Genomic DNA, 101,316 nt, shown 5'->3' with positions numbered 1-101,316 from the left:
GAACCATGATTGGTGCTCCGAAGGAAAAATGCGGGGGATGAGGCGGGGGAGAGAGGGGAGCGCGAACGCTCCCCTCGGTTGGCTATTAGCCGTTCGCGATGTTGTTGATGACAGCAAACGCGGGCGGGAAGTAGCACTGCAGCACGCCGTCGGCGTAGACGCCGCTCTCGTACTTGCGGGAGCGCAGCGGCCATTCGATCTGGTAGTAGTCCTGGCGCATACGCATCTGCAGGACGTTCGCGACACCCGAGACGGGGTACGGCAGCGACCGTGAGGTCATCATGATCGTGCCGGCCGGCATGTTCGGATGGATGCGGATGTCCAGGGTCTTGGCGCCGCCCATGGAGAAGCGATTCAGGTACGAACGCACCATGACGCCACCACCGAGCGAGTCCTGACGGCTGTCGAAGACGAAGCGCTGGGCCGCATTGCTGTTGCCCTGCAGGATCTTCTTCGAGATGTTGAGCGCCTCCTGCGAGTTCACCCAGATGGTGTCGGGCGACAGGCGGTAGTTGTCCCAACGATCCTTCAGAGCCGCGTCGATCTCGGCGATGCCGCCGGAGCCGTCCGAGGTCAGCGGGGTGCCGACGCCGGCGGTGCCGGTGGCGAGCGCGTTGACGTAGGCATTAGAGCCAGACTTGAGGATCTGGGTCAGGATGCCATCGAACACGAGGCTGTTGGTGGAGTTGTCGGCAGCAGGCAGCGAGGTCGCCGTCTGGGTGCCGGTCGCGGTGCCGGTGATCGCAACCGAGTTGATCGAGGTGATCGCACCCAGCAATTCCGAGCCGGCCGCGCCCCAGAACCAAGCATAGCCGCACGCGCCGGCGACCGGGGTCACGGAGGCGGTGATCGAGCCGGCGGTACCGGAAGCGACGGTAGCGGTGCCGCTACCGGACTTGCGGGCCGCGCCGCCACCGAACGTGTCGGACGAGCCGTCAGCGTTGGTGCGGGTAATCGAGGCCTGGATGCCGCCAGCGACCGAGCCGTTGACCATAGCGTCGAACGAGAGCGCGACGCAGATCACCGAATAGGTCGCAGCCGCCAGCGAACCGCCGGTGATCGCGCCGGTCGCAGACGGTGTCGGCGTGGTGCCGAGGTTCATCGAGGTGTTGCCGCCCAGGATCAGCATCTCTTCGCCGATCATGGTGGCCTCGAGGCCGACCTTGGCCGCGATCGCCCGGATGTCGTCGAAGCCACGGCCAGCGTACTCGGCCTCGAAGTCGACGTTGGTTTCCAGACCGAAGCCGCGATAGGCCGCGGTGTAGTCCTGGGTCGAGACGGACTGCACGCCGCCACGGTTGCCGGCCGAGACACCGATGCGCAGAGCGCCGGTGTTGACGCCGGTCACGGCGCGCCAGTTGGCCTGAATACCGCCACGGCCGGAGACGCGGGGCGTTTCATTGCGCAGCGGGGTCAGCACCGGGTACAGGAACTTCGCACCCAGCTCGAGATCGTAGTAGGTCAGACCCGAGGTGGCGGAGCCGGCCTGGCTGAAGGTGCTCTTCCAGAGCTTTTCACCCTCGGGCACGAACTCGTTGGTGGCGAGCGACTTCTGCATGGCCGCAAGGAAGCTTGCGACTTCGGAAGCGATCTGGGCGCGGTCGATCACGCCGGGCTGCGAATAGATCGGCGCCCAGGACTTCTGGAGATCCAGAGGAGTCGCGTCGCCGAACTTGATGTCACGCACGGTGGCGTTCATCTTCGTTCTCCAAAATTGGAATGGATGGATGGGTGGTTGCGCGCGGGATCGCCGTCCCCGGCGGAAAGCGCGTCTTTGGTGCAGCGAGGTGGTCGCAACTCCCATTGGCTCCGTCCCCGGAGCGGGAGCGCGTGACATCGCGCGCGGGCATTTCGCCTCGCTCCCCGTCCCCGGAGAGGTCAGCGAGAATTTCGTTTGGCGCTGGCTCTACGACTTTGAGCTGTCGGAGCGCTTGCGGCGCACGCAAGAGGCTGCGAGCGCAATCAATGTGATGAGGACCATGATCGAGATGGCGTAGTCGATGGCCGCGTCAGACAGCCGGTTGAGCGACAGGCTGAGCCTGCGGCGCACTCGCCTTCGCCAGCGCCTCTTGAGCAGCCTTGACGGCATCGTTGAGGGCATCAAAGGCCTTGATCAGGTCTGGCGATTTCGGCCGATTGTCGATCAGGTTGCCGGTCGCCTGCGCGTCCAGAAGGATGGCAAGGCAGGCCATGGCATGGCCGAGATGATGAACGCCCGAGTCCTTGGCGGTCTCTTCGCCTGCTTCCCAGTAGTCGAGATGACGCTTGGCAGCAGCGAGGTAGATCCGCGCAAGGACGGCATTCTCACGCCAGTTGTACGGGCCGTACTTCCGGGCTCCGTCCATGAATGCGTGAGCGCCATGGGCATGGGCGATGCTGGGGAAGAGGGAAAGATCGACCTTCTTCACCCCGACGAGGTCTTTGGGGTTCTGCCCAAAGACCTGCTTGGAGGCGACCATTACTGGCGGACCTGATGCCGCATCTGGGCAGCGTTGGCACGCTGCCGCAGCTCGTCATCGCTGGCAGGTGCCCCCTCCGGCTGCATGCCCTTCTCCGCGATGCGGAAGTTGCCGCTATAGGGAGCGGCCGCCGGCATGGCGCGGATTGAGAGCATGGTCTTGTTCAACTTCTCGAAGTCGAAGGCGCTCTTTTCGAGCTCGGCGTTGCGCTCCTTGAGCTTGGCGATCTCCGCATCCTTCTCGGCGATCGTGGCGTCCTTGGCGGCAATGTCGGCATCTTTCTTGGCGAGACCATCGACCACGACGGTCTTGATGTCGATGATGGTGGTCTTGAGCGCCTCATTCTCCGCAGCGAGAACGTCCGCCTTGGCGAGGTCGCCAGTCTCGGCGGATTTGTCCATGCCGCCGCAGCAGTCCTTGTCGAGGGCGGTCAGAGCGTCGTGCGCCTGCTTGATCAGCGCCTTGTCGGACGCCGAGTTGCGTGCACCGCGCTTGATCAGCTCGATCAGCTCCAGCGACTTGGTGACGGAGCCGGCAGCCTCGGCCGCCTCCTCCTCGCCGATCGCGGCCAGGATGGTGTCGAGGATGTCGGCCACGACGTCGCCGAGCGCAACCAGCGTGGAGCCGAACCTGTCGGTCAGTTCCTTTGGCAGCGGGGTGCCGTAATCGACCTCGACCATGTCCTCCATGCGCTCGACGCAGGCGAGCATGTGCATCAGCTCGCGCATCGAGTAGAGGTTCGCCCCCTTGGTGAGGTCGCCCTCCGCCACCTTGTGGGTCCAGCCCTCGGGAAGCTTCTCGGTCAGGCCGAGCGCCTTGGCGCGCGCGATGATGTGGCGCTTGGTCTTGGCCTTGTTCTTGGACTCGCCGTAGGCCTTGATGGCGTTCTCGAGGTCGGTCCCGTTCTCGATCGGGTACGAGCCGTCCTTCTCGGCCGCGCCGGACTTTGCGTCCTTCTCGCGCTCCTTTGCGGAGAACTCGCGCTTCTCGACCTCTCCATCGGGCAGAGAGGTCTTCTCGCCAATCGCTGCCTTGATGGCATCGAGCACTGGCGCGGCGGCCGCATCCGCGGCAGCCTTGGCATCGAGATCGACGAGCGCCTTCTGCAGGTCGCCCTTCTTGGTGAAGTGCTGACCAGGCAGGCGATCGGAGATCCAGACCTGGGCCACATCGGATGGCGTGGTCTTGGCGATATCCGCCTCACCAGTCGTGATCACAATGTCGCCGTTACCCTTCATGGTGATCGAGCTGTTGCCGCTGGTGATCTTGACGGCCTCGGCAAGCTTCTCGCCGTCGACTTCAAGGTTGACTGTCACCTCGCCTTCCGCGCCCTTGGCGACTTCCGCCTCGGGAGTGACTTCGGCAGTCGCTTCGGTCTCGGTTGTGGCCGCCGACGTATCCGCCTCGGCCGACTTGGAAAGCTCATCCTCAAGCTGGGCGCGAGCCTCTTCGATGTGGGTGATGAAGTGCTGACCAGAGGCCTTGGCCAGGGCCTCGGCGCGCTCGGCCACCATCTCGTTGGTGATGGTGGGCGCCGCCTTCTCGACCTCTGTGGTCTCCGGGGTGACGGCCTCAGCCTCGGGCTCCGCGGGAGTTGCGAACTTGCGCATCTCTTCGGTACCGTCAGCCTTGACCATGGAGAAGGTGGCGGTCGGAACGCACGGCAGGTCCACGAGCGAGACCTCGGCGGGGCGCGCGGTGTAGCGCTTCAAGCCACCGTCCTGCCAGCGCTTGAGATACTGGCCGCCGATCGAAAATCCGGTGTAAACACCCTCCTCGACCTTCTTCCACTCGTCCTCGTCCACGATCTTGGCTGCGACGTCGATGGCCTTGCGGGTATCGTCGAAGGCAATGTCGGTGAGCTTGCCGGCTGCGATCTTGCCGTGCATAGAGCGCACATTGCCCTTGGACTTGCCATCGGTCGACTTCTCGATGTCACCCGACCACTTCTCGAACTCGGGCTTCGAGGTCGCATAGTCAAAGATCTCGCCGGAGCGGTCGGCAACCTCGGCAACGGCCGTGCCATAGACAATACGCTGCTTGGCATCGACTTTGCACAGCTGCACAAACAAGGAGAGATTTTCCATTTCGCCTTCTCCTGCGCCGCGCTTCGTGACGACGGCCTGGTTGGATTTCATCGTTGTATCGATGGCCTGAGAGATGATGAGCGGCAGCGCTGCCCGCAGGCCAGGGTGCAGCGGCTCTGGTGGTTGATCGAGGGATGCCCAGCGGTGACCGACATGTTCGGCATTGAGCTTGGGTTCGAACTCGCCTTCGAGACGGTGGAAGAAGGTCGTGAACTCGACGTCGGAATTGGCGATCTGGGAGAGCTGGACGCGTTCGTCAGTCTCCTTGATCGTGTAGCCGACTTCTTCCATCGTCTCGCGGATGGCGGCTTGCTCCGCGGTCTCGCCCGCCTCGATCTTGCCGGCCGGGATGCCCCACTCGCCGGCATGGTCGCCACCTTCGGCGCGCTTGACGAAGAGCATCTTGCCATCATCGGTCACGAGCGCGATGCCGGCGGCGCGGATGGCGGCCTTCTCGATCTCACCGCCATCGCACTTCTCGGGCGACAGCGTGATCTTGCCGCCGTAGCGGTAGAACGAACGAGACTGCTTGGCGCCTTCGAGGTCGTATCCCTGCAGACCGCTGGTGGCGGACTCCGGCGCGGCGAAGGTGCTCACGATTCGACGAACTCAGCCGGGTCCGGCTGCGTCGGGTAGTCGGTCGTCGCAGCACCCGGTGTGAAGCCGAGATTGATCAGGTCGTTCACATCAGCCGGATCGACGTTGATGGTCGCGCCTGGATAGATGTTGATGTAGTTCAGGCCAGAGCCAGAGCACTGCAGCGTACCGTACATGCCGGCAGGCACGATCATTTCCATCGAAGCGATCCCCGTTACAATTGATTTCTTCGGAAATACTCGACCACGACGGTGGGCCCGAGCCTGTGATTGGCGACCCGCGTGATGCCGGTGTCGATCAGCTTGCGCTCGATGCGATCGCTGTTTGCGAGCGCGCGCAGCGCGTTGACGATCTCAGTCGCCGTGTAGTCGTAGCGTCTGGCGTGGCGGCGGACGCTGGATGGCGTCCGCCACTGATCGTCGAGCTGGCGCGCGAGCTCTAGGTCGATCATCTTTACGAGACGGAGCCCGCCTCATTGCGCCAGTTGGCGCCGTCCCAGATCACCATGTGAGAGAGCGTGGTGTCCCAGAACTTGACGCCAGGCAGCAGCGGATAGACGCCGACGGCGCTGGTCGGGCGCTGGGTGGTCGGGCCCGAGGGCGCAAGATAGATCCAGCCGTTGGCCTGGAGTCGAACGGCATCGAACTCGCTGACGTCCTGCGCGCCAGCCGCCGGATCGTAGGTGCGGCCGTGAACGGTGATCTTGGAGCCCTTGGCGGGCGGGATCAGGCGGTGGGTGAGAGGCGCGGTCATTTATCCCCCTTGGATGTGCTGTTCGCGCTGGCGGTTTGCTTTCGCCATCGCGTTGATACGAAGGACTTCGGCAAAGGTGACCATCGACACCCGCTTGCCGTCCTTGCTGAGCTTGCGGGCGTTGCGTGCTTCATTGCGACGGGCGCAGCGATATGAGCCCAGCGGGCGAGCCGTCTCGCCGGTCTTGGTGGCGGGCTTCGCTTCGACCTTGGGGCGCCCACTCGACTCGATGCGCTCAACGAGGTCGGCATCGATCGATCGGTTGAGGGTACGGGCGTGGCTCATGCGTCATTTCTCCTTTGGGGACTTGGAGGTCTTGGTGGGGGATGCGGACTTCGGGGTGGCCGGTTTTGCGGGAGCCGCGACCGGTGGAGGCGGAACGGCCTCGGCCAGGGCCTTGGCTTCCGCGACCTTGTTGTCGAGCTGACCGGAGTCGATGTTGACGTAGCCGGTCGCCGTCTTGACCATGAGCTGGTTGGCGGCAGGGTTAGGGTCCTGCTCCTCGCCGATCTTCTCGCGGACCTGATTGATGGTGAGGATGCCGTCTTCGGCATAGCCGCGCAGGATCGTCGACTGCTTCTCCGGGTCGATCTCCTCTTCCTCGGACCAGGCGAACTCGACCTCATCGTCCGGAAACTCGCTGGCGAGGATCTCGTTGAACGTGTCGGCGCACCACTGCTTCAAGGGCTCGATACCCTCCTCCTCCGCCTGCTTCTCGTGCTGCTCGGCGATCGAGCGATTGGAGAGCGAGACGAAGGCGGCCGGCGGATAGGAGAATGCGAAGCAGACGATGCGGACCAGCCACTCGTCGAACTCGCTCTTGAGCGGCGGCTCCTTGAGCGCCTGATACGAGTTCGAGGTGCCGGTCGGGATGAACTTCATGCGGCGCCGCGCGCCGAGATTGCCGGAGAACAGGCTGTCCCAATACTCCTGGAACCGCATGGTCTGATCCGGCGTCCAGTTCTCAGGCAAGCCGAACACGGCGTCGGGCTGGTTGCCCTCCTTGAAGTATTCGAGCTGGGAGACCGAGCGGCGGAATGCGATCGATACGGTCATCATGACCTGTTCGACCGGCGAATAGCCGTAGGCCCTGCCGGGACGACGATTGAGCGGACGATAGACCAGGTCCCAGGTCGTGTAGTTGACCGCGGGCAAGCCCTTCATGATGTGCTGATAGGCCGGCGGCAGCATGGCCTGGTCGGGCACCTCGGTGCCGATCGGCAGCTGGTGCGCGATCGCTGCACCCGGCACGAGCTTGAAGCCGAAGGCCTGATGGTTCTCGAGGTTGACCACCTCGCCGTTCCAGATGAACGGCTCACCGGTCCAGACGACCGGCTTGGGCGTGCGGCCCCAATCATCGATCACGCGCTTGACCTGCGCGCCATCGACCTGCACGAGGCCAATGAGGTCGCCGCCGAGGTTGCGCTCGCAATAGAGCGAGGGGGCGTCAATCACGAGGATGTCCTCGATGACGCCGCGCAGCCAGGTGCGGAAGTCGAGCTCCCGGTCCGGGCGCTTGAAGAAGTCGGTGATATCCTTGATGCGTTTGCGCTTGGCGGCCGGAAGATCGGCGAGCGTCGGACGCTTCTTCTTCAGATCGTCGTGCTTGACGCGGATGGTCCACGGCAGGCGCGTCATCTGATCCTTGCGCCGCTCAATGATCAGGCGGACCGGATCGTAGGTGTCGGCGAGAGAGCGCAGCGCCTGAAAGGACACCTGCTCGTAGGCGCGAGGGTTGGTCGCGAGGTTGTAGCCGGGGACGAAGTCCCACGTGCGGCCAGCCACTTCGGGCGGCGCGATCGGCTGCATTGGCGGCAGCGGACCGAACCAGTCGGCGCCGCCATAGGAGAAATTGACGCCGGGCTGTGCAGGGCGCGCGCCATTGACGGTCAGGTCGTAGCCGAACGGGGCGCCGGGCGTCAGCTGGGTCATGCTGCGCGCGCCATCGCCTCGCGGCGTTGCGACCTTCTCGACGTCGTCGTCAGGAGTATCCACCACCGGCTAAGACCCTCAGCTCCACATGGCGACGACGTTGGTCGCCGTGGTGCCGGTTGCGAGGATGCGGCGGGCCTGGAGCTGGAGAACGGTGCCGACTGGGACCGCCTTGAAGGTCACGGTCTGGGTGTCGAGGATGTCATTGGCCATCAGCACAGTGAGGTCGCCGGCGCCGCCGACGTAGATCGCACTGGTGACGTGGCTGAGGTCGATCGTGTCGCTGGGTGTGACCGCTTCGGCGTGACGGGCCGCGGTGAGCGGCTCGGTGGAGGTTCCCATAAAGGGATCTTTGGCAGACGCGCTCATGAAACATCCCTTTGATGGTTAGGTGGCAGCGCCGAGCCGCTCCCAGCCACGCAGGCCGAAAGCGGCCGCGTCTTCCTTGGAGACGGTGACGATGCGATCCGACGGCACGAGCATGTTCGTGCCGTCGATCAGGTAGAGTGACGAGGTGCCCTCGGGCACAAGGACGCGTTCCTTTGCGCTCTTGCTCGGGGCTGAGATCTCGAAGCCGAACTCCGGCTTCTTCGGCTCGCCCTGCTGCTCGGGAAGCGTGCCGGCGGCCTCGTTGAGGCGGCGGTAGTACTCGATCCAGCTGTTGGCGCCGTCCTGCAACGCGATGTCGGTCACGGCCCAGATCCACGCATCAGCACGGTCGGGCGATTTCGGCCCGCCGTATCCGAGTGAGGTGAAGGCGCAAAGCTGATCCTCGAGATGCTCGAAGCGGCCGACGTGGCGCACGCCGTCACGGTGATAGAGCGTCGAGATCGGCTCGGCACGGACGTGCTTGCCGTTGCCCGGGTTGGCGCGAACGGTCTTCACCGGGACGTTGCCGTCCTTGGCGCGGATCACGGCCTCGACCATGCCGCCGCCGTAGTTGATCTCGGCCAGGATGTGATCGGCGCCGTAGGCGTGATAGGCGGCAACCGCGACCTCGGCCCAGCCGAGCTTCTTGTTGCCGTTCTCGTCTTCGCCTACTCCGATCGGAGGCGCCACCAAGGACAGGTCCGCCCGCAGGTAGACTTTCTGGTCCTTGCCAAGAGAAGCGACGATGATGCCGATCTCGTCGTTGAGCGGCTTCTGCTCGACGTCGGTCTTGTCGCCCTCGATGCCGGCGCCGGACGGGTCGATTGCGACCACCGTCTGGATGTATTCCGGCTCGTCGCCGCCATCGGCGGCGGACCCTGGCCGCGCGCGGCAGGCCTCGATCAGCGCCGCGGTCCACAACGAGTTTGGGTTCTCGTCGATATAGACGCCTTCGTAGAAGCGCTTGCGGTAGTTGCCGGTGGAGTTCTCAAGCTCCGCGACGTACTCGGCGGAGAGGTTTTTGATGTTGTCGGCCGGATTGATGAACATCCGGGCGTAGGAATTGGGATCGGCGATCGCCTTCTTGTCGTCCGGATCGACCTTGTCGCCGAATAGCAGGTTGGTCCAATGCGACTTGCCGACCGGGTTGATGTCGTAGAACATCCGCTGGGTGCAGCCCTCGATCACCTGCGCGAGGCGCGAGCGGACGAGCTTGGCTGCGTACCAGCTGATCTGGCTGCACTCGTTGAGGAAGACGGTGCAGTATTCGGCGCCGAGGATCTTGTCGACGCGGGCGGCGTCATCGAGGCCGCCGATCCAGATCTCGCTCCCGTTGGGGAAGCGGACGATGTTGTGGGGCGCGCGGATGTGCTTGTACTTCACCCCGGGGAAGAACATCGACATCACCTTGGGAAGGGTGTCGAGCCCGACCGAGGCGTCGGCATAGACGGCGCGGTTTCGCAGCACGACATGCCGCGACTTGGGGAAGCGCTGTGCGCGCAGACATATCGCGCGGATGATGGTGGTGGTCTTGCCCGAGCGGGCGCCGCCTACGAGGCAGGTGTGGCGCTGATTGCCAAGGAGTTCGGTTGCGACCACCTGCGCCGGGTTGGGGCCATCCTTGCCCCAGCCCTTGTCCGCCCATGTGGCGATCGGCGGTCCGCCGTTGTCACCGATCTTGGCGGGCGCGCCGATCTCTTGGACTTCGAACTTCGCCGTGCCGCGCGGCGGGGAGCGCCGCCGTCGTTTCTTAGAGTTTTGCATCTGCCGGGGAGAGGATGAAGACGGGGTTGCCGCCTCCAACTTCTCCGGAGTGCTCAACCTTGTTCGGTGCGAACAGGCCGTCGAGCTTGGCCTGCAATTCCATGTTGCGACGGACCTGCTCCTGGGCCTCGACGTCGCCGGCGAAGGCCTTGTCGAGCACGCCGACCATCATCTCCTCGATGCGGACGCGCATCATCTTGCGCAGGTCCTCGAGGGGCTCGGCGACCATGTTGTCCATGGACCATTTGATCAGGCGGTAGGCGTATGAGCCGTCGAAGCCCATCTCCTCGCCGATCTTCTCGAAGGTGTAGCCCATCTTGCGATATTCGAGGGCCTCGGCCGCCTTCTTGCGAAACTCGATCGAGCGTGGGGAGGTCGTTGAGGTCTTGGTGGTGCGCTTTCCTCTGCGCAGCCTGCGATCACGGTCGAGACCTTTCTCGCCGACTTTGGGATCGCCTTTCTTGCGGGGCATTGGGATCACTCAAAAAGAAGAGGTCGCTTCCCTCATCAGGAAGCGACCTCTTGTCAGGTCAGGGAGACTCTGCGTCGGCTGACGCTTAGCTCTTGGGCTTGCTGTTGTTCTTGCGCTTGGACTTCTTGGCCGTCTTCTTGGTCGCCTTCTTCGCCTTTTTAGCCATGATGGCTCTCCTTCCAGGAAAATGCGTCGGGGAAGGCGCCGACGCTACGCCTCGACACTACCGAGAGCGGCGTCAGGATTTGCCTTTGCTCGGGAATGCCGTCACCAGCCGTTCGAGATTGCGAACAGGCGGGCGAATCTTCTGTAGCTTGAAATTTGGTTTTGGCAACTCGAAGCCGAGTCCCTTCGCCAAAAGATATCCGTCGATGAAGACCGCGTCCTCTTCGGGATACTCGGCCTGCTTGAGAAACGAGGTCACGGCCTCGTTGTCGACGAAGCAGATCACGCAGTAGTAGTCGCCGGAGCCTTGGTTCTTGAAGGCGTCGCTCTGACGCTTCAGGTCGGCCTTGATTGTCGACCCGTTGGTGGTGGCCTTGTCGCCGTTGAGCGCCACGTCGAGGCGGCGCATCTGCTCAGCGTTCTCTTCCTCGGGCGACAGGTCGTCCGGCATGTCGTCGAGGACGTCGTCCTGACGTTCGACGAAGTCGAGGGCGCGCGCGGCTGCGCGCATCTTCTCGATACCGCCGCGGTCGATCTTCTTCAGACCACCACCGGCGCCCTTGAGGGGCGCGCGCTCAATCTTCTTAAGCGCCATCGATACCGCCGTATGCGCCCTCTTGGTAAGGCCAATCCGGCAGATCTACCGTCTGACCCGAGAGCTTGTGGGGACTGTCGCCACAGAACTCGATCCGCCCGTTGCGGATGAAGTAGTGGCAGAGCGTCGTCTGACGAGGTGCCGGCAAGGGCATCTCATCGTCATCTTCCGTCTCGGTGACGAAGAGCAGGACCGACGGCTCGAAGGTCGGGCTGTCGTGGTTGCCGTTGAACCGCCAGAGCGGTCCCGAGGGGGCCGCAATCGGAATGCGATGCACCTCCTCGCAGCCTGGACACCAATGCACGAGCGAACGAGAGCCGTCCGCTCCGCTGGCCGATCGCAACTTCTTGGAGAGCGTGCCCATTACCAGCTGATGTCGATGCCGCCGCCGGTGTCACAGCCGCCGCCACTGTCCAACGAGATGCCGCTGTCGAAGCTCGGGCTGCTATCGACATAAGAGGGGCCGGAGTCGATGAAGGTGTTGTTCTCGACAATGGTCGTGCCGTGATGGCCGAACCCGCCACCAAGAGCTTCTCCGACCAGCATGCCGGTCAGGAAGTCGCCGGAGCCGTTGCCATTGTTGACGTAGACGGGCGATTGCGCGGCCACAGGAGGCACGAGATAGGCTGGACCAGCCGGCGGCGCTGAAGGCGCCGCGGTGAAACCAGATCGCGTGTAGCCCGATCGATCAGCGTAACTGGTGCCGTTGACGACCGGCCGGTTCGCGTCGGCCTTGATGCGTTCGCGCTCAAGCTCAGCCTCAAGCCGTGAACGGCGCATCGAAACAATGAACCAAAGCGCGAAGCCGAGGGCCATCACGAACAAAAACATCGCAAAGCCGGAGATGTGCAGATGATGTGGCATTGGGGATACCGCTCTCGTTGGGGGTGGGGAGAACTAGAAGCCGCTGATCAATCCGAACAGCGCCTTGCCTGAGACGATGACTGCGCTGATGAGGCCGATCAGCATGAAGAACTCCATCCAGAGGCCATCGCCATTAGCGCGACGACGGAACATGACGTCGATCTGGGTTGTGACCAGAAGGAGCGCAGCGACGAGCGCGAGCACGACGATCGTGAACATCATGGGGATGAGCCTTATCTGGCGCCGGCGCGCTGCAGGATGCGACGGATATCTAGGCGGGTGAGACCGACCTTGTCGGCGATTTCCTGGAGGGAGAGTCCGCGACGGCGGAGGAGAAGGATCTCGTCGATCTGGTTCATTCAGTCATTGCCACCATAGCGGTAGAACTCGGAAAGGAACCACGAGGCCGCTACCTCGGGGCTCCAGTAGCGGAGGGTCACCCCGACCGGATCACCGGGGAAACCCCACGGCACAGCCGGTTTGGCGACGTTCTGCTCGCACTCGTCGTGCAGAATACGTACGTCGATATCTACGATCTCGGGTGGAAGCGGCCACAAACCATCGAGCCCGAACCGCGTGTAGATCACGCGCATCAGGTGATCCTCGATCGCGCGATACTCTGGCATCGCATTCTTGATCGGTCGCGGGATGTCGACGAGGAATGCCTCGCTCGCATCGTGCAGGAGGCTTGCGAGTTTGACGCGATTGGGACCGGCCACGTTGTGGGCGACGTGAACGGAGTGCTCGGCAACCGAATAGAAGCGACGACAATGGCCGCCGTAGCGGCACTGGCGCGATAATGCGTGCGCAATGTCGTTGAGGCGGACGTCCTCGACCTTTGGGTCCAGAACGTTGAACGCGCCGCCAGTCGCCGTGCCGATCCATCCAACGGCGTTGAAAAAGGTCGACTGCTCACTCACTGTGCGAAGTACCTTTGATAGAGCTCCCAGCGCTTCTCCTCGACTGGCGCTAAGGGGAGCCATTCGATGATGCGCTGGTAGTCCTCGGGGAAGCGTTCCTTGAGCGGGATCAGGAAAAGGTATGAGAAGCCGTCGAGCGATCGCGGCAGGAAGGTGTAATCGGGCGGCAGCGAGATGCCGCTGCTCTCGATCGCATCCAGCAGATCCTGCTTCGACCAGTGCCAGATCGGCGCCCAGTTGCCGGCGGTAGAGCGGATCGGGCCGTGCTTCTTGATTGAGAGGAAGCGGATCGCGTTGTCGAGGGCGCGGACACCGGTGGCGGTCAGGATGCTAGTGCCTTCAATCCCCTCCTGCTTCTTGACCATGCGCAGGATGTCGGGGTGGTCGAGGCGCGGCAGCGAGGCGTTGGTGAGAATTTCAGCGCGGCGCACGGGCTGCAGGAAGCCGTCGCGCAGATGCTTGTTGAAGGCCACGTCCGGCATGCGCAGGATGCGCCTGCCGAACAGATGCTTCTCGTAATAGGCGAGGCTCTCCTCGACGAAGCTGAGCTTCATCGGATAGTCGTAGTAGAATGGGATCACCTCGATCTTGTCGCGCAGCGCAAGCGCGACTGCGACCGAGTCCTTGCCGCGGGAGAAGGCGATCAGCGTCTTGTCGCCGAACCGCTCCTTGTAGGAGGCGATCAGGTCGTCGCCGCGCGGATGCTTGATCGCGTCGAGGCCGGACATCTAGCCGATGCCGGAGCCGCCGATCGGCGGGCCGTCAAAGATGCTGGGGCCGCGGTCGGTGAAGAACATGTCCTTGATGAGGCGGTAGGTGCCGAAAAGGATGTCGATGCCCTTCCAAAGGGCCAGGCCGTAGACGACATACATCATGACGCGGCCGCCGCGCTGATGGCCAGCAGCTTGGCCGAGACCACTGCATCGATCATGCCCTCGATCGCGCCGGTCAGCTCTGCGACCTGGTCGGGCGTCAGTGTGGCTGCGGAGCCGTTGTCGATGCGACAGGCAACAGTCGTGGCAATAGCCGATGCGAGCGCAGTGCGCGCATCGGTGACGGAGGGGGTGCTCATGGGGAATGCGTCCTGATGTCGATGAAGAACTGGCCAGTCTGGGCCACGTAGGCGACGTCGATGTCTTCGGGGTCCATTGCGAGGAGACCTGCCACCACCTCGGCGACCTCTTGCCGAGTGACCCTCTTGCCGTGGAAGCGATCGTGCAGCTCGGCGCGCATGATGTCGGCGATCAGAGCCTCGTCGGCAGTGAGCGCCTCGGTCATCAGCTCTTGGCCTGCTCCGGCACGATCAGGGTCACTTCAGACACCAGGCGACGACCTCGGTGCGGGTGAGTGACATTACTCTCCGTCTCTTTCAGGCAGCCGCCCATATCGGCGATGCCGTCGAAGAGCTTGTCGAGGAGGCAGCGCCGAACGTATTCGATGAGCTGCCAAGGATTACTGGCATATTTCAGATCTAACTCGCCGACGATCACGTCGGCCTCGACGACCTTGACGCGGTCGCGCTCGACCACGACGTAGCCGTGGCGCTGCAAGAGTTGCTTGGCGGCGTCGATCTCGCTGGGCGAGTGGCGCTGCACGGCGGAGGTCTCAGGCGCGCTCGCTCCCAACAGCTTCACCATGACACCGGCGCTCCTATGCGGCCGATATGAGAGCGGCCAACCACCATGGGCCCGCGATATTGCGGAGGCTCCTCGGCCACCGGCGTGCAGAGCGCAGGGCACTTGCCCATGCGACCGAGCCGCACGCCGCAAGCGCAGTAACCAGCCATGCGATAGATGGGCTCAGGAGCTGGCATCGGCTCGGGCGCGACTGCCACGACCAGCGCCGGCGGCTCGCTCATGTTGGCTATGGGAAAGCGCTTGAGCTTCTTCTCGTGCTCGAAGCGCTTCACGATCGGGTCGCCGAAGCGGCGCCCCTTGGGGGTATCCCTGACGGTCTCGACCTTCGCCTTGCACTTGACCTTGGGCGGCGGCGCGAGCTGCTTCTTGGGCTTGGCGACCGACCTTGGGATCTCCACCGGAATGCCGACCTTGAGGCAGGCCCGCGCCTTCGCCTCGTCGATGGTCTCGAAGTTGCCGACCTTGTCACCGTCGACCCAGGCCTCGACCCGGCCTGAGCGCTCGCAGACGTAGAGGCGCGCGTTCTCGTAGTTGAGGAAGGAGGCCGGATTGCCGTCGATCTTGATGTCGTTCCACTTCATGGGCCGATGTCCTTCGGCACCATCAGCCGGTCGTGAACGATGCAATAGTCACCGCCCTCTTCGCCTACGACCGCCATGTAGTAGCCTTGGGACCGGCACCACTCGCTGACGGCAAGTTGGTGGGCGCGATACTTGCCGGCACCGAACGAGAGAAATGCCGCCACTACAGCTAACGCGACCAGGCTGGAGCCGCAGAAGATCGAAACCTTCATGCCGGTTCGCCGCGGCTGAAATCGTAGGCAGGCGCATTCACCGTGACTGGGTTTGCAATCGCAAACGACCATTCGGTGATGGGCATGCGCGCGACGACGCGGCCGTTGATCTCGAACAGGATCATCCGGTTCTTTTCGTCGCGATAGAAGACGACGCTGTCGGCGGGGATGGTCATTCCCGCACCCTCGCAAGAGACTGGAGCGAGAAGGTTTCGCGTTGCAGATGGTTGTCGACAAACCATACGCATGAGCATCGCGCGTTGTCGCCCTGGCACAGATAGTCAATGGTCATCTTGACCAGCTGACCCTTGAGGCGAACGACGTCGCCGGGCACGAGAGCGCCTTCGGCCATGGCTACAGAGTGCTTAGCAGCGGTCATGGGGAATGACCTCCTTGGGTGCAGGTTTAGGGAATGATGCCCACGCCATTGTCCCGTCTTCGCCGGCCTAGGACCCCGGCGGGTGTCGGTTTTGTTCGCGGGTGTGCATGAGATCCGGAGTTGCGTGATGCCCGAAGGCCTCTCGCTACTCACCGCTCCGCAAGACCGATGCGCGCCGTGCACGGCAAACGCACCGATGGGCCTCGGGATTTACTTTTGAAAACTAGTAGAGATTGCCTGCGCTGATCAGATCCCAGATATTGACGCGCGCGGCGAAGCCATTCGCCTGCCACCAGGGGATCAGAGGCTCGATCAGGGCCATCATGGCGGAGATCGTGTCCTGCGAGATGCCCGCGGTGATGAGGTTCGGCACCATGCTCTGGATGGCGCTCGAATAGGTCGAGTTCGAGGTCTCGAGCGTGTCGCTGTAGGTCGCCTCGTAGCCGACGACGGCGAGAATGTAGTTGACCGAGGCCTTGACGGCATCGGTTGCGCCAGCCGGAGGGTTGGCCGCGTAGGCCTGCAGGATGTCCAGCGCGCCAGAGGCCTGCAGCACCTTCCTGACCTCGCTGCGGGGCACGTCGACCGCGGGGCCGGCCGTCATCTGCTGATTGACGAAGGCGAGCTTGTCGCCGGTCAGCATGGTCGCCGGCAGCGTCGCCCAGATCGTCTGGAGGGCGGTGTAGTTGCCGGCCATGTGACCTCTTGGAAGTTGGTTGCAGAGGCCGGGATCGAACCGGCGACCTACGCGTTATGAGCGCGCCGAGCTACCGCTGCTCCACCCTGCAATGAAAGTGTATTCAGTCCTTCTCAGCCAACAGGAACTTGTTGTTGATCACCTTGAAGGTCGGTCCGCCGGCGACGAGGGACTTGAACACGACACCTTCAGCGATCGGGTTGTTGAAGCTGGCCCGATCCGCGATCTTGAGCAGATCATTCACCGTTGTCGTCTCGGTGAGCACGTAGTCATGAGCGAGTGCCGGCGCGTGCTGGATGCCGCAGCCAATGCCCTGCAGATTGCGCAGGAAGCCGAACCGCTCATCCGGCGTCATGTACCTCGACTGATCGATGTCATAGACGTCGAAGGCGAAGAACTGGTTAGTGGCGAATCCTTCGCGGTTACCCTGAATGCCGGGGCCCATCAGCTCGCCTTGGAGCGCCACGTTCTTGCCGACGACAACCAACGCCGCGATGATCCCATCGGCGGCCTGCTGCCAGAATAGCGACGCCTCGTCCCGCTTGAGGTCGAAGTTTCGCGAGCAGACGCCGTAGCTGTAGTCGTTGTGATAGACCGTCATCGACGATCCATCGAGCTTCAGCGTCACTTCGAACTGCTGGCGCTTGGCGATGGTCTCATCATCGTTGCGGACCGCAGCCTTGTGGAACCACTGGTCGCCGGACTTGAAGTAGTAAGACTCCGCGCTGTTCTCGACCCGACCCAGGTTCAGGTTTTCGATGACTACGGGATTAAACACCTCGGTGACGACGGGTGCTCCGTAATAGATCCATTTCAGCACACCGCTCAGACAGTTCTGGATGCGCTCCTGATCGGTCTTTTGCAGGAAGTCGGGGAAGCCGCCGCGGGCATGCGTCGGGCCAAGCTTCGACCCGCCGCCATTACCGGCGGCCGGCTTTTCATACTTCTTGACGCCGAGGTAGTCGGTGACGTCCATGCCCTCCTCAAGGAAGACCCGGGTCGGCTCGACCCATTCACGACGTTCGAGGCGTTCACGCTCCCATTTGGTCTCCGGGGCGATGTAGAAGTAGCGGCCGTCATCTTCCTTATCGAAGAAGTCCGACAGCGGCAGGCTAAGCCCCTGCGACACCACGCCCTTCATCTTCATGGTCTTGATGCGGAAGCCGTCACCAAGGCCTGCAACCGACTTGAAGCACTTGTCGCGCAGGAACTCGAACTCTGGCCGCACCGGCAAGAAACTGTCGATCTCGAAGTAGAGGCAGAGATCGCCGACCTGGTAGTTGGTCTTCTGGGTGACCAGCTCCCAGCCGTCGATGGTGGCCTTGACGATGCGGTCAGCACCCTCGATGGGGTCGATCTTCGAGACGCGACGGATCGTCGCGAGCTTGCGCTCGCCGATATCAGGCATGTGGGGACTCGTCTGTTGGGGAAGATGGGGAAGGAAATTGGTGCCGAGAGAGGGATTTGAACCGACGACCGTCGACTTACAAAGTCGCTGCTCTACCGCTGAGCTACCCCGGCTTGGCTGGGAAGGCTGGATTCGAACCAGCGACGCGGCGGTTAACAGCCGCCTGCTCTACCGACTGAGCTACAACCCAACGAAACTTTTTCCCGTTAGCCGGAGCGCCGCTAGCGGACGACGCAGAGACCTAAACGCAAGGCGGGACGGGACAAGCCATGGACACGGGCGCCGCAGGCCGCAAGCCGCGACGCCGTCTACCTTGCGAGCATCCGCACCTCGAGCCAGGCCGCGCCAGTGATCATCTGGCGGGATGGAGTTACCGAGGTCTCGGAATTGGAGACGATGGATGGAATCGAACCAACGTGAGACGGGTTGCAGCCGTCTGCCTCATCACTCGGCCACATCGTCGAAATTCACTCCCTCTCCGCCTCGTCGGCTTCAAGATCGGCGTCAAACTCCTCTGGAGTAAACCTAGCCGACGACCGCGAGTCCACCCAGTGCAACGCGGTTTCCAGTTCCCCGCCGATCCGGTACCAGTCTCGCGGGCGCGCGTCTGGACCGAGATACTTCATGAGCAGTGCGGTGAGCTCATCCTCGAAGGTCATGGCGTGCGCCTTAGCACACCGTTCGAGTCCGCGAAAGTTGGTACCAGCCCGCGGGCTCGAACCGCGATTTCCCGAGCCACAATCGAGCGTTCTAACCAATTGAACTAAGCCGGCACCTTGGGAAGAGTTGGTGCCGAGGGAAGGGTTCGAACCTCCGACGCGCGCGCTTTCAACGCGCCGCTCTACCAGCTGAGCTACCTCGGCGTGGCGGAGGGTGAAGGATTCGAACCATCACCGGGAGACCGGGGCGCAGTTTTCGAGACTGTTTGCCCACCATGGGCGCCACCCTCCGCAAACAGGAAGGGCGGCGGTCGTGTTACCGCGTCACCCTTCCGGCGATATGTGATGAGTGACTAAACGACGACATGGTGTGACCTTGAGCTTTCAGAATGGCAGTTGTGCCGGACGGCACACGTTCTCGAAGATGTAATCCAGCGCGCGCCGCGCCAGGTCGAGCTCGCTCGGCGAGCCTTCGACCATCAGCAGCATATCCAGGTTGGGCGAGCAGCGCTTGACGCCGCCGCTGACCTCGCACTGAGCGCCAGGCTGGCCTGAAATGGCGAGCCGCGCATAACCGTGCTGCGGCCAGGCGTGATATTCACCGGACAGACGATCGAAGCTGATCGTCTCGATCACTGGCCCGCCGCGGCGCCGCATCGTGAAGGTGCAGGCTTCGCCCGGGGCGTGGTTGACCTCGAAACTGCGGCCGATGTGGCCCTCGTCCTCATCGGCAACAGCGATGTCGCCGTGGAGGTGGTTTTCGAGCGCAAAGATGCGGGCTGCGGCCATGACCGGCTTCATGGCCTCCGTAATAGGCTGCCCCTCGCCGGCTGCGCTGGACGCGGCGGCGATGAGGACTGCTACAACGAGGGAAGCCTTGGCAAGGGTCATGCCCAGCCTGATAGCCGATCAACCTGCGGCTGGTCAATCTCTTGGCACCCGCTAGTCGATTTGAACGACTGTCTTCGGAGTCAAAGTCCGACGTCTTAGACCACTGGACCAAGCGGGTAATTGGTCCGTGAGGCTAGATTTGAACTAGCGAAGGCCCGAAAGCCGGCGGGTTTACAGCCCGCCCCGATTGACCACTCCGGCACTCACGGATTGGTCTGGACGGTCGGGCTCGAACCGACGACCCCCGCATTCCAAGTGCGGTACGCTACCAACTGCGCTACGTCCAGACACACGACGACCCTCAATAGGGTCGCGGGTATGGATAGCTCTGTTGGTTGAAGGTCACGGTTTAGTCCTTCGATGGGCGCTTGAGCGCAAAGTCTATAAAACGCTGACGTAGTTCATGATCCGACAGCGGAGCCGCTGTCGGCTGGCCATCGTTGCCGATGGTGCGCGGCGCGAGGCCGAAGGCTTTGATCATCAGATCGAGTTCTACGCCGGTGACAAGCAAGGGATCGACGAACCAAACGTCGCGCTTGGCCGCGGGAGGATCGCTCTCGTGCATCCACTCGTATCCGTCGGGAGGTCTTACCATAACCTCTTCGATAGCGCCGCAAGCATGAAGTCGTCAAGCTCACCGCCGAGCGTCGCATCGAGATCCTTCTCGACGCCGGTGCGCGCATCACGCGCGGATCGGCTCTCGACGTAGGAGCGGACAACGCCCTCGCCGCCGAAGCCGCGCGGGCTGCGCTCTTGATTGGCGATGGTGCCGTTGATCCAACGCATTACGACGGGTCCTTATCGATGACCGTCGTGTGATTGAGCGCCATCAGCTCGTGACCGGGCGGCATGTAGATGTAATAGACGGCGCCGTCACCGACCTTCTCGCGCAGCACCGTGGCATAGCCGACCGCAATGCCGACGAATACCCGCGGCAGGATGAATCGCCCACGACGCTTGAGAAATTGGACCGCAATGCGCTCTAGATGCGCCCCGAGGTTGAACACTACGGCACGCCCGTGATCGCTGTCTTGGCAACGAGCGCGGTGGCGCCGGTGACGATGCCGTTGACGGCCTGCAGCGTGTTGGTCTGCATCAGTTGCGCCGCGCCCGCGCAGTTGGTCATGAGTGCGCCCTGCGGCGAAAGACCATCGACCAGCTCGGCCGTGTCCTCGATCGCCGTGACCAGGGCAGGATCTGGCCGCTTCATCACGGCGCCGGTGGCATCCTTGATGTCGTCGCCGTCGAACGCCGTCTTGGCGTCGATGATGGCCTGGATGCACTGGGCGCGGATCTTGCTGCCGTTGGAGCCGACGTTGTTGGCCTTGGCAAGGGCGTAAGTGAGGTCGTCCTTGGAAACGGCCTTGATGCGGGCGAGCACGCGGTCGAAGTCGGTCTTGGGGTCGCCGGTCAGTAGCCCGCAGAGCTTCATCGGGTCCCACGGGAAAGGACAGGCCTTGGTGGGGGTGGTCGGGGTCGAGGTGTCGGCAGCAGGAGCGGCCGCAATCTTCTTGCCTTGCGCGAGGGCGGAGCCCGGCAGCAAGAGCGTGAGCGCGGTCAGGGCGACGGCAAGGTTTCGCATAACGTGATGCCTCGTGGGGATAGAGCTGGGGAGTGGTTGCGCTTGTCGAGTGCGCTCTGGCCGGGAGGAGGATCTCCCATCAGCCAAGAGGTGAGCGGGCGTGGCGCGGCGTTGCGCCGCCGCGCATCCTCGATCATCTCTGGCGCCGGGCGCCGTGTGTGATCGCTCTCGCCATAGGAACGCGGTTCGTACGATCTGGCAAAGCGCCAGTCGCTGGGCTCGGACCAAGAACTCATGCAGGCAATGCCTCGACATCGCTGAGGGGACAGAGATGCGGCAGCGAGACGTGATCGTCCTCGACGATCGCGTACTGCCGGCTCCCGTTCGTGGTGAACAGGTGGGTGATCTTGCCGGTGGCGGCCGCCTGAACAGTCTGGAAGCGGACGCGCTGGCCGAGATCGAATGGGTATGTCAGCTTCTCGACCTGGCCGTAGAAGAGCCAGAACTGGTCGTCGATGCGGACGGTGTGAGTCCAGTGGTCGACGCGGGTCACCGTGCCGATGCGGTCACCGTCGTAACGGACGCGATCGCCGACCCGGTAATCGATCACAGGAAGAACACCTCTTCCGCGTAGTGACTGCGGCCCTGGTCGTCGACTACGCAGTAGAAGCTCTTGGTGAGCGGCGAAAGCTCAGCCTCCTCGTAACGGGAGCGCTTGATGCGCCGCGGGACCGGCTTGTCCTCCGAGGCCTCGACGAAGGAGAACACCGTGCCGATGACGTTGTTGGAGCCCTTCCCTAAGACCTGCACGCGGCGGCCGACGGTGTGGTGCTCGCGGCAGGCGGGAATGAACTCAGCCCGCTCCCGCTGTGGCTTCGTGGGGCGATGGATGCTCACCAGGCCTCCTCGATCACAACGATCATGAGCAGGCACCAGCCCCAGCCTTCATGGCCGGAGCAGGCGATGGCGCCGGCGGCGAGCGCCAGCGCGACAGAGATCCAATGCCTGTTGACGGGACCGAGGTTCATCACAGTACCTCGTCGATCTGCGTAGGCCCGACCCAGACCTTGAAGGTGCGGCCCTCGCTCGCGGGGACATCGAGCTCGATGACACGCTGGCCATCGGCCGGCGTGAAGATCTTGGTGATGGTGCCGGGGCGGCTCAGGTGATGGGTGATCACCGTCTGGCCGACGTGGAGGTTGGCGGACTGGGCTGCGGTGATCATGACTTGCGCAGCCTCTCGAAGAAGGCATCGAAGATCTGCATGCAGGCAGAACAGAGCGCGTATTTGCGCGACATGCCGCGCCGCTCGCAGTAAGCGTCGATCGTCATCCAATCGCTCGGGACGATCATCGGGCTACCGATCGGCGTCTCGAGATCGCAGCGGTCGCACATGATCCAGTGCTGGGCCGGGATGGTCTTGATGCTCATGGGCGCGCCCTCCCCTTGCGGACGGGCTTGCGCTTGCGATTGTGGGGAAGGTCGTGCGCCGGGAGCGACCAATGCGTCTGGCGATAGGTCATATGGGGGATCTTGGCGACGCCAATCCGATAGGACTTGACCGGCGAGAGCCGACGCTTGCCGTCGGTCTCGCGGAGTTTGTTGATATCCCAGACTTCCTCATGGACGCGGGCGACGTCATTGGGACCGGCGGCGAGAGCCTCGATCGCGACGAGCTTCTCGTGCTGCTCACGATCCCAGTCGGTGAAGAAGACCGGCGTCTTCATATCGCCCCCTTGGGTGCGACGTTGCCGATCGCGCATTTGATCGAGGCGACCTTCCACTCGGGATCGCGATAGATCGTCTGCGCCTTCCACTCGGCAACGATGGGCTGGGCAGCGACGCCGCAGCCCAGGAGCCCGATGGTATCGCTCTGGGCGATAACCTCTTGGCGGCAGGTCGAGGTGGGGGAAGCCACTGCCAGCGTGTGGCAGAGGGTGACGATGAGGGTGATGTTCATGCGCCCTCCCCTTTCACCAAGGGAAGCACGCCGTAGCGCTTGCGAAAGATCCCGTCCTTCACCACCCAGATCTTGCCGTCACCGTCGCGCACGATCCAGTCGCCGACGACGGCGCGTTCGGAGCCGCCTTTCTTCATCACACAGATGTCGGTGCCGTTGTGCCAGCAGTGCCACTCGGGATCGTACCTGCCCTGGTTGGCCCAGATGCAGATGTCGTTCATGTTCTTGTCGTCGGGCTCGTTGTTGGTCTCGAACCGGCGGGCCTCGACGCAGTCGCTCTTCAGATAGAACGTGGTCATGAGCAGGCCCTCACGAGGACATCGTGGAGGGCCCAGCTCAGCATGGCGGAGCCGGCGGCAATCATGGCGATGCCGAGCCAGGCGAGCGCATTGTCGCTGCTCATGCCAGCACCTCGCCCGCGCCATAATCGACGCCGGCCAGCAGCTTGTTGAACGGCGTCTCCGGGAAGAAAGCCTCGACCGCCACGGAGCTGATGCTCGTGCTCAGGACGTATGAGCCGTCGAGCTGTTCGCGGGCGAGGCGCTGGCCGATCTCGGAGCGATAGGCGTCCCGAACACGCTTCTCGTTCTTGCGATCGCGCTTGGCCTGGGCCTTGGCCTTGCGTTCTTCGGCGCCGGTGAGCTTCGCCTTGAAGCGGTCGATCTGATAGGCGCGCGCCCGCTCGGGGCGGGCGTAGGAGTCGTTGACGATGATAACTGTATCGGTCGGAAGCATTGGGGAGATGCCTCTTGGTGGTGGATGGAGATGGTGGGGAGGAAATCAACCCAAAGCCGAGCAATGACAGCGGCTTGCGGGCTGAAAGGAGCGCGATGGAAATCACCACCGCGAAAAGGTTGCGCTGTTTACGAAGACCAGGTTCCCCAACCCTGTCGACGAGGGCACGAGGGAGCGTGGCTCAACCTCGATCGGCGCGCTGCTCTCCCCAAGGCCGATTGGTGAAACAGAACTCGTTAGCGAACCATGCCGCCGACGTCGGCCGCATCGAACGTGAAGCAGGCCACGAAGTCGCGCTCGCGGCCGAAGTAGCCTGGGGAGAGGCAGACGCGGGACGCGGGATGATGATGTCGGGAATGCCGATGGCGCGCGTGCCGCCGGTGGCTTTGCGGAGCCGCGTGATGCGCGATCGAAGCATGGGCATCAACGTGCGGCTTGATCGCAGCGCGCTCATCCACGCGCGGCGCAGGCAACGTGACGGGCATATCAATCGCGGGCTTCAGATCCGACAGATCAACGGTCGCTGGCTCTGGCGCGGATGGCAGCTCGATCTCGTGGGTCTTGGGTGCAGGAGCAGTCTCATGAACCGCGACATCGACCTGCGGCCGGTGCGCGTGCTGCACGCTTCGCAAGGCGACGGCGGCGCAGATCACGGCAATTGCCAGCAGCACCCACACCCAGAATATCCAGGCCGCGGCGCTGTCGGAAAGGACCTTGTCCTCTTCTCGGCGGTGCTCTGGATGCTTCGGGTGGTGATGGGTCATGGCGCTCAATCCGAGAATGGCTGCTCGGGCGGCGCGCCCGTCTTGGCAAAGGCGTAGAGGTCGTGCCCGTGGCGCTCGGACCACATGTCGCCGCCGACGCCGTTGGCCTCGGCCGGCACACCGAAGTGCCGCTCCAGCGCGTTGGCCGCCCGCTTGTTGCGGGCCGCTTCGAGGCTGACGACGTTGCTTACCATCGGTGGAACAGGTCGATAATCTCGACCACAAGGATCGCCAGCAGCAGCACGTTGTCGTAGCGACGCCACTGGTTCATCTCGGGGATCATCACGTCAGCGCCGCCGCCGAAACTTCCGCGGCAGCGAGACGCAGACCCACACGGTCATGAATGCCGCAAAGCCGAGATAGGCGATGATGTGGTCGGTGCTCATGCCGCGACCTCTTGGGGAACCTGCATCATCGAGGTAAGGCGCTTGCGGTCGGCCTCGGCCATGACGTAGCCGCTGCCGCAGTAGGTCGTGATGGTGAGCCCGAGCGGCGCAATCTTGCGCCGGACCCGCATCATGGCCACCTCGATGCCCTTGCCACCGGGCTGATCACAGTCAGGGCGCGCGGCATACAGCGCGTCATAGAGCACCCCGCGCGGGACCGCGCCGCGGGCGCGAACCATGTTGAGGATCTTGCTCTCCATGACGGTGATGTCAGGGATCACCCGCTTGAGCAGGCCAAGCTCGTCGACGCCGATGCCGATGATGCCCTCAAGCTGCGCGACACGATCGCGTAAGGCCTCGACTTCAATCCGTAGCCGGGACAGCTCGTCAAGCGGCCAGGAGCCCATCAGTGGATCATCCCGCTTGGTGACGGCATCTCCAGAAACGCAGCGATCTTGGCAAGCTTCTCCGCATCCCAGAACGTATAGACCCGGTAGAGTGGCTTCTGCGCGCCATGGGCCATGAAGCGATCGAAAGCAGCGCGCGCTTTCTCGCGCGTATCAGCCGCCGCCCACCAGTTCGACACCGGGTTGGCGTAGATCGCCATGTACTGGTGCGGCATGGTCACGACCTTCGAGACCGGGACGTCCTCGTTCACGACTTCGAACTCGGGGGCGATGTCGGTCACGGCTTGATCTCCGTCACCGTGACGTCGCGGAAGTCCTTGGCGATGTCCATCAGCGAGGCGACCTGGTCCTGGGTCAACCCCCTCAGTCGAACGGTGTATTCGCGCTGGATCGGCTGCGGGAAGTTCTCGACGATGATGCTGTTGGGCGTGTCGCCCTCGCGCACGACAAGCGGCGCGATCAACGAGGGGATGGCCTCAAGCTCGGCGACGAAGCGACTGAACAGCGCTTTCACCTCCGCGCGGGAGATCGCGAGCTGATCGCTCACGTCGACCTCTTGGCGCGTTCGGCGAGCATGGCGTCGGCGATGTCGTAGGCGGTCGTCGCAATGATCGCTGGCTTGCGCTCAGCCGCCACGTCCGCCCCGATCGCGAACTCAAGCACTGTCGGCAGCGCCGCCACCGCGAACTGATCGCGCAAGCGTCGCTCCTCGATCAGCTTGGCGACCTCGGCCTGGCGCGACTGCATCGGATCGGGCGCCGGCTCGGCCTGCTGCCGGCCGCCGACCGTCGAGATGAAGTTGGGCGTCTCGCTGCCAACGGCGCGAGCGGCATGCGCGGGGCCGTGACTCGGCTCGTAGACGATGCGGCCGACGCGCGGCGAGGCCACCGTGGGTTGGTCGCCATTGAACGGATCGGTCGCGGGCCCGAGGTTCGGGCCGTCGCCGCCTCGCGAGTAATCGACGTCAGTCATCGGTGGGGCTCCGACTACGTTGGGGGATCAACGATGTGGGGTTGGGGAATTTTTGCCGATTGAGAATCGGCCATAAGGTTTTGACCCGGAATTAATTCCCGGTTCAGATTTCAAAGGAGACCCCGAGCGCAGCTTGGAGGCAAAAGCTCAGGGCCTCCCTATCGAACAGGACTAGTCGAGCGGTCGCAGGACGCGAGACCAACACAAGCGTCACCGCGCGAGGCCCTGATCGGTTGAAGAGTTTCACCCACTGCCAAGGGGGACATGTCCTCTTCCGGCCCCCGGGACATTGCCGGGTCGGGGACATCGCTTGGCTTGTGAGGAAGGCGCCGCTATGGAGAATCTCTAAGAGACCTTCTCCACCCAGTCTTGTCAGATGTCTGAGAGTTGGGTTGAGGCTCGCTTGAGCTCGCCTCACCCTTCAAGACACACTTGTCGACGTGGCGCAGGCGCGTGTAGAGCCGATTTTCCGCCCGAGATCAATGCTGATTTTCCGCAATGAATTTGGACCGACGACGAAAATCGATATCAACTTGATGATATTGCTTGTGTTTCAGATTTGATCACAAAATCGTGAAGTTCGCCAGATTGGTGTAGGCCGGAAGCTGCTTCTTGAGCCGATCGACCAGCCATTCGGAGTACGATGGTAACGATGTCCCCGATGTCCCCTTGATGTCCCCGAGCAATGTCCCCTTTCGGAGCGCGGCATATTCTCGATTGAGCTTCTTCATCTGACCGGTGGACTGCAGGGCGTCGATGGCTTTGCCGATCCGCTTCTGAAGCGAGGACAGCGTGACGTCCAGGTGCTCATCGGGCGAGATCGCATACCCGAGGCGGCCGGCGCACACCCGCAGCATCTTCTCGACCATCTCGGGCTCGGCGGCCACGAAGAGGCCGCCACGAGCGTTCTTGCGCGCCTCGCGGTGACTGGCCATCAACTCGGCCAATACCCGTTCGGCCTGCTTTTGCGAGCGAAGCCAGAGCCTTGTGCCGGGTTTCTTGCGCGCAGCGATGCCGCCGATGGTGATCCGCACACTTCCTGCGCCTGGCTCGGCATACAGGCACGACAGCCCCGATGCCTCCAGAACGTCCGCCGCCAATGTCTGCGCGATATCCGCCATGCGGATCAGGATGTTAGCTGCGTCGCGAGTCCTCAGCCAGAACATTAAAGGGACATCGAAAGGGGACACTTTGGGGACATGGGGACATTCGACTGGGAACGTGGACATCGGGACGGCTGGTGCCGGGGACCGATGTCGGGATTCCGATAACGGGCTTAAGTGATTGATTTCTCTAATGGCGCCGTTGAAGGGGACATGGTGCCGAAAGGCCGATGTCCCCCGAATGTCCCCTTGGCGTTCCGCGCTCTGTCTCGTTGTCCCCTTACGGGGCCAAATGTCCCCTATGGGGTTGCGGGCCCTTTTGGGGCCCCGAATCAGCCTTCCCGCCTATGGGCCCCGTTTCGGGCCGTTCCCTGTTTACCCCTGCGTACCTGGGCGCAGGGGCCCCTCGCCAGCTCATCTTTTGGGGCCCGTTTTTGGGCCCATTTTGGGGTAGCTCTGGGGCCCTAGCGCGGGCCCAATAGGGCCGTTTCCCGGGCCCTGCCTTGCCTAGCGCCGCCGGTCTTTCCGCCCCTGTAGCGGGTCCCCTGCTCTATCGGGGCCCGGCCGGGCCCATTCCTTGGGTGTGGGGCCAATTTGGGGCCCCTTTGGGCGGTTTTGGGCCTGTTTTTGGGGTAAAACCTAGCAATTTCAAAGGCTTAGGCCAAAATAGGGCACTCTCTATATATTGCACCAAAGCGGTGCAAACTTTCGCTTCCGTTTTTCACCATCTTGGTGCATTCTCTCCCTTGCCAAGGGCTTGCCTCTTGGCAGTGCCCGGCCTGCGCTACTGCGCCCCTACTCGGAATGGCCCTAACAGCAAGCTAGTCGCTGTTAGCCTTGCAGAGTCCCGCCTCGGGTCGGGTGCGCAATGCCTCCTCAAACAAAAGGCAATGCACCGGTGTCCAAAGCATAGTGGCTTGCCTCTCCGTCTGCGCTCGCAGCATGGGGCCAAGGCTTACAGCACCGTCTAGGCTTGTCGGGTACTGCACCCGCATTTTGGCCCCGCTTCATTAAGCATCGGCCTCCGCATCGTTGCAGTGGTTTCCCGCGCTGTTCGTAGCAACCGGCCCCGCTTCGCAAATGGGCAACCGGGCTTTGCGCACTATGCCCTAGGGCCCCGTCATATACCGGGCCCTAGGCGTAGCGCAGTGCGGCGCATGTTTCGCCGCACCGTTCTACGCCTCAAACCAAGGAGACCGATCATGCAAATCAAAATCAGCCATCTCGCTGGCGATGGCGAACTCGAAACCCATCCGCGCCGCTCGATCCGGCAGGCCAAAGAGGATGCCGCCAAACACTCACGCCGGTATAACGGCGTGTTTCTCGTTCATTCCGGCGATAAGATCGTCTCGATCTTCGCCAACGGCACCGAGATCAAAACCGGCGCCTGATCTGCTGCCACCGCCCTTCCAACTAGGCCCCGTTCGCAGCGGGGCCTTTTTCATGCCTGCAACCAAGGAGACCGACCATGAAACGCCACACCGATGCCCGCTATTCGCTCCGCAACGTCGCCGCCAAGAACGAGACGCAGGTTCGTCAGACGCTCTGGGCTTACCAAGCCGACGCGATCCGCAACGCCGTCACCGCCTCGATCAACTACGATGGCATCTGGATGATCGAGCGCACTGACGGATCAGCCGTCGGCTTCTGGGTCAACGGCGAGCGCTTCGCCGACCGCCGCTCCGCCCGGACCTACATCAACTTCCAGAACCGCGAGAACGAGCGCGCCATCCTCCGGGCGATCACCCTCGGCTTGATCCCCGTCGCCGCCTGATTTCACCCCACACCCAAGGAGACCAACAATGTTGAACCTCAAGACCGTTACCGCCGCCATGAAGAAAGCCGACGCCTCCATCGACGCCGTGACCAAGGCGGCAGAGCAGGCCGCGATCAAGACGATGCTCAAGATCAAGGCGATGCCGTGCAAGACCTACAAGGACCTGGACGTGCGCGAGGAACTCGCCCGCCGCGTTTGCAGCTACCACTTCGCCTGGGGGACCAAGCTGAATCAGCTCTACGACGCGATCCTCAAGCAAAACGAGAAGGTCGAGGACAAGCTCTGGGAGCGCGAGGAGCGCGAGTACGCGGCCAAGTACCCGAACAGCAAGGGCCGTAAGGGCAAGGGCGGCGGCCGCGGCGCCTACGGTCGCGGCTGAGGGAGGCGATCATGTCCCGCAAGTATCACTCGCTCCTCGTCCGCGAGAGCAAGACCGAACCCTGGTGCATCCACTTCGGCGACTGGGAGCTTGAGACCGTCAAGCAGGAGCGCGACGACATCGTCGATGGCGAACAATACGCCAAGGGTAACACCAAGATCATCACCACCGGCGGAACGCAGGCGCACATCGACGCCGAAGTCGCCAAGCTCAACGCCTGATCGCAGTCAGGCCAACCCCAAGGAGACCACGACCATGAGCACCCACACCTTCCGCACGACCGGCGACGCATACGATGCCTGCCAGACCGGAGTGCACTACGCCTTCGACGGCGAGTACCCAGTCGAGACCGGCGACATCCTCGTGATCGAGAGCGAGAAGGTTGTCGGCATCGCCGATACTTGGCCCGTCGCCGTGACGAAAGAGCGCGGACACCTGCACACGCCGGCCGAGGGCGTGACGCTGCTCGAATGCTTCGAGCAGCGCAAGGGGGTCACGCCCTATCACATCGCCCTCGCCAAGCACGCCGCCGCCGAGCGCGGCTGGCCGGTTCGCGACTGATTACCCCACACCCAAGAGCGCAAGTCCGAGCGTCGCCTGATGGCGGCGCTCCAGCGTGCGCTTATGCACGACCGTTTCGCAGACGGTTCAACCCCAAGGAGACCACCATGTCCAAGAAAGTCATCATCCTCCTCCGCAAGCTCGAACTCGCTTCCTACCGCAACGGCAAGAAGTGAGGGAGGCGAGCATGTACGTCAAGATTGAGGGAACGACCGTCATTCTGATGCAGCACGGCTCACGGTTTCGTTTCCCGTGCCACACCGAAGAAAAGGCCCGCGAACTCCGCGACGCCTTCTTGGCTCTGTATGACACCACCGTTCGCTGCGCGAGCCTCCAAGTCCTTGGGGTGAGAAGCTGACATGTCCCTCACCCAGCTTCAGCAGTACGAAGCCGCCCGCCGCCGTCTGGCGGATAGCAACCTCGCCTTCATGGAGATGGTCACCCACAAGACCAATCCCATGACCCGCGACGACCTGGCCGCGCTCATCAAGCTACGGCCCGAGCGCTACAGCCGCTTCGCCGGCTGGCTCGACGTCCTGCCGCCTCGCACCTGATCGCAGTCAGGCTCAACCCCACACCCAAGGAGACCAGCAATGACATTCGACGCACCGGTCCTCTCGATCGAGGACCAGATTTCAGCCTTCGAGGAGCGGATCGAGTTCCTCAAGCGCACCGCCGAGACCGGCCAGCAATGGGCCGAGATCGCCCGCCTTGAGCAGGAGATGGTCAAGCTCTTGCCGATGGACGAGCTCGTCAAGGCCGCCTCCTCGATCGAGCACGGCACAAAGCTCACCCGCGACCAGATCGCCTGGGCCCGCTCGCACGACTGGTTCGATGACGCCACGGCCGATGGCGTGTTGTTCGTCTACGACCGCTTCACCTACCGCGGACGGTCCTACACCAACCGGGTGATCTGGGGCGGCTCGTTCGGTGCGCTGCGTGATTGGGCGGGGTACTGAGCCATGACCATCACCGCCTATGACGTCACCGTGCGCCGCCTCGGTTATGGCGGCGGCGACCTCAAGCTCCGCGTCCTCGCCTACAACGAGGACATGGCCAAGGATCGCGCCACCGATCAGGCGCGCCGCTCCATGCTGCCGCCGCGCCGACGGCGCTGGGCCGTGTTCACGGTCGTTGCCTGCGAGGTGGCGACCGACCACCGCTTCACGCATCACCCGGCACCCTTCGCCAAGACCGACCGCGGACGTGACCGCCGTCAAGAGCGGCGTTTCGTCCGCGAGCAGGATGCGCTCGGATTCCCAACGCCGGAACTTCGCAACTTCATCTCCCGCAACCCGGATGCCTTCGATCCGGTGTGATCCCCACCACCAAGGCCGCTTCGCAGGCGGCCCCTTCCCAAGGAGACCAAAGCCATGAATATCAAACAAATTCTGATCGAAACCCGCACGCTGCTCGCTGATATCGCACACTGGACCCAGGGCACCTACGCCATCGACGACGATGGCGAGCATGTCGCACCGGAGAGCGAGAGAGCGTGCGCGTGGTGCCTGCTGGGCGCCGTGGACCGTATCAATCGACTTGACGGAGGCGGCTCGAGCTGGGGCGCCGAACATGCGATCGGGGCGGCATCCGAAGCGCTTTTCGGCTTGAGCCCGATGCGGGTTAACGACGAATACGCCAGCATGCGGCCGCTAGCAGATCGGCACGCGAACGTCCTTAAGGTCCTAGACCGCGCCATCGCCGACTGCGTGGAGGCCTGACCGATGCAGCCCACCACACAGAAACCCAACCCCGCCGACTTTTGCGACGACCGCAAGCACGCCATCGCCGATTGCCTCAACGCATCCTGCCGCCTTGGCGGCGTCTGCGCGCTCGCCCTGGCCGACCGTGTCGCAAGGAGGCGCGGATGAGTGAAACCAAGGATCTGCGCCGCCAGCTCCGTGAGCTGCGCAGCGCGATGCGCGTGCTCGGCATCCGCAAGATCTCGCCGTTCAACGGCGGGCTGGACCGGGATACCTATCAATACAACGCCCGCCGCTTCGAGCTTGAGACCCGACTCAAGATTGCCGAGCGACGTGAAGCCAATGAAGGCGCGACATGATCGCCGGCGCCTTCATCCTCACCATGACATTCATCTCGATCGCAGCGCTCTGCGCGCTGCACTATGGGAGACAGCAATGACCGAAGAAATCGAAAGCCCACCGACGCCGGCCCCGTTCTGGACCGTCGCCATCTATCTGGTCGATCGCGCCTACGGCGGCCCCGAGGAAGGTGGCTGGTACTACAACTGCGGCGATCGCGTCGACCACGCGCTCGACGGCATCGAGCCGGAATACCTGCTCACCGTCAAGCCGGACGAGAAATCCTCCGACGCATGGTGCGCCAGCCTGCAGGCGCTGCTCGACGAAACCGTCAATGTCGGCCGCCGCGATATCGGCAGCGTGCTCTCGACCGGCAAATACTATGCCGAGGTCCACAACGGCCACTCGCCGAAGCACTACCCCGAGACGCGTCCGCATTACGAGTAACCACCCCCGCCGTTTCGCAGACGGCACCACCAAGGAGACCATCAATGAAAGTTTACCTCATGCAGGCCGAGCACTACGAGGTGCCCGGAATCATCATCAAGGTGTGCGCCACACGCGAGAAGGCGGTCGCCGAGGCCATGGTGTGCGTCAACATCATGCAACAAGACAAAGGGAGGCCACTCGTCTCAACCGAGCAGGAGATGGCCGCGGCAGTGGAGTTGCTGGCCGACGAATACGGCGAGGCGCACTGCTACTATGACATCTCAGAGTACGAGGTGCTCTGATGTCACGCCTCATCTCCCGCGACCCATTCGCGCGCCAGGAGCTGCACAGCTTCCGCGTCTATGTGAATGCGATCGGCTCCTGCAAATGGTGCGGCAGCACCCGCGCGACCAAGACCGGCCGACGTTACCTGAACGGCTACTACATCGAGAACGATGCCGGGCGCCGCGACGATCACCTCGGCCTGTTCTGCTCCAAGTCCTGCCACGACGACTACCATGGCTAAGACCAGCGCTGTCTACATGGTGCTGTGCCGCGCCAAGAGCGGCACGCACTACGTCCTGGCCACCAGCCGACGCTTCATCCGCTACAGCGATGCCGAGCTGTTCAAGCTCAGCGTCGCCGCCTCGCGAGAGCCGATCATTCTCGAAGTCGACTGATCCATTTCCCCATTTCAACTCAAGGAACCATCCAATGCCCAAACCCAAGACCGTCGCCGTGTCCCAAGGCCGCGTCCCCGGATACGGACCGAACACGACCGAGGCGAAAGCCGACCTCAAGCACCGTATCGATTACTGGTGCGGCGCGGGCGATCCGCACATGGAGATCAGGTTCGGTTACGTCCTGATCGCATTCCAGATGCCGAGCGGCGATGTCGCCTACCGCACCATCGGGCCCGACCTCATCAATGGCGAGCACGGCAAGCACCTGTACCCCACATGCGTCATGAACGGCACCTTGGCGCAGGCAATTGCCGAGGCTCGCTACAGCGTCGCGCAGAACGCGTGGAATCGGGCGGGCAGCGACGAGGACCATATAGCAAAGTCCGGCCTCAAGGCCGAGCGTGCCGACGAGCTTCGCCACTGGATCAAATGGCAGCGCTCATACGACGAGCACATCGCCGCCGGCAAGACCAAGGACGAAGCGTTCCAGATGGCCAGTGGGTACTGAGGGGAGGTATCGATGTCACATCCGAACCTCCAGTCCTTCATGGATTTGTCGACGGCGCACCTCAAGCCATCGACACGCGAGTGGCTCGACAGTCTCGACGGCCAGGACAACCTCTCTCACTGGGTCGCTCAGACGCCGTACGGGTGGTTCCTGTACTGCGACGAGGAGAACGGCGACAACTCCTTCCCCGACGACCTGTTCGCCTGTTTCACCTACGCACGAGAGAACGGCGCCGCCTACATCCTGTTCGATGGCGCCGCCGACGCGGTCGCGGATCTTCCAACCTACGAAGACGACTAGGAGAAACCCCATGGATACTCAATCGCTCGACAAGCTCACTGACGGCCCGAAGATGCTCAACTGGATCGCGGGCGAGCTCAACATCCTCGCCCGCGCCTTCGACATCACCGGCAACGAGCGCGTGGCGGAGCAGTTGTTCAACTACGCAAACCAGCTCGATGCCGCCCGCAAGATGGTCGAAGAGGGCCGCAACGAGGCGCTCAACTCGGCTGTCCGTGCATCCGAACAGGCGTGCGGCGACGTGTTCCGGGCGGCGATGGCCGGCATCGCCCTCGGCTCCGGCAAGCCGCCAGCCATCAAGCTCTGATCCAACACCGCATTCGCAGTGCGGGCCCCATTCCAAGGAGACCACCAATGAAGCATCACGCCTATACCGTCATCGACGGTGACATCGTCCTGACCAGCAAGTACCCCTTCCCCGCGCGCCCCGCCGAGGATCACCGGCTCTATCCCCTGCCCCCGCAATCGCTGGCGCGCGATCCCGAGCCGATCGGCATTCGCCTCTGGCTTGACCAGACCATCTCCACCTCTCCGATCGAGGCAATCTGCTTTGCCGTCGGGCACGTCGCCCTCGGCATCATCGTCGGAACCGCTTTCTTCAACTGGATCACCGGATAGACCATGCCTGTCGTCGTCACTCGCACTTGCCGCATATGCCAGAAGCCATTCTCGTTCGCGAACGACGGGCATCGCGGCCACATGATCTATTGCTCCCGCCCCTGCCGGCTTGCGGCAAAGCGGGAGAAGCGACCCAAGACTGGGCGACCCGGTGGCCGTCCTCGCCTCGATACTCACTGCAAGCGAGGCCACAGGCGCACCACCAAGAACACCTACGTCTCATCACGCGGCACCAGAACGTGTCGCATCTGCCAGTCCATCATGGAGACCGCGAGGCGACAGCAGGTCGCCCGCGAGGCTTCCTTCATCTGCATCCCAGCCTGACCAAACCACCGCTTTCGCAGAGCGGATCACAAGGAGACCACCATGCTACGCTTCAATGCGAACCTGTTTCGTATCGCCTTCGCCTGCGCCTCCGGTGAGGAGACCCGCTACTACCTGCAAGGCGTGTTCGTCGAGCCGCACCCGTGGCGCGGCGTCACCCTGACCGCCACCGACGGCACCCGCCTCGTCTCGATCCACGACGAGCACGGCAAGGCCGACGAGAAGGCCATCGTCAACCTCGGCGATATGCTCAAGCAGTGCAAGAGCAAGCCCGGCTTCTATCGCGTGGTCCAGATCGGCACCGGCGAGAACTCGGCCACGCTGTATGAGGGCGACGACCCTGCGGCCGAGACCAGCTTCAAGCGGGTAGCCGTCGTGGACGGCGTGCGGGTCGATGGCACCTATCCCGACTACCGGCGCGTGGTGCCGCTGGCTTTCAAAGATGTCGGGGCCCCGGCGTTCCAGGCCGAGCACCTCGCTTCCTTCACCCAGATGGCGCGCGAGCTTGCTCTGCACACCGGCTGGAAGCCGCCGCGGGTTGATTACAACCGCGACCGCAAGGACGCATTGCGCATCCTCTGCTCCGCCGAGCACAAGCCGGAGACATCGCCTGCGCTGATCCTGTTCCCGGCTTGCGACTTCGCCTTCGGCATCCTGATGCCCGTCGACTTCAAGCAGAAGGAGACGCCACACCTGCCGAGCTGGTTCGTGCGGCGTGAGCCGATCGCCCAGGCGGCGGAGTAGCAATTCCTCAACCGGCCCGCGTTCGCAGCGCGGGCTATTCCCCGATCCAAGGAGACCAACCATCATGTCGAACCACGACCGCATGCGGAACGGCAATGCCGTGCTCGCAGCCTATGAGCGCATCCCCGGTGTCGAGACACGAGATGACGGCGCGCCGCTGTCTCAGGTCCTGACCGATCTCCTGACGGACCTGCGTCATGCCGTTCCGGCGGGCGACTTCGCAACAGCGATCCGCCTGTCCGAGATGCACTTCGAGGCGGAGGTGTGATGCCCATGCCCAAATCCAACATCGGACCCCTAATCGACGAGTACGGCCTGATCCAGGCCCAGATCGCCGATCTCAAGCTCAAGGCCGAGCCGATCTACGAGCAGATCAAGGCCATGGGCGCCGGCAGTTACGAGGGCGATTTCTACCGCGCCACCGTGAGCGAGTACGAGCAGTCCAAGCTGGACATGAAGGCGGCGCGAGCCAAGCTCTCGCGCCAGTTCATCAAGGCCAACACCACCAAGACGCCGGTTACCAAGGTGACCGTCTCAGGCCGCACCGCCGAGAACGTCAAGGAGGTCGCATAAGGAACCGCCCCGCGCGCCGGCTTTCGCAGAGCCGGCGATGCGGTTTCACCCACCACCAAGGAGACCAATCATGAACCTATTCGATGGAGACGTGTTCGAACGAGGCGGGCGCAAGTTTCGCTTCAAGACCGTGCACGATGATAGCATGGGGCCGCCATGGAAGGAGCACGATTGCCATGGCCCGGTGCGCGAGGATCACTATGGCGACGCCAAGTCCCCGGGCGAGCGCCTCCTGCATCGCACCCGCTGGGGCGCCTACTTCTACGATTTCGCGGAGGCGACACGCATCGCCAAGCGCGACGGCTGGGGCCTTGGCGAGAAAGACCTTGCCAAGCTGGAACGCAAGCTCGGTCGCAAGCCCTCACGCAAGCAGATCGTCCGTGAGGCCGTCGAGCAGGACTTTCAATACCTCGCCGGCTGGCTCAACGATGACTGGTCCTACGTCGGCATCATCATCGAGGAGGTCAAGAGCGACGAGCAGGAGTCGCTCTGGGGCATCGAGAGCGATTGCCACGACTATCACGTCGAGGTCGCCGACGAATTGGCGGACGAGATCAACGCTCGCCTCAACGATGCATTCGCCGCCGAAGTCGAGGCCTCGCGCCCCGACATGTATCCCGCCCCATCGATCAACAGCGACGCCTTCTGGCGTCTGGAGGCCTGACCCATGACCGTCAAAATGAACCCGCCCCTCTGCTACATCGTCGTCCCCGCCGCCGAGCGCGGCGAGCGCATCGGCATCGTCAAGCGCGGCGAGACCGGCTACTACACGACCGATCTCGACGACGGCTCGCTGCCGACCATCGCGTCGTCCGGCCTCTCGGTCGAGGCCTTCGTCCGCCACATGAACTCGCGCCTCGGCGTGACCGAGGACGAGATGCTGCACATGATCACGCAGTCGATGCGGAAGGAGGCGTGACATGGTCCGCGTCCGCTGTGATCGCTCCGAGAGCCAGTCAGACGGCGCCACCGTCTGGTACGCCGACTGGATCGGCGGTCCCTCCCTCGCCAAGATCGAGAACTGCCAATGGGAGTCGATTGCCGGTGACATGCGTGTCACCGCTTTCGTGACCGGCGAGGCCGACACCTACTTCTCGATCCCCGCCTACTGCAACCACCGTGGCCGCCGTGTGCGCGGTTACATCACCTCAACTGACGGGAACCTGGTTTTCCGTCACTGCTACTTCTGATCACCCGCGCGACGGTTTCGCAGGCCGTCGCGTGGTTTCACTCCCCCTCCCCGGTCGCAGCCGGGATCACACCAAGGAGACCAACCATGGGTCAGTACCATAAGACTGTAAACCTCACGAAGCGCGAGTTTCTCATGCCGCACGATCTTGGCAACGGGCTCAAGCTCTGGGAGCAACTCAACGGCGGCCCCGGCGGCATACAGGATGCGCTCACCATCCTGCTTGCCGTGTCTAACGGGCGCGGCGGCGGCGATTTCGGTGAAAATGATCCCGACGACATCGTCGGTCGCTGGGGCGGCGATCGCGTCGCTATCATCGGCGATTATGCCGAGGATAGCGACATCAAGGACTACCCGGTCCCGGCGAGCGAAATCTATGGCCTCTGCGTTGATGCCGAGGATGTCGCGAGCGGCGATCTGTCGGCTGATGATCTCTCGAAAGCCTTCACCGACATCACCCCTCTCGTCTGCGCCTATCTGGAGCGCCTCTACGATGGCAGGTACGTCGGCAGCGGGTGGAAGCAGTTCATCAGCAAGGACAGCAAGGTCTGGCGCTGGAAGGGGATCTCACCAAACCATTATCGTCAGACCGGCAAGGTCGAGGAGATAGCCAGCGCCACAATCACGGTGGCGTGGAATAACGATGAGACCAGAATCTACAGCATCGCCAATCCGGAAGAGTACTTCGCAACCTGCTGATCCCTCAACGCGCGGCCGTTCGCAGCGGCCGCGCCCCACCATCGCAAGGAGACCACCAATGTCACGACACAATGAGTACGACCGCCTGTGCGCCACGAAGAAGGGACGCCAGCAGTGTCTCGACGCCGTTCGCACCATCGCCGACAAGCACGGCGCGACCATCGAGCTGCATGAGTTCAACGGCCCTCGCGAGATCGGCCTCGAACTGATCTGCGGACCATACCAGTGCATGATGCACTTCGACGGTTCCGAGAAGATCGGCGCCTATCTCGGCCACTGGCACACAAGCAGCAGGTCCGATGCGACCTACCCCGACGAGTTCTGTGTCGTCGGCTCCATCAATCAATTCCATCGGCAGAAGGCGACCACGATCAAGTACACGCTGACCGACTTCGTTGGAGCGCTCGACAAGGGCCTGACCTTCCTCACTGCCTAACCACCCCCGTTCGCAGCGGGATAACTCAAGGAGACCAATCAATGATGAATGCCACCTATTCCCCCGACGACAACAAGCTCCGCCTCTATGCCTCGACCCGTCTCGACGCCGAGACCTATGCCCGCGTGAAAGCCGCCGGCTTCAAGTGGGCGCCGAAGCAAGAGCTATTCGTTGCGCCCATGTGGACGCCGGATCGTGAGGACCTGTTGACCGAACTCTGCGAGGAGATCGGAGACGAGGACACAAGCTTGATCGACCGCGCCGAGGAGCGCGCAGAGCGCTTCGAGGACTATAGCGACAAGCGGATGGCCGACGCCAATCGCGCAAAGGCCACCGTCGATGCGATCGCGGACAATATCCCGCTTGGCCAACCCATCCTCGTGGGTCACCATTCCGAGAAGCACGCACGCAGGGATGCGGAGCGGATCGAGAACGGCATGCGCAAGGCCGTCAAGATGTGGCGCACCTCGCAATATTGGACGGCGCGCGCCGCTGGCGCCGTCCGGCATGCCAAGTACAAGGAACTGCCGGAGGTGCGCGCGCGTCGCATCAAGACCATTGAAGCCGACAAGCGCAAGAGCGAGCGCAGCAAGGCTGAGTCCGAAATGTGGCTTAAGCTCTGGACCGCTTGCGGGGGTGAGGCGGATGCCGACAAGCAAATGAAAATTGCGATCGCCATCGCAGATCGCTGTTGGCTTCATCTGCCACGCAAGGAAGGAGACAAGCCGGATTTCGATCAGCGTCCGACAGCATCTGACGGACTGACAAACCGCTACCCCAACCTCTACGCGCCGCGCACCGTGGCCGAGGTCGTCGAGCATGCAAAGCGGGTTTACCCGCGATCGATCGAGCAGTGCGACCGCTGGATCGAACATTACGACAACCGCTTGGCCTACGAACGCGCCATGCTTGAGGAACAGGGCGCAACCCAGCTGCTGGCGCCAAAGCCTCGTCGGGAATTGATGCCGCTTCTCAACTACCGCGCAACCGGCGGCGCCATCACGACGGAGAACCAGTACGACCGGGGCCGCACGATCACCTACCCCCAGGTCGAGATGACAAAGGCGGAATACGCCAAGATCAATAACGACTATCGCGGCGTGCGATTGGGGTCGGACAAGCTGCACCGCTTCCGGACGGCCATGATCAAGCACAGCCTTGTGAGCGTGTTCCTGACCGACAGCAAGGCACACCAGGAACCGAAAAAGACCGAGCCCGCCGAGTTCGTGCGGGAGTTCGTCGCCCGCCCGCCTCGCACCGAGCAAACGGAAAAGCCGGAAGCCTCGTCGTTCGAAGCCATGGCAGATACTCTCCGTAATGGCGGCGTGCAGGTCGTTACCGCTCCGCAACTGTTCCCGACGCCAGCGTCGCTGGCTGAAGAGGTGGCGGAGCTGGCCGACTTGCAGGATGGTCATCGTTTGCTGGAGCCAAGCGCCGGCACTGGCATGCTGCTTGATGTCGCCCGCCGATCAGTCGATGGCTGCCTGAGCGCGGTCGCCGTCGAGATCAATCCGCAGCTGGCGCAGGGTCTGGCGCAACGCTTCCCGGGCGTGACCGTCGTCAATGCGGACTTTCTCGACATGGCAGGCTGCACGCAGGATGCGAAGTTCGACCGCATCGTGATGAACCCGCCATTCGAGAACGGCGCAGACATCCGCCACATCGAGCACGCGCGGACCTTGTTAAGGCCGGGCGGCCGGATCGTGGCGATCTGCGCCAACGGTCCGCGCCAGCGCGCCAAGCTTCAGCCGATCGCGGTCGAGTGGCGTGACCTTCCTGCCGGCACGTTCAAGGAGTCCGGCACGATGGTCAACACCGCCCTGGTCGTGATCGATGCGGCGCTATAGCGACGCCGCCATCTTCATGGCCTGTAGCGCCACCAAGAGCAAAGACCCAGGCCCACCACATCGGCTCTACCAAGGGCCGATGTGGCTCACGCTCAAGACGCACCGCGGCGCGTTCGACTGGACGGATGTCTACGTCCTCTCAGCCGAGTACGGCTTCATTGAAGCCCAGCGGTGGATACAGCCGTACGAACAGCGGCTGACGCCGGGCCGCGCCGACACCTTCATGGAGCGGCGCGGCCTCACCAAGGCATCCGACACATTCATGCCCCTCTCGCACCAGCAACAGATGCGCCCCGCTCGGCGGCGCATCCTGGTGGCGGCGGGATCGGAATATCGCCGGGTGCTCGACCACTACATCGGCCATTTCCAGCAAGAAGGCTGGATCGCGGCCGATGCCGACATCACCCGCACCCACGGAGGCATCGGCGAGCAACGCCACCAACTCCGTGAGTGGCTCGACCACTTCAACCGGGTTCGCAGACCCAATACGTAAGGAGACCAGCAATGGATGCGCCAACCAAGATCCAGTTCGTCAACGATCTGACGACCGCCATCGTGGAGGAGATCATCGAGAACATCCCTCGAATGCCGGAGGACTGGGACGGCCACGAGCTGCGGCGCTACATCGCCGACAAGTTCGAGGAAAAGACCGGCGGTTCGCTTGGCCGCGGCGTCGTTCGCTCTGGCGGCAATTCCAAGCGGATGGCCGCCTACCGCAACGATGTCATCGTCAGGAACCTCTAATCACCAGCCGGGCTTCGCAGGCCCACCAAGGAGACCAAAGCCAATGAACAAGCTTATAGCTGTCACGGCACTTATTGCGTCAATCATCATCTCACCGGCAAGCGCAGCGCCGCTGACGGATGAGGAGAAATCCTACATCACGATCGAGCTCGGTTCGCTCTCAGTCGCGAATATCTGCGGATACTCTGTCGTCCGAGGGTCGCTCAGCAAGCTCGGCGACCAGATGGGTGTCGACGACAGAATCGGCACCGCAGCTATCGAGGCCCTCAAGGTTGGCATGGGTACTGACTACGACCGCGCCATGCTCATTCCGGAGGTGACGCGCTTCGTCAACGAGACTGTCGACTATATGGCCACGGCGTCCAGGAACAGGGAGGCCTACTGCCGCAAGTTCGCTCCCGTTCTTCTTGATCGCGGCACCATCGAAAAGAAGACTCACTAGCAACGGGCTTCGCAGGCCCTATCACAAGGAGACCAACCATCATGAACTATCGCATGTCGGATAGCGCGCCGCTTTACGCGCTGCTGATTATCATCGGCGTCATCGGCGTCCTCGTCGCGCTGCTGTTCTGGCTCTTGTTTTGAAGGAGGAACAGTCGTGACCTACAGCTGCACCGACTTCACCGATAGCATTCTCTCCGCACTCAACATTGTGGTGCCGGAGGATGCATATGATCAGCCCGATAAGCAGGCGGACCTCGCTCTCGCCGAGATCGACCGACTACAGGCGATCGAGAAGATCTTTCTGGATCACGGCGACCACATCATCGCAGCCCTGAGCCTTATGCATGGCATCGACGACGAGAACGGCCGGGAGGAGGACGCGAAGGCGTCCCGGGACCTGATCGAGACCCTGCAGAAGCTCGACAGCAAGGAGGAGCCAGAGACCGGCACACTCAAGGAAGCCTTCGGCTTCAGCGTCGGACAGGCCGTCCGCATGCTCTGTGACTGCTCGGGCGAAGACCACGAGGGCGCCTACCAAGAGGTCGAGCCAGGCGCGAAGGGAACGATCGACTCGATCGAACGCTACGCCGGTGACCAAGGCATCACCATCACCGTCGTGATCGATACCGGCAAGCGCGACAAGGACGGCGATCCGATAACCATCGTCAACGTCTTCGACGAGACCGACGGGCCTCCATCGCAGTTCTTCGCAGTGGTCCCAAGTCTTGGACCGTTGCAGCGTTACCGTGACGCATTGATAGATGTCGATCGGCCGACAAGCGCATATGCAATAGCCCTCATAAATATACTGAAGCGGATGGCGGAGATCGAAAGCCGGAGCGTCACTAAAAGCCACTACCGTGACCTCGGCCCCGACGAGCAAGACGAAGTGCCAACCGGCGGCACCTACAACGAGCTGTGGGACGCCGTGATCGATGAGATCAAGGCTGTTATCGAGTAATCACCAACGGCGCTCGCAGGCGCCACAAGGCAAGGAGACCAACAATGCCTAAGTTCACCATCGAGCGGACGTATGACGTTCCGCACTATCGGCATGAGACGTACGAAGCACCAGACCTCGAAGCGGCGCTCAAGATGGACGCCGAGAACGACGACTGGGAGGGGCAGAAGGCCGACTGGGAGACCACCGGCCCCGAGCGCGTCACCGGCGCTTGGGCCGGTGATAGCGCCTATGTGGGCGAACAGCTGATCAAAGAGGCCCAGTCATGAAAATCTGGGTCCTCTCAACCTGCGTTCCCGACGATCCCGAGCCCTGTTGGCCGCGCGTGTTCACTTCGGTCGAGGAAGCCGACAACGCATTCGAGCAGGTGATGCGCGGCGAGTGGGAGCGCGCCGAGCCCAACGACGAGGATGGCAACAAGCGCGATTTCCCCGACGACCCGTTCGACGCCCACGAGGAGCTGAAAGACATCCTCGGATCTTCGTGGGGCCAGTGGGAAATCACCGAGCACGAGGTCAAGGTGCCGCTGCTGGCAACGCTGATCGTCATGCTGACATTTTGGAGGAAATAATGAAAGTCTGGGTTCTGATCATTGACCACCGGCACGGCACCGACTTCTCGGTGCACACCTCACAGGCCTCGGCAGAGGCCGCCAATTTCGCCTATTGCGATCAAAATTGGTCTCAGGAGTTCTCGGAGGACCGGCCAGCCGACGATGATCTAGCTCGCGTCTATTGGGAGCGTCAATCGCAACGCGGCGATGAATGGCACGTTCTCGATGAGGCCGAACTCACCGGCGACCTGACCGTCCCTCCGATCATGGTCCCCGCCAACCACCACGGTGTCAAACCCGGATTCTACACGAGGCCAGACATCGTGCGCCTGCTCAAGAAGCACTCGATCGACCAGCCGGCGGTGGCGTTCATTGCAGACTGCATGGAGCAGCCATGCACCTGAAACCCGCCTCCATCGAGCGCGATGCCGTGTTTCTTCTGATCGGTATCGCGATCGGTTTCGCTGTAGCCCTCGGCCTGCTCTAAACCCACCACCAACGGCGTTTCGCAGACGCCAACAAGGAGACCACCAAATGGGACTCGATATCACTGCCTACACGCGCCTGACCAAGATCGAAAACCCAACCCTCGATGAGGATGGTTTTTACGATGACGGATTTCAGGCGACTGCCTCGGTCATCGAATGGACCGAACAGAACTGGCCCGGTCGCACGGCCGGGATCGAAACTGGCGCGGTTTATGACTGCGCCGATAGCTTCGGCTTCCGCGCCGGCTCTTACAGCGGCTACAACGCATGGCGCGAGCAGCTGGCCAAGATGGCCGGTTATCCGCTCGGCCATTACGATGGACAAGTCGGGCAACGCGAGAGCCATTGCGTCGCCTGCTGGAACGGGCAGACCGGTCCGTTCGCCGAGCTGATCAACTTCGCCGACAACGAAGGGACAATCGGACCCGTCGTCTCGGCCAAGCTCGCCAAGGACTTTGCGGAACACCAAGAGAAGGCCGAACAATGGGCTCAGTCGTTGCTGGACGGTGACTGGTTCATCGCCAAGTACCGTGACTGGCGCAAAGCCTTCGAGATGGCCTCCGATAATGGCGCCGTCGACTTCCACTAACCCCAACCGCTTGGCGTTTCGCAGACGCCAATTCAAGGAGACCAGACTATGAGTCACTTTACCGTTCTCGTCATCTCTCCCACCAAGCTCGACGAGGAGAGCCTCCGCCCGATCCTACAGCCGTTCCACGAGTTCGAGTGCACGGGAATTGACGACCAATACGTCATCGACGTGGACAAGACCGACGAGGTCATGGAGCAGTTCAACAAGCCGGTGTCCGTGGTGAAGCTCGTGTGCGGCACGTTCCTGGATCGATACGACCCATGTTTCTATGTCGAAGTTCCAGATCAGAGCTGGGGTGACAAGGAGTTCAAGCTACCGGATGGCGCCGTCGAGCTGGAGTTGCCGGCCGTGGAGGCCCGCCAGCACGGCCTCGGCTATGCGACGCCGGCCGAATGCGCTACCGACTATTTCGGCGCCTTCGAGCGCGACGGCCGCTTCTATCGCCACACCAACCCCAATGCGAAATGGGATGGCTGGACGATCGGCGGCCGCTGGGCTGGCATGTTCGCCCCGAACTATCAGCCGGAGACTGACCCTGACAATGAGGAGATTTGCGACTTCTGTCACAAGGGGAAGCAATTGCGCGATGACGGCCCGAGGCCCTGCCCTCACTGCAACGGCAAAGGCGTAAAGACGAAGTGGCCGTCGAGGTGGAAGAACGTCGGCAACGTCGCCCAGCTCAAGGACATCCCGCTCGAAGCGCTCCGCAACGAGGCGGAGGTCGCTGCACTGAAGCAGTTCGATAAAGCGCAGGAGGTCATCGCCGGCCGCTCCTACAAGTCGTGGGATACAGTCAAGGAGGAGTGCGGCGGCGACATCGAGCAGACCCGCGAATCATACTGGAGCCAGCCCCCGATCGAGGACCTCAAGAAAGCCGAGATAATCGGCTTCTTCGATGATGACGATGTCATCAAGAAGTTCTGGATGACACGGGCTCAGGTGGCCACCCGCGCCCGACGCCGCGCCGTGCAGACCTTCGCCGTCGTGAAAGACGGCCAATGGTACGAACGAGGCGAGATGGGCTGGTTCGCCTGCGTATCCAACGAGAAGGACGGCGACGTCTGGGACGAGGAGTTCGCCAAGCTGCTTGACGACCTGCCCCCGGAGACCTGGCTCGCCGTCGTCGACTGCCACATCTGACTTCAACCCGCCGGGCGTTCGCAGCGCCCGGCATTTCCCTCCAAGGAGACCAATCGTGAAAACCAAGTCTGAAGAAGTGGCGGCCGACGTCGCCTTCCTGCTTCGCGCGCGCAATCCGTTGATCTGGATCGTGACGAAAGAGGAGCCCCGGGTCGAGAAGTACCTCAAGGAGGCGGCGATCGCCGCCGGCTATATCCCGAGATCGTGGGACTGCGGCCGCGGCGTCGTCGATGTCAAGGGCGAGCAGAATGAGTTCGGCCCCGAGACGATGGACATCGGCGAGACCTTGAAGGTGATCCGGAGCCGCGCGGAGGCCAAGAGCGATCGCGGCGCATGGATCATGCGCGACCTGCCGCCGTGGATCGTCGGCCCTGGCGGCATGGTGACCTGCCGTCAGGTGCGCAACCTGGCCCTCGACCTGCCCGGCATGCCGCGCGATGCAGCACAGGCCCTGATCGTGATCTCGCCCTCGGGCGACGTGCCGGCCGAGCTCGGCAACCATGCCACCGTGATCGAATGGCCGATGCCGGACCGCAACGAGGTTGCGGCCCTGCTCGATGCCCAGATCAACTCGTTGCCTGAGTTCGAGAACAAGGTCGATCCGGACACCGGCAAGCCGATCCTCGATGCGGCAACGCGGATGCCTATCCCTGATCCCACCAAGCCGATGCGCGCGCTCGCCGCACCCAACGGCGTTCGGGATGCGGCGATTGATGCTGCGACCGGCCTCTCCGGTGAGGAGGCTCAGGCCTGCTACGCCAAGAGCCTGGTGCAGCTGCGCAAGATCGACCCGATCGCCGTGACCAAGGAGAAAAAGCGCGTCATCTCCAAGTCGGGCGTGTTGGAGTGGATGGACCCCCTGCCCGACGGCATCGACGGCGTCGGCGGTCTCGAAGTCCTCAAGGCGTGGGCGTTGGAGCGCAAGCTGGCGTACAGCGCGAAGGCCCGCGCCTATGGCCTGCCGCCGCCCAAGGGCTGCTTCCTCGGCGGCATCCCCGGCTGCGGCAAGACGCTGACCGCCAAGGCACTCGCCTCGGCATTCGGCTGTCCGTTGATCAAGCTCGACCTCGGCGCCCTCAAGGGCAAGTTCGTTGGTGAGAGTGAGGCCAACCTACGCAAGGCGCTTCGCACCATCGAAGCGATTGGGCGTTGCGTGCTCCTGATCGACGAGGTCGAGAAGGCGCTCGCTGGCGCCACCGGCGGCGCAGCCGATGGCGGCGTGTCGAGCGACCAACTCGGCGCGCTGCTGCAGTGGATGAACGAGCCGCACGAGGCCTTTGTCATCGCCACCGCCAACGATCTCGACAGCATAACGACCAATGCGCCCGAGTTCCTGCGCAAGGGCCGGTTTGACGAATTGTTCTTCGTCGACCTGCCGAACAAGCGGGAGCGCCTGGAGGTGTTGCGGGCGGCGCTCAAGGCCAAGGGGCGGAAGCTCGACGACCTCGATCAGGACGATTTGCCACTGATCGTGGCGGCGACCGATAAATTCACCGGATCGGAGATCGCCGAGCTCGTCCCCAGCGCCATGTTCGCCGCCTTCGCCGACGGCGAGCGGCCGATCAAGGTCGCCGACCTCGTCAAGTGCGCCAAGGCCACGACGCCGCTAGCCCAGACCGCCGAGGCCAAGATCAAAAAGCTGAAGGAGTGGGCCGAGAAGCGGGCCCGCTTTGCCTCCGCGCCTGAGAACGTCGTCGAGTTGGCGGCCGTCTCCGGCGGCCGCGCGCTGGACCTCTAAGGTCACAGCATGGCCGACACGATCTACAGCAACACGCATGGCGGCTGGATCGCCATGTATACCGATCGGCTTGGTGTATGGCGCATCGCCCGCGATGCCCGCGGGCTGCCGATCGCATGCGATACGGCGGAGCTTGCTCGCTCCGTCGCAAACTGCAGGCGGCAACGCCTGACCATCTGGAACTGAACCACCCACCACCAACGCGGTTTCGCAGACCGCATCACAAGGAGACCATCCATGACTGAGATCAAAGCTTCCACCATCCGCCCCGGCCTGCTCGTCGTTCTCAAGACCTCCCTCACTGGCAACGTCTCGTACATCAAGAACACGATCGAGGCCGACACGCTCGACGAGGAAGGCAAGCTGCGAGCGAAATGGGAGACCGAGCGCACGGTTGCCGATCCGGCCGAGCACGAGGAGGCCACGAAGATCCGCAACCGCGCGCGACAGGTCATCTCGAACCTGTGCGTGCAGACGGCTTTCGGCCTGCTCTGTCCTGAAGAGCGAGCCGATCAGCTTGGGGAGAGAGTGACCGAGGCCCAGTCCTTGGCTGAGGAGTTTAACGCTCGCGCCAAGACCACGCGCATCGGTATCTACGTCATCCCGGGTCGCGTGGCCGCGGACGATGCTCAGGCCGCGCGCGCCATCAACAGCGAGGTCCGTGATTTGATCGGGCTCATGGAGGCCGGCTTGCAGAACCTCGATGTCAAGAAGGTGCGCGATGCCGCCGACAAGGCCCGATCACTCGGCGCCATGCTCTCGCCCGCGCAGCAGGAGCGCTTGTCCGAGGTCGTTGCGGTTGCCCGCAAGGCCGCGACCGCCATCAACAAGGCCGGTGAGCAAGGAGCGGCAGAGATCGACCTGGCCTCGATCCGCAAGCTGACTGAAGGCCGGGGAGCGTTCCTCGACCTCGACGCCGAGCACAAGGAAGTCGAGGCCCCCACCCACGAGGGTCGCGCGATCGACCTGGCACCGGTCGAGATCGAGCAGCCGGCAGAGGCGGCCGTGCCCGTCGTCGAGATTGAGACCGTCGATCTACAGGCCGACACCAGCGTGCCGGAAGCCCCAGTGCCAGCGCTCGAGTTCTGAGTGAGCGGAAATGGTTGCGTCATTCGGTTCGATCAGAACCGACCTCACGGGCCAGCGCTTTGGGCGCTGGCTCGTCCTCTCCTACTCGCACAGCAAGTCATACGCCAAGGGAAAGAGTCAGGTCTTTTGGCTGTGCCGATGCGATTGCGGGACGGAGAGCCCAGTGCAGCGCAGGTTCCTCACCGCCGGACAGTCCAAGCAGTGCAAGGCGTGCAGAAACCAAGCGCTTTCACGCATCAACACGCGCCACGGTCAATCTGAGACCATCAAGAAGAAAGCTACGCCAGAGTACGCGGCGTGGTCTGCCATGATCCATCGTTGCGAACGACCGAGTTACCGCGGCTTCCATCGATATGGAGGTCGCGGGATCAAGGTGTGCGAGCGCTGGCGCAACTCATTCGAAGACTTCCTCGCGGACGTAGGCCCGCGACCAAGCCCCACTCACTCGCTGGATCGTTACCCTGATAATGACGGGAACTATGAGCCGGACAACTGTCGGTGGGCGACCAAGCGAGAGCAGAACCTCAACAGACAAAACCCGTGGATCACAAGGAGAAAGAACAATGCCATGCGACAGCAAGCCCTTCAGACCGCAGCAGACATTGGCGGAACGCAAGGAGGAGGTGCGGCGGACGGTTGAGAAGTTCGCTCGCGGTCTCGCTGACGGCACCGTCAAGGCGGTTGTCGGACCCCAGGGGGCAATTGCCTTCACTGGGGTTCCGAACTCCGAGCGAAACGGCGTAACCGATTCCTGCGTATATCGCAGGCTGCTCGCGACCGGCTCCGCCATGGCACGGCAGCAGATCGCGCGCGCCGAACAGCTGGCAGGCCGGCGCGTCGATCAGAAGGTGGTGGCCGGCGGCACCCACGGCCACTTCGACAGCAATGGGAACGTGTCGTGGCACAAAGGGCATTAGGTCGTCAGACCATTCTGGTCGACCACTACTTCCGTGGCCGACCAGTCCTCGCCATGACTCAGGATAGATCTGTCTATCAGCGGTCCGACGGCAGCTACTTCATGCACGACAACGCCCGTCAACGAAGGACCATCGTCAGACGCGACGATGGATCGTTCTACCTGCTCGACGAATACAACCCGTAACCCGCCCTTCGCAGAGGGCAATCAAGGAGACCACAATGCCTGTTGAACTGACCGAACCAGAGTGGAGCGTGATCAAAAAACTGTTGCTCTCTAAGCACATTGAGTTCGGCATCGGCGCCGAACTCGAGAAGGACCTGACGGAGGAAGAGGATGAAATCCTCTGGGGCGTCATTAACAAATTCAAGGGGCCTCCTCCGAAGCCGCACGCGCTGAGAAAATTCAAAGTGCGCGTGCAGCGCTACGTCGAGGAGACGGCCACGCTCGAGGTCGAGGCCGTTAGTCCCAGTCACGCTGCCTCCATCGCGAGTCGACTGATGAAGGATCGCCCTGAAGCAATAACCTCTTGGGAAGCCGGCGACGACATTCTCGATGAAGGAAACATGGGGTACGGCGGCGTCTACGCCGTGCTCGATAAGGACGGCGACACCGTCTGGGAACGATAGTTCAACCAACGCCGCTCGCAGCCGGCAATCAAGGAGACCACCATGAGCGAGAAACGAAAGATCGACGTCAGCAAGGAACTCTACGACGCCATTCGTAAGGTCCTGGTCGCCGAAGGCCAGTCGGGGACCATCATCGAGCGCAAGCCGGTCTACACGATCGAGCTCGCCGACGCGGTTTTCGAATACGATACGCGTCGGGACGACTACCCGAAATATATGATGGCCACTACGGCCATTCACCTTCTTGGTGATATCTCAAGCGATACGCCGGACATCTGCCACATCGAGCGGGAAGAAGGCGACGACTATATTGGGGCCTGGGTGACGGGATTCGGCTTCATCAACGTGCGCTTCCCCAAGGCCACCACGCGCGATCTCACACCCGAGGAGGTCGAGAAGTACGACGGCAAGCAATATCGGATCGGATCGCAGCCGTCGTTTGCACTCCGCGTCCGCAAATAATTCCAACCGCCGGTCGCAGCCGGCATCAAGGAGACCAACATGAGCATCATTGAATATACCGAAGGCCGATCGCGGGCCTCGCTCCTGCTCCACCGACACCGTCAGGAGGCGGGCCTGGAAGGCGACGACGAGATCATCCTGATCCATCTCCTGGGCGACCTCATCGAGTGGTGCGACGCTCATCGCGTCGACTTCGACTCCACGATCGAGAGCTCCCGCGAGATGCTTCGCGATTGCACGAGCCTGCCGTAATGACCAAGCTCAGTAAGCGCCGCCTCGAAGCCATCGAGGAGGCGCTGCACGCGCGCCTCGCCGGCCACCTCGACGACACCAATATCCCACGCGAGTTCTACGAAGGAGCCCTCGCGTGGGCAGAGCAGCAACTCGAGCGCCGCTCGCAGGCGGCAGACAAGGAGACCAAACATGAGCGATAGAGAACAGGCGCCCGCGGGCGCTCATGCCCAACAATCGCGGCTGAAGCGGCCAGATAGCATTTATGGCCGGTTTCATCTCGAAAACTGGACCGATGACGACTTTGCCAAGCACACTGCGGCGACACGCAAAACGCTCGCATACCTGATCGAATTGGAAGATGCGCTTGCGCACCGCTCCCCGGCAGGGACGGATGCTGTATCAGTCGAATTGATGCAGCGCGTCTGGGCAAACCTCTATTTCAACGAGGAAGACGCCGGCAACACGTTCCAGCAGACGCTAAACGAGGTCGTGGACTGGCTGGCCGCGCGCAACGCCCTGCCAAGCGGCGAGCCCCACCCCGCAGCCAGTGCTCCTGAGCCCGAAGACGACTGTTCATGCGGCGGCGGCGAACTGAGCGGACATGACGGCATGTGCCCCTATGCCCACGAACCCGCAGCCAGTGCGGCGCAGGAGGCGGTGGCGTGGCAATGGCGCGCCTGCATCAGCGGGCAGTGGGGATCATGGCTATACCTGAATGATCCGATCGAGAAATTCCGCCAACTCTTCGCCTTCAATCTCGACAATGGCACTTACGAAGTTCGGCCCCTCTATGCCGCTCCCTCTCAGTCGCAGCCTGAGACGGACGACCTAGCCGGCAAGCTTCGCGCTGCACATCAAGACAAGCTCAAGCTATGGGAGGCAATTGCCGGCGGTCCCGAACCGCGCTGCCGTGACTGTGCGGACTTCAATGGTCGTTGCCAAGGCGACGGATTGCCCTGCGAACCCCAAGAGCGCGCCTTGAAGCGCGTGAGGCTCATGCGCGATCTGGTCGAGCAACTGACACGCACGCTCGAACAGGCGCAGTGCTGCATTCTTGGCGACACCCCGGAGGGAATGAGCCACGAGGACGCGCGGCTGGACACGCTCGAAAAGATTAGAGCGCAGATCTCATCGACTGATGGGACGCGGACATGATCGCCGAGATCAAGCCAAAGGCCATCAAGCCGGAGCCTGTGCATACGGCGCAGTGCAGCTCGCCAGTGGACCCTCCGACACACGCCACCATGTGGCGCCGAGATCGCTATTTGCGGTTAAGGCCACACATGGACCCGGACAGGTGCCAGCGTGAAAGCACCGTTGAGATCGACGGTAAACCATATTGCCGGCTTCACGCCGGCGGCATAGCGCTGGACCGATGGCTGAGCGGCAAGCTGCGGCCATAAAAAAAGTTGGCCCCGGAGTTCGCAGCTCCGGGGCCGGTGTCTCAAGGAGCCGCAAGGAGACCATCCCAGCTCTCCACCAGAGACACTCACTTCTTAAGCCGAGCACCACGTTGGTGCAAGCGCCAGCAACACCGATCCACCAAAACCGTCCCCCGCCCGGTCTTGGTATTGCCCTTCAGGCGGGGTTCACCTGAAACCAAACAAGGAGACCAAGGGATGCGATTGCAACGATGATGAAAGCACATTCGATCAAGGAGCTCTTGGCAGCGGTCCGGCGCCTGCCGGCCACCATGCCGGAGACGGACCGTTTGTATAAGAGCGGATACCCGACCCACCAGGATCACTGGCTTGGCTGGGCGGGAGATTACAACTCGGAAGATGGCGGGTATTACGGCAGGTCGGACACGACCGTCACTGACGCCCGCACGCTGTACCAGAGACTCAATTGTGGGCCCATGATTCTTTGGCTTGTGGAAGCCTTGGGTGTGAGTCCGGTGCAGATCCGGATGGCCATCAACGACATGAACAAGAAAGGCAACGGTCGCGCTCAGACCGAGGCCAAGATTGCGCGAGAACATTTTCCGTGGGAGCGCGTAAGCCTGCTTCTGTTCAAGTGAGGATGGGGGGCCGTTGGCGATGGGTTTCGACCCAGTGCCAACGGCCTTTTATTTGCCCATTTGGCGGTATTTAGGTATTCTATTTATATCCGGGTAAAATAGCCCATTTCCCGGCAGTTCGGGCCCCTAAAAGCGGGCCCCTCGGGGCCCGGTTCCCCTTGTCCGGTCACGGGTAGCGGGCCCCTCGCCTAAGCGGTTCCCTGCCTGCCCTGCCAAGCCTGCGGGCCCTGCCATATGGCAGGGTTTCCCCTGCTTTCGGGCCCCTCATCCGGGCCCGGTTTGTGCACTGCAAAAGGGGCGGTTCCGGGCCCTTGGCTAGGTCCCATGGCCCCTTGGCAGGGCCCCTCACAACAAGGCTAGTTGCGCGTCCGCCAAGGCTTGCTTGCGCTCTTGCGTTTTGGCTTTCGCGGCGCCGCCGGTGAAAGCGTCCTTGCCCTCTTGCGTGATGCCGTATCGCTTCCACCTCGCGATGGTGACAAGGCCGCGCCGGTGCAGCGACTTGCCGACGTTCGTGCCGACGCTGATAGTAGCGCCCTCCTCCATGAGCAGGCCCAGGAAGTGGCGTTCGCTGTGCGTTAGCTTGATCATTCAGCTGATCCCCGCGGCACGTTCGATCGCCTCGCGCTTCAGCCGGTCCCAGATCCGCCACCAGCGGGCATCGAAATGCACGCCAGCCTCGGGGCCGTAGCGACGCCATCGTTTGCGTAGGCGACCCCAGACGCGGCGCTGCGCCTTCGGGATCAGCGGCCAATGATTTCCGCAAATCCATTCCGCCTTGAACCTCTTGGTGGTGCGGCGACAGAAAGGCACCACGCAGCGGGCGCGATCAGTCGAGGTAGCAGTCATCGTCGCACCCCTCGTCCATGTCATCGAGCTCGGCGCGCAGCTCGTCTTGCTGCCGATTGATGCAGGCACCGCAGACGCGGTAGACGCGGCCGCTCAACCCCTCCTCGAAATCGCGGGCATCGCGGAGATCAGTCGCATCATTCTTGCACCACTCGCATTTGCCTTTGCGGCGTTCAGCGGCTTCGGGCGAGTTCTTGTAGGCGCGGTGATCGTCGAGGCACTCCTTGCACATGTCGTGCATCTCGCAGCCGAACGAGTCGGTTTCGCCCTGCACCCGCGCGATCGCAGGGCGGTCGGGATGTCGGTCGCACATCTGCCCGTCAGGCACACCGTGCATGGCGCCGGCGAGCGTCGATATTGGTCCGGTCACATCAGCCATCAGGCCCTCCAAAAGAAAAAAAAACCGGGAGCGATACGCGGAATGTCGGCGAGGTCGGCAAAGCGGGTTGGCTACCCGACGCCCACGGCCCGTTTCTCGTCTCCCGTGGCTGCACGCTGGCAGCGCGCTAGTGACCCGCCGACGGGCGTTGAACTCCCCGGCAGGATTCGGAAATCAGGTCGCCGGACACGGATGCGCGGCGACGGCCTGGTCGAGCGAGTAGCCCCGCTCGTGCTCGGCCAACGTCACGATCTGGATGACGTTCTCCTGCATCACCTTCCAGTCGATCGAAGAGCGCGGGTCCATGAGACGCAGCTGTGCCGTCGGCCCCTTGTTGCCGCGCAGCCAAACCAGAAACCCCATATCCCTCATAGGATCGCCCCCATGCTTGGCAGCCATCGCGAGACGTGCGGCAGGTTCCAGAGCTTGTCGTGCAGGCGGCGGCGCCGGCGGTTTCTCGCGCTCTTGCAGGTGCGGCAGCGCCTGACCTTGGCGCCGCTAGCGGCGACCTCCCAGCTCGTGTTTTTCTCGCTCATGAGATGGCCGTTCCTGCAGTGGGATTTGCCGGGAGAGGCCTTGGTGGTCTCCCTTCGTTGGCTGCGGGCACGCGTGAGCACCTTCTCGCGCCGATTGGGGTCGTTGCGATACCGCAGCTTGTCACGCACCCGCTGGCAGGTGAGGCAGGCGCGGCTCTTGCCGCTGCGTCCGGTGTTTTCCGGCGTGAACGCGTGACCTTGTTTGCAGTGGGTTTGAGGAAGCCGCCCCATCAGATCTGTTCCTCCCACGCCGCCACACAGACCGGCACCATCGGGCGGATTAGCTTGAGGATCGCCTCGGCAAACACGCGTATTTCGTATTGCGCGTGCTCGTGCGTCCGCAGGTTCAGGAAGTGAAGCAGATTGTGCAGGTCGCACTTCCAGAACATGTGCGAATAGGTCGCCAGCGGAAGAACGTTCCTGGCGAGTTCGCGCGGCCAACCGGCCGCGAGCAGCGCCCGATAGGTCCGGAACGAGTTTTGGCACGACTCCACATAGGCGCCGATCTGCCCGCACAGATCCTCCGGCAAGGGGTCGCCTTCCTTGATGAAGATACGCGCCTGCTTCGACGACAGCGACTGCACCCCGACGTGACGCTGCAGCGGCACATAGAACACCTCCGGCAGTTCACGGTAGCGAGCGGACAGCTCGTTGATCGTGGCCGTCCGGTGCCGGTGCCACTGACGGAACACCGAGATCGGCGCCATCACCTCGAACTGAAACTCCACGCTCTCGAATGGCGTCGTGTGCCGGTTACGCATCAGGTAGTGGATAAGGCGGTGATCCGACCCCGTGTCCTCGCCAGCCCGCCATGCGGCGTCGTAAGAAACCCTCGCCGCGCGAACAACGGAAAGATCGTTACCAAGGTGGTCAACGAGGCGCACGAACCCATGGTCGAGCACGTCGATCTTGGTCTCCGGGAGAATGCTGATCTTGTCCATCAGGCAATCTCCAGTAGCTTCTTCAGAGTCGAGCGGAGCGGGTTGCGCGAAGCCATTTTGAACATGGCGCCGCGGATGCCATCTCGCAGGATCTGAATCTTGGCGGCCTGCGCAAAGATGATCTTGCCGTCAGCCTCGGCCTGCTTGGGGTTCACGACTGGCGCGGTCGGCAGATTGACGGTCTTGATGAACTCGGCGAGCCGGTTCGCGTACCAGGATGATTTCGCGTAATCTTCCGCGCCGTTCTTGGCGTTGGCACGCGACTGGTACTTGATGACGTTGCCCTTGAGGAAGCCGACGACTTCCTGCGGCGTCAGCCACGCCTCCAGAACCTTGATCGTTTCGAACGGATTGTCCTTGCCGCCATAGTGGGCGGGATTGTTTACGTTGTCTGTCACGTTGGTCTCCTTGGTTTAACCCGCTGCGAACGGGTGGTTTTCAGATCACTTGGTCTCGTTACCGAGACTGTCGACAGGCCGATGGGCAACACCACGCAAGGCAAAGCCGGCCGCGGCCTTGTGGCCGCCACCGCCGAACTGTTTTGCCACCGCGCTGACATCGAAGTCGCCGCGCGAGCGCAGCGAATACTGGAATTTGCCCGGCTCGACCTCGAAGTAGCAGGCGCCGAAGGCCGCCCCTTCCCGGTGGGACAGCTCGCCCGCCACCTCGCTTGCGGCGAAATACGGCGCGTTCGCGATGCAGACGAGATGGTTGCCGAGCTTGGCCATGTAGGCGTGGCTCTTCAGCTCCTCGACGCGCTGGCGGTAGTAGCGATTGATCGAGTACCCCTCCTCAATCAATGAGCTCACGCCCCTCTCGATCAACATATCCCAGACCATGAAGTCCTGCGGGTAGGACGCCAGCGCGATCGAGAACTGGTCGCCGAAAGCCTTTTGCTTGCGCCAGAGGTCGCGGTCCTGGACATATTCGATGAAGTCCGGGCGCTCGCCGGCGACGAAATAGTCCCAGGCAATCGCCGCGCCTGAACGGTCCATGTCGAACAGGGCGTGCATCGCGTTCGGCGAATTGCATTCGCGTTGCCACGCCAGCATGGCGGCCGGGTTGTACGGTCCATCGAGTGGCGGCGGCAGCGAGGCAAGGTCCTCCTGCGCCGTCTTGTGGTGATCCAAGATCAGGATCGTGGCGGCCTTCGACGCCATCTCATGCAGGACGTGCGCCTTGTAACTAAAGTCGACGAGGATGACGTCGCGCCCGTCGCACGGCGGCGGGTCCTTCTGGTAGACGCCGGGATAGAACTCGACGGCATCGCCAAGCGCCTTGCGGACGCACCATGCGGCCGCATATCCATCGGGACAGCCGCCGTGGTAGATGCAAAGTGTTTTCATATGCTGGTCTCCTTGGTTGAACCCGCTGCGAACGGGTGGTTTTCAGATACGACGGTAACGATACGATCCCGACGACACCCAGCGCTCGCGCACCCGGTGACCGTCATTGCCCGACAACAAAAGGATCTGGCCGGGGCGCACATCGCGCACGAGGCCGACGTGATGGTTGCGCACCGCGATTGCGCCGGCCTCGGGCGCGCTCAGCGCGCTGCCTACGCGGAACCATGACGCGGCAAGCCATAGGACCCGCTCGTTCGCCATGTGGAGATATCTGGCGAGGAAACACCCGCACCACGCGCTCGGGCATCCCGCTGGACGACTACCTTCCACCTCTTGGGTGTGGCTCACCTCATGATGATATGCACGATGATGGTGACGATGGTGATGGTGCGAGCGCGCGCTGGCGCTTGATCCGACGCCGAGCGCGAGCGCGGCGACGAGCACGATATAACGAAGCTTCACTAGTCTGGTCTCCTTGGTTGATCCCGCTGCGAACGGGATGGTCGAAAGTCAGCATTGCAGTGTGTGGTAAAGGCCGTTGAGTGCGTCCACCTCCTTTTCGCTGAGGCCAAGCTTGGCGTAGGCGTCGCGCGAATGGCTGCCGAGCAACTTGATGGCGGCAACCCGCGCAAGGTTCGTCAGCACAAAGCAGGACTCGCCCTCAGCCAGAACCGCGGGGTCAATGTTATTGTTGAGGTCGGTGTAAAGGTGCCTTGAGTTGCGCACGGTTCATGCCCTCACCGGTACGCGGTCCTGCTTCAAACCGCGCGAGATGACCTTCAGCCCCTCACGCACGAAGGAGGGGATCTCTGCCTCCTCAATATCGAAGGTCGTGCTCGCCCAGAATCCGACGGCCTGCGCGGTCTCGCGATCGTTGAGCAAATACCGCATCGGCCAGGCGAGAGCCTCGGTGGCGCGCTCGATCTCGACGCTTGATGGCTGGATGACGACGCGGTTCTGCTCGCGCTCCCATTCGCGCAGCGCAGCCTCGCCGCCGACCTGCATGATCTCGTTCTTGAGCGCATGCAACTCGGACGGCGTCATCGGGTTGTACGTCGGCCAGATCGTGCCGTATTCCTTCGGCCAAACCCGCATCGGCATGCGGCGGATGGTAGAGGCCGCCTCAATCAGGCGCACGCCCACCATCTCATGGTGCCAGGCGACTTCGATAGTCTCGCTCATTCCATCGCTCCCGCAAATTCCGGCTCCACGGCCGGAGATGGCGGCGGCATCTCGCCGACATCGTCACCGATCTCCGACCAATCCATCTCGTCGCCGCTTTCGTCTGGCGCCTCGACGACATCTCCCGGCGCCGGCTCCTCCGGCGGCGGCTCTGGCCGCCGCTGCTCGCCCTTGATCCGCTTACCTGTGATCCAGATCCATGGGTTGTTGCGCGCAATGATGCCGTTGCGGACGAGGAAATCGTTGGAGCGTGACAGCGCCTTCTTGATCGCGTCCTCCGAGTCGTCCTCCGCTGCGAAATATTTAAGGTATGCGGGCCTGATGAACCGGCTGTTGACCACGCGTTGGATCGACTTGGGCAGGCCGAGGCTTGGGGGCGTCGGCACGCCGTTCTCCTCCAGGGCCCGCTGGATGGCCCGATAGACGTTGGCGCGCTGGTCGGTGAGCGCGATGCCGATCTCCTCGACGGCCTTGTCAGCGGCGCGCGAAGCCGGCGTGTCGATCCATTCGACCACCGCCCCTGGGACCGGCTGATTGTCCTCGTCGTAGCTCGATATGACGCCGCGCAGGTAGAAGTCGGTGACCTCGCCGTCCTCGCCCTCGCGCTGCTTGGTGTTCTGGATGAAACGGCGCTCCCTCATCCTGTCCCCGTCGCGGATCTTTGGCGGGGCGTCCTTCAGCGTGTAGTCGTATTTCCCGACCCGGAAGGCGGTCTCGAATGCGGCGAACAGCGAGGTGTGACCGCGGGGCCCCGTGCCGGAGGCGTTCATGTGGTGCACCAGCCAGAGCCCGCAGTTGCACTCCTCGCGGATGCGGTCGAGGCGCGACATCACGAGACCAACTTCCTTGCCGTTGATCTCGTCCATGCCAGGCGTGGTCTTGTTGAAGGTATCGATGACGACCGCTTCGAGCTCGAGCTGATCGTCCGGGAAGCGCTGGTTCCACATGGCAACCAACGCCTTGATCTCAGCGATCAGGTCGATCGCCTGCTGCTCGTTGCCGAACAGATCAAACTTCTTGGTCAGACAGAAGAACGGCAGCACCTCGTTTTCGGAGATGCCCTTGCCGGTGGCGTAGCCTGCGAAACGAGTGTCGACGAAGCCGTCGCCGGCCTCTGCTGCGCAATAGACGATGATGCCGCGCCTAACCTTGCGCCCGAGATAGTCTCCACCGCGCGCAACAGCCATCGCCATGTCATGGGTGAAGAAGCTCTTGCCCGACTGGCTCGCGCCGTAGATCAGTACGGTCTCGCGACGCGGGATCATGCCCTTGATGATGTACTCGTACCGCTTGCGATTCCCGCGCGGGTCTCCCCACATCACCGCGCCGAATTTGGAGATGAACGCCTTCGGTTTGAATGTGAGGTCGAGATAGACCTGATATTCCGCAAGCGTCATCGCCTGCGATTCCGCCAGCCGATAGAGTTCAGCCGAGGTGCCGCCGGCCTCGATCCAGTCGGTGGCGTCGCCCTTAACCGGAAGGTTCGGCAGCGAGAGGATGCGAACCCGCTTGGCAACACCTGCGAGCTTGGAGGCGACCAGCTTGGCATGATCCTGCCCGGGCAACTTCGGGCGCCCGTCAGGATGCCATTGCAGCTCGCCGGTCTTGGAGTTTCTCGTCTGCGGATCGTTGTCGGCCAGGACGACGACGTCAGCATCCTTGAAGTATGGCGTGAGTTCGTCAGGCCATTTGCCGGCACCTCCGGCATTGGTCGACGCCGGGACGCCGAGGGCGCAGACGTTGTCGACATCCTTCTCCCCCTCTGGAAGAAAGATCATCCGCTCATCGGCGAGCGCCTCGACCAGCTCCGGCAGGCGGTACGGCACCTGGGTGATGCCGTCGCGCTTCCACACCCAGCCGCCCTTGATGTCCTCCTTGGGATCGTCGGGCCGCGGCTTCCTGCGCTGCAGGAAGTTCTTGGGCTCCATGCGGCAGACCTGAAAGACGAGATCGCCGGCCTCGTTCGTATAGTCGTAGGCCTTGACGAGCTGGGGGCGCGCCTTCGGCTGCTCTCTTGGTTCGTCCCTTGGCGGGTCCTGCGGCGGCGGGTTGCGATCGGGAGCGCGCGAGGGCGCCGACTGTCGCTGCTGCGGGCGCCGGTCCTCGATGTCCAGGCCAAGCGTCGAGCGCATCCAGTCGATGGCCTCGCCGTTCTTTAACCCCTTCTCGCGCTCGATCAGTGCGAGCACGCCGCCGCTCTGCCCGGCCTCCCAGTCATCCCAGAAGCCGGTTTTCAGGTTGATCTTGAGTGAACCGTTCTTTCCGTAGCGCAGCTCGTCAGACTTGCGCGACGTCGGTTTCCCAAAGAGAGCCTCGGCAACCGGCTCGATGTAGCGGCCCAAATCGTCCGGCATCAGTGATCCAACACAGCGGCGTAGAGCCCATGATTGACAACGGTGTCGATGATCTCGGCGGCGAGATCGTCGTATTCGACACCGCGGCGCTTTGCTTCCGCCCGAAGATCCTCAGAAACGCGCGACGCTACCGGAACACGTACGAACGACCTGCGCGCCTCGCGCGCCTCGATCCCCTTCGGCATTGCAATCCCCCACCTTCCCCAAGACCAATTTCAAAACGGCTGCATGAAATCTCACGATGGCTTGCCCTTCCTGGCCGCCATCACCTTGCTGATGTCCTCCTTGTTGGTGATCAGAAAATCCACGATGTTGCAGAAGGCCAGCCGCTGACGCACCACGCGTTCGCGCCGGGCGATGTCATCGGGCGTCGCATCAGGCTGCGCCTTGATGGCATCGCGCATCAGGACCGCGTCGTCGTAATCCTTGAGCGCCATGTCCCAGATGTGCTGGTTGGTGACGGGCATCTTGTCGGCCGGAAGCCGCTCGGTGTTGACCTGTCGCATCTCAACCCCCTTAGCGCGGACGAACCGCCCCACCCTGAAACATCTTCATGTGCGTGAAGATGGAGTTTTGCTCGATCGCGGGAGAGCGTGGTGCAGCCTCCTGCTTGTCGGCAAATATCTGAAGATCGCTCACGGCCTTGCCTGAAGGATCGCGCCCCTCGGCTTCCGCAAGTGCAGCCTTGGCGATCTTCTTGACGGCGTTGTCCTCGGAGTGCGCCCATGCAAATCCAGAGATCTGTACGGAGAAGCGCTCACGCTCCGGCTCCAGAAGACGGTCGAGCTCGGCCTGCGAACGAGGGAATGTGCCGTTGATTGGCCGCTCCTTCGGCATCTCGCCGCGCATGACCTGAAACATATTCGGCTTGAGCCGCATCACCTCGGTGGTGGTCGAGGACCGCGGCAAGTCCAGCCGCATCAGGACCTGGTCGGAGGCCGTCTCGTTCGATGACGCCATCACGATGACCTCTCCGAAATCGATCGTGCGTTCCTTGTGGTGACGAAATTTGACGCTGTAGAGCTGCATGCTGTCTCCCCTACCCAACGATGCCGTATGGCGCGTACTCTGCGCCGGTCCACATCCAGACGCCGCCGGCGTCGGCTGCATTATCGTCGTCTGCGTCCCAGCCGAGCTGGGCGCACAGATCCATCATTGCTTTCTTGCCGGCTTGGCGAGACCCGAGCTTCGCGGTACCGAGCGCCACCTTGCGCCACGTTGCGACCGCGCACGGCATGACCTTCAGTCCATGCAGTTGCGCGACGCCAACGAGCGCGCCGTAGAGGCCGTGCATCAGAACCGTGGTGTCGTAGTTGCTCTCGCCCTTCTTGTAGAAGGGGCGCTCGATGCCGACGGCGACAGCCCCGCTCTTGCGGATCAGTCCATCGAGCAGCTGCGCGCCGCCGCCGAACACGTCCTCGTGCGGCGTTGAGTCCTTGCCGATGATGATGGTCGAAAGGCTTGGCCTGCCGCCGATAGGTCCGACGGCGCAGCCGAGCTTACGGCTCGGATCGAGCCCGATCACAACGGGTTTGCTGGGCATGGCGGGTCATGACCGCCACGCGGAATACCAGCTACGCTGCTTCGGCCTTGAATGTCCCTTGGGCATGGCTGGTCTCCTTGTTTTCAGTCGCCTGCCTGAAGTGGCAGAGGCACCAGGGTCCTGCGAAGACCCTCGCGCCGCAGTACCGGTACGGAGGGCGATCTGCGAAATCTCCCAACGGCCAGTGGCATAGATCAGAGTTAAGCTCGTAAATCGAAACGCTAGTCTCCGACGGTTTAGCCGGAGTAAATTTCGTGATGGGCAGCGTCGCCTCCGGCGACATCACCGGAGTAGGCACCCTCACGAACCCCTTGGGTGCGGGGGTAGTATTCTTTGGCGCGAGATAAGACCTTGGCTGCGGCTCCCGCTTCGGCTTTGCGGGCGCAAAACTCTTGTTCTTGAGCTGGATGCCCCTCCGCGTGCAGATGCCGACCACCGCATTCTTCGTGACGCGCCGGGCTGTGGCCGCGCTCAACTTGGCGGCGATCTCGGCCGAACTGTCACCCTTGTCCGCAAGATTGCGGACCATGGCGATGTTGTCGTCGCTCCATATGTGCTGCACCCTATTCACGATCGGCAGCCCCGCTGCCGTCCGACATGCATTCCGAAAGGAACGCCGCGGAGAAGGCTGAAGCAAGCATCAAGGCGGTGCACGACCTCACGAGACAGCGGAGAATCCGATACCGCCATGCGCTTACGAAGCGTCTTGAGCGCTTCCTGAGCGACCAACATCTCAGTCGCGTCCGCCACGTAGCGCAGCCTGTCGATTTCGTTGTCGTCAATTCGTCTGGCCTCCCCATACCAAAAGTCCTGTGTTCGCGAAGTCGAGAAGCCGAGCCGGTCTGTCGCGCGGTTGATGGCTTCCTTGACGGAGTCACCGGCCGGGCACGGCTCCGCGCACCGACGCACGAGCGCTTTTGCTTCGTCCGCCTTGGAGGCGAAGGCCGGAGACGAAAATTCCGAGATTTTCAGATGTACGGATTGTATGGTGGGCGTCATTAAAGCCATGCGCGACCCTCTGTTGATTGAGGCCCGCGCTGGAAGGCCCCCGTGAAATTACGGCGTCGATCTAAAGTTGTGCGTTTAGATTTTGAATCGTTTGACGACAAAAAAGTAGGCGTAAAAATTAAGGTAATGAGCGATGCGTTGCGTGGCGTACAAAATCCTCTTGCGTGCAGCGGCATGTCGCTGCCATATTCCCGCCGCTTCGGCGACGACAAGAAGATCAATTGGTCAAAGTGGTGGCGACAATGGGTGCGGTGGGGCAGACCGCAGGAGAAACAACTCCTGTGCTGGAGATCAAGAGCGTGAGTTACCGATACGTCGGTGGCAAGTTTCTCATCTCGCTGATTCTCAGCGATGGATCTCGGACCGCCTACACGATCAGGACCGAAGCTTACATGCGCGCCGTCAGCCGCAAGCAGCAGCTGATCAACGAGCACCTGGCGGAAGTCCTTCGCGACGTAGCTGGCTGAACTCGACTTCATCAGATCGATCTCGACTTGCTCGGATGTTGCTCAGGCGGCAGATGATCGTCTGCGGCCACCAGTCCGTTGGTGAGCTTCCTGATTCGCGCGACCATTGGCGGTCGCGGGTGGCGCTGAAACTTGCGATAACGGTTGATGTTCTGCCGACTGGTCCCAACCTTTTCGGCGAAATCGATCTCGACTTGGTTCCAGCTGGTCTGCCCAGAGCGAAGACCGGGGTAGGTCTTCAAGAGATAGTCTTGAAGGAACATGGATTCGTCTTGCGTGATGGGTGCGGCCAGCGACACGCAAAATTGCACCAAGTCGGTGAAGTGTCAAGCGGGCATTTTCACCAATCCGGTTTCGATGACTGACTTGCACCAATCTGGTACTTTTTTCAGCATTGGAAAGCAGAGAGGATTAATGCTGGACCGTAGAAAGGACCGAGCGCCGCCGGAGAGGCTCATTGAGATGCGAAATGAGCGCGGCTGGTCACGCGAAACGGTCGCCGGGAAGGCCGGCACCTCGCAACAACAGATTCAAAAACTGGAAACGGGGCAGCGTCCGATCGATCTGGCGTGGGCGCAGCGCATTGCCAAGGCTTTCGGCTGCTCGCCCGCCGAGATCGGGTTCACGGCCGGCGTGGTGCCGCTAGTCGGCGCCGTCCGCAAGGGGTTGCGGATCGAGATGTTCGATGAACCGAAAGGCAAGATTGCAACCGGCGTCGAGGTCTCAGCCGACACCGTGGCGCTCGAGCTGACCGACGATGCCGGCGCCTCGCTCGGCCAGTACCTCCTGTACGACAAGAGCTACCAGCGCGAGCTCGTCCACGCTGATTTCAAGCACAACGGCAGGACCGACATGCTGGTCGTGCGTGCCAACCACCGCCCCCTCCTCCTGCGGGAGGTCTCAAGGGAGACGCAGGACCATCGCTACCGACTAACGGGCCCCGCCGGCATAGAGCCGATCCGAAATGTCGGCATAGTCTGGGTCAGCGATATCATCGGCTCCTACTTCGCGACCCCCGTCACCTGGGAGTAGTTTTAAAAGTTTTATAAAACGGGGACATTGAAAGTGGACATTGCGGGGACATCGTCCCTGGCACGACTTTTGCTATTAGACAAACAATAGATAGTAGACTCTAAGACACATACAGATCTCAGTAATTGGAAAGAGATTTATCGAATTAAATAGGCGGCCTTCAGGGCCGCCTTTTTTCATACCCGATAGAATCTTTGCTTTGAGGGATGCGCGCGAGTCGATGTCCCCGACGTCCCCCGATGTCCCCGTCAGGAATGGTTGACACCCACAACGAATATATTTTTTCACCAATTTGGTTCGATTGCCGCTTGACCATTTCACCGAGTTGGTGCAAGTGTTGCGTCGCTGACGGAGACCAAACCCCAGTCGTCCACCTCGAACACTCGCCCGCCCGAAGCTGATCCCCCACCGTTTCGCAGACGGTGCAGCTCTCCGGCGGGCGGGCAAGGAGACCAAACCTTGAGCGAAGTTGATTCGTTCCGGTCCATCGGCGATGTCGCCATGGGCATCGTCCGCGAGCTGTCCCTCGGCGACGTCGAGATCCACAAGGTCGATCCCGTAAGAGACCGGGAGGGCTGGCTGAAGCTGCGCCAGAAGGACGTCACGGCGTCCGACGTCGCTTCGATTGCTGGCGTCGGTTACCGGTCTCCGCGCGAGGTCTGGGCTGATAAAACCGGCCAGATCGGCCAGAAGGCCGATACCCCCGTTCTGCGGCGCGGTCGCCGCTTCGAGCCCTCGTTGTGGGCCACGATCAAGGAAGAAAACCCCTCCTGGGAAATCCGCGCCGGCAAGGTCTACTTGCGCGCGCCTTCCTTGCGCTTTGGCGCGACCCCCGACGCCATGGCGATCGATCCGGAGCGTCCGGGCCTGATCCTGATCCAGGGCAAGGTCGTGGCGAAGCCGGTGTTCGTGGCTGACTGGCTCGGCGGCGACCGCGAGGGGACGAACCCCATCGTCCCCCTTGGCTACCAGCTGCAGACGCTGGCCGAGACCATGCTTGCTTCGATTGCGTTCAAGCAGGTGATCCACCCCTACGTCGCGGCATGGGTGATCGACACCTTCAGCGAGGACCTGAAGATGATCCCGCTCGTGCGCCACCCCGTGGCCGAGCAGAAGATACTCGAAACCGTCAAGGGCTTCTGGGACCTGTTGGATGCGGGCGGCGTACCTGCAATCGACCCGACCCGCGACCACGACCTGGTCCGCAAGCTCTATCCGGTCGACGACGGCAGCATCATCGACTTGTCGAGCGATAACCTGCTCCCCGACCTGTTCGACGAGCGCAAGAAGCTCGGCGAGGTGATCAGCTCAAGCGAGAAGCGCCGCGATGAGATCTCCACCGAGATCATGGCCAAGATCGGCGCCGCCACGTTCGCGCTGATTGCTGGCGGCCGCAAGCTCTCGCTCAAGGTCACCAACGTCAAGGAACAGCAGCGCGCTGCCTACAGCTTCCGCTCATTGCGGGAAGTGAAGGTCAAGTAACACCCAACGGATTTTTCAACGGAGATGAATTGAATGAACACTCAGGTTCTCGACAAGGACGACAGGCTGCGCTCACTGGACGAGTTTGCCAACGTGGCGCCGACGAACAATAACAACCTCCCGGCGGCGCCGTCCGTGGCGGCGATTTCGGCCGAGCGCATCGTAGGCGCGCAGCCGGTTGCCGTTCACCGCAATGAGACGGTTGTGCTGCAGAAGCTCGCCGCGCTGGGCGCGGCGGCCGGCGACGACTGGTTCTATCGCTTTCCAGTGAAGAACCGTCGCAAGGGCACCACAGATTACATTGAGGGGCCCTCGATCAAGCTCGCCAATGACCTCGCCCGCATCTACGGCAACTGCGAGGTGCAGACGCGCGTGCTCGACCTCGGCGCAAGCTGGCTGATCTACGCCCGCTTCTCCGACTATGAGACCGGCTTTGCGCTGGAGCGCCCATTCCAGCAGACCAAGGGCGGTGCCAAGCTCGGCGGCGACGACGACGCGCGCCGTCTTGATATCGCGCTGCAGATCGGCGTCTCCAAGGCCTGCCGCAACGTCGTGGTGAACGCGTTGCAGACCTTCGCGGACTACGCCTTCGATGCTGCCCGGAACTCGCTGGTCGAAAAGATCGGCAAGAACCTGCAGGGTTACCGCGACCGTGTCGTCCAGGGCATCGCCAATCAGGACATCGAGCTTGTGCGCGTCGAGCTTGTCATCGGCAAGCCCGCCAAGGACTGGACAGCGCCGGATGTCGCGCGCGTGATCGCCCTGATGAAGGGGATCGCTGATGGTATGGCCACGGTCGACGAGACCTTCCCCGCGCGTGAGGCGGAGAAGTCCGACGCTGGAGCCAAGCTCGACCAGTTCGCCAACAGCGGAGAGAAGGCCGGAGACGGCACCGACAAGGGCCATGGCATGCGCGTTAACCCAGACTTCGGCCAGACCGATAGCGCATCCAAGGAATATCAAGACAAGGTCACCGGCAATACCGGTGAGCAGCCAGATCAAAATTCGCAGACCTCGGATGCGGGCCCCACCCCCTCCGTTGCCGGGGACGCGAAGGGTGGCGCCGAGGCGGGAAACAGCGGCCAAGCTTCTAACGCCTCGTCGTCACCCACTCCCAGGACTGCCGAAGAATATCGGGACTACGCCATGGCCTGGATCGCCGAGCAGACCAGTGCGGAAGAATGTCGTGCCCGCTGGTCGCGCGAGAAGGACATGCGCAAGACATGCGGCGTCTCTGCAACCATCACAGCAGAGCTGGACGCGCTGATGAAGGCGCGTGTGCAGGAGCTGAAGCAGGCGTCGTAGCAGGATTGCGGTGTGAGCCCAGACCTTTCTGACGGGTAAGGCGCGCGGCTCGAACAACGGCAAGACAGCCTCCGGAGGCTCACACCGTCCGCTCCATGAAGGAAAACCATGGAGCGGGGACATCGTACCGGACAAGGCTGTCAACGCGCGCATCTAATTCGCGGCCTTCGCAGGGCCGCACGACAAGGAGACCGACGTGGCTGGCAGCGTGAACAAAGTGATTCTGGTGGGCAATCTTGGCAAGGACCCCGAAGTTAGACGGACCCAGGATGGGCGCCCGATAGCCAATCTATCGATCGCCACCAGCGAGAGCTGGCGCGACAAAAACTCCGGCGAGCGCCGCGAAAAAGTCGAATGGCACAGGGTCGTAATTTTCAATGAGGGCCTTGCCAAGATCGCCGAGCAGTACCTGAAGAAAGGCGCCAAGGTCTATGTCGAGGGCCAGCTGCAGACGCGCAAATGGACCGACCAGAGCGGCGCCGAGAAGTACACCACCGAGGTGGTACTGCAAGGCTTCAACTCGACACTGACGATGCTCGACACCGGTGGTGACAACCGCAACAGCGGCGGCGACCGTGGCGGGGATAGCGGCGGAGGCGGTGGCCGCAGCGGCGGTGGCAACTCGCGTCAGTCCGGCGGCGGCTCTCGCCACAACGACATGGACGACGACATTCCGTTCTGAGGAGTCGACGTCTGATGTACGGCGAAATCACAATCGCGCCACCAAGGGACCGCCGCTTCGCATGCGGCGGGTGCGGAGCAGACGTCCACCTCGCCAGCGAGGTCGGTATTCACTCCCCCTACACCCTCATCCAGTTCGAGAAGCGCCTCTGCACCAACTGTATGCGCGCGCTCGATGAAAAGAACGATCAACGGAAAGAGATCACGGCATGACCATGCAGAGCGCCAAGATCATCATTCTCGAAACCGAGCGCGACAAGCGCCGCGGCGAGGCCTGGCTCAAGGCGTGGGTGCAGCTCTACGCCGACGCCTTCTTCTGGCTCTGGAGGGTCTGATGCCAAGGCAGGACGCGCACGAGCGGATCGAGAAGCTTGAGGCCGCCCTCCTCACTGTCCGCGCCAACCTCAAGGGCGGCGACGACGGCGAGGAGTTCGATCCGTTCGACGTCATCGAGCGCAGCCTTGAGGTGATCGAGCGCGCGCTCAAAGAGAAGGTGGCGGCCTGATGGCTCGGTTACCGCGCGGGATCATTGAGGCCGATATCACCATCAACGGCAGGAAACTCTCGCAGACGCAGTCGGGGGCCTTGCGTGTGGCCCTGCAATTTGCGCGGCGCGACCTGCAGGTCGCCCCGAAGGACATCCTGACCGCCGGCCTACTCCAGAACGTGGACGGCATGCTGCAAATGATCGACGAAACTGAGGTGTCGCTGTGACCGGATATCCAAACGGCCCTGGCTTCAAAGAGAGCGAGACCTCTCGCGAGGCGGCGCAGGCGGTCGCATTGCGCGCCAGCGCGCTGCGCGACAGGGTCTACGTCTACATCGTCGCCCACCCCGGTCGATCCGCCGATACGATCGCGGAGGCTCTTGGCGAGAGTCCTTGGGCGATCCGTCCGCGCGTCTCTGAGCTGCGCAAGACCGGCATGATTGTAAACGATGGGCGTGGCCGCAATCCGTCAGGCATGTCTGTGCACCTGTGGCGCGCAGCGACCTACGCCGAGATGAAGGGGTAGTCATGACCGGCATCCTCATCACCAACGACGATGACCGCGCCTTCGTACACACCATGATCGACCGGGCGGCACCAGGCACGCTGGTCGAGATGCGCGTCGACCTCGCCTCGGAGAAACAACGGCGCAAGATGTGGGCCATGCTGGGCGAGATCGCCAAACAGAAACCGCACATCGACATGAACGGCAACGAGCGCTTCTACGCGCCCGAGCAGTGGAAGCTTCTCTGCATGCACGCTTGCGGGCAAGAGGTTGACATGATGCCATCACTCGATGGCTCGACCTTCCTGCCGTACGAGGGACGTTCGTCGCGGATGGAAACCTCCGACATGAATGAACTTCTGGCCTTTATCGAGGCCTGGGGCACGCAAAACGGCGTCGTCTTCAAGGAAGTCGACAATGGTTGACGCCAAGCAGATGGAGCTCATGCAGCTGCCCGAGGTCTCGGCTCCGGTGAGCGAGACGCCGGACACCCCCTCCCCTCGCCCAAAGGCCCCACGCAAGCGATCGAAGCAGCTCTCGCTGCAGGTTCGGCTCTACACGGTCGAGTCTGCGAGCACCTCTTGCGTGGTGCAGGCGGCGACGCCGTCGGCAGCTAAGTACGCCGCCTTCAAACGCGCGCGCGACATGGGGATGTATCGCTATCAGGGCGGCTTCATCGCCTTCGTGGCGGGTGGCTGCAAGGTCGCGGAGGTCCGGCAGTGACCAGCCTCCGCGGCGACGAGCGGACCGAGTTTCCGCAGAGCGTCCGCAAGGCGGCGTTCCGCCGCTGCTGCCTGGGCTGTCGCGTCAAAGGCGTCGAGAACATCCCCGGCGTGCCTCAATGCGAGGGCTGCGGCACCGAGCTGCGGCCCGGCAACATCTTCTATGAGCACATGGACCCGGACGGCCTTGGCGGCGATCCCACGGCCGAGAACTGCCAGGTCCGCTGCCGCAACTGCAAGAAGACCAAGGATAAGGTCGACAACGCGATCATGACCAAGGCCGACAACGTGCTCAAGGCGAGCTACGGCCTCAAACGCAAGACCAAGAAGATCCAGAGCAAGGGGTTTGAGAAGGCTCCGGGTCAGCGTCGAGCGTCAACGCCTGTTGAAAAGTGGAAAGGCTTCTAATGGTTGATCGCTACATCGTCCGCGGCGCAGGCCCGCACAAGCTCGAATGGGCCTTCATCTATCTCGACGAGGAGACGGGTGTGTTCTCGGCCTACACCTCGTTCGGCACCTATGCGTATTGCTGGTCGCACATCGGCACGGCGACGCTGAAGGAGTTCTTGTCCGACATCGAGTTCGGCTACTTCATGGGCAAGACCATCGGACGTCGCGACTACATGGAGTTCGATTTCCACGCCACCATCAAGGGCATGAAGGACTACATAAAGGAGCGCCGACGCGACGGCGCGGTCGACAAGGTCGAAGCGCGAGACGCGTGGGATGATGTGGAGCGCATCGAAAATCGGCAGAGCGTCGAATTGTTTGTTGAGGACGTCTACGACTCTCGCCCCATCTGCCACGCCTATCGTCACGATTTCGATGAAGTCATCCGAAACCGACCTAGCCCGCAATGCGTCGGGTTCTGGCAGGTGATCTGGCCAGAGTTTTTGAAACAGATCGCGCCACCTCCGTCGCCTGCGCCTCGCGACGCATCACAAGGAGACCTCGTGCCGTGTTGAACAAGATCCCGCTCGTCGGCTGGCTGCTGGCCATCTTTTTCGCCTTCTGCCTTGCCGTTCCGTTCTGGCTGCTGTGGACGGTCTTTGGCATCGGCGAGACCTACGCCTATTGGCTGCCGGACGTCTATCGCCACCCCGGCTTCTTCGACTGCGTCGCGATCTTCGTCGTCGTCAGCATCCTCAAGGATGTGTTCGTCCCGAAGATCGTCAGCGCGAACAACTCTAGCAGCTCTTAAACCACCACCAACCGCCCTCTTCGCGAGAGGCAACAAGGAGACCGCATGAAGACGCCTTACCTGATCCTCGCAGCGCTCGCGCTGATCGCAACGGCAAGCTCTGCCGAAGCGGCCAGCTTCAAGCTCTGCACCGGCAACAGCCAGCTGAACTATTACAAGGCTGGCTACATGTTGAAGTCAAAATCGACCAGCGTTCAGGTCGATGTGATCGAGACCAAGGGCTCGCTGGACAACCTCGACAAGGTGACGAACGGCGACTGTGACGGAGCCTTTGTGCAGTCGGACGCCCTGCTCGTCTATTCGAACCGCAACGCCAAGGCGATCGCGGCGATCGAGCGCGCCGGAGTGCTCTACAAGGAGCAGGCGCACATGATCTGCAACCGCAAGCTTGATCTCGGCCGCATGGTCAACCTGACCAAGGACATGACGGTCGCGATCGGCCCCGAGGGCTCCGGCGCGCACACCACATGGGACGCGTTCGTCCTGGCCGACAAGAAGCGTTATGGCCAGATCAACACGGACATCCGTTCCGGCATCCGCGCCGTACAGGCCGTTGCAGATGGGACGCAGGTCCAGTGCGCCCTCGTGATCGCGGCACTCAACAGCTCGTTCATGAAGAACGACGCCTCGAATGCCGGCGACAACGTCGTGCTGGTCGGGACCGACGACCGCGACATGACTACGGTCGCCAAGGATGCGCGTGGCCAGTACGTCTACAGCTATGGAGAGATCCCGGCTGGCACCTACCCGCGAATCCAGCCCTCGGGGACCGTCTACGGCACCAAGGCCATCGGCACGATCCAGGTGGACGCGATCTTTGTCGCCAACACCAACTGGATCAATGCCAACGACAGCGCCTACGACGGCCTGCTTCGGTCCTTCCAGGCGGCAAGGCCTGAGATCGCTAAGCTCGCTCAGCCTCAGTAATCCCCCATGCGTCACCTCTCGCGCGAGGCGACCAACCTGCGTTCCGTCGCGTAAACGGCACGGGAGGCGCCGCAAGCCTCCCAACAAATTCAAGGGGCGACCATGAACTTTGATATCCATACAAGGCCTTCGACCTGGCTCGGGATCGGATCGGTTGTCATGACGGCTTTCTCGGCGTTCCCGTCATGGCCCAGCCTCAGCATGCACGCTCTCAACGTTGGCATCATTGCAGCCATCATCTGGCAGGCCCGCCGCGAGGGTCGTCAACAAGCTTCTTAACCGCCGTTCGCAGCGGCATTATCCACAAGGAGACCTCATCCCATGAAGTTCCGCATCTTCCTGACGCTCGCCCTCTTGGCTGGCGCGGCGCTTGCATCATTCTTATTCAATACTCCGGCGACGCTCGCGCTCGGACAGATCGCCGGTAAACAGTTCGAGGCCAGTGACCTGTCATATCTGGCGACCCAAGGCGCCTTCCGCGCCTACAACGGCGCAATGTTTCTGATCGGCATCGCCGTCGTGGCAGGGCTGTTCCTGATCTGGCTGAAGCCGCTGCGCGCGCTGTTCGCCAGTCTGATCGTGCTCTTGCTGGCGGGCGTCCCGCAGCCCGCGTCCGCCTATTACAGCCAGTCCGACTATACGGAGAACTACTTCATCCTCCCGAACGAATCGGCGTTCTTCATACCCGATGTCGGCGACAACAAGTCGTCGCAGGCATCGTTCGGCTCCGAACAGTATCTCAACGAGCACAAGATCGCTGCCAAGCGCTTCGAGATCCCGCACACCAAGCTGCCCAATTCGGGCGCATGGTCGAACTACTATGTTCCTGCGGGACGCCTGATCGTCGTCGACCGTACGCCGGTCTCGCGCGAATGGGTCAAGTCGCCTCACCGCGGCTCCACCGCCGGCGATCAATCCTTCCCGTGCCAGTCTTCCGAAGGCCTTGACGTCACGGTGGGTGTGGCGATCGGCGCCTCGGTCTATGAGGAGAACGCGCCGAAGTTCCTCTTTCGGTTTGGCGTTAATCCGCCCGCCGGAGATCGCAATAACCCGGAAATCGTGTTCACGTCTGTTTACCGGGGCAAGTCGCTGTCCGAAGTAATGGACGGCCCGGTGCGGTCCCGCGTGCAGGCGCTTGTGTGTGATCAGGTCTCCGCGCGCTCGCTTGACGATAACAACAAGCAAGCGGCTAAGATCATGGAGGACATCAAGAAAGCGGTGACCGAATACATGGCGTCGGTCGGCATCACGCTCGACTTCATCGGTTGGGCCGACACGTTCGAGTTCAACAAGGACGTGCAGGACGCCGTCAACCGTCGCTATGTCGCCTCCCAGGATATCGAGGTGGCCAAGACCATGGCGCCCTATACCGCGACGCTGCAAGCACTTGCGACCGCCGAGGGTACTCGCACCATCGCCAACAAGTGGAATGGCGCCCTGCCCTCTAGCGTCTCGCTGTGGTGGCTGCCATCCAGCATCAGCGACTGGCTGAGCAAAGCAGTGGCGCCTAGCAAGTAAACAATCCCCGACCCCGTTCGCAGCGGGGTCTTCCCACAAGGAGACCCGTCCATGAACTATCAAGAGATCAACCATCGCAACATGCAGATTCTGATCCGCTACTTGATCGTGACCGGCGTGGCGATCGTTGCGGCTATTCTGATCTGGCACTAATTCCATCAGCGCCTCTTCGCAGGAGGTGCCAACAAGGAGACCCAATAATGTGGAACGATATCCGTCGCATCGACGATTCCGCCCAGAACGTCGCAAAATTCGTGTTCACCAAGGACACCGCGGTCGCTGAGGCCGTGCTCTACAAATACCCAGACTACAAGACCCGCACCGTGATCTGTTGCTCCACGCAGTCGGGTTGCCCCGTTGGGTGCAGGTTCTGCGGCGCGGGCGATCACTTCGCCCGCTCGCTCACGGCCGGCGAGATCGTCTCCCAGCCTGCCCACCTACTCTCCCTGGTCGGCGCCGATCCGCAGGAGATCGGTCGGCTGCAGATCATGTTCATGTCGATGGGCGAGCCGCTGCTCAATCTGAAAGCGCTCGTGCCGGCACTGCGGGACCTCTACTACAGCTATCCGAAGGCGGCGTTGCTCATCTCGACATCGGCGCCGAAACTCACCCGGCATGGCCTCAATGAGGTCCTCGACATCAGCCGCGAGATCCCGACCATCGGCCTGCAGTTCTCTGTTCACGAGAGCACGGACGAGGCACGTGACGCGCTGATCCCGTTCAAGCAGAAGATGACTTTGCGCGAGATCATGGAGTTCGGTGTGGACTGGCACGTAGCCACCGGTCGCAAGCCGTTCTTCAACTACTGCGCCCACGACGGCAACGAGACAGACGCCGATGCCAACCGCATCCTCGGGTGGTTCGACCCTGCCATCTTCTGCGCCACGGTCTCCGTCGTGTGCGAGCGCTCGGAGGGCATCCCAGCCACCAACCAGCACCAGCGCGATCTGGCGACCTCGTTTGCCAACCGCCTACTCGCGCGCGGCTTCGATGTCCGTGTGTTCGATCCCGCCGGCCAGGACACCATAGGAGGTGGATGTGGCCAATTGTGGAGGGTCCAAGAGTGGTTCAAGGACCATCCCGAGCACGCGCGGCCGAGCATCGGCCACGGTCTGCCCGAAGTCCATGCGCCGACCGCAGCGTGAGGGGGGGGCCGTCATGAATCAGATTTATGTGCGCTCCTTCCAAGAGCGCGTCTATGACTGGATGCTGGCGTGCTTCGGAGAGGATATCGCCCGCGACGTCACCGAGCGCAACCATCGTTTCCTGGAGGAGGCGCTTGAGCTTGTGCAGTCGCTCGGCTGCACCGTGAGCGAGGCGCATCAGCTGGTCGACTACGTGTACGGACGCCCGCAAGGTGAGATCAACCAGGAGCTTGGCGGCACCATGGTGACGCTGGCGGCGCTCGCCAACTGCAACAACATCAGCATCGAACAAGCCAGCGAGACCGAGCTCGCCCGCGTCTGGAGCAACATCGACAAGATCCGTGCAAAGCAGGCGGCGAAGCCGAAGCACTCGCCGTTGCCGGAGAAACCCATTGATGAGATCTGCCAAGCCGAGCGCGAGGAGCTGCTCGGGCTTGCGCAGCTGATCGAGGATGACCCCGAGTGGTTCGTCTGCGAGTTCGATGATCAGACCATCGTGTGGGCGCTTCGGTACGCCGCCAACAACCGCGTGCAGGCGCCAGACGCCAAAGACGATTTGATTGCGGTACTGCAAAAGCAGATCAACGACCTCACCGACCCCACCCTCAAGAGCATGCGGCTCGAGAACGGCAAGCTCGACATGTCCTTGGCCGGCAATGTCGTCGAACGGCTCGCCACGATCATGACCGAATGGTTCCGCGATAGCGACGCCAAGAACTTCGTCGAGATCACCATCAACGCCAAGACGGAGCCATTCGAGTCCTACCTGTTCTACGTCCAGAAACGCGGGGATGGGGCGATGACGCCGGCTGAGAAGTCAGCGAAGCTGGAGGCCGAGAACGCCCGCCTCCGCGATGCCGTCACCGGCGCCATCGAGGCCATCGAGCGCAACTCGACCAGTGCGCCCGTGCTGGAGTGCCTGAAGGCGGCGCTGGGCCCGGCCGGGGCCCTATAGACTATGACCGAGCGCAGGTCACGAAACCGTTGCAAGATCGATGGCGCTGTCGCACGCTTAGGTCTGGAGCCCCGCTCCATCCGCAATATGGCCGCTGCTGGCAAGATTCCCGGTGCCGCGAAGTTTGGCGACACCTGGACCTTTGACGTGGCTATGCTGGACGCCTTTGTTTCCGAGAAGGAGCGTGAGACGTGTCTAAACAGCCGAAGGCCCCAAAGGGTTGTTACTGGCGGGATGGCGTCCTCTGGGGCCGGATTCAGGCCGGGGGCCGCGACTACCGATGGTCACTTCGCACAGACGATCCAAAAACTGCGACAAAACGTCGGGAAGTCGAAAGGGATAGGGTAGTCGCCGCCCAGTACTACGGGGACCACCGCAGGACCCTCAGCGAGGCCACGGAGGCATGGGGACGGTTCATCGTCAACAAGATCGGGCCCAAGACCTTCAATCGATACCTGTCTTCGCTGGCGGTGCTGCAGCCACATTTGGAGGGGCTCTATCTCGACGAGATCGACAAGAAACTGATCGGCTCCATCGTCGAGAGCCGTCAGAACACGCCCTACGTCCCCAAGGGCAAGAAGCACCCCATCACGGTCAAGCCAGCGACCATCAAGCGCGACCTCACCGCGCTCTCCTCCGTCTTCGACTTCTGCGTCGATGAGGAATGGATCTCGACCAACCCGGCGATGGACTGGCTCAAGCCGGGTCACCGCAAGAAGTCTCGCCTGCAGGAGCGGCGCGACCCGATCGTGCTGCCGGAGGCTGGGCATGTCGAGATGGTGATCGCCAAGGCGCCAGGCCTTTTCGCCGATATGATCCGCGCGGCGGTCATGACCGGAGCTAGACTTGACGAGCTCGCCAAGGGCGCCAGACGCCACTTCGACAATGAGCGCAAGCAGCTCACCGTGGTCGGCAAGCGGAACAAGATGCGCGTCGTCGATCTGGTCGATGGTGAGGAGGATTTTGGCTTCCGGCTATTCTCCAGCTTGCCGGCGAGCCTCGATACCAAGGCCCTGTTCTGGTACCGCCCGCCAAAGGGTCTACGAGAGGAAGGCGCGCCCGCCGCGCGCCCTTACAGCCAGGTCTCGAGCAACTTCCGCCGGATCGTCGCGATCGTGGCCAAGCAGGCACAAAAACAGGCACAGGACTTTCACCCCTTCCGCTTCCACGATCTGCGGCACCTGCATGCGGTCAATTGGCTGAAAAGTGGCCGTTCTATCTACGTTTTACAGCAACGCCTCGGGCACACGAGCGTCAAGACGACCGAGATGTATCTGGCGTTTTTGACCGCGGAGGAGAAGCATCGGGTGATGTTTGGCCGCTCCGAAGCAGGCACAAAAACAGGCACGCAAGCAGCGGTTTAGATCGAAGAAAACCCAGCCAACATATTGATACTTAATATGAAACTGAAACAGGAAACCATGGCATACGAAGGTTTTGTAAACCGAAGGTCGGGGGTTCAATCCCCTCAGCCGGCACCACAGGAAACCCCAGAAATGAGGGTTTCCTGCTCTGTCGGAGCGCCGGCAAAACGGCGCAGACGGTGAACAGCAACGGTTCTATCGGGCACGAACACAGGTACAATTGCTGACCGCGCGTTCTGACGCACTCTGTGCTTGGCGAGTTAGCCGCACTCAGAATCCAGGACCCCTCAGCGTCGCTCGGCCGTTTTCTTGACCATCCTGGCGTCGGGGGCCGTTGAATTCGATGTCTGCTCATCCAACGCGGCCAGACGATCATCGATTGCCTTGATGACCCTGCGTGAGAAAGGCCCTAGATGGGCATAGGCCGCAATCATGGCTACAGCGATGCGTGCCGATGACGAGTCGCGCTTTGCACAATTGAGAAAAGATCGCCAAAACGGACCGTGCGCCTCGGGGATATCGCTGACGACACGATGTACCGTCTCCAACGCCCGTACCTTGTTGCGAAGATCGCCGACAGGCAGTTCGCGACGTTGTCTTGAGCGGTCGAGCATCGTCATCAATCGATCAAGACGGTTCGCGTAGCTGGCAGGGTCGTAGACGCTCTCCAGAATCTTTCTGTAGTCCGTCAGGATATCACGCAGCGGACGCGCCGGATCAAAATTTATACCGGTCGAGCACTGATCACCGCCGCTGGTTGCCGCAAAATCATGGTTGACGTGTAGTCGACCTTCCCGATCAAGACGGCGCGTTAGCTGGGTGTTCGGCAAGGCATAGAGCAGCCCAACCATGCAGATGGGGATCGCCGCTTCCTCAATGAATTCGATCATTGCATCGGCGATGGACACAGTTTCGCTGTCGAAGCCCACAATGAACCCAGCGGTGACGAACATCCCGGCGCTGTAGATCTTGTGAATGCTCTCAGCGATGTTGCGCCGAGTATTTTGCTTTTTCTTCATTGCGACCAGAGTCGCGGGGTCCGGACTTTCGATGCCGACGAAGATGCAGAAAAAATTCGCCGCAGCCATCATTTCCAGGAGTTCAGGATCATCGGCCAGATTGACCGAAGCCTCTGTTGACAACTCGAACGGATAGTCGTGCGCGCGTTGCCAGGCGGCTAGTTCCGGCAGGAAGAGTCTCAGCGACTTCTTGTTGCCGATGAAGTTATCATCAACGAAGTCGAGATGGCCGCGATATCCCATCTCATAAAGCGTATCGAGTTCGGCGAGCACCTGCGAGGCCGTCTTGGTCCGCGGCACCCGTCCATAAAGCTCGATGATATCGCAGAATTCGCAGGTGAATGGGCACCCGCGCGAATACTGCACACCAAGATACAGGTAGTCTTCAAACTTGAGCAGATCGAAACGCGGCACCGGCGTCTTCGTGACGTCGGCCTGGAACTTGGCCGCGGTAAAGACACCCGATCTGGCGCCCCTCTCCCAGGACTCTATGAATTCGTCAATGACGCCCTCGGCCTCGCCCAGCACCTGAAAGTCGGCCGCGGCGTAGATGTGCGGACTCGATGTGGGATCAGGGCCACCGACGACCACTGGCTTGTTCCGTGACCGACAAAGCTCGATCAACTGCAACGTGTGCGCCTGTTGCGGCAACATTCCGCCCGTGAAAACGAGGTCAGCCCAGGCAAAATCGTCATCCGCAATCGATGCAGTATTGCAATCGACAAGGCGAACCGTCCAGCTTTTGGGCAGCATCCCGGCGACCGTAATCAGCCCCAGTGGGGCTGCGGGGCGTCGAACGCCCATCAGCTTGCAGGACTCTGCAAAACTCCAGAAGGACTCCGCTACGAAGAGCGGATATAGCATGAGGACGTTGCACGGTTTCGGCGTGTTCATGGTGCTGCTGCGATCGCCTTTCCAGGCATCCCGAGATCTTCATCTTTTTGGCCCCCATCCTCAGGGGCCAGGGGTAGATCGTGTAGATCGTATTGGTCGACCGGCCGATTCCTGACCGCATCATGGAATCAGTTTCCAAGGCTAGATGGCATAATTGTGTTTTGCACGATCAAGTCGACCTTCACAGGCCGTTCACGTCGGTTAGATCTATGAATGTGCTCTGCGGGACACTCTCAAACCTGCCCGCGCGCTCCAAAATGATCGTCTCGCCCCGGCACCGCTCAGTGCCTCCCGCTTCAGCAAGCCATTGATCCCTCTTGCTGATTCCGAAAGGATTTTGCAGGTTTCGCTGCGGCGGCAGATTATCTGGTAAGATTGGAGCTCGACGGTACGGAACCGACTGTCGGCGCTCTGGGGGCGACACCGCTGCGTACGGCCGGCGTGGTGTTGCTCCAGGTCGGAATTGCATTCGTCGTACCGACCGACGGCCAAGAGTACGATCCCACTGACGGAGCCGTGACCGTTCCAACAGATGTTCCCGAGTGTCCAAAAGTGCCGGATTGCGCCAGAGCTGCCGTGCTCGAGAGAGCAAATGCGGTCATCAGCGCGATTGTTGCAAGTTTCATGGCTAATCCTTTCTCGTCATCCTCACACCAGATAAGCACGATCAGAGCATCTGCGATCACACTTGCTTCAATCCGGCGCGAGGGTGAGCCACAGCCGCGCCAATCCGACGATGATCCGCACTTTGTGTGCCGCCTTTATGCCGTTCCTATGTGATGTCGTCCGCGGACCTCTCGCATTCCTATGACCGTGCCGCCATTCTTCACATCAAACTTGTGAGGAGGCCGTCATGGCCACGACCACCTTCAACAGGCCAGTCGGCGCCAGGCAGCCCGTGGCGCGGACTTCCAGCGTAGCGCGCAGCGTCGCCGCCCAGAATGCGATGCCGCGCGCAGCAACCGAAGTCGAGCGGATGGGCCGAGCCGGGCCGCAAGAGGACGCGCAGACTGCGGCGACAACGGCATCACCAGACCTCACATTCGCGCCCCTGGATCCCAATATCGTCAGCGCGACCATTCCCGCCTTCTTCATCGGCCGCAATATGCAGGGCTTCTGGGTAGCCCGCGAGCGTAACGGCGCGATCGGCGGCATTTTTCTGCTTGAGAGCTCCGCCCTTTCGTTCGCGCGGTCGCAGGGCGGCGAAGCCGGTTGCGCGACAATATTTCCGGCCCGCCGCTTCGAGCTGGATGTCAGGAACGACGGCAATCCGCTGGTCAATTTCGTCGCGCCGCTGATGCGCAAGGTCGCCCAGCTTTGCCAACGGATCGGCAAGGCCCTGTGAGCCGCGTTCGGCGGCTCCGAGTTTCCAGAACATGACTCTGCTCCTCAATGATCGACACCATTCGTTCGGCGCGAAGGTCGATGCGCGCCGAGGGCGGCTAATCCGGAAGCGGTTGGCAGGCATCTGCTTTCGCGTGCTGACATTCCTGTTCCTGTGCGGCGCGCTGGCCGGCGTGATCGCGTTGAAGACTGCGATCTACGTTTCCCGCCTCCCCCTCGGCACCGGTTGAGCCACGTCTTCAAGACGCAAAACGGTATGTATCTTGCTTGCGCGAACACACCGCTGCTTGCTCATGATTGATTCTGGATGATGAAATGAGTTCAGAAAAATCAACAAAAAATATCTTTTCGCCGCTGCTGCCGGATTACGCTAGATCCCGTCCCGCGCGCTTGCGTCTCTGCCCGTCGATTGCAACGCTTCTCGCAGCGCTAGCTTTGGCAAGCTCAATCAATTCCGCAAGAGTGTCGTGAGTCACTGACGCCCGGCGTCCTTCGATCATGTCAGATCTTGCTTGCAGGTTTGGGCTCGCTTGCCGGCTTCGGCTCGCTCGGCACCTCCCCCATCGCGCAATCGCGCCACACCGGCGTCATGCAGCTGGTCGGCCAGCCGCCGCCCAGCGCCATGAACAGCGCCGCCGTATCTGATAGTCGGTTGGCCTCGGCCTGGACGCTCGCGACCACCGCGGTCAGATAAGTCTGCTGGGCGTTGAGCACCGCGAGCTGATTGACCTGGCCGGCGTTGAGCTGGCTCTCCACAATATCGAGGCTCGCCTTGGCGGTCTCTTCCGCATGCACGGCCGCTTGCACGGCGCGTGCATCGGCCTGCAACGCTCGCAAGGCATCGGCGACGTTCTGGAACGCCGTGATGACGGTCGCACGATACTCCGCTTCGGCCTGGTCGAGTCCGGCTTCCGCGGCCTTCTGCTTGTGGTAGAGCGTAAAGCCATCGAAAATCGGCTGGGTTGCGTTCCCGACAAGGGCATAGAAGTTGGTCCCCGGCGTGAACAGTTCGGAAATGCTGAATGCGGCAGCTCCGACATTGCCGCTGATCGTGAAGCTTGGCAGCCGAGCGGCGATCGCGACTCCGATCTGGGCGCTCGCTGCATGCATGTTGGCTTCCGCAGCTCGAACGTCGGGGCGCTGGTCGACCAGCTTGCTCGGCAGACTAATCGGCAGGTTGGCTGGCAGCTTGAGGTGGGCAAGATCGAATTTTTGCGCGACCTCGTCGGACGACAGTTGCCCGGCGAGCGCGGTCAAGAGATCGCGCTGTTGGGCGAGCTGCTTTTCCAGCGGCGGCAGTAATTGCTCCGCGGCGGCAAGCGCCGCTTCCTGCGCCAGCACATCCGCCTTTGCCGCCTGCCCTGCATCGAATTGGCGCTTGAGGATATCGAGCAGATGTCGCTCGATGGCGATGACGCGCTTTGTTGCTCCGATCTGCCCGCGCAGCGAAGCCTCCTCAATCGCTGCGGTGACGACGTTGCTGGTGAGCGTCAGATAAGCGGCCTCGAGCTGGAACAATTGCGCCTCGGTCAGCGCGTCGAGATTCTCGACGGCCCGAACGTTGCCGCCCCAGACATCAGGCACGAAACCGACCAGCACTTGCGCGGTATGGAGGGAAAATACGCCCGGCGACTGTCCGCCCGGACCCGACGGCGAGGCACCGGAAATCTGCTGCATGGCGGGCGAGTAATTGGCGCCGACTTGAGGAAAGAACAGTCCGCGTTGGGCCAGCGCGTTGTATTTCGCGACCATGATTGCGGCCTCGGCCGATTGCAGGGTCGGGCTGTGATTGACCGCGTCCCGGATCAGGTCGTTGAGCGGTTGGGAGCGAAATGCGGCCCACCAGCGCGCCGAGACGGCTTCCCCGGTAACGAAGTGCTGGGTCGGAACCTTCGGCGAGTTGGGACCGGGCGATGCCAGCTTGCCGGGCAGATAGCCGTCGACCGCCGGCGCCGCGGGCGGCACGAAGTTCGGTCCGACGCAGCCGGACAAAGCGAGGGCCCAGGCCACCACGACACCGATACTGCCGCCGGCGCGGCCATGAGAACAACCCACGTCGGGCGCCGTCACGGCGGCCGACGATGGGACATTGCGGCTGTCGCAATTCATACGCATCGCTCCGGCTACCCCTCGGACTCGCCGGCTGCTACCTCGCCATTCTCTGCGGCGTTCGACAAGTCTTCCGCGTCTCGCGCCAGAAAGATCCGGCGGAGTGCCGGCGCCACGACCAAAAGCAACAACGGTCCGATGAACATTCCCCCGACCACCACTGTCGCGAGCGGCCGCTGCACCTGGCTGCCGATGCCATGGGAGATTGCGGCAGGAAACAGCCCGACGCCCGCGGACAGCGCCGTCATCAGCATCGGGCGCATGCGCTGCTCGGCGCCGCGAGACACCGCTTCGGCCACCGACATACCCTGGGTCCGGAGCTCGCGGAAATAGGTGATATTGAGAATCCCGTCCATCACGGCAACGCCGAACAGCGAGATGAATCCGATCGCCGCGGAGACGCTGAAATCGAGGCCGGCAAGATACAGCGCGATCAACCCGCCGCCGATCGCAAACGGTATGCCGGCCACCGCAAGCAGGCTATCGCGCAGCGAATTGAACAGGCCGAACAGCAGCACCATGATCAATAGCAGCGTGATCGGTACCACGATCATCAGGCGCTGCTTCGCCGCCTGCAGATTGTCGAACTCTCCCGCCCACAGGATCTGGTATCCCTGCGGCAGCTTGATCGCGCTGGCGATCCGCTGCTGGGCCTCGGCGACGGTCGAGCCGAGATCCCGTCCGCGCACGCTGAATTTGATCGGAATGTAGCGCTGGCTGCGCTCGCGATAGATGAACGAGGCGCCGGTATCGAGCGTGATGTTGGCGATCTCCGAAAGCGGCACATAACCATTTGTGCCTGATGGCGTCTGGTAAGCAACCTTGACTGTCCGGATGGTGTCGACGCTGGTGCGGTATTTCGGATCCAGCCTGACCGTCACCGCAAACTGCCGGTCCGCCTCGAGCACCGTCGTGGCGTTGGTGCCGCCAAGCGCGGCCTGCACAACCGTGTTGACGTCGCCGGTGTTGAGGCCGTATCGCGCCGCCTTGTCGCGATTGATCCTGATGTTGAGATTTGGCTGGCCCACCAGGTGGAAAATGCCAAGATCGGCGACGCCCGGGACCTTCGCCATCTCTCCCATTGCCTGATCCGCCAACCGCTCGAGCGTCTCGAGATTGGGACCAACGATCTTGATCGAATTGGCGCCCTTCACGCCCGACAGGGCCTCCTCGACGTTATCCTGGATGTACTGGGAGAAATTGAACCCTATGCCGGGCAACTCGGCTGCGAATTCCTTCTGGATCTCTTCCGTCAATTGCTCCTTGGTGAGGTTGGCCGGCCACTCGTCGAAAGGCTTGAGCGGGCAGAACAGCTCGACATTCGAGAAGGGCGAAGCGTCGCTGCCATTGTCCGGCCGCCCGTGCTGCGACACCACTGTCAGCACCTCGGGATGCCGCAACAGGATCTCGCGCATCTTGCGCGTGGCCGCGGTCCCCGCCTCCAACGACAGCGTCGGCGGCATCGCAGCCCTGATCCAGAAATTGCCTTCCTCAAGGGCCGGCAGGAACTCGCTGCCGAGCCGAGATGCGGCAAGGACGCTCAGCACCATGAACACCGCGCCCACGGTGACGGCGGCCTTGAGATTGGAGAGCGCCCAGCGCAGCACCGGCGTATAGCCCGCGCGCAAGCCCCGCACGATTACCGTCTCGACTTCCTCGATATGCTGGGGAAGCAACAACGCCGCCAGCACCGGCGTGACCGTAAAGGTGGCAATCAGCGCGCCGGCCAATGCGTAGCCATAGGTGCGTGCCATCGGGCCGAAGATCTGGCCCTCGACACCCTGCATGGTGAAGAGCGGCAGGAACGCGGTCACGGTGATCGCGGCGGTGAAGAACACCGCCTTGTCGACCTGCAGGGCGCTGACGAAGATCAGCCGCAACCGCTCCGACCAGCGCTGGCCCGCCGTCGTCGGTCCGTTGACAGAGGTCGGGTCGGCCCCCCAAAAGCCCTCGGATAATTGACGCAGCAGGGCCTGCCGATGATCCGCCGGCGACTGGAAATTGCGATAGATGTTTTCCATCATGATCACCGCGGAATCGACGATGATGCCGAAATCGACCGCACCGAGCGACAGCAGATTGGCGTCCTCGCCGCGCAGCACCAGGATGATGATGGAAAAGAAAAGCGCAAACGGGATATTGATCCCCACGATGATCGCGCTGCGCAGATCGCCGAGAAAGATCCACTGGATGAAGAAGACGAGCAGGCAGCCGAAGATCAGGTTGTGCAGCACCGTGTGGGTGGTTACGCCAACAAGCGATGAGCGGTCGTAATAGGAGACGATCTTGACGCCCGGCGGCAGGCTACCGTCGGAATTGAGGCGTTGCACCTCGGCTTCAACTTTCGGGATGACATCGTTGGTGTGCTCGGGGCGCCTCATCACCACAATTGCCGCCACGACGTCGTCGTCGTTGTCCCGACCGGCTATGCCAAGGCGCGGCACGTAGCCGACCGAAACATTGGCCACGTTCTTGACCTGGATCGGGAGCCCCCCGGATTGGGTCAGGACGATGTTTTCAATGTCCTGCACGTGGTAGCCCTGCATCACATCATCATCGCCGCCGCTGTTGATCAGTCCTATGCCGCGAATATTGACCGATTGCTGTCCGATCGAGATCTCGCGCCCGCCGACATTGATGTTGGCGTTGCCAAGCGCGCTGATCAGCTGAGGCACGGTGATGTTGTAGGCCTCAAGCTTCTGCAGGTCGGCGTCGACATCGAATTGCTTGGTGGTTCCGCCCCAGCTGTTGATCTGCGCCACGCCGGGAATGGTCAGAAGCCGGCGGGTGACGACGTAGTCCTGCAGCGTCCGCAGATTGGTGAGCCCGAAATGCGGAGGGCCAACGATCTGATAGCGGTAAATTTCGCCGACGAGACTTGACGCCTGGATGGTCGGGACCAGGTTGCCGGGCAGCGTCACGTTCTGTTGCAGGCTGATCGATGCCTGGGTCAGCGCGAAATAATAGTCGATGCCGTAGGCAAACGTGACCCGGACGAAGGACAATCCATAGAACGACGTCGAACGGACATTGACCACGCCGGGTGTCGGGTAAAGCCCGACCTCCATTGGGATCGTGTAGTACTTCTCCATCTCCTCGGCGGAGAGGCCCGGGGCCTGAGCGGTGATTTCGAGGATCACGGGTGCCGGATTCGGATAGGCCTCGATGTTGAGCTTGGTAAAGGCGACGAGCCCCGCCGCGCAGAACACGATCAGCCCGAGCACAATGATCGCGCTACGCGTCAGACCGAAGACGAGAAGAGACTTGATCACGTACTGTGCCCGTTAGTCCTGAGTTTCATCGCGCCAGCTCGAGGTCAGCCGGCGTCGCCCAGCAACAATTTGTTGCTCAGGAACACCGCCCCATCGGTGACCACTGTCTCGCCCTCACGAAGTCCGTCGAGGATCTGCACCCAGCCGTCCTGCTGCATCCCGGTGCGCACGGTCCGCTGGAGGAAGTGCCGGTTGTCGGACGTCACCCACACGCTCATCGTGCCGTCACCCTCACGGACGACGCCTTCCGCCGGGACTGCGGGCGAGCGCGTCGCGTCGCCGATCCGCGTGACGAAGCTTGCATACATGCCCGATCGCAGCAAATGCTCGGGGTCGTCGATCTCGGAGCGGACGAGCTGCCGACGCGTGTTCGGATCGATGATCGAACCGACCGTCGTCACATGCCCCCTGAACACCTTGGCCGGATAGGCCGGCACCGTCACCTCGACCTGCTGCCCGACCTTGTAGGCCGGCGCGTCGGTCTCGATCACATTGGCGACCATCCACATCGTCGAGATGTCGGCGATCTGGAACGGCGCCGGCGCATTGCCCGGCTGGGTCAGAAATCCCGGTGCGGCGCTACGCGCGACGACGCGGCCGGTGATCGGGCTTGGAACGATCAGCGTCGAGTCGACCTTTCGGTCCGTGAGGATCTTCTCCACCTCGGCTTCGGTCTTGCCGAAGATGCGCACGGCGTCCTTTGCGGCCTTGAAGTTGCCCTCCGCGGTCTGCTCATCCGACGTCGTCTGGTCCACGTCCTTCTGCGCACTGCCACCGGCCTTCAACAATCCGGTCAGGCGCGCCAACGTCTTTTTCTGGAGTTCGAGCACGCCGGCGGCGGCCAGCAGGTTGGATTCGGCTTGCAGCAGGTCGGGGCTGTCGATCGTGAACAACACTTCGCCCTGCTTCACGTCGTCGCCGATGTTGTAGAACGCCTTGACGATCTTTCCCGGATATTGCGAGAAGACCTGGACCAGCATGTTCTCGTTGAAGTCGATTGTGCCGACGGCAGTCTTGAGAACCTGGAATTCACGGAAGCCCGCAGGCCCGAATTTGAGAAGCGTTCCGGTCTGCTTCTCCGACAACTCAACCGATGCCTCGGTCGCGCCGTGCGGAGCCGGCCGTTCTGCGTTGGAGGAGACCGTCTGCCCCGCCTCCTTGTTGCTCGCCCGGCCGTCGGAATGACTGACGAGCCCCTTGCCCCAGATCAGCGCTGATCCGGCCACAAGAACCAGGGACACAAACGCCACCCTCTGGCGCCCGGACAGCTCCGCGAACGACTTCACTTCAGCCCGCTCCAAATCTCAGATGACAGTTCGACCGACGACGCAGCGTCATCGTAGTTCCACGCTGTGCAGCGCAACCCGCCGGTCTTAGTTCACTGCGCTTACATGCACCTTACAAATCGCCGTTTAACGTTCGCACACGTATGATTTTTCTCGTTTTCTTGCGATGGTTGCGCTAGCCGCACAGATGCTCCCGATGGCGGACGACTGCGCCAATCGACATGGCATCTTCATAATCACGCGCTGCGCCGTAACAGGCCCGAATGCAGCAACAGGTCCGCCGCTCTCGCGCCGAACCGCACTCTTTGCACATCGCTCGATTTTGCCGCGGACGGCCTCTTACTGGCGCCATATCGGCGACTTCGGGCCGCCGTAATAGCGCATCGGCCCTGGATGCGTCGGCTCGGCTACCAACGCCAGCGCGGCCCGCGGCTGGATGCTCCAGTTGTGACGGTAGGCGGCAGGCCTTTTGTGCCTGACCGCGCCCTGACTTGGCACGCTCGCGACAGCGCAACCCGACGCAATCACCACGAAACCAATACGCGCAACATTGCACTTGATTCCACGCCTGCTCATTCGCCCCATCCTATTCCTCAGCCCGCCACATGGGATATTTCGGGCCCCCTTGGTACCGAAGCTCTCCGCGAGGCTTGCTGGTCGCCTGCGATCCGAGATCGACGGCACATCCCGCAGCAGTAGCGCACAGGGTTGCCACTGCCGAAAGAACGGCGATCCTCCGCACCAACGATCCTGCAAACACGTTCGGTCCCCTTCGACTGCCGCACCCGGGGCATCGAGTGCAGCTCTGCCGGCACCGGCGCCCACTCCCGCGGGCGCCGTCAATTCACCCCTCAGTATTTCGCAACCAATGGTCCGCCGCCGAACTTGAAATCCAGGCCGAGCAGAACAGTCGAATAAGTGTTGGCGACCGTGTAGGGAAGCACAGCGTTGGTCGGCGCATCGCGGTGATAGGTGCCGAGGTCGTAATAACGGTACTCGATCTTGCCGATCACATTGTTGGTGATGGCATAGGCGACGCCGCCACCAGCCGCGAGGCCACTGCGATGCGCGGAGAATGTATCGACAACACCGAACGCATCGGTATTGGTGTGGTCGATATCCCCGATGGCCCAACCGCCCGTGAAGAACAGCAGGAGCCGATCGACGGTGATGCCGCCGCGCACCCGCAAACTGCCGACCGCCTTCAAATGGTTGGCGTCGTTCCAGCCGAGGGCAAAATTGTCGTTGCCCTGGATGTTGGTCCAGGCGCCGTCACCCTCGATACCGAACAGGATCTGTCCGACCATCCAGTTGTAGCCGACCTCGCCGCCGGCCAACGGGCCATGCGTCTCGAAGTTTGCCGTGAAGTTCCTGAAGCCCACTGGCCCCGCGGCGTTGTTGACGTTCTGGTTACCGAAGCCGTAGCCGCCGAAGCCGCCGATGTAGAAGCCACTCCAGTCATAGACTGGCGGCGCAAGCGGTGGCGCCTTGAGCGCGAGGTCAGCGGCGGATGCCGGCGTCCCCAGAGCCAGCGCGCCAAGCGCGACGGTTGCGAGAAGGTTTCGTTTCATTGTTAGCCCCTGTCGAATTGTCTGCTTTCAGGCGGATCAAGCCGCGAGTGTCAGCCCTTAGAAGTGGATGATGATGTCAGCCGATCCGATCAGAGCGGTGCTCTTGTTCGGTGCGATGCCGAGGTTCGAGTTGCCGTTGAACGCAAAGCCGTTGAGCGAGCGATAGAACGAGAACTCCGGCCGGATCTCGATCTGCGGCGAGAACCAGTGCTGCCAGCCAAGGCCGGTTTCGATGTAGTTAGTCTTGGTGCCGGTGCGCTGGCCCTCGACGTCGTCGAACCACTCGAAGCGCCAGGAGATGTTGTCGAGCTTGGTCGGGCTATAGTTCAGGTACCAGAGGAACGACCGGGATTCCGCCGTGCAGGAGAACAGACCCGGGTTGCTGCACTGAGCCAGGAACGGCGAGTTGAACGGCATGTATTGCGGCGAGAACGGCGTGCCGCCTGCGGCGAATGCGGCGAGCGCAGCCGGGTTATTCTGGTTCAGCACATTGTTCTGATGGAGGTCATAGGACTCGATTGAGATATGCCACTGATCATTGAACCTGTGATAGTAGGTCACTCCATACCAATTCAGGTTGTTGTAACCCCAATTGCCGTTGTTGATCCCGTTTGCAATGACGTTGATACTGTCGTTGCCGCTATCGGTCGTATAGCGAATACCGAGGGTGCCGCTCGGCTGCGCACCCGGATCCTTCAGCATGGTGCTGTTGGGGTAGAGCGGATTCGGGAAAGGATTGGCTATCGTAGCGCCGACATGCCATGGCACCGACTCGGTTCCGGCGGTCAGCCCTGCCTGAATTAACCAGTTCTTTGTCGCCGCCAACGTCAGTTGGATTCCGGTGTTGGTGAAGTTGTCGAACGTGTAAGTCATCGAATGCGAGTACATGTAGTTGTTTGGCGCAAGCTGGGCCTCGATGTCTGGAATCGAGATGAAGCGCCCGAACCTGATCATGAGGCCCTCCGCGAGCTGCGGAACGAACACCTCGCCATAGGCCATCGGTAGATCGTAGCCGTAGTTCGAATTGTGGTTCAGGAGCTGGTTGCTCCACAGGCCGTAGGCCGTTGTATAGCGATAGGTCTCGCCGAAGATCGGCGCGAGGCGGAAGCCCCAGTCGACGTGATCCTTTTGCACCGTATCGGGCAGGCGCTCGATATAGACCACGGCCTGATCGAGTTGCACCGTGTTCGGATTGTAGTCGTAGGCGGCGGGCGCGTTGCCACCTCGCACGGTGTTGTTGGAGAGGTTGCCGCCCCCATTGATCCAGCCATAGACCTGGATGTGGTTGTCGGCCATCTCCTGACCGAGCCTAGTGTTGCCGAGCGCCGCCATCAGTGGGCTGTCGATTGAGCCCGACCGCGTCACGCCAAGGCTCGTGGTGCCGCCATAGGGCCATTCGGTGAACGGCATCGGCGGCGTCGACTCCGGCGTGGTCGGCCAATAGGCGCGGCGGGACGGCGGCGCCTTGGGATCCGAAGGCGCAGATTCATGGCCCCATTCCAACCGATAGTAGTTGATGAAGCGGGTGATAAAGTCATCGCCCAGATAGCTATCGAGGCAGGAGTAGTTCTTGTAGGGATCGCAGTAAGTTTTCCCCATTGGCGGAAGTGTATCCGCGTATGCTCCGCCGATCGCTCCGACCGCGATCAGCGATACGCCCGCCAATAAAGCTTTCTTCATAGTGTTGCCCCAAGCTGCTGTTACAGCGCTTCATGGAAGCGCGTGCTCTGATTGAGCTTGGGAGCAATCTCGTTTTGGGTCAGGGAAAAATCGATACAGCTTGCCGCGCGCTTTCCTTAAAAAAAAATAGCCAGAAATCGGCGCCGAGCTTCGATTGCACTCACAATCATCAACTGCTCAACGAATTGCTCGTTTGCACGACGAAAGTCATGACGTTTTCGGCAATAACCTTGCTCTGCACTGCAACAGTTTCTCGACACGTGTTGCATTTCCGTCATACGCTCGAGGTCATCCGATATTTTTTTGCTATGAAAATCGAGAAGCTCGTCGATCGAAGATATATGGCGCGAGCCGTTAAGCTTTCTCCTCGGAGCCCGTTCGCTCCAGGCGAGGCAAGACGATGGAAGTTGAGAAGCAAGTTGCAGTCGAAACGGGCACGCCAGAGCCGCTGGCAAGTCCGGATTTCGATTTCCTGCCCAAGATTCTCTTGGCGCAATGCCGCAACCTGATCGAGAGCTACCACGAGGTGCACGGCTTCGCCTGCCTGCCCGATATATTGTGGAAGTCCAGGCTCGGGCCCTTCATCGAACGTCATCGCGAGCTGCGACAATTTCTGCGTAAGGCGTCGACGACGCGCAGCGCCAAGAAATCCCACGAAGGCTTTGCGCGAATCGCAACCACGATCCTGTCGCTCGAGATATTGTCCTCGAGCTTCGCGGGCTGGGGCGCCATCTATCCCGAGGCGGCGGAGCTTGCGCGCGATATTCTCAAGCGCAACAGCAGCAACAGCCAGCAACTGCCCTTGATGGAATTCTATCTCTATCCACCGAAATACATCAGCTCGGCGGCGATCGCGACGCTCGCGCCTCCGGCGGATTGCCGTCCAGAGCTCGCCGGCGAAAAGCGGGCACTCAACTATGTCAATGCGATTCGCGAAACGCTCGGCGGAAAGCAGGCACCGGCGTCGCCGGTCCATTGAGGCCGAGACGCCCGAACTGTGTCCGGGGTGCGCCCTGTTCGCTCGGACCTCAACGCAGGTACGTATTCGGCCGGCAAAACCCGCCGGTGATCGGCGATAGCCACCCACGTCAACGGCCGTAAGATCGCGGCGCGCGACTATTATTTTTATATTTGCCGGTCTTGCCAGCAGCATAGATTTTCTACTGCGTTTTGAACGATCCTGATTTCACCGGGTAGTCAGTCACATGGGACGATCGATCGCAGAGACACCGCCGAAAAAGATCGGCAGTGGCAGGCCATTTGGGCAGGCGTATAGCGCCTGAGACCGCTGGAAGTTGATGGGGCAATTGTCCTCGGCTCCTCGCCGGGCTGGACGGTCGGGCGTCGGATGTCCTTTTCTACGAAAGTGGTTCGCTTGATCTATGACTCGGCTCTGGTTGCGATGTTCGCAGGGAAGCGAACGAGCCCGGCCCAAAAAGACCGTCGCCGTGCGCGCTTCGAGGAGGCGCCCGAATCGTTCTTTCGCGCGGAAGTCCTGCCATTGATCATGGCACTCGTCGGCGTGGCGCTTGTGACCGCGCCCCTCCTGATGGTCGGCGCCAAGGTTGCGGTCGCGCTCGTACCCGTCACCTACCTCATTCCCGTGATGGTCGCAGCGACCCAGTGGGGAATCTGGCCCGCCACCCTCGCTTCCATCGCCAGCATGGCAGCGGCGGACTTCTTCTTCTTTGCGCCGATCTACAGCTTCCAGGTCGAGAGCCCGGAGGCAGTCACCGACCTCCTGCTGTTTCTTGTGGTCTCACTGGTCAGCAGCAATCTTGCCTCCCGGCTGAAGCGCGAGACCGACACCTTGCGTCGGCGGGAAAAGGAGATGCAGAAGCTTTACGAATTCTCCCGGCGTCTCGCCGCGTGTTTCACGATCGACGACCTCGTGTCGGCAATCCACGACTATCTGTCGCGCAATCTCGGGCCGCAGGCCGCCTTTTTCGTCGCCACGCCCGATAGCCATTTCGGACCGCCTGAATCACGCAACGCGCCGAAGCCGGTGCTGGAAGGCGTGGCGTCGATGGCTGCGGTGGCCGGCGCGCCCGGTCGGACCATTGTCAACGTGGCTACCGCGGAGGTCTGGCTGTTGCGCGCGGTCTCCACCGAAACCACCGTGCACGGGGTGATCGCAATCAATATCGGCACCGGCTCGAGCGAAGCCATCAGGGCGAGGACCGCGCGCGTCGAGGCGATTGTCGAGGAAATCGCGCTGACCCTGCAACGGCTCGACATCGGCAAGGCGATGGAACACGCGCGACTGCATCTGCAGGCGCAGCTCCTGCGCGACGCGTTCCACGGTACTTTGTCGCACGAATTGTGCTCGCCGCTTGCAGCCATTCAAGGTTCGGCGGCCGTGCTGGCGACAGTTCCTACCGTCAAGAAGGATCTACAGGCCCGCTCGCTGGTCGAAGCAATCTCCGAAGAGGTCGCGCAACTCGACAGCTATATCCAGAACCTGCTTCAGGCCACGCGTGTCACCGCCGGCGGGCTGAAGCCGCGCCTCGAGTGGACCGATCCCCGCGACATCATCGATGCGGCGCTGAAGCGAACGGCCCGACGTCTCGCCGCCCACAAGGTCGTCTCCGTTCTGGACGAGGACCTGCCGCTGATCAATATCGACTCTGGCCTGGTCGAGGAGGCCTGCGCGCAGCTTCTGCAAAACGCCGCCAAATATTCTCCCTCTGGATCGCTCATCACGATCAAGGTGCAAGCCGATCCCGCGTGGGTGATCCTTTCCGTCAGCGACCAGGGCATCGGCATTACGCCGGACGAGCAGCAACAGCTCGGGCGCCGCTCGTTCCGTAGCGAACGCCACCGGGCGAGCACGCCAGGATCGGGCCTCGGCTTCTGGATTGCCTCCACCTTCGTCAAGGCGAACAGCGGCACTGTCAGCGTTTCAAGCCGCGGCCAGGGTATGGGAACGACCGTTTCCATCGCCCTGCCCGCTTCCGAATTAAACCTCTCCGACCTCAGTGCGCTGGACCATGAGTAAGCCCGCCAACGTCGTATTGCTGATCGACGACGAACCGAAGATCCGGCGCTTTCTGCGCGCGGGGTTCGAACTCAACGGCTATTTGGTGCTGGAGGCAGAAAACGCAGCCGAAGCCCTCAAGGTTTCGACCTTCAGGCCGCCCGATATCATCATCCTCGATCTCAATCTGCCAGATCTTCACGGGATCGACCTGCTTGAGCGGATCCGCTCGTGGTCGAACGTTCCAGTGATCATCCTCTCGGTTGTCGCCGGCGAGGACGAAAAGGTCCGGCTGCTTCAGGCGGGCGCCGATGACTACGTCGTCAAACCCTTCGGCATGGCCGAACTGCTTGCACGCAGCGAAGCTGCGTTGCGCCGCTATTTCAAGACTGCGACGGAGAACCCCGTCGTCGTGGCCGGACCGTTGTCGGTCGATCTGGCCACCCGTACGGTCGCACTGAACCAGAACACGGTGAGGCTGACGCGCAAGGAGTATCGCCTCCTCCACATTCTAGCAATGCATGTCGGCCTGGTTGTGACGCACGACCAGCTGCTCAAGGAGATCTGGACGGGAAATCAGCGCGACAATATTCAATATTTGCGTATTCTCGTGCGCAAGCTGCGGCAAAAGATCGAAGCGGATCCCAATCATCCACGTCTCTTGATTACGGAATCCGGGGTTGGCTACCGGTTGCAAAGCCGAATCGAAGCCACACCGGCATAGAATGGGCGTGCACGCTCCTGCGTTCGCCGCGCAGATTCTGCTACGTCGTGATCGTCAAGTTGGACGCTGCTGGATCAGGGTTGAAAGGTCGTCAGCACCACCCTCTCGACATGCGTATAGAAATAATGGACTCCGATCCGAATCTCGCCGTGCGCGACGTTCGAGCCGCGCTCGCTGACGAAACGTGCAGCAAACGCTTCCCGTTCGACGACTGGAGTTCGTTCGGGAAAATATGCAGTGACAAACGTTCCCGCCTGCAGCGGGACGATCGTCAGCAGGAAAAGATATTCTCCGTATATTTTTTTGAGCGACTTGCGATGTCACGACGCTGCAACGCACATCGGGAAAATACGCTCTGCAAGCGATTCCTATGCCGTCCCACATCGCATTATCCAACGGCTCACTCATAATCCCTTCAAGGTCAGCATGAAGCCGGCAAAGCGCCGTGCAGGGGGAATAGATGCGTCGACGGATGAAATTGATTGTTGCGGCTGCGGCCTCGTTGGGGATCGGCATGAGCAGCGTCGCTTCGGCGGCCGATCTTCCGATGAAAGCACCCCGCGCGGCGCCGGTCCCGCTGTACAACTGGAGCGGATGCTACGTAGGCGGCAACGCGGGCGGCGCCTGGAACCGAATGGATACGACGCGCGTGCTGATCGATACGGCGCCGCCCACTGCAACACTCGACGATTTCGGCCGCGAGAACGACTCGGGCTTCATGGGCGGCGCCCAGGTCGGCTGCGATTTCCAGACCACTAATCTGGTGTTCGGCGTCGAGTCGCAGTTCGAGTTCGGCAGCGTCAAGGGCAGCCACAGCATTCCGGCTTTCCCCGCGTTCACCGAGGCCAACAATCTGCAACAGCTCTATCTGCTAACCGGCCGGATCGGTTATCTCTGGACGCCGCAGCTGCTTGGCTATGTGAAGGTCGGCGCCGCCTTCCAGACTAACAAAAACAGCGTGTTCTCTCCTGGCGGCGCATTGGTCGAAAGCGCGAAGTTCACCGATCCTGGCATCACCGCTGGCATCGGCTTAGAATACATGTTCGTGCCCAACTGGTCGGTGTTCGCCGAAGCCAACTATGTCTGGACCGACGACGACAGCGCCGCGCACGACTATAAATCTCCTGCCGGCGTGCCGCTCGAAGTCCTCAACGACCGCCCGCGGATCATCTCCGCCATGGTCGGCGTGAACTACAAGTTTCATTGGGAAGGGCCGGCCGTCGCCGGATACTGATCTCTCCTTGTCGTCCGACAACTCGGAGCCCCGGCATGACGAGGCCGGGGTTTCTCTTTTCTCTGCCCCGCGCGCGAGCCGGATTTGCTCGCAGTCGGCCTGATTATTGGAGTTGGCCAGTAGCTTCAGAGGATGGTCCGCGCCGCTTCCAGGCCGCTCGCCAGCGCAGCCTCGACCGTTCCCATGTCCGGGCCGCGGTAGACGGCTTCGCCGGAAAACAGAATGGCACCCTGACGGCTTGCCAGTGTGGACTGCGCCGCGCGCGTGTCCGGCGTGGCGTAGGAATAGGCTCCGCGAGCGAAAGGATCGTTGGCCCAATTGATCGCCCGCGCCGCGACGATGTCTTGCATCAACCGCTGCGGCGAGAGCCCGAAAATATCGGCGAGCGAGGCGAGACCTTTCTCGATCAGCTCGCTTTCGTCGAAATTGGCCAAGGCGTGCGTCTTGGGACCGGCGATCCAGCCCGTGAGCACGGCATGTTCAGCCGGACGCTGTGTCCACCAAACCGGGATCGTCTTGTCCGACAGAAGAAACAACAGGTCGGAAAGGTCGTTGCCTTTGGCGTCGACCCACCAACAGGACTTGAAGCGGAGCAGGAGTTTGATGACGTTGCCGAAGCCGATATCGGCGGCGGCCGCCACCCGGTTATGAGCCTCGGCCGGAAGCGCAATCTCCCGCAGGAGAGGAAGCGGCACGGTGATGACAACGGTATCGGCCGTGTAGGTCTCGCCGTTGCCACAACGGAGCAAGGCGCGGCCTTCGGCCGTTTCGATGGCGCCGACTGCGGCACCAAGATGGATAGCGGCGCAGTGCTTGCGGCACTCGGCGGTCAGGAAATCGATCAGGGCGCCGTAGCCGCCGACAATGCGCGCCTGCATGCTGCGTCCGCTATTCATCCATTCGTCGCGAAGCGCCAGGACGCTTGCCCGCGCCGGATCGGCGGCATCGTAGCCCTCGACCATTCTCTGGACGGAATGCCTCAGCTCGCCGTACTCGGGACCTGCGAAATACTGCTTCAGGAAATCAGCGACAGTGAGGTCGGCCTCCAATGCCGCGAGGACCTCGTGAAGGCGCTCGGTGTGGCTGGCACGCGTTTCGTCCTGCGAGAAGCCTCGCTGATCCACGTTCCATCGCGCCCCCCTCAACGGCAGGAGCGACAATCCGGCCTCGCGCAGCAAAGCTCGCGTCACGGGCGCCTCGCCGTGGACGAATTCGGCCCCGCCGTCCGCCCTGTACCCGAATTCCGAAGGCGAAAGCGGGTGGATGCGGCCGCCGCATCTATCGCGCGCCTCCAGGATCGTCACCCTCTTGCCCGCGCGCGCAAGCTCGCGGGCTGCCATCAGCCCCGCCGCGCCCGCACCGATGACGACGATATGTTCTGCCTGCGACCGGATCATGCCGGAGCTCTATCCGCGAGTTGATTGGGAGCCGGAGTTCTGGATCCGATATCGCAGCAACATAGCACCATCATCCAGCGCCTTGCTGCCCTCCAGCGTCAGTGCCGTAACCGGAGCCGGCTGATCGGCTTCGGCATCCGAGGAGTCGAAGACGCTTGGCGCTCCCTTCGCGCCGTCCACAGCAGGACACAGGATCAGATTGAGCTCGTCGATCAGCCCCGCACGCAGAAAAGCGCCGTTGACGCCGCCTCCGCCCTCGAGCAGGAGGCGCTTCACGCCGAGTTCGCGATTGAGAATGTCGAGCGTGAGAGCAAGATCAAGCTCGGATTTCCCGGCGAAGATGTAGGACACGCCCTCGCCGCGCAGGCCCGCCAAATGGGCGTCCGAAACCGTCTCGGACAGCACGACGACGATCGGATCGCCGCCGATGTCGGGACGGCCCCACGCGATCTTGCCATGGGCGTCGAGCACCACGCCGTACGCGTTCGCGTCGCGCCGCGAGAACCACGCCTCGCGAGGAAAGGTCTCCCTGGTCGAGGCGGGATAAGGTTTGCCCTTTGCGAACTCCTGGCCGGTGACACGGCCGACGAGCCAGGCGTCGCCCGCGAGTTCGTCATGCACCCGTTCGAACAGATCTCGCGCCGCTCCCTTCGGCCGCCAGCGGCTTGGCAGTGTCCGGCCGTCGACGCTGGAGGCCATCAGGCAGATGACGTGTGGCTTCATGCGAACCCTCTTGAACTCTAAAAGCTCGACCGGGCCGAGCTTCGACTTCAGTATTTGCTCATGGTCGATCTATTTCAACGAGGTCAGGAGGCTTCGGGTTCATGTGCCGCTGACGTTTGGTTTACCGCGCGAACGCGGCCCATTCTTCTTGGACAGCAAGCCGGGAACGGCCTGGTGCAATCGCTGCTGCATTTGCCGATGCAATATCGTTCAGGAGGGCGGCCCCGCATTGCCGGTCAAAGAATCGAACCGCGTCCTCCATCGTCGCGATACCAGCGGTCTTTGCCGCCGCCGCGCATGGCGCGATCAAGAACAGGGCTGCTGCAATCCCAAGCTTGCGCATAGCCCGACCCTTCGGGACAATTCCGGCAACAGTTCGGCCGGGCCGTCCGGATGGCGGAAACAGCAGCCCCTCAAATATTGAAGATCCGAAAGTCCGGTCGCGACGAGGTCTGCAAGTGCGCGGCTTGTGTGCCGTGTCGCGCCTGGTTCTGTGCCGCGATCCTCTGCAGGCACTTCCTGAGTTCGGCATCCGTCTGCTTGATCTGGTTGCGGATTTCCTGCCGCTCGAAGCGGGTGAGCGAGGCATGCGCCAGATAGCTCCAGGCCTGCCGCAACCACTCCTTCAACGCTTGTACGTCTCGCTCCAAAGTGTCGGCCATGGGCCCACCTTCCAAGGTACAGCGCGTGTAGCTTAAGTGATTCGCAGCTCGGGGGACGCGGACCTCGTAGTCCTACGGAGATGTTTTTTCCGATCGCTTTCGCCGTCAGCCCGCCCGCTCGATCCGCCAACATCTCCTGTTCGTCGCGAGGCCCTTCCAACTGTCGTTCGCGCGTTTGCGATTCACGCGAAGAACGCGGGCTCCTCATCGCAGACCCATTAACCGGCCATTAGCCATGACCGCAGCACTGTCGGAACGAAGCAATTCGCTTCAAATTGTCCCTGCCAAAGGAGACGGGGCATGGACGAGATCGACAATCTCCGCGACCAGGCAGCACGCGCCGAGCGGCTTTCGATGTGCATCACCGACACACTCACCGTCGAGCGGCTGAAGTCGTTCGCCGCCGAATGCCGGCGGCGGATGGCGCTGCTGTCCGGCGCCGCGCGCCGGGCGGCGTGAGGCTTCGAGCGTCATGATACTTCGTGCGTCATGCCGCGCAGCGCGGCACTTTCACGCTTCTGCAGCTCGCGCCGTCGAGGCCTTCCGCAGTACGGGCGGCACAGTTCTATGCCGAGGATCTCCGCATCCCCATGCCGGCTGCGCCCCCGCAAGGGTTGGAGGCGCTGCTGGTCCGCCCCGCGGCGCCCCGCTCGCGCTGATCAACCACGGCACGCCGCGCGATTCCGCCGACCGCGCCATCATGACGGCGGGCCGGGTGAACGGCGAGTAGAGCAACCTCCCGGCATTCATCAGGCCGCACGCGGAGCCCAGCCGCGACACGGTAATTTTTTACCGCACCCTTGTAGCAAAATTATCACCTTTAACCTAAACTGCTATTTGCACCGGCAACACACTGACAACTCTCTTGATTCAGCCGTTCCGCTTTGCTGCAATCGGCCTCGCTGAGGTGTGCCATGAAGTGGATGCGAGAACGCGACGCGTTGATCGCGCAGACGCTGGCCTTTGTTCAGTCGGTTACCGGCAGGAAGGATGCCGGTGAACCGTTGCCCTCGGTTGTGCCGGAGCCTCCCCCACCACCATCGCGCGCACCTGCCGCTGCATCGCCTGCACTCCCGACCATAGCCGAGACCCTGAAGAACCCTGAGCCTGTTCCCGTGGCGCCTTCCGCGGCGCCGCGGCCAGTGGTCCCGAGCGACTTTCAGCGCGAGCTGAAGAGCCGGATCGCGAGCTTTCGCGCCCATCAGGAGCGCTTCAACCGGGAGCGCGAGGAGTATTTCAGTGCCACGCTGGCCCGGCTTCGCGCCGCGATCGAGGATGGGCCGCCGCCACCCCGCCCGCGAGACTAAGCGCGATGAGATTTGGTTGCGTCATCGTGCTTTAGATCTTTGATCGAGCATGATCTTTTTTGAATCCGCTACACACTTTTCCGGATCATGCTTTGAGGCACGGCCTCGGGCCACGTCCGGCATAGATCAGAGAAAAGCCCACACCAGTGCAACATTCGCAGCGCAGGCGGCGAGCAGCCCCACTGCAAGGGTGAACTGCGCGCGCTCACAAAATGTATGGAGCATGGTTCCCATGGGCAGAACCATCCAGCGATTCTGGCCGCGGAGTCTCGGGGATTCTTTTTCTTGAGATTTACGCCTCGTTAAGGACTCAAGGCACGCCGGAAACCAGGCCCGCCGGCACCCAACCCGTCGCGGAACCCCAACGCCGGGCCAGCGTTGAACCGGGCTCATAGGGAGCCAAACCATGCCTTATGCGCTGTTTTCGGATGGGGCTAAAATCAGCAAGTCCTACCCGACCGAGGCAGATGTCTGGAAGCTTGCCCGCAAAAGCGGCCTCGTGGTCGACGTCGCAATGGAAGATGACGGGGCGAACCCGCACCCTCTGCTCGACAACGACTATGAAATCCGCCCTTGCCCGACGGATCCGCTGGAGGATCCTGAGCAAAATCGAGCCGACGCCGAACGCGAGGCTGACCGCGAGCCGCAGTTCTAGCCCGGATGTCCATCGATCGGTTCTGCCGAACAAAAGCCGCGAGGCGAGAAAGCCGCTACGGCACCGCGACCGCGAGTGAGGCCTGGTCGCCCGAAAGTGCCACACACTCCCGCTTGCGATGCAGTCCCCGGATCGACCCCGTCACCTTCAGAACCTTGCCGGCCGGGCAGGACATATCCTGCACATAGGCGACCTCATAAGGCGCCAGCACCAGCGGTTCGGATTTGAGAATGGTCCGCCCCGAGCACGGCAGCGCGACCGCAGACACGATCAGCATCGCCACCAAGATACGCATGTTTTGTAATCCACCTGCCCGGCTGGAACATAATAACCGAAACGTGACGAAAGTTTCGCGATTCCTGAAAATATTTTTGACAGTGTGAGCGCGTGGCCCAAATGAAAGGGCCGGCATCAAGCCGGCCCGTGCCATTCGAGAAAGTTGAAGAACGTCGCGCGTCAGTATCTGGACTGAACGGGGCCGCCCCAACCGAAGCGATAGTTCACGCCGACCTTCACGGTGTGATCGTCGTCGCGATAGCGGTTGCCGACGATCGGCGCCGGTCCGCTGGTGAAGGTTGTGCTGCCGAAATTGTAATACTGGTATTCCGCCTTGGCCGACCAGTTCGGCGCGAACATGTATTCGAGGCCGGCGCCGACGGTCCAGCCGTCCTTGTGGTTGCCGTCGGTCGTGAAGGCCGCTGGTGTGCCGGCGACGCTCACCCCGATGTTCTGATTGTCACGCCAGGCATAACCGCCCTTGGCGTACAGCAGTGCCGGCCCCCAGGTGTAGCCGAACCGGCCGGTCACCGAGCCGATCTGATCGTTCTTGCTGGTGATCAAGCCTGCGCCAGGAAACGCGACGCTGGAGCCGCCGTTCGTCAGCCAGCTGTACTGGGCCTCGGCACCGACCACCCAGTTGGTCGCGAACTGGTAATCGAAACCGCCCTGCACGCCGCCGAGGAAGCGGCCGTCATTGCTCGTCAGGCTGTTGTCGCCGGCCCAGGCGCCACCGATATGGCCGCCGACATAGAAGCCGGTCCAGTTATAGATCGCCTGCGGCGGGGTGTAGACGGGCGCCTTGGTATAGGTGCGCGCCGGCATATCCGCGGCCATGACGGGGCCTGCAAAAACGATCAAGGCAGCCGCGCCAAATAGAAGTCTTTTCATCGAAATCCCCTTTATGCGGTGGCACCCTAGCAAACAACGTGGCCCCAATTTGGTTGCCGGGTGGCGGTGCCGCAGCTGTGATCGTTTCCGAATGCGACGGCGCGGCAACAGCGCGCTTTTGTTCCATCCCACGTCAATTTTTCGCAAACGGCGAACGATCTCCCGCCCTTATCTGTCGAACAGGGTTGCGGGCCAGTTCAGTCCTCTCGGAAAATTGAACCTATTGCGGCGCTCCGCGTCCGGTTCCCGACCCGATTTACCGGGTCATTCTTTCCAGTTCCGGGAACGGCGCGTAGTTGACGCCGGCGCACGCGTCGGCCGTGTTAGGCAATATCCGATCGAGCCGCCCGTTGATGAAGAGCACCGCGCGCTCGCGCGGCTCGCGATAGCTCCCGTCCGACTGAGGTTCGGAGAAGCGCAGGCAGCTCACATAGCGGACCCTGCCCCCGACCGTGCGCTGGACCGGATCGGCCATCGTGGCATTGCGCACGCCGACCGGGTTGTTCAGATAGGTTTTCATGAATGCCAGCAGCTCGGTGCGGTAGTTCTCGGGAAAAGGCTGCGGGGCGCTGGAATCTTCCATGAATGAAGGCGGCCCGCTCTCATCGCTCCCGAAGCAAGCCGCAAGTGCAAGCGGCAGCAACAGGATGGCAAGGAGCCTTGCTGGTCTAACCAAGTGCAACTCGTGTTCTGAAAGGTTCAAAGGTCTCGCGCACGATGGGCGGCCTTCTAAACCGTCAGCGACGAAAAGAAAATCGGCTTTTCAGACTATCCAAAAACAGTGCCCGGCCCGCTTCCACCCCGGGGACGGATGGAGCGAGCCGGGCCTGACACCGCCGGCGCGGAAGGGGCAACGGATCAGCCGCGCGGGGCGGACGCCTTGTCAGCCACGCTTGGAGGCTGATGCGACCGGCCTGGTCGAGACCTTCGAAGCAACCTAGGCAGGGGTCTTCGAATGGG

The 101,316-nt window shown here is 62.1% G+C and carries 163 protein-coding genes and 10 tRNA genes (2 of these 173 running past the window's edge); 79 read left to right on the top strand and 94 right to left on the bottom strand.

Features of this window, described 5'->3' with window-relative positions; translation table 11 throughout:
• The 61 genes from A3AI_RS0118840 to A3AI_RS0118510 all read right to left on the bottom strand — a co-directional run.
• On the bottom strand, positions 1-7 hold the start of the coding sequence (locus tag A3AI_RS0118840) for a hypothetical protein (protein WP_024517065.1). Its footprint begins 335 nt before the window's first position; 7 of the gene's 342 nt are visible here — the first part of the coding sequence; its start codon is at positions 5-7; its stop codon lies off the left edge, out of view.
• 78 nt (positions 8-85) lie between these two features.
• A complete protein-coding gene (locus tag A3AI_RS0118835) occupies positions 86-1,699 on the bottom strand; it encodes a hypothetical protein (RefSeq protein ID WP_024517064.1) in 1,614 nt (537 codons plus the stop codon).
• A 310-nt stretch (positions 1,700-2,009) separates the two neighbouring features.
• A complete protein-coding gene (locus A3AI_RS0118825) occupies positions 2,010-2,459 on the bottom strand; it encodes a dATP/dGTP diphosphohydrolase domain-containing protein (protein ID WP_024517062.1) in 450 nt (149 codons plus the stop codon).
• Entirely contained in the window at positions 2,459-5,143 is a 2,685-nt protein-coding gene (locus A3AI_RS45370) for an NUDIX domain-containing protein (RefSeq protein ID WP_051382441.1), read from the bottom strand. Before A3AI_RS45370 ends, A3AI_RS0118825 begins: the two co-directional genes overlap by 1 nt.
• Complete coding sequence (locus A3AI_RS0118810) at positions 5,140-5,343, bottom strand: hypothetical protein (protein WP_024517061.1); 204 nt, start codon at positions 5,341-5,343, stop codon at positions 5,140-5,142. Before A3AI_RS0118810 ends, A3AI_RS45370 begins: the two co-directional genes overlap by 4 nt.
• A 14-nt stretch (positions 5,344-5,357) precedes the next feature.
• Positions 5,358-5,594: a hypothetical protein gene (locus tag A3AI_RS0118805; protein WP_024517060.1), complete on the bottom strand. Its 237-nt coding sequence runs from the start codon at positions 5,592-5,594 to the stop codon at positions 5,358-5,360.
• Between the two features lie 2 nt (positions 5,595-5,596).
• Positions 5,597-5,896, bottom strand: coding sequence for a hypothetical protein (locus A3AI_RS0118800; RefSeq protein WP_024517059.1), 300 nt, complete (start codon positions 5,894-5,896; stop codon positions 5,597-5,599).
• Positions 5,897-6,181, bottom strand: a complete 285-nt coding sequence (locus tag A3AI_RS0118795; protein WP_024517058.1) for a hypothetical protein — start codon at positions 6,179-6,181, stop codon at positions 5,897-5,899. It lies immediately after the preceding gene.
• 3 nt (positions 6,182-6,184) lie between these two features.
• Positions 6,185-7,894 (bottom strand): phage portal protein, encoded by a 1,710-nt coding sequence (locus A3AI_RS0118790; RefSeq protein ID WP_024517057.1) that lies wholly within the window; start codon positions 7,892-7,894, stop codon positions 6,185-6,187.
• Between the two features lie 12 nt (positions 7,895-7,906).
• Positions 7,907-8,197, bottom strand: a complete 291-nt coding sequence (locus A3AI_RS0118785) for a spike base protein, RCAP_Rcc01079 family (RefSeq protein WP_051382440.1) — start codon at positions 8,195-8,197, stop codon at positions 7,907-7,909.
• 18 nt (positions 8,198-8,215) lie between these two features.
• On the bottom strand, positions 8,216-9,961 hold the full coding sequence (locus tag A3AI_RS43035; protein WP_024517055.1) for a phage terminase large subunit: 1,746 nt from the start codon (positions 9,959-9,961) through the stop codon (positions 8,216-8,218).
• Entirely contained in the window at positions 9,948-10,433 is a 486-nt protein-coding gene (locus A3AI_RS0118775; RefSeq protein ID WP_024517054.1) for a hypothetical protein, read from the bottom strand. The genes A3AI_RS43035 and A3AI_RS0118775 overlap by 14 nt, the downstream gene beginning before the upstream one ends.
• A 238-nt stretch (positions 10,434-10,671) precedes the next feature.
• The gene (locus A3AI_RS0118765; RefSeq protein WP_024517053.1) at positions 10,672-11,193 is read right to left on the bottom strand and encodes a hypothetical protein; all 522 of its coding nucleotides are present in this window, start codon (positions 11,191-11,193) and stop codon (positions 10,672-10,674) included.
• On the bottom strand, positions 11,183-11,557 hold the full coding sequence (locus A3AI_RS0118760; RefSeq protein ID WP_024517052.1) for a ubiquitination-like system serine protease family protein: 375 nt from the start codon (positions 11,555-11,557) through the stop codon (positions 11,183-11,185). Before A3AI_RS0118760 ends, A3AI_RS0118765 begins: the two co-directional genes overlap by 11 nt.
• Positions 11,557-12,057: a hypothetical protein gene (locus A3AI_RS0118755; RefSeq protein ID WP_024517051.1), complete on the bottom strand. Its 501-nt coding sequence runs from the start codon at positions 12,055-12,057 to the stop codon at positions 11,557-11,559. The genes A3AI_RS0118760 and A3AI_RS0118755 overlap by 1 nt, the downstream gene beginning before the upstream one ends.
• A gap of 33 nt (positions 12,058-12,090) precedes the next feature.
• Positions 12,091-12,279: a hypothetical protein gene (locus tag A3AI_RS0118750; RefSeq protein WP_024517050.1), complete on the bottom strand. Its 189-nt coding sequence runs from the start codon at positions 12,277-12,279 to the stop codon at positions 12,091-12,093.
• Positions 12,280-12,290: 11 nt separating this feature from the next.
• Positions 12,291-12,416 carry a hypothetical protein gene (locus tag A3AI_RS49975; protein ID WP_283807251.1) on the bottom strand — a complete coding sequence of 42 codons (126 nt, stop codon included), beginning with the start codon at positions 12,414-12,416 and terminating at the stop codon, positions 12,291-12,293.
• Positions 12,417-12,977: a hypothetical protein gene (locus tag A3AI_RS0118740; protein ID WP_024517049.1), complete on the bottom strand. Its 561-nt coding sequence runs from the start codon at positions 12,975-12,977 to the stop codon at positions 12,417-12,419.
• Positions 12,974-13,705: an adenine nucleotide alpha hydrolase family protein gene (locus A3AI_RS0118735; protein WP_024517048.1), complete on the bottom strand. Its 732-nt coding sequence runs from the start codon at positions 13,703-13,705 to the stop codon at positions 12,974-12,976. The genes A3AI_RS0118740 and A3AI_RS0118735 overlap by 4 nt, the downstream gene beginning before the upstream one ends.
• Positions 13,706-13,852 (bottom strand): hypothetical protein, encoded by a 147-nt coding sequence (locus A3AI_RS47715; protein ID WP_156927848.1) that lies wholly within the window; start codon positions 13,850-13,852, stop codon positions 13,706-13,708.
• Positions 13,849-14,049 carry a hypothetical protein gene (locus A3AI_RS0118725; RefSeq protein ID WP_024517047.1) on the bottom strand — a complete coding sequence of 67 codons (201 nt, stop codon included), beginning with the start codon at positions 14,047-14,049 and terminating at the stop codon, positions 13,849-13,851. The genes A3AI_RS47715 and A3AI_RS0118725 overlap by 4 nt, the downstream gene beginning before the upstream one ends.
• On the bottom strand, positions 14,046-14,255 hold the full coding sequence (locus A3AI_RS0118720) for a hypothetical protein (RefSeq protein ID WP_024517046.1): 210 nt from the start codon (positions 14,253-14,255) through the stop codon (positions 14,046-14,048). The genes A3AI_RS0118725 and A3AI_RS0118720 overlap by 4 nt, the downstream gene beginning before the upstream one ends.
• Complete coding sequence (locus A3AI_RS0118715) at positions 14,255-14,614, bottom strand: hypothetical protein (protein WP_024517045.1); 360 nt, start codon at positions 14,612-14,614, stop codon at positions 14,255-14,257. Before A3AI_RS0118715 ends, A3AI_RS0118720 begins: the two co-directional genes overlap by 1 nt.
• Complete coding sequence (locus A3AI_RS0118710; protein ID WP_024517044.1) at positions 14,608-15,195, bottom strand: hypothetical protein; 588 nt, start codon at positions 15,193-15,195, stop codon at positions 14,608-14,610. Before A3AI_RS0118710 ends, A3AI_RS0118715 begins: the two co-directional genes overlap by 7 nt.
• Positions 15,192-15,407 (bottom strand): hypothetical protein, encoded by a 216-nt coding sequence (locus tag A3AI_RS0118705; protein WP_024517043.1) that lies wholly within the window; start codon positions 15,405-15,407, stop codon positions 15,192-15,194. Before A3AI_RS0118705 ends, A3AI_RS0118710 begins: the two co-directional genes overlap by 4 nt.
• Positions 15,404-15,583, bottom strand: coding sequence for a hypothetical protein (locus A3AI_RS0118700; protein ID WP_024517042.1), 180 nt, complete (start codon positions 15,581-15,583; stop codon positions 15,404-15,406). The genes A3AI_RS0118705 and A3AI_RS0118700 overlap by 4 nt, the downstream gene beginning before the upstream one ends.
• Entirely contained in the window at positions 15,580-15,786 is a 207-nt protein-coding gene (locus tag A3AI_RS0118695; RefSeq protein WP_051382439.1) for a DUF2158 domain-containing protein, read from the bottom strand. The genes A3AI_RS0118700 and A3AI_RS0118695 overlap by 4 nt, the downstream gene beginning before the upstream one ends.
• Before the next feature lie 223 nt (positions 15,787-16,009).
• Positions 16,010-16,483, bottom strand: a complete 474-nt coding sequence (locus A3AI_RS0118690; RefSeq protein WP_024517040.1) for a hypothetical protein — start codon at positions 16,481-16,483, stop codon at positions 16,010-16,012.
• A gap of 16 nt (positions 16,484-16,499) precedes the next feature.
• Positions 16,500-16,574, bottom strand: a tRNA-Met gene (locus A3AI_RS0118685).
• 12 nt (positions 16,575-16,586) lie between these two features.
• Entirely contained in the window at positions 16,587-17,891 is a 1,305-nt protein-coding gene (locus A3AI_RS45365) for an RNA ligase family protein (RefSeq protein WP_024517039.1), read from the bottom strand.
• Positions 17,892-17,929: 38 nt separating this feature from the next.
• Positions 17,930-18,004 (bottom strand) — tRNA-Thr (locus A3AI_RS0118675).
• A 1-nt stretch (position 18,005) separates the two neighbouring features.
• A tRNA-Asn gene (locus A3AI_RS0118670) sits at positions 18,006-18,081 on the bottom strand.
• Positions 18,082-18,279: 198 nt separating this feature from the next.
• A tRNA-Cys gene (locus A3AI_RS0118665) sits at positions 18,280-18,353 on the bottom strand.
• A 5-nt stretch (positions 18,354-18,358) separates the two neighbouring features.
• Positions 18,359-18,550 (bottom strand): hypothetical protein, encoded by a 192-nt coding sequence (locus A3AI_RS0118660; RefSeq protein ID WP_024517038.1) that lies wholly within the window; start codon positions 18,548-18,550, stop codon positions 18,359-18,361.
• Positions 18,551-18,588: 38 nt separating this feature from the next.
• A tRNA-His gene (locus tag A3AI_RS0118655) sits at positions 18,589-18,664 on the bottom strand.
• A gap of 14 nt (positions 18,665-18,678) precedes the next feature.
• Positions 18,679-18,754, bottom strand: a tRNA-Phe gene (locus tag A3AI_RS0118650).
• A 1-nt stretch (position 18,755) separates the two neighbouring features.
• Positions 18,756-18,841: transfer RNA gene (locus tag A3AI_RS47710), tRNA-Ser, on the bottom strand.
• A gap of 93 nt (positions 18,842-18,934) precedes the next feature.
• Entirely contained in the window at positions 18,935-19,441 is a 507-nt protein-coding gene (locus tag A3AI_RS0118645; RefSeq protein ID WP_024517037.1) for a hypothetical protein, read from the bottom strand.
• Between the two features lie 42 nt (positions 19,442-19,483).
• Positions 19,484-19,559 (bottom strand) — tRNA-Gln (locus A3AI_RS0118640).
• Positions 19,560-19,562: 3 nt separating this feature from the next.
• Positions 19,563-19,650 (bottom strand) — tRNA-Tyr (locus A3AI_RS0118635).
• A gap of 2 nt (positions 19,651-19,652) precedes the next feature.
• Positions 19,653-19,728 (bottom strand) — tRNA-Pro (locus tag A3AI_RS0118630).
• A gap of 62 nt (positions 19,729-19,790) precedes the next feature.
• Complete coding sequence (locus A3AI_RS0118625) at positions 19,791-20,006, bottom strand: hypothetical protein (protein WP_024517036.1); 216 nt, start codon at positions 20,004-20,006, stop codon at positions 19,791-19,793.
• Positions 20,007-20,029: 23 nt separating this feature from the next.
• The gene (locus A3AI_RS0118620) at positions 20,030-20,227 is read right to left on the bottom strand and encodes a hypothetical protein (RefSeq protein ID WP_024517035.1); all 198 of its coding nucleotides are present in this window, start codon (positions 20,225-20,227) and stop codon (positions 20,030-20,032) included.
• Positions 20,227-20,448 carry a hypothetical protein gene (locus A3AI_RS0118615; RefSeq protein ID WP_024517034.1) on the bottom strand — a complete coding sequence of 74 codons (222 nt, stop codon included), beginning with the start codon at positions 20,446-20,448 and terminating at the stop codon, positions 20,227-20,229. Before A3AI_RS0118615 ends, A3AI_RS0118620 begins: the two co-directional genes overlap by 1 nt.
• Positions 20,448-21,023, bottom strand: coding sequence for a hypothetical protein (locus tag A3AI_RS0118610; protein ID WP_024517033.1), 576 nt, complete (start codon positions 21,021-21,023; stop codon positions 20,448-20,450). The genes A3AI_RS0118615 and A3AI_RS0118610 overlap by 1 nt, the downstream gene beginning before the upstream one ends.
• A 232-nt stretch (positions 21,024-21,255) precedes the next feature.
• Positions 21,256-21,573 (bottom strand): hypothetical protein, encoded by a 318-nt coding sequence (locus tag A3AI_RS0118605; protein WP_024517032.1) that lies wholly within the window; start codon positions 21,571-21,573, stop codon positions 21,256-21,258.
• Entirely contained in the window at positions 21,570-21,860 is a 291-nt protein-coding gene (locus A3AI_RS0118600; protein ID WP_024517031.1) for a hypothetical protein, read from the bottom strand. Before A3AI_RS0118600 ends, A3AI_RS0118605 begins: the two co-directional genes overlap by 4 nt.
• Positions 21,857-21,991: a hypothetical protein gene (locus A3AI_RS49970; RefSeq protein ID WP_283807250.1), complete on the bottom strand. Its 135-nt coding sequence runs from the start codon at positions 21,989-21,991 to the stop codon at positions 21,857-21,859. The genes A3AI_RS0118600 and A3AI_RS49970 overlap by 4 nt, the downstream gene beginning before the upstream one ends.
• Positions 21,991-22,188: a hypothetical protein gene (locus A3AI_RS0118590; protein WP_024517030.1), complete on the bottom strand. Its 198-nt coding sequence runs from the start codon at positions 22,186-22,188 to the stop codon at positions 21,991-21,993. The genes A3AI_RS49970 and A3AI_RS0118590 overlap by 1 nt, the downstream gene beginning before the upstream one ends.
• Positions 22,185-22,394, bottom strand: a complete 210-nt coding sequence (locus tag A3AI_RS0118585) for a hypothetical protein (protein ID WP_024517029.1) — start codon at positions 22,392-22,394, stop codon at positions 22,185-22,187. The genes A3AI_RS0118590 and A3AI_RS0118585 overlap by 4 nt, the downstream gene beginning before the upstream one ends.
• Positions 22,391-22,690 (bottom strand): hypothetical protein, encoded by a 300-nt coding sequence (locus A3AI_RS0118580; protein ID WP_024517028.1) that lies wholly within the window; start codon positions 22,688-22,690, stop codon positions 22,391-22,393. Before A3AI_RS0118580 ends, A3AI_RS0118585 begins: the two co-directional genes overlap by 4 nt.
• The gene (locus A3AI_RS0118575) at positions 22,687-22,923 is read right to left on the bottom strand and encodes a hypothetical protein (RefSeq protein WP_024517027.1); all 237 of its coding nucleotides are present in this window, start codon (positions 22,921-22,923) and stop codon (positions 22,687-22,689) included. Before A3AI_RS0118575 ends, A3AI_RS0118580 begins: the two co-directional genes overlap by 4 nt.
• Complete coding sequence (locus A3AI_RS0118570; RefSeq protein WP_024517026.1) at positions 22,920-23,222, bottom strand: hypothetical protein; 303 nt, start codon at positions 23,220-23,222, stop codon at positions 22,920-22,922. Before A3AI_RS0118570 ends, A3AI_RS0118575 begins: the two co-directional genes overlap by 4 nt.
• A 100-nt stretch (positions 23,223-23,322) precedes the next feature.
• Positions 23,323-23,658, bottom strand: a complete 336-nt coding sequence (locus A3AI_RS0118560; RefSeq protein WP_024517025.1) for a hypothetical protein — start codon at positions 23,656-23,658, stop codon at positions 23,323-23,325.
• A gap of 236 nt (positions 23,659-23,894) precedes the next feature.
• Positions 23,895-24,335: a hypothetical protein gene (locus tag A3AI_RS0118555; protein ID WP_156927847.1), complete on the bottom strand. Its 441-nt coding sequence runs from the start codon at positions 24,333-24,335 to the stop codon at positions 23,895-23,897.
• A gap of 92 nt (positions 24,336-24,427) precedes the next feature.
• Positions 24,428-24,616, bottom strand: a complete 189-nt coding sequence (locus A3AI_RS0118550; RefSeq protein WP_024517023.1) for a hypothetical protein — start codon at positions 24,614-24,616, stop codon at positions 24,428-24,430.
• A gap of 188 nt (positions 24,617-24,804) precedes the next feature.
• Positions 24,805-25,215, bottom strand: a complete 411-nt coding sequence (locus tag A3AI_RS0118535; protein ID WP_024517022.1) for a hypothetical protein — start codon at positions 25,213-25,215, stop codon at positions 24,805-24,807.
• Positions 25,215-25,496, bottom strand: a complete 282-nt coding sequence (locus tag A3AI_RS0118530; RefSeq protein WP_024517021.1) for a hypothetical protein — start codon at positions 25,494-25,496, stop codon at positions 25,215-25,217. The genes A3AI_RS0118535 and A3AI_RS0118530 overlap by 1 nt, the downstream gene beginning before the upstream one ends.
• Positions 25,493-25,762: a hypothetical protein gene (locus A3AI_RS0118525; RefSeq protein WP_024517020.1), complete on the bottom strand. Its 270-nt coding sequence runs from the start codon at positions 25,760-25,762 to the stop codon at positions 25,493-25,495. The genes A3AI_RS0118530 and A3AI_RS0118525 overlap by 4 nt, the downstream gene beginning before the upstream one ends.
• Entirely contained in the window at positions 25,759-26,187 is a 429-nt protein-coding gene (locus A3AI_RS0118520) for a hypothetical protein (protein ID WP_024517019.1), read from the bottom strand. The genes A3AI_RS0118525 and A3AI_RS0118520 overlap by 4 nt, the downstream gene beginning before the upstream one ends.
• Before the next feature lie 563 nt (positions 26,188-26,750).
• Positions 26,751-27,308 carry a hypothetical protein gene (locus A3AI_RS0118510; RefSeq protein WP_036048698.1) on the bottom strand — a complete coding sequence of 186 codons (558 nt, stop codon included), beginning with the start codon at positions 27,306-27,308 and terminating at the stop codon, positions 26,751-26,753.
• Positions 27,309-28,492: 1,184 nt separating this feature from the next.
• On the opposite strand from A3AI_RS0118510, the gene A3AI_RS0118505 reads away from it, so the two are divergent.
• The 48 genes from A3AI_RS0118505 (at position 28,493) to A3AI_RS45350 (ending at position 52,409) form a co-directional block, all read left to right on the top strand.
• Positions 28,493-28,681 carry a hypothetical protein gene (locus A3AI_RS0118505; protein ID WP_024517017.1) on the top strand — a complete coding sequence of 63 codons (189 nt, stop codon included), beginning with the start codon at positions 28,493-28,495 and terminating at the stop codon, positions 28,679-28,681.
• Positions 28,682-28,758: 77 nt separating this feature from the next.
• On the top strand, positions 28,759-29,064 hold the full coding sequence (locus A3AI_RS0118500; RefSeq protein ID WP_024517016.1) for a hypothetical protein: 306 nt from the start codon (positions 28,759-28,761) through the stop codon (positions 29,062-29,064).
• 28 nt (positions 29,065-29,092) lie between these two features.
• On the top strand, positions 29,093-29,446 hold the full coding sequence (locus A3AI_RS0118495) for a hypothetical protein (protein ID WP_024517015.1): 354 nt from the start codon (positions 29,093-29,095) through the stop codon (positions 29,444-29,446).
• An 11-nt stretch (positions 29,447-29,457) separates the two neighbouring features.
• Positions 29,458-29,667, top strand: a complete 210-nt coding sequence (locus A3AI_RS45360) for a hypothetical protein (RefSeq protein ID WP_051382438.1) — start codon at positions 29,458-29,460, stop codon at positions 29,665-29,667.
• Between the two features lie 34 nt (positions 29,668-29,701).
• Positions 29,702-30,007 carry a hypothetical protein gene (locus A3AI_RS43025; protein ID WP_051382437.1) on the top strand — a complete coding sequence of 102 codons (306 nt, stop codon included), beginning with the start codon at positions 29,702-29,704 and terminating at the stop codon, positions 30,005-30,007.
• A gap of 187 nt (positions 30,008-30,194) precedes the next feature.
• Entirely contained in the window at positions 30,195-30,365 is a 171-nt protein-coding gene (locus tag A3AI_RS47705) for a hypothetical protein (RefSeq protein ID WP_156927846.1), read from the top strand.
• Position 30,366: 1 nt separating this feature from the next.
• Positions 30,367-30,561, top strand: a complete 195-nt coding sequence (locus A3AI_RS0118475; RefSeq protein ID WP_024517012.1) for a hypothetical protein — start codon at positions 30,367-30,369, stop codon at positions 30,559-30,561.
• A 39-nt stretch (positions 30,562-30,600) separates the two neighbouring features.
• Positions 30,601-30,966, top strand: a complete 366-nt coding sequence (locus A3AI_RS0118470) for a hypothetical protein (RefSeq protein WP_024517011.1) — start codon at positions 30,601-30,603, stop codon at positions 30,964-30,966.
• Positions 30,967-30,969: 3 nt separating this feature from the next.
• The gene (locus tag A3AI_RS0118465; protein ID WP_024517010.1) at positions 30,970-31,326 is read left to right on the top strand and encodes a hypothetical protein; all 357 of its coding nucleotides are present in this window, start codon (positions 30,970-30,972) and stop codon (positions 31,324-31,326) included.
• A gap of 54 nt (positions 31,327-31,380) precedes the next feature.
• Positions 31,381-31,728 (top strand): DUF6197 family protein, encoded by a 348-nt coding sequence (locus A3AI_RS0118460; RefSeq protein ID WP_024517009.1) that lies wholly within the window; start codon positions 31,381-31,383, stop codon positions 31,726-31,728.
• A 146-nt stretch (positions 31,729-31,874) separates the two neighbouring features.
• The gene (locus A3AI_RS0118450; RefSeq protein WP_024517008.1) at positions 31,875-32,069 is read left to right on the top strand and encodes a hypothetical protein; all 195 of its coding nucleotides are present in this window, start codon (positions 31,875-31,877) and stop codon (positions 32,067-32,069) included.
• A gap of 76 nt (positions 32,070-32,145) precedes the next feature.
• Entirely contained in the window at positions 32,146-32,496 is a 351-nt protein-coding gene (locus tag A3AI_RS0118440) for a hypothetical protein (protein ID WP_024517007.1), read from the top strand.
• Positions 32,497-32,540: 44 nt separating this feature from the next.
• Complete coding sequence (locus A3AI_RS0118435; RefSeq protein ID WP_024517006.1) at positions 32,541-32,780, top strand: hypothetical protein; 240 nt, start codon at positions 32,541-32,543, stop codon at positions 32,778-32,780.
• On the top strand, positions 32,780-33,004 hold the full coding sequence (locus tag A3AI_RS0118430) for a hypothetical protein (protein WP_024517005.1): 225 nt from the start codon (positions 32,780-32,782) through the stop codon (positions 33,002-33,004). The genes A3AI_RS0118435 and A3AI_RS0118430 overlap by 1 nt, the downstream gene beginning before the upstream one ends.
• Positions 32,997-33,158, top strand: coding sequence for a hypothetical protein (locus A3AI_RS47700; protein ID WP_156927845.1), 162 nt, complete (start codon positions 32,997-32,999; stop codon positions 33,156-33,158). Before A3AI_RS0118430 ends, A3AI_RS47700 begins: the two co-directional genes overlap by 8 nt.
• Positions 33,159-33,192: 34 nt before the next feature.
• Positions 33,193-33,669: a hypothetical protein gene (locus tag A3AI_RS0118420; RefSeq protein WP_024517004.1), complete on the top strand. Its 477-nt coding sequence runs from the start codon at positions 33,193-33,195 to the stop codon at positions 33,667-33,669.
• 12 nt (positions 33,670-33,681) lie between these two features.
• Positions 33,682-33,969 carry a DUF5983 family protein gene (locus tag A3AI_RS0118415; RefSeq protein WP_036048695.1) on the top strand — a complete coding sequence of 96 codons (288 nt, stop codon included), beginning with the start codon at positions 33,682-33,684 and terminating at the stop codon, positions 33,967-33,969.
• A 10-nt stretch (positions 33,970-33,979) separates the two neighbouring features.
• Entirely contained in the window at positions 33,980-34,276 is a 297-nt protein-coding gene (locus tag A3AI_RS0118410; protein WP_024517002.1) for a hypothetical protein, read from the top strand.
• 47 nt (positions 34,277-34,323) lie between these two features.
• Positions 34,324-34,587, top strand: coding sequence for a hypothetical protein (locus tag A3AI_RS0118405; protein WP_024517001.1), 264 nt, complete (start codon positions 34,324-34,326; stop codon positions 34,585-34,587).
• Positions 34,588-34,953: 366 nt separating this feature from the next.
• Positions 34,954-35,655, top strand: coding sequence for a beta clamp domain-containing protein (locus A3AI_RS0118395; RefSeq protein WP_024517000.1), 702 nt, complete (start codon positions 34,954-34,956; stop codon positions 35,653-35,655).
• A 64-nt stretch (positions 35,656-35,719) separates the two neighbouring features.
• The gene (locus A3AI_RS0118390; protein WP_024516999.1) at positions 35,720-35,923 is read left to right on the top strand and encodes a hypothetical protein; all 204 of its coding nucleotides are present in this window, start codon (positions 35,720-35,722) and stop codon (positions 35,921-35,923) included.
• Complete coding sequence (locus A3AI_RS0118385; protein WP_024516998.1) at positions 35,923-36,228, top strand: hypothetical protein; 306 nt, start codon at positions 35,923-35,925, stop codon at positions 36,226-36,228. Before A3AI_RS0118390 ends, A3AI_RS0118385 begins: the two co-directional genes overlap by 1 nt.
• 70 nt (positions 36,229-36,298) lie before the next feature.
• Entirely contained in the window at positions 36,299-36,892 is a 594-nt protein-coding gene (locus A3AI_RS0118380; RefSeq protein WP_024516997.1) for a hypothetical protein, read from the top strand.
• A 3-nt stretch (positions 36,893-36,895) separates the two neighbouring features.
• Positions 36,896-37,147: a hypothetical protein gene (locus A3AI_RS0118375; RefSeq protein ID WP_024516996.1), complete on the top strand. Its 252-nt coding sequence runs from the start codon at positions 36,896-36,898 to the stop codon at positions 37,145-37,147.
• A 1-nt stretch (position 37,148) separates the two neighbouring features.
• A complete protein-coding gene (locus A3AI_RS0118370; protein WP_024516995.1) occupies positions 37,149-37,418 on the top strand; it encodes a hypothetical protein in 270 nt (89 codons plus the stop codon).
• 86 nt (positions 37,419-37,504) lie between these two features.
• Complete coding sequence (locus tag A3AI_RS0118365; protein ID WP_024516994.1) at positions 37,505-38,116, top strand: hypothetical protein; 612 nt, start codon at positions 37,505-37,507, stop codon at positions 38,114-38,116.
• A 58-nt stretch (positions 38,117-38,174) separates the two neighbouring features.
• Positions 38,175-38,552 carry a hypothetical protein gene (locus tag A3AI_RS0118360; protein ID WP_024516993.1) on the top strand — a complete coding sequence of 126 codons (378 nt, stop codon included), beginning with the start codon at positions 38,175-38,177 and terminating at the stop codon, positions 38,550-38,552.
• Positions 38,553-38,593: 41 nt separating this feature from the next.
• A complete protein-coding gene (locus A3AI_RS46300) occupies positions 38,594-40,399 on the top strand; it encodes a DUF3560 domain-containing protein (protein WP_024516992.1) in 1,806 nt (601 codons plus the stop codon).
• A complete protein-coding gene (locus tag A3AI_RS45355) occupies positions 40,386-40,892 on the top strand; it encodes a DUF6884 domain-containing protein (RefSeq protein ID WP_051382436.1) in 507 nt (168 codons plus the stop codon). Before A3AI_RS46300 ends, A3AI_RS45355 begins: the two co-directional genes overlap by 14 nt.
• Before the next feature lie 11 nt (positions 40,893-40,903).
• A complete protein-coding gene (locus tag A3AI_RS0118345; RefSeq protein WP_024516990.1) occupies positions 40,904-41,143 on the top strand; it encodes a hypothetical protein in 240 nt (79 codons plus the stop codon).
• Between the two features lie 43 nt (positions 41,144-41,186).
• A complete protein-coding gene (locus tag A3AI_RS0118340; protein WP_024516989.1) occupies positions 41,187-41,585 on the top strand; it encodes a hypothetical protein in 399 nt (132 codons plus the stop codon).
• A gap of 156 nt (positions 41,586-41,741) precedes the next feature.
• Positions 41,742-42,548, top strand: coding sequence for a hypothetical protein (locus tag A3AI_RS0118330; RefSeq protein WP_024516988.1), 807 nt, complete (start codon positions 41,742-41,744; stop codon positions 42,546-42,548).
• Between the two features lie 44 nt (positions 42,549-42,592).
• Positions 42,593-42,817: a hypothetical protein gene (locus tag A3AI_RS0118325; protein ID WP_024516987.1), complete on the top strand. Its 225-nt coding sequence runs from the start codon at positions 42,593-42,595 to the stop codon at positions 42,815-42,817.
• Positions 42,814-43,119, top strand: coding sequence for a hypothetical protein (locus A3AI_RS0118320; RefSeq protein WP_024516986.1), 306 nt, complete (start codon positions 42,814-42,816; stop codon positions 43,117-43,119). The genes A3AI_RS0118325 and A3AI_RS0118320 overlap by 4 nt, the downstream gene beginning before the upstream one ends.
• Positions 43,119-43,505 (top strand): hypothetical protein, encoded by a 387-nt coding sequence (locus tag A3AI_RS0118315; protein WP_024516985.1) that lies wholly within the window; start codon positions 43,119-43,121, stop codon positions 43,503-43,505. The genes A3AI_RS0118320 and A3AI_RS0118315 overlap by 1 nt, the downstream gene beginning before the upstream one ends.
• Before the next feature lie 130 nt (positions 43,506-43,635).
• Positions 43,636-44,178: a hypothetical protein gene (locus A3AI_RS0118305; RefSeq protein ID WP_024516984.1), complete on the top strand. Its 543-nt coding sequence runs from the start codon at positions 43,636-43,638 to the stop codon at positions 44,176-44,178.
• A 48-nt stretch (positions 44,179-44,226) separates the two neighbouring features.
• Positions 44,227-45,321 carry a zinc finger-like domain-containing protein gene (locus A3AI_RS0118300; protein WP_024516983.1) on the top strand — a complete coding sequence of 365 codons (1,095 nt, stop codon included), beginning with the start codon at positions 44,227-44,229 and terminating at the stop codon, positions 45,319-45,321.
• A 55-nt stretch (positions 45,322-45,376) separates the two neighbouring features.
• Positions 45,377-47,059 carry an AAA family ATPase gene (locus A3AI_RS0118295; protein ID WP_024516982.1) on the top strand — a complete coding sequence of 561 codons (1,683 nt, stop codon included), beginning with the start codon at positions 45,377-45,379 and terminating at the stop codon, positions 47,057-47,059.
• A 9-nt stretch (positions 47,060-47,068) separates the two neighbouring features.
• Positions 47,069-47,245 (top strand): hypothetical protein, encoded by a 177-nt coding sequence (locus A3AI_RS47695; protein ID WP_156927843.1) that lies wholly within the window; start codon positions 47,069-47,071, stop codon positions 47,243-47,245.
• A gap of 51 nt (positions 47,246-47,296) precedes the next feature.
• Positions 47,297-48,148, top strand: a complete 852-nt coding sequence (locus A3AI_RS0118285) for a hypothetical protein (protein ID WP_024516981.1) — start codon at positions 47,297-47,299, stop codon at positions 48,146-48,148.
• Positions 48,149-48,711: 563 nt separating this feature from the next.
• Positions 48,712-49,065, top strand: coding sequence for a hypothetical protein (locus A3AI_RS0118275; RefSeq protein WP_024516979.1), 354 nt, complete (start codon positions 48,712-48,714; stop codon positions 49,063-49,065).
• A 53-nt stretch (positions 49,066-49,118) separates the two neighbouring features.
• A complete protein-coding gene (locus A3AI_RS49965; RefSeq protein WP_283807249.1) occupies positions 49,119-49,250 on the top strand; it encodes a hypothetical protein in 132 nt (43 codons plus the stop codon).
• Positions 49,251-49,285: 35 nt separating this feature from the next.
• Positions 49,286-49,693, top strand: a complete 408-nt coding sequence (locus A3AI_RS0118265; RefSeq protein WP_024516978.1) for a hypothetical protein — start codon at positions 49,286-49,288, stop codon at positions 49,691-49,693.
• 42 nt (positions 49,694-49,735) lie between these two features.
• Positions 49,736-50,155 carry a hypothetical protein gene (locus A3AI_RS0118260; RefSeq protein WP_024516977.1) on the top strand — a complete coding sequence of 140 codons (420 nt, stop codon included), beginning with the start codon at positions 49,736-49,738 and terminating at the stop codon, positions 50,153-50,155.
• 39 nt (positions 50,156-50,194) lie between these two features.
• Complete coding sequence (locus A3AI_RS0118255; protein WP_024516976.1) at positions 50,195-50,407, top strand: hypothetical protein; 213 nt, start codon at positions 50,195-50,197, stop codon at positions 50,405-50,407.
• Positions 50,407-50,589, top strand: coding sequence for a hypothetical protein (locus tag A3AI_RS0118250; RefSeq protein ID WP_024516975.1), 183 nt, complete (start codon positions 50,407-50,409; stop codon positions 50,587-50,589). The genes A3AI_RS0118255 and A3AI_RS0118250 overlap by 1 nt, the downstream gene beginning before the upstream one ends.
• On the top strand, positions 50,579-51,544 hold the full coding sequence (locus tag A3AI_RS0118245; protein ID WP_024516974.1) for a hypothetical protein: 966 nt from the start codon (positions 50,579-50,581) through the stop codon (positions 51,542-51,544). Before A3AI_RS0118250 ends, A3AI_RS0118245 begins: the two co-directional genes overlap by 11 nt.
• A 478-nt stretch (positions 51,545-52,022) precedes the next feature.
• Positions 52,023-52,409, top strand: coding sequence for a hypothetical protein (locus tag A3AI_RS45350; RefSeq protein WP_024516972.1), 387 nt, complete (start codon positions 52,023-52,025; stop codon positions 52,407-52,409).
• 345 nt (positions 52,410-52,754) lie between these two features.
• Here the strand turns inward: A3AI_RS45350 and A3AI_RS0118230 are convergent, their stop codons facing one another.
• The 18 genes from A3AI_RS0118230 to A3AI_RS45340 form a co-directional block, all read right to left on the bottom strand.
• Complete coding sequence (locus A3AI_RS0118230) at positions 52,755-52,997, bottom strand: hypothetical protein (RefSeq protein ID WP_024516971.1); 243 nt, start codon at positions 52,995-52,997, stop codon at positions 52,755-52,757.
• Positions 52,998-53,255: a hypothetical protein gene (locus tag A3AI_RS0118225; RefSeq protein WP_156927842.1), complete on the bottom strand. Its 258-nt coding sequence runs from the start codon at positions 53,253-53,255 to the stop codon at positions 52,998-53,000.
• Positions 53,236-53,634, bottom strand: coding sequence for a hypothetical protein (locus A3AI_RS0118220; protein WP_024516969.1), 399 nt, complete (start codon positions 53,632-53,634; stop codon positions 53,236-53,238). Before A3AI_RS0118220 ends, A3AI_RS0118225 begins: the two co-directional genes overlap by 20 nt.
• 174 nt (positions 53,635-53,808) lie before the next feature.
• The gene (locus A3AI_RS0118215) at positions 53,809-53,997 is read right to left on the bottom strand and encodes a hypothetical protein (protein WP_024516968.1); all 189 of its coding nucleotides are present in this window, start codon (positions 53,995-53,997) and stop codon (positions 53,809-53,811) included.
• Between the two features lie 5 nt (positions 53,998-54,002).
• Positions 54,003-54,401 carry a hypothetical protein gene (locus A3AI_RS0118210; RefSeq protein WP_024516967.1) on the bottom strand — a complete coding sequence of 133 codons (399 nt, stop codon included), beginning with the start codon at positions 54,399-54,401 and terminating at the stop codon, positions 54,003-54,005.
• Positions 54,401-55,111 (bottom strand): FAD-dependent thymidylate synthase, encoded by a 711-nt coding sequence (gene thyX / locus A3AI_RS0118205; RefSeq protein ID WP_024516966.1) that lies wholly within the window; start codon positions 55,109-55,111, stop codon positions 54,401-54,403. Before thyX ends, A3AI_RS0118210 begins: the two co-directional genes overlap by 1 nt.
• Positions 55,111-55,509, bottom strand: coding sequence for a DUF3310 domain-containing protein (locus A3AI_RS45345; RefSeq protein WP_024516965.1), 399 nt, complete (start codon positions 55,507-55,509; stop codon positions 55,111-55,113). Before A3AI_RS45345 ends, thyX begins: the two co-directional genes overlap by 1 nt.
• A 45-nt stretch (positions 55,510-55,554) precedes the next feature.
• Complete coding sequence (locus A3AI_RS0118195) at positions 55,555-56,457, bottom strand: DHHA1 domain-containing protein (RefSeq protein WP_024516964.1); 903 nt, start codon at positions 56,455-56,457, stop codon at positions 55,555-55,557.
• Positions 56,458-56,499: 42 nt separating this feature from the next.
• Positions 56,500-56,919 (bottom strand): hypothetical protein, encoded by a 420-nt coding sequence (locus A3AI_RS47690; RefSeq protein WP_156927841.1) that lies wholly within the window; start codon positions 56,917-56,919, stop codon positions 56,500-56,502.
• Positions 56,920-56,967: 48 nt separating this feature from the next.
• Positions 56,968-57,183, bottom strand: coding sequence for a hypothetical protein (locus A3AI_RS0118185; protein ID WP_024516962.1), 216 nt, complete (start codon positions 57,181-57,183; stop codon positions 56,968-56,970).
• A gap of 3 nt (positions 57,184-57,186) precedes the next feature.
• A complete protein-coding gene (locus tag A3AI_RS0118180; protein WP_024516961.1) occupies positions 57,187-57,639 on the bottom strand; it encodes a hypothetical protein in 453 nt (150 codons plus the stop codon).
• Positions 57,636-59,993, bottom strand: coding sequence for an AAA family ATPase (locus tag A3AI_RS0118175; RefSeq protein WP_024516960.1), 2,358 nt, complete (start codon positions 59,991-59,993; stop codon positions 57,636-57,638). The genes A3AI_RS0118180 and A3AI_RS0118175 overlap by 4 nt, the downstream gene beginning before the upstream one ends.
• Entirely contained in the window at positions 59,993-60,178 is a 186-nt protein-coding gene (locus A3AI_RS0118170) for a hypothetical protein (protein WP_024516959.1), read from the bottom strand. The genes A3AI_RS0118175 and A3AI_RS0118170 overlap by 1 nt, the downstream gene beginning before the upstream one ends.
• A 51-nt stretch (positions 60,179-60,229) precedes the next feature.
• Entirely contained in the window at positions 60,230-60,499 is a 270-nt protein-coding gene (locus tag A3AI_RS0118165) for a hypothetical protein (RefSeq protein ID WP_024516958.1), read from the bottom strand.
• Positions 60,500-60,509: 10 nt separating this feature from the next.
• A complete protein-coding gene (locus tag A3AI_RS0118160; protein WP_024516957.1) occupies positions 60,510-61,022 on the bottom strand; it encodes a hypothetical protein in 513 nt (170 codons plus the stop codon).
• A 10-nt stretch (positions 61,023-61,032) separates the two neighbouring features.
• Complete coding sequence (locus A3AI_RS0118155) at positions 61,033-61,536, bottom strand: hypothetical protein (RefSeq protein WP_024516956.1); 504 nt, start codon at positions 61,534-61,536, stop codon at positions 61,033-61,035.
• Between the two features lie 31 nt (positions 61,537-61,567).
• On the bottom strand, positions 61,568-62,098 hold the full coding sequence (locus A3AI_RS50265; protein WP_502685752.1) for a GcrA family cell cycle regulator: 531 nt from the start codon (positions 62,096-62,098) through the stop codon (positions 61,568-61,570).
• A gap of 5 nt (positions 62,099-62,103) precedes the next feature.
• A complete protein-coding gene (locus tag A3AI_RS45340) occupies positions 62,104-62,544 on the bottom strand; it encodes a hypothetical protein (RefSeq protein WP_024516954.1) in 441 nt (146 codons plus the stop codon).
• Positions 62,545-62,765: 221 nt separating this feature from the next.
• Here A3AI_RS45340 and A3AI_RS0118140 point away from each other — a divergent pair, with 221 nt between their 5' ends.
• Entirely contained in the window at positions 62,766-63,011 is a 246-nt protein-coding gene (locus tag A3AI_RS0118140; protein ID WP_156927840.1) for a hypothetical protein, read from the top strand.
• An 11-nt stretch (positions 63,012-63,022) separates the two neighbouring features.
• Here A3AI_RS0118140 and A3AI_RS0118135 read toward each other — a convergent pair whose 3' ends face one another.
• The gene (locus A3AI_RS0118135) at positions 63,023-63,274 is read right to left on the bottom strand and encodes a hypothetical protein (protein WP_084800961.1); all 252 of its coding nucleotides are present in this window, start codon (positions 63,272-63,274) and stop codon (positions 63,023-63,025) included.
• A gap of 16 nt (positions 63,275-63,290) precedes the next feature.
• On the opposite strand from A3AI_RS0118135, the gene A3AI_RS0118130 reads away from it, so the two are divergent.
• The 20 genes from A3AI_RS0118130 (at position 63,291) to A3AI_RS42985 (ending at position 76,335) form a co-directional block, all read left to right on the top strand.
• Positions 63,291-64,043 carry a helix-turn-helix domain-containing protein gene (locus A3AI_RS0118130; RefSeq protein WP_198030141.1) on the top strand — a complete coding sequence of 251 codons (753 nt, stop codon included), beginning with the start codon at positions 63,291-63,293 and terminating at the stop codon, positions 64,041-64,043.
• Positions 64,044-64,502: 459 nt separating this feature from the next.
• Positions 64,503-65,525 (top strand): YqaJ viral recombinase family protein, encoded by a 1,023-nt coding sequence (locus A3AI_RS0118125; RefSeq protein ID WP_024516950.1) that lies wholly within the window; start codon positions 64,503-64,505, stop codon positions 65,523-65,525.
• Positions 65,526-65,558: 33 nt separating this feature from the next.
• Positions 65,559-66,830, top strand: a complete 1,272-nt coding sequence (locus tag A3AI_RS42995) for a hypothetical protein (protein ID WP_024516949.1) — start codon at positions 65,559-65,561, stop codon at positions 66,828-66,830.
• A gap of 196 nt (positions 66,831-67,026) precedes the next feature.
• Positions 67,027-67,512, top strand: coding sequence for a single-stranded DNA-binding protein (locus tag A3AI_RS0118115; RefSeq protein WP_024516948.1), 486 nt, complete (start codon positions 67,027-67,029; stop codon positions 67,510-67,512).
• Positions 67,513-67,526: 14 nt separating this feature from the next.
• Complete coding sequence (locus A3AI_RS0118110; RefSeq protein ID WP_024516947.1) at positions 67,527-67,724, top strand: hypothetical protein; 198 nt, start codon at positions 67,527-67,529, stop codon at positions 67,722-67,724.
• Positions 67,721-67,846 (top strand): hypothetical protein, encoded by a 126-nt coding sequence (locus A3AI_RS49960; protein WP_283807248.1) that lies wholly within the window; start codon positions 67,721-67,723, stop codon positions 67,844-67,846. The genes A3AI_RS0118110 and A3AI_RS49960 overlap by 4 nt, the downstream gene beginning before the upstream one ends.
• Positions 67,846-68,016, top strand: a complete 171-nt coding sequence (locus A3AI_RS47685) for a hypothetical protein (RefSeq protein ID WP_156927839.1) — start codon at positions 67,846-67,848, stop codon at positions 68,014-68,016. Before A3AI_RS49960 ends, A3AI_RS47685 begins: the two co-directional genes overlap by 1 nt.
• Positions 68,016-68,225, top strand: coding sequence for a hypothetical protein (locus tag A3AI_RS0118095; RefSeq protein WP_024516946.1), 210 nt, complete (start codon positions 68,016-68,018; stop codon positions 68,223-68,225). Before A3AI_RS47685 ends, A3AI_RS0118095 begins: the two co-directional genes overlap by 1 nt.
• Positions 68,222-68,524, top strand: a complete 303-nt coding sequence (locus tag A3AI_RS0118090; protein ID WP_024516945.1) for a helix-turn-helix domain-containing protein — start codon at positions 68,222-68,224, stop codon at positions 68,522-68,524. The genes A3AI_RS0118095 and A3AI_RS0118090 overlap by 4 nt, the downstream gene beginning before the upstream one ends.
• A gap of 2 nt (positions 68,525-68,526) precedes the next feature.
• Positions 68,527-68,928, top strand: a complete 402-nt coding sequence (locus A3AI_RS0118085) for a recombination protein NinB (RefSeq protein WP_024516944.1) — start codon at positions 68,527-68,529, stop codon at positions 68,926-68,928.
• Complete coding sequence (locus tag A3AI_RS0118080; protein WP_024516943.1) at positions 68,921-69,226, top strand: hypothetical protein; 306 nt, start codon at positions 68,921-68,923, stop codon at positions 69,224-69,226. The genes A3AI_RS0118085 and A3AI_RS0118080 overlap by 8 nt, the downstream gene beginning before the upstream one ends.
• Positions 69,223-69,633 (top strand): SIR2 family protein, encoded by a 411-nt coding sequence (locus A3AI_RS0118075; RefSeq protein ID WP_024516942.1) that lies wholly within the window; start codon positions 69,223-69,225, stop codon positions 69,631-69,633. Before A3AI_RS0118080 ends, A3AI_RS0118075 begins: the two co-directional genes overlap by 4 nt.
• Entirely contained in the window at positions 69,633-70,190 is a 558-nt protein-coding gene (locus tag A3AI_RS0118070) for a phiTE_072 family protein (RefSeq protein ID WP_024516941.1), read from the top strand. The genes A3AI_RS0118075 and A3AI_RS0118070 overlap by 1 nt, the downstream gene beginning before the upstream one ends.
• Positions 70,184-70,426, top strand: coding sequence for a hypothetical protein (locus tag A3AI_RS0118065; RefSeq protein WP_036048689.1), 243 nt, complete (start codon positions 70,184-70,186; stop codon positions 70,424-70,426). The genes A3AI_RS0118070 and A3AI_RS0118065 overlap by 7 nt, the downstream gene beginning before the upstream one ends.
• A 45-nt stretch (positions 70,427-70,471) precedes the next feature.
• Positions 70,472-71,353: a TAXI family TRAP transporter solute-binding subunit gene (locus A3AI_RS0118060; RefSeq protein WP_024516939.1), complete on the top strand. Its 882-nt coding sequence runs from the start codon at positions 70,472-70,474 to the stop codon at positions 71,351-71,353.
• A gap of 102 nt (positions 71,354-71,455) precedes the next feature.
• Positions 71,456-71,632: a hypothetical protein gene (locus tag A3AI_RS47680; RefSeq protein ID WP_156927838.1), complete on the top strand. Its 177-nt coding sequence runs from the start codon at positions 71,456-71,458 to the stop codon at positions 71,630-71,632.
• Positions 71,633-71,674: 42 nt separating this feature from the next.
• A complete protein-coding gene (locus tag A3AI_RS0118050) occupies positions 71,675-72,871 on the top strand; it encodes an SPFH domain-containing protein (protein WP_024516938.1) in 1,197 nt (398 codons plus the stop codon).
• Between the two features lie 200 nt (positions 72,872-73,071).
• The gene (locus A3AI_RS0118040) at positions 73,072-74,016 is read left to right on the top strand and encodes a radical SAM protein (protein ID WP_024516937.1); all 945 of its coding nucleotides are present in this window, start codon (positions 73,072-73,074) and stop codon (positions 74,014-74,016) included.
• A 13-nt stretch (positions 74,017-74,029) separates the two neighbouring features.
• Positions 74,030-74,971 (top strand): hypothetical protein, encoded by a 942-nt coding sequence (locus A3AI_RS48785; RefSeq protein ID WP_063615483.1) that lies wholly within the window; start codon positions 74,030-74,032, stop codon positions 74,969-74,971.
• 191 nt (positions 74,972-75,162) lie between these two features.
• Positions 75,163-76,335 (top strand): tyrosine-type recombinase/integrase, encoded by a 1,173-nt coding sequence (locus A3AI_RS42985; protein WP_036048686.1) that lies wholly within the window; start codon positions 75,163-75,165, stop codon positions 76,333-76,335.
• Positions 76,336-76,622: 287 nt separating this feature from the next.
• On the opposite strand, the gene A3AI_RS0118020 is transcribed toward A3AI_RS42985, so the two are convergent.
• Complete coding sequence (locus A3AI_RS0118020; RefSeq protein ID WP_024516933.1) at positions 76,623-78,248, bottom strand: B12-binding domain-containing radical SAM protein; 1,626 nt, start codon at positions 78,246-78,248, stop codon at positions 76,623-76,625.
• Positions 78,249-79,101: 853 nt separating this feature from the next.
• On the opposite strand from A3AI_RS0118020, the gene A3AI_RS45335 reads away from it, so the two are divergent.
• On the top strand, positions 79,102-79,593 hold the full coding sequence (locus tag A3AI_RS45335; RefSeq protein ID WP_024516932.1) for a hypothetical protein: 492 nt from the start codon (positions 79,102-79,104) through the stop codon (positions 79,591-79,593).
• 31 nt (positions 79,594-79,624) lie between these two features.
• The gene (locus A3AI_RS0118010) at positions 79,625-79,822 is read left to right on the top strand and encodes a hypothetical protein (RefSeq protein WP_024516931.1); all 198 of its coding nucleotides are present in this window, start codon (positions 79,625-79,627) and stop codon (positions 79,820-79,822) included.
• A 271-nt stretch (positions 79,823-80,093) separates the two neighbouring features.
• Here the strand turns inward: A3AI_RS0118010 and A3AI_RS0118005 are convergent, their stop codons facing one another.
• The 6 genes from A3AI_RS0118005 to A3AI_RS45330 form a co-directional block, all read right to left on the bottom strand.
• The gene (locus A3AI_RS0118005) at positions 80,094-81,701 is read right to left on the bottom strand and encodes an efflux transporter outer membrane subunit (RefSeq protein ID WP_084800959.1); all 1,608 of its coding nucleotides are present in this window, start codon (positions 81,699-81,701) and stop codon (positions 80,094-80,096) included.
• Between the two features lie 14 nt (positions 81,702-81,715).
• The gene (locus tag A3AI_RS0118000; RefSeq protein WP_024516929.1) at positions 81,716-84,973 is read right to left on the bottom strand and encodes an efflux RND transporter permease subunit; all 3,258 of its coding nucleotides are present in this window, start codon (positions 84,971-84,973) and stop codon (positions 81,716-81,718) included.
• Between the two features lie 44 nt (positions 84,974-85,017).
• Entirely contained in the window at positions 85,018-86,259 is a 1,242-nt protein-coding gene (locus A3AI_RS0117995; RefSeq protein ID WP_024516928.1) for an efflux RND transporter periplasmic adaptor subunit, read from the bottom strand.
• 339 nt (positions 86,260-86,598) lie between these two features.
• Positions 86,599-86,835, bottom strand: coding sequence for a hypothetical protein (locus A3AI_RS42975; protein WP_036048684.1), 237 nt, complete (start codon positions 86,833-86,835; stop codon positions 86,599-86,601).
• A gap of 275 nt (positions 86,836-87,110) precedes the next feature.
• Entirely contained in the window at positions 87,111-87,830 is a 720-nt protein-coding gene (locus A3AI_RS0117985) for an outer membrane protein (protein ID WP_024516926.1), read from the bottom strand.
• Between the two features lie 57 nt (positions 87,831-87,887).
• Positions 87,888-89,429, bottom strand: a complete 1,542-nt coding sequence (locus A3AI_RS45330; RefSeq protein ID WP_245286915.1) for an outer membrane beta-barrel protein — start codon at positions 89,427-89,429, stop codon at positions 87,888-87,890.
• Between the two features lie 481 nt (positions 89,430-89,910).
• On the opposite strand from A3AI_RS45330, the gene A3AI_RS0117975 reads away from it, so the two are divergent.
• The 4 genes from A3AI_RS0117975 to A3AI_RS0117960 all read left to right on the top strand — a co-directional run bounded on the left by A3AI_RS0117975 (position 89,911) and on the right by A3AI_RS0117960 (position 94,445).
• Positions 89,911-90,489, top strand: a complete 579-nt coding sequence (locus A3AI_RS0117975) for a hypothetical protein (protein WP_024516924.1) — start codon at positions 89,911-89,913, stop codon at positions 90,487-90,489.
• A gap of 396 nt (positions 90,490-90,885) precedes the next feature.
• Complete coding sequence (locus A3AI_RS0117970) at positions 90,886-92,508, top strand: DUF4118 domain-containing protein (RefSeq protein WP_024516923.1); 1,623 nt, start codon at positions 90,886-90,888, stop codon at positions 92,506-92,508.
• Between the two features lie 16 nt (positions 92,509-92,524).
• Positions 92,525-93,211: a response regulator gene (locus A3AI_RS0117965; protein ID WP_245286914.1), complete on the top strand. Its 687-nt coding sequence runs from the start codon at positions 92,525-92,527 to the stop codon at positions 93,209-93,211.
• A gap of 514 nt (positions 93,212-93,725) precedes the next feature.
• Positions 93,726-94,445, top strand: coding sequence for an outer membrane protein (locus A3AI_RS0117960; protein WP_198030140.1), 720 nt, complete (start codon positions 93,726-93,728; stop codon positions 94,443-94,445).
• Positions 94,446-94,570: 125 nt separating this feature from the next.
• Here A3AI_RS0117960 and A3AI_RS0117955 read toward each other — a convergent pair whose 3' ends face one another.
• Complete coding sequence (locus A3AI_RS0117955) at positions 94,571-95,839, bottom strand: flavin monoamine oxidase family protein (RefSeq protein ID WP_024516920.1); 1,269 nt, start codon at positions 95,837-95,839, stop codon at positions 94,571-94,573.
• Between the two features lie 12 nt (positions 95,840-95,851).
• Positions 95,852-96,565: a dihydrofolate reductase family protein gene (locus A3AI_RS0117950; RefSeq protein ID WP_024516919.1), complete on the bottom strand. Its 714-nt coding sequence runs from the start codon at positions 96,563-96,565 to the stop codon at positions 95,852-95,854.
• On the opposite strand from A3AI_RS0117950, the gene A3AI_RS47675 reads away from it, so the two are divergent.
• Positions 96,564-96,989: a hypothetical protein gene (locus tag A3AI_RS47675; protein ID WP_156927837.1), complete on the top strand. Its 426-nt coding sequence runs from the start codon at positions 96,564-96,566 to the stop codon at positions 96,987-96,989. The genes A3AI_RS0117950 and A3AI_RS47675 overlap by 2 nt on opposite strands.
• Here A3AI_RS47675 and A3AI_RS0117940 read toward each other — a convergent pair.
• The gene (locus A3AI_RS0117940) at positions 96,979-97,227 is read right to left on the bottom strand and encodes a hypothetical protein (protein WP_024516917.1); all 249 of its coding nucleotides are present in this window, start codon (positions 97,225-97,227) and stop codon (positions 96,979-96,981) included. The genes A3AI_RS47675 and A3AI_RS0117940 overlap by 11 nt on opposite strands.
• Before the next feature lie 300 nt (positions 97,228-97,527).
• Between A3AI_RS0117940 and A3AI_RS48780 the strand changes: the two genes are divergently transcribed.
• From A3AI_RS48780 to A3AI_RS0117925, 3 genes are all read left to right on the top strand, one after another.
• On the top strand, positions 97,528-97,686 hold the full coding sequence (locus A3AI_RS48780; protein ID WP_198030139.1) for a hypothetical protein: 159 nt from the start codon (positions 97,528-97,530) through the stop codon (positions 97,684-97,686).
• A gap of 455 nt (positions 97,687-98,141) precedes the next feature.
• Positions 98,142-98,534, top strand: a complete 393-nt coding sequence (locus A3AI_RS0117930; RefSeq protein WP_024516916.1) for a hypothetical protein — start codon at positions 98,142-98,144, stop codon at positions 98,532-98,534.
• Between the two features lie 406 nt (positions 98,535-98,940).
• Positions 98,941-99,189, top strand: coding sequence for a hypothetical protein (locus A3AI_RS0117925; RefSeq protein WP_024516915.1), 249 nt, complete (start codon positions 98,941-98,943; stop codon positions 99,187-99,189).
• Positions 99,190-99,244: 55 nt separating this feature from the next.
• On the opposite strand, the gene A3AI_RS0117920 is transcribed toward A3AI_RS0117925, so the two are convergent.
• The 4 genes from A3AI_RS0117920 to A3AI_RS0117905 form a co-directional block, all read right to left on the bottom strand.
• On the bottom strand, positions 99,245-99,484 hold the full coding sequence (locus A3AI_RS0117920; protein WP_024516914.1) for a DUF6719 family protein: 240 nt from the start codon (positions 99,482-99,484) through the stop codon (positions 99,245-99,247).
• A gap of 161 nt (positions 99,485-99,645) precedes the next feature.
• Positions 99,646-100,356, bottom strand: a complete 711-nt coding sequence (locus tag A3AI_RS0117915; protein ID WP_024516913.1) for an outer membrane protein — start codon at positions 100,354-100,356, stop codon at positions 99,646-99,648.
• A gap of 256 nt (positions 100,357-100,612) precedes the next feature.
• A complete protein-coding gene (locus A3AI_RS0117910; RefSeq protein WP_084800976.1) occupies positions 100,613-101,005 on the bottom strand; it encodes a hypothetical protein in 393 nt (130 codons plus the stop codon).
• Between the two features lie 288 nt (positions 101,006-101,293).
• On the bottom strand, positions 101,294-101,316 hold the final stretch of the coding sequence (locus A3AI_RS0117905) for a hypothetical protein (protein WP_036048680.1). The gene runs 295 nt beyond the window's last position; the window shows 23 of its 318 coding nt (coding positions 296-318); the start codon falls outside the window, past its right edge — the gene reads right to left on this strand; its stop codon occupies positions 101,294-101,296.

It is taken from the genome of Bradyrhizobium sp. Tv2a-2, from assembly GCF_000472425.1.
Classification (GTDB): domain Bacteria; phylum Pseudomonadota; class Alphaproteobacteria; order Rhizobiales; family Xanthobacteraceae; genus Bradyrhizobium.
The sequence above is the reverse complement of the archived record's forward strand: the minus strand, read 5'-3'. Positions and strand labels throughout refer to the sequence as shown.

Bases quoted from the DNA above. Each gene is read 5' to 3' on its own strand.
- A3AI_RS0118360 (WP_024516993.1), top strand. From the start codon at position 38,175: ATGTCACGACACAATGAGTACGACCGCCTGTGCGCCACGAAGAAGGGA.
- A3AI_RS0118435 (WP_024517006.1), top strand. From the start codon at position 32,541: ATGAAAGTTTACCTCATGCAGGCCGAGCACTACGAGGTGCCCGGAATC.
- A3AI_RS45350 (WP_024516972.1), top strand. From the start codon at position 52,023: ATGATGAAAGCACATTCGATCAAGGAGCTCTTGGCAGCGGTCCGGCGC.
- A3AI_RS0118365 (WP_024516994.1), top strand. From the start codon at position 37,505: ATGGGTCAGTACCATAAGACTGTAAACCTCACGAAGCGCGAGTTTCTC.
- A3AI_RS0118080 (WP_024516943.1), top strand. From the start codon at position 68,921: ATGGTTGACGCCAAGCAGATGGAGCTCATGCAGCTGCCCGAGGTCTCG.
- A3AI_RS0118340 (WP_024516989.1), top strand. From the start codon at position 41,187: ATGAACAAGCTTATAGCTGTCACGGCACTTATTGCGTCAATCATCATC.
- A3AI_RS0118520 (WP_024517019.1), bottom strand. From the start codon at position 26,187: ATGACTGACGTCGATTACTCGCGAGGCGGCGACGGCCCGAACCTCGGG.
- A3AI_RS0118070 (WP_024516941.1), top strand. From the start codon at position 69,633: ATGGTTGATCGCTACATCGTCCGCGGCGCAGGCCCGCACAAGCTCGAA.
- A3AI_RS0118715 (WP_024517045.1), bottom strand. From the start codon at position 14,614: ATGGTGAAGCTGTTGGGAGCGAGCGCGCCTGAGACCTCCGCCGTGCAG.
- A3AI_RS0118510 (WP_036048698.1), bottom strand. From the start codon at position 27,308: ATGGCGGATATCGCGCAGACATTGGCGGCGGACGTTCTGGAGGCATCG.
- A3AI_RS0118320 (WP_024516986.1), top strand. From the start codon at position 42,814: ATGAAAATCTGGGTCCTCTCAACCTGCGTTCCCGACGATCCCGAGCCC.
- A3AI_RS0118275 (WP_024516979.1), top strand. From the start codon at position 48,712: ATGCCATGCGACAGCAAGCCCTTCAGACCGCAGCAGACATTGGCGGAA.
- A3AI_RS0118570 (WP_024517026.1), bottom strand. From the start codon at position 23,222: ATGACCACGTTCTATCTGAAGAGCGACTGCGTCGAGGCCCGCCGGTTC.
- A3AI_RS0118470 (WP_024517011.1), top strand. From the start codon at position 30,601: ATGACATTCGACGCACCGGTCCTCTCGATCGAGGACCAGATTTCAGCC.
- A3AI_RS0118395 (WP_024517000.1), top strand. From the start codon at position 34,954: ATGCTACGCTTCAATGCGAACCTGTTTCGTATCGCCTTCGCCTGCGCC.
- A3AI_RS0118385 (WP_024516998.1), top strand. From the start codon at position 35,923: ATGCCCATGCCCAAATCCAACATCGGACCCCTAATCGACGAGTACGGC.
- A3AI_RS42995 (WP_024516949.1), top strand. From the start codon at position 65,559: ATGAACACTCAGGTTCTCGACAAGGACGACAGGCTGCGCTCACTGGAC.
- A3AI_RS0118245 (WP_024516974.1), top strand. From the start codon at position 50,579: ATGAGCGATAGAGAACAGGCGCCCGCGGGCGCTCATGCCCAACAATCG.
- A3AI_RS0118160 (WP_024516957.1), bottom strand. From the start codon at position 61,022: ATGCAGCTCTACAGCGTCAAATTTCGTCACCACAAGGAACGCACGATC.
- A3AI_RS0118725 (WP_024517047.1), bottom strand. From the start codon at position 14,049: ATGAGCACCCCCTCCGTCACCGATGCGCGCACTGCGCTCGCATCGGCT.
- A3AI_RS0117985 (WP_024516926.1), bottom strand. From the start codon at position 87,830: ATGAAACGAAACCTTCTCGCAACCGTCGCGCTTGGCGCGCTGGCTCTG.
- A3AI_RS0118255 (WP_024516976.1), top strand. From the start codon at position 50,195: ATGAGCATCATTGAATATACCGAAGGCCGATCGCGGGCCTCGCTCCTG.
- A3AI_RS45365 (WP_024517039.1), bottom strand. From the start codon at position 17,891: ATGCCTGATATCGGCGAGCGCAAGCTCGCGACGATCCGTCGCGTCTCG.
- A3AI_RS48780 (WP_198030139.1), top strand. From the start codon at position 97,528: ATGGACGAGATCGACAATCTCCGCGACCAGGCAGCACGCGCCGAGCGG.
- A3AI_RS0118430 (WP_024517005.1), top strand. From the start codon at position 32,780: ATGTCACGCCTCATCTCCCGCGACCCATTCGCGCGCCAGGAGCTGCAC.
- A3AI_RS0118660 (WP_024517038.1), bottom strand. From the start codon at position 18,550: ATGACCTTCGAGGATGAGCTCACCGCACTGCTCATGAAGTATCTCGGT.
- A3AI_RS0118230 (WP_024516971.1), bottom strand. From the start codon at position 52,997: ATGATCAAGCTAACGCACAGCGAACGCCACTTCCTGGGCCTGCTCATG.
- A3AI_RS0118550 (WP_024517023.1), bottom strand. From the start codon at position 24,616: ATGGTAAGCAACGTCGTCAGCCTCGAAGCGGCCCGCAACAAGCGGGCG.
- A3AI_RS47700 (WP_156927845.1), top strand. From the start codon at position 32,997: ATGGCTAAGACCAGCGCTGTCTACATGGTGCTGTGCCGCGCCAAGAGC.
- A3AI_RS0117975 (WP_024516924.1), top strand. From the start codon at position 89,911: ATGGAAGTTGAGAAGCAAGTTGCAGTCGAAACGGGCACGCCAGAGCCG.
- A3AI_RS43025 (WP_051382437.1), top strand. From the start codon at position 29,702: ATGAGCACCCACACCTTCCGCACGACCGGCGACGCATACGATGCCTGC.
- A3AI_RS42975 (WP_036048684.1), bottom strand. From the start codon at position 86,835: ATGAGCAGGCGTGGAATCAAGTGCAATGTTGCGCGTATTGGTTTCGTG.
- A3AI_RS0118505 (WP_024517017.1), top strand. From the start codon at position 28,493: ATGCAAATCAAAATCAGCCATCTCGCTGGCGATGGCGAACTCGAAACC.
- A3AI_RS0118110 (WP_024516947.1), top strand. From the start codon at position 67,527: ATGTACGGCGAAATCACAATCGCGCCACCAAGGGACCGCCGCTTCGCA.
- A3AI_RS47680 (WP_156927838.1), top strand. From the start codon at position 71,456: ATGAACTTTGATATCCATACAAGGCCTTCGACCTGGCTCGGGATCGGA.
- A3AI_RS0118720 (WP_024517046.1), bottom strand. From the start codon at position 14,255: ATGACCGAGGCGCTCACTGCCGACGAGGCTCTGATCGCCGACATCATG.
- A3AI_RS47675 (WP_156927837.1), top strand. From the start codon at position 96,564: ATGCGAACCCTCTTGAACTCTAAAAGCTCGACCGGGCCGAGCTTCGAC.
- A3AI_RS0118500 (WP_024517016.1), top strand. From the start codon at position 28,759: ATGAAACGCCACACCGATGCCCGCTATTCGCTCCGCAACGTCGCCGCC.
- A3AI_RS0118810 (WP_024517061.1), bottom strand. From the start codon at position 5,343: ATGGAAATGATCGTGCCTGCCGGCATGTACGGTACGCTGCAGTGCTCT.
- A3AI_RS0118305 (WP_024516984.1), top strand. From the start codon at position 43,636: ATGGGACTCGATATCACTGCCTACACGCGCCTGACCAAGATCGAAAAC.
- A3AI_RS0118215 (WP_024516968.1), bottom strand. From the start codon at position 53,997: ATGGGGTTTCTGGTTTGGCTGCGCGGCAACAAGGGGCCGACGGCACAG.
- A3AI_RS0118315 (WP_024516985.1), top strand. From the start codon at position 43,119: ATGAAAGTCTGGGTTCTGATCATTGACCACCGGCACGGCACCGACTTC.
- A3AI_RS0118325 (WP_024516987.1), top strand. From the start codon at position 42,593: ATGCCTAAGTTCACCATCGAGCGGACGTATGACGTTCCGCACTATCGG.
- A3AI_RS0118405 (WP_024517001.1), top strand. From the start codon at position 34,324: ATGAAGCATCACGCCTATACCGTCATCGACGGTGACATCGTCCTGACC.
- thyX (WP_024516966.1), bottom strand. From the start codon at position 55,111: ATGGACAAGATCAGCATTCTCCCGGAGACCAAGATCGACGTGCTCGAC.
- A3AI_RS0118625 (WP_024517036.1), bottom strand. From the start codon at position 20,006: ATGCACGAGAGCGATCCTCCCGCGGCCAAGCGCGACGTTTGGTTCGTC.
- A3AI_RS0118135 (WP_084800961.1), bottom strand. From the start codon at position 63,274: ATGTTCCTTCAAGACTATCTCTTGAAGACCTACCCCGGTCTTCGCTCT.
- A3AI_RS0118710 (WP_024517044.1), bottom strand. From the start codon at position 15,195: ATGAAGTGGAACGACATCAAGATCGACGGCAATCCGGCCTCCTTCCTC.
- A3AI_RS0118560 (WP_024517025.1), bottom strand. From the start codon at position 23,658: ATGCTTCCGACCGATACAGTTATCATCGTCAACGACTCCTACGCCCGC.
- A3AI_RS0118590 (WP_024517030.1), bottom strand. From the start codon at position 22,188: ATGATCACCGCAGCCCAGTCCGCCAACCTCCACGTCGGCCAGACGGTG.
- A3AI_RS45355 (WP_051382436.1), top strand. From the start codon at position 40,386: ATGCGGCGCTATAGCGACGCCGCCATCTTCATGGCCTGTAGCGCCACC.
- A3AI_RS0118575 (WP_024517027.1), bottom strand. From the start codon at position 22,923: ATGAACATCACCCTCATCGTCACCCTCTGCCACACGCTGGCAGTGGCT.
- A3AI_RS0118210 (WP_024516967.1), bottom strand. From the start codon at position 54,401: ATGGGGCGGCTTCCTCAAACCCACTGCAAACAAGGTCACGCGTTCACG.
- A3AI_RS0118765 (WP_024517053.1), bottom strand. From the start codon at position 11,193: ATGGCGCTTAAGAAGATTGAGCGCGCGCCCCTCAAGGGCGCCGGTGGT.
- A3AI_RS0118700 (WP_024517042.1), bottom strand. From the start codon at position 15,583: ATGACCATCCCCGCCGACAGCGTCGTCTTCTATCGCGACGAAAAGAAC.
- A3AI_RS0118345 (WP_024516990.1), top strand. From the start codon at position 40,904: ATGGATGCGCCAACCAAGATCCAGTTCGTCAACGATCTGACGACCGCC.
- A3AI_RS0118410 (WP_024517002.1), top strand. From the start codon at position 33,980: ATGGATACTCAATCGCTCGACAAGCTCACTGACGGCCCGAAGATGCTC.
- A3AI_RS0117950 (WP_024516919.1), bottom strand. From the start codon at position 96,565: ATGAAGCCACACGTCATCTGCCTGATGGCCTCCAGCGTCGACGGCCGG.
- A3AI_RS0118420 (WP_024517004.1), top strand. From the start codon at position 33,193: ATGCCCAAACCCAAGACCGTCGCCGTGTCCCAAGGCCGCGTCCCCGGA.
- A3AI_RS49970 (WP_283807250.1), bottom strand. From the start codon at position 21,991: ATGAACCTCGGTCCCGTCAACAGGCATTGGATCTCTGTCGCGCTGGCG.
- A3AI_RS0118735 (WP_024517048.1), bottom strand. From the start codon at position 13,705: ATGTCCGGCCTCGACGCGATCAAGCATCCGCGCGGCGACGACCTGATC.
- A3AI_RS0118130 (WP_198030141.1), top strand. From the start codon at position 63,291: ATGGGTGCGGCCAGCGACACGCAAAATTGCACCAAGTCGGTGAAGTGT.
- A3AI_RS0118040 (WP_024516937.1), top strand. From the start codon at position 73,072: ATGTGGAACGATATCCGTCGCATCGACGATTCCGCCCAGAACGTCGCA.
- A3AI_RS47705 (WP_156927846.1), top strand. From the start codon at position 30,195: ATGTACGTCAAGATTGAGGGAACGACCGTCATTCTGATGCAGCACGGC.
- A3AI_RS0118645 (WP_024517037.1), bottom strand. From the start codon at position 19,441: ATGACCCTTGCCAAGGCTTCCCTCGTTGTAGCAGTCCTCATCGCCGCC.
- A3AI_RS0118020 (WP_024516933.1), bottom strand. From the start codon at position 78,248: ATGAACACGCCGAAACCGTGCAACGTCCTCATGCTATATCCGCTCTTC.
- A3AI_RS49960 (WP_283807248.1), top strand. From the start codon at position 67,721: ATGACCATGCAGAGCGCCAAGATCATCATTCTCGAAACCGAGCGCGAC.
- A3AI_RS0118085 (WP_024516944.1), top strand. From the start codon at position 68,527: ATGACCGGCATCCTCATCACCAACGACGATGACCGCGCCTTCGTACAC.
- A3AI_RS0118800 (WP_024517059.1), bottom strand. From the start codon at position 5,896: ATGACCGCGCCTCTCACCCACCGCCTGATCCCGCCCGCCAAGGGCTCC.
- A3AI_RS0118380 (WP_024516997.1), top strand. From the start codon at position 36,299: ATGAACCTATTCGATGGAGACGTGTTCGAACGAGGCGGGCGCAAGTTT.
- A3AI_RS0117920 (WP_024516914.1), bottom strand. From the start codon at position 99,484: ATGCGTATCTTGGTGGCGATGCTGATCGTGTCTGCGGTCGCGCTGCCG.
- A3AI_RS46300 (WP_024516992.1), top strand. From the start codon at position 38,594: ATGATGAATGCCACCTATTCCCCCGACGACAACAAGCTCCGCCTCTAT.
- A3AI_RS0118010 (WP_024516931.1), top strand. From the start codon at position 79,625: ATGACTCTGCTCCTCAATGATCGACACCATTCGTTCGGCGCGAAGGTC.
- A3AI_RS0118465 (WP_024517010.1), top strand. From the start codon at position 30,970: ATGACCATCACCGCCTATGACGTCACCGTGCGCCGCCTCGGTTATGGC.
- A3AI_RS0118225 (WP_156927842.1), bottom strand. From the start codon at position 53,255: ATGACTGCTACCTCGACTGATCGCGCCCGCTGCGTGGTGCCTTTCTGT.
- A3AI_RS0117960 (WP_198030140.1), top strand. From the start codon at position 93,726: ATGAGCAGCGTCGCTTCGGCGGCCGATCTTCCGATGAAAGCACCCCGC.
- A3AI_RS0118175 (WP_024516960.1), bottom strand. From the start codon at position 59,993: ATGCCGGACGATTTGGGCCGCTACATCGAGCCGGTTGCCGAGGCTCTC.
- A3AI_RS0118585 (WP_024517029.1), bottom strand. From the start codon at position 22,394: ATGAGCATCAAGACCATCCCGGCCCAGCACTGGATCATGTGCGACCGC.
- A3AI_RS0117925 (WP_024516915.1), top strand. From the start codon at position 98,941: ATGCCTTATGCGCTGTTTTCGGATGGGGCTAAAATCAGCAAGTCCTAC.
- A3AI_RS0118760 (WP_024517052.1), bottom strand. From the start codon at position 11,557: ATGGGCACGCTCTCCAAGAAGTTGCGATCGGCCAGCGGAGCGGACGGC.
- A3AI_RS0118785 (WP_051382440.1), bottom strand. From the start codon at position 8,197: ATGAGCGCGTCTGCCAAAGATCCCTTTATGGGAACCTCCACCGAGCCG.
- A3AI_RS0118440 (WP_024517007.1), top strand. From the start codon at position 32,146: ATGACCGAAGAAATCGAAAGCCCACCGACGCCGGCCCCGTTCTGGACC.
- A3AI_RS45335 (WP_024516932.1), top strand. From the start codon at position 79,102: ATGGCCACGACCACCTTCAACAGGCCAGTCGGCGCCAGGCAGCCCGTG.
- A3AI_RS0118415 (WP_036048695.1), top strand. From the start codon at position 33,682: ATGTCACATCCGAACCTCCAGTCCTTCATGGATTTGTCGACGGCGCAC.
- A3AI_RS0118755 (WP_024517051.1), bottom strand. From the start codon at position 12,057: ATGCCACATCATCTGCACATCTCCGGCTTTGCGATGTTTTTGTTCGTG.
- A3AI_RS49975 (WP_283807251.1), bottom strand. From the start codon at position 12,416: ATGAACCAGATCGACGAGATCCTTCTCCTCCGCCGTCGCGGACTCTCC.
- A3AI_RS0118265 (WP_024516978.1), top strand. From the start codon at position 49,286: ATGCCTGTTGAACTGACCGAACCAGAGTGGAGCGTGATCAAAAAACTG.
- A3AI_RS0118390 (WP_024516999.1), top strand. From the start codon at position 35,720: ATGTCGAACCACGACCGCATGCGGAACGGCAATGCCGTGCTCGCAGCC.
- A3AI_RS45340 (WP_024516954.1), bottom strand. From the start codon at position 62,544: ATGGCTTTAATGACGCCCACCATACAATCCGTACATCTGAAAATCTCG.
- A3AI_RS0118535 (WP_024517022.1), bottom strand. From the start codon at position 25,215: ATGGGCTCCTGGCCGCTTGACGAGCTGTCCCGGCTACGGATTGAAGTC.
- A3AI_RS0118835 (WP_024517064.1), bottom strand. From the start codon at position 1,699: ATGAACGCCACCGTGCGTGACATCAAGTTCGGCGACGCGACTCCTCTG.
- A3AI_RS0118705 (WP_024517043.1), bottom strand. From the start codon at position 15,407: ATGAAGGTTTCGATCTTCTGCGGCTCCAGCCTGGTCGCGTTAGCTGTA.
- A3AI_RS0118450 (WP_024517008.1), top strand. From the start codon at position 31,875: ATGAGTGAAACCAAGGATCTGCGCCGCCAGCTCCGTGAGCTGCGCAGC.
- A3AI_RS0118060 (WP_024516939.1), top strand. From the start codon at position 70,472: ATGAAGACGCCTTACCTGATCCTCGCAGCGCTCGCGCTGATCGCAACG.
- A3AI_RS0118220 (WP_024516969.1), bottom strand. From the start codon at position 53,634: ATGGCTGATGTGACCGGACCAATATCGACGCTCGCCGGCGCCATGCAC.
- A3AI_RS0117940 (WP_024516917.1), bottom strand. From the start codon at position 97,227: ATGGCCGACACTTTGGAGCGAGACGTACAAGCGTTGAAGGAGTGGTTG.
- A3AI_RS47695 (WP_156927843.1), top strand. From the start codon at position 47,069: ATGGCCGACACGATCTACAGCAACACGCATGGCGGCTGGATCGCCATG.
- A3AI_RS0118690 (WP_024517040.1), bottom strand. From the start codon at position 16,483: ATGGCCGGCAACTACACCGCCCTCCAGACGATCTGGGCGACGCTGCCG.
- A3AI_RS0118250 (WP_024516975.1), top strand. From the start codon at position 50,407: ATGACCAAGCTCAGTAAGCGCCGCCTCGAAGCCATCGAGGAGGCGCTG.
- A3AI_RS0118750 (WP_024517050.1), bottom strand. From the start codon at position 12,279: ATGATGTTCACGATCGTCGTGCTCGCGCTCGTCGCTGCGCTCCTTCTG.
- A3AI_RS0118260 (WP_024516977.1), top strand. From the start codon at position 49,736: ATGAGCGAGAAACGAAAGATCGACGTCAGCAAGGAACTCTACGACGCC.
- A3AI_RS0118795 (WP_024517058.1), bottom strand. From the start codon at position 6,181: ATGAGCCACGCCCGTACCCTCAACCGATCGATCGATGCCGACCTCGTT.
- A3AI_RS0118495 (WP_024517015.1), top strand. From the start codon at position 29,093: ATGTTGAACCTCAAGACCGTTACCGCCGCCATGAAGAAAGCCGACGCC.
- A3AI_RS0118475 (WP_024517012.1), top strand. From the start codon at position 30,367: ATGTCCCTCACCCAGCTTCAGCAGTACGAAGCCGCCCGCCGCCGTCTG.
- A3AI_RS47715 (WP_156927848.1), bottom strand. From the start codon at position 13,852: ATGATGTATGTCGTCTACGGCCTGGCCCTTTGGAAGGGCATCGACATC.
- A3AI_RS0118005 (WP_084800959.1), bottom strand. From the start codon at position 81,701: ATGAATTGCGACAGCCGCAATGTCCCATCGTCGGCCGCCGTGACGGCG.
- A3AI_RS0118805 (WP_024517060.1), bottom strand. From the start codon at position 5,594: ATGATCGACCTAGAGCTCGCGCGCCAGCTCGACGATCAGTGGCGGACG.
- A3AI_RS45360 (WP_051382438.1), top strand. From the start codon at position 29,458: ATGTCCCGCAAGTATCACTCGCTCCTCGTCCGCGAGAGCAAGACCGAA.
- A3AI_RS47685 (WP_156927839.1), top strand. From the start codon at position 67,846: ATGCCAAGGCAGGACGCGCACGAGCGGATCGAGAAGCTTGAGGCCGCC.
- A3AI_RS0118775 (WP_024517054.1), bottom strand. From the start codon at position 10,433: ATGCCCCGCAAGAAAGGCGATCCCAAAGTCGGCGAGAAAGGTCTCGAC.
- A3AI_RS0117930 (WP_024516916.1), top strand. From the start codon at position 98,142: ATGAAGTGGATGCGAGAACGCGACGCGTTGATCGCGCAGACGCTGGCC.
- A3AI_RS0118155 (WP_024516956.1), bottom strand. From the start codon at position 61,536: ATGCCCAGCAAACCCGTTGTGATCGGGCTCGATCCGAGCCGTAAGCTC.
- A3AI_RS0118165 (WP_024516958.1), bottom strand. From the start codon at position 60,499: ATGCGACAGGTCAACACCGAGCGGCTTCCGGCCGACAAGATGCCCGTC.
- A3AI_RS49965 (WP_283807249.1), top strand. From the start codon at position 49,119: ATGACTCAGGATAGATCTGTCTATCAGCGGTCCGACGGCAGCTACTTC.
- A3AI_RS0118170 (WP_024516959.1), bottom strand. From the start codon at position 60,178: ATGCCGAAGGGGATCGAGGCGCGCGAGGCGCGCAGGTCGTTCGTACGT.
- A3AI_RS0118195 (WP_024516964.1), bottom strand. From the start codon at position 56,457: ATGAAAACACTTTGCATCTACCACGGCGGCTGTCCCGATGGATATGCG.
- A3AI_RS0118610 (WP_024517033.1), bottom strand. From the start codon at position 21,023: ATGCGAAACCTTGCCGTCGCCCTGACCGCGCTCACGCTCTTGCTGCCG.
- A3AI_RS0118825 (WP_024517062.1), bottom strand. From the start codon at position 2,459: ATGGTCGCCTCCAAGCAGGTCTTTGGGCAGAACCCCAAAGACCTCGTC.
- A3AI_RS0118050 (WP_024516938.1), top strand. From the start codon at position 71,675: ATGAAGTTCCGCATCTTCCTGACGCTCGCCCTCTTGGCTGGCGCGGCG.
- A3AI_RS0118620 (WP_024517035.1), bottom strand. From the start codon at position 20,227: ATGCGTTGGATCAACGGCACCATCGCCAATCAAGAGCGCAGCCCGCGC.
- A3AI_RS45330 (WP_245286915.1), bottom strand. From the start codon at position 89,429: ATGGGGAAAACTTACTGCGATCCCTACAAGAACTACTCCTGCCTCGAT.
- A3AI_RS0118095 (WP_024516946.1), top strand. From the start codon at position 68,016: ATGGCTCGGTTACCGCGCGGGATCATTGAGGCCGATATCACCATCAAC.
- A3AI_RS0118460 (WP_024517009.1), top strand. From the start codon at position 31,381: ATGAATATCAAACAAATTCTGATCGAAACCCGCACGCTGCTCGCTGAT.
- A3AI_RS0118370 (WP_024516995.1), top strand. From the start codon at position 37,149: ATGGTCCGCGTCCGCTGTGATCGCTCCGAGAGCCAGTCAGACGGCGCC.
- A3AI_RS0118375 (WP_024516996.1), top strand. From the start codon at position 36,896: ATGACCGTCAAAATGAACCCGCCCCTCTGCTACATCGTCGTCCCCGCC.
- A3AI_RS0118695 (WP_051382439.1), bottom strand. From the start codon at position 15,786: ATGACCGCTGCTAAGCACTCTGTAGCCATGGCCGAAGGCGCTCTCGTG.
- A3AI_RS43035 (WP_024517055.1), bottom strand. From the start codon at position 9,961: ATGCAAAACTCTAAGAAACGACGGCGGCGCTCCCCGCCGCGCGGCACG.
- A3AI_RS0117915 (WP_024516913.1), bottom strand. From the start codon at position 100,356: ATGAAAAGACTTCTATTTGGCGCGGCTGCCTTGATCGTTTTTGCAGGC.
- A3AI_RS0118580 (WP_024517028.1), bottom strand. From the start codon at position 22,690: ATGAAGACGCCGGTCTTCTTCACCGACTGGGATCGTGAGCAGCACGAG.
- A3AI_RS0118300 (WP_024516983.1), top strand. From the start codon at position 44,227: ATGAGTCACTTTACCGTTCTCGTCATCTCTCCCACCAAGCTCGACGAG.
- A3AI_RS48785 (WP_063615483.1), top strand. From the start codon at position 74,030: ATGAATCAGATTTATGTGCGCTCCTTCCAAGAGCGCGTCTATGACTGG.
- A3AI_RS0118180 (WP_024516961.1), bottom strand. From the start codon at position 57,639: ATGAGCGAGACTATCGAAGTCGCCTGGCACCATGAGATGGTGGGCGTG.
- A3AI_RS0118285 (WP_024516981.1), top strand. From the start codon at position 47,297: ATGACTGAGATCAAAGCTTCCACCATCCGCCCCGGCCTGCTCGTCGTT.